General features: G+C 71.7%; 102 protein-coding genes (1 of these 102 cut by a window edge). 40 read left to right on the forward strand and 62 right to left on the reverse strand.

The window, feature by feature from the left end; genetic code table 11:
- Positions 1–145: 145 nt before the first annotated feature.
- The 3 genes from IEZ25_RS21930 to IEZ25_RS18480 form a co-directional block, all read right to left on the reverse strand.
- Entirely contained in the window at positions 146–271 is a 126-nt protein-coding gene (locus IEZ25_RS21930) for a hypothetical protein (RefSeq protein ID WP_263575254.1), read from the reverse strand.
- 210 nt (positions 272–481) lie between these two features.
- Positions 482–1,723 (reverse strand): fatty acid desaturase family protein, encoded by a 1,242-nt coding sequence (locus IEZ25_RS18475; RefSeq protein WP_191200941.1) that lies wholly within the window; start codon positions 1,721–1,723, stop codon positions 482–484.
- 71 nt (positions 1,724–1,794) lie between these two features.
- Entirely contained in the window at positions 1,795–2,925 is a 1,131-nt protein-coding gene (locus IEZ25_RS18480) for a ferredoxin reductase (RefSeq protein WP_191200942.1), read from the reverse strand.
- Between the two features lie 103 nt (positions 2,926–3,028).
- Here IEZ25_RS18480 and IEZ25_RS18485 point away from each other — a divergent pair, with 103 nt between their 5' ends.
- Entirely contained in the window at positions 3,029–4,210 is a 1,182-nt protein-coding gene (locus IEZ25_RS18485; RefSeq protein ID WP_191200943.1) for a helix-turn-helix domain-containing protein, read from the forward strand.
- Positions 4,211–4,286: 76 nt separating this feature from the next.
- Here the strand turns inward: IEZ25_RS18485 and IEZ25_RS18490 are convergent, their stop codons facing one another.
- A complete protein-coding gene (locus IEZ25_RS18490; RefSeq protein WP_318152322.1) occupies positions 4,287–5,807 on the reverse strand; it encodes an amidohydrolase in 1,521 nt (506 codons plus the stop codon).
- A 47-nt stretch (positions 5,808–5,854) separates the two neighbouring features.
- Between IEZ25_RS18490 and IEZ25_RS18495 the strand changes: the two genes are divergently transcribed.
- Both IEZ25_RS18495 and IEZ25_RS18500 read left to right on the forward strand, forming a co-directional pair.
- Positions 5,855–6,505, forward strand: coding sequence for a hypothetical protein (locus IEZ25_RS18495; RefSeq protein WP_191201086.1), 651 nt, complete (start codon positions 5,855–5,857; stop codon positions 6,503–6,505).
- Positions 6,502–7,137 (forward strand): hypothetical protein, encoded by a 636-nt coding sequence (locus tag IEZ25_RS18500; RefSeq protein WP_191200944.1) that lies wholly within the window; start codon positions 6,502–6,504, stop codon positions 7,135–7,137. The genes IEZ25_RS18495 and IEZ25_RS18500 overlap by 4 nt, the downstream gene beginning before the upstream one ends.
- Positions 7,138–7,154: 17 nt before the next feature.
- On the opposite strand, the gene IEZ25_RS18505 is transcribed toward IEZ25_RS18500, so the two are convergent.
- Complete coding sequence (locus IEZ25_RS18505) at positions 7,155–8,603, reverse strand: serine/threonine-protein kinase (protein WP_191200945.1); 1,449 nt, start codon at positions 8,601–8,603, stop codon at positions 7,155–7,157.
- 20 nt (positions 8,604–8,623) lie between these two features.
- On the opposite strand from IEZ25_RS18505, the gene IEZ25_RS18510 reads away from it, so the two are divergent.
- Both IEZ25_RS18510 and IEZ25_RS18515 read left to right on the forward strand, forming a co-directional pair.
- A complete protein-coding gene (locus tag IEZ25_RS18510) occupies positions 8,624–9,202 on the forward strand; it encodes an RNA polymerase sigma factor (protein WP_318152323.1) in 579 nt (192 codons plus the stop codon).
- Positions 9,203–9,228: 26 nt separating this feature from the next.
- The gene (locus IEZ25_RS18515) at positions 9,229–10,755 is read left to right on the forward strand and encodes a M1 family metallopeptidase (RefSeq protein ID WP_191200946.1); all 1,527 of its coding nucleotides are present in this window, start codon (positions 9,229–9,231) and stop codon (positions 10,753–10,755) included.
- 47 nt (positions 10,756–10,802) lie between these two features.
- Here the strand turns inward: IEZ25_RS18515 and IEZ25_RS18520 are convergent, their stop codons facing one another.
- Complete coding sequence (locus IEZ25_RS18520) at positions 10,803–11,804, reverse strand: coiled-coil domain-containing protein (RefSeq protein ID WP_191200947.1); 1,002 nt, start codon at positions 11,802–11,804, stop codon at positions 10,803–10,805.
- Positions 11,805–11,822: 18 nt separating this feature from the next.
- On the reverse strand, positions 11,823–13,301 hold the full coding sequence (locus IEZ25_RS18525; protein ID WP_191200948.1) for a coiled-coil domain-containing protein: 1,479 nt from the start codon (positions 13,299–13,301) through the stop codon (positions 11,823–11,825).
- Positions 13,302–13,438: 137 nt separating this feature from the next.
- Here IEZ25_RS18525 and IEZ25_RS18530 point away from each other — a divergent pair, with 137 nt between their 5' ends.
- Entirely contained in the window at positions 13,439–14,389 is a 951-nt protein-coding gene (locus IEZ25_RS18530; protein ID WP_191200949.1) for an NAD-dependent epimerase/dehydratase family protein, read from the forward strand.
- 12 nt (positions 14,390–14,401) lie between these two features.
- Here IEZ25_RS18530 and IEZ25_RS18535 read toward each other — a convergent pair whose 3' ends face one another.
- The 4 genes from IEZ25_RS18535 to pdhA all read right to left on the reverse strand — a co-directional run bounded on the left by IEZ25_RS18535 (position 14,402) and on the right by pdhA (position 19,738).
- Positions 14,402–15,835, reverse strand: coding sequence for a serine/threonine-protein kinase (locus IEZ25_RS18535; protein WP_191200950.1), 1,434 nt, complete (start codon positions 15,833–15,835; stop codon positions 14,402–14,404).
- Between the two features lie 127 nt (positions 15,836–15,962).
- Positions 15,963–17,513, reverse strand: coding sequence for a dihydrolipoamide acetyltransferase family protein (locus IEZ25_RS18540; protein ID WP_191200951.1), 1,551 nt, complete (start codon positions 17,511–17,513; stop codon positions 15,963–15,965).
- 67 nt (positions 17,514–17,580) lie between these two features.
- A complete protein-coding gene (locus IEZ25_RS18545) occupies positions 17,581–18,567 on the reverse strand; it encodes an alpha-ketoacid dehydrogenase subunit beta (RefSeq protein WP_191200952.1) in 987 nt (328 codons plus the stop codon).
- Between the two features lies 1 nt (position 18,568).
- Positions 18,569–19,738 carry a pyruvate dehydrogenase (acetyl-transferring) E1 component subunit alpha gene (pdhA, locus tag IEZ25_RS18550; protein ID WP_191200953.1) on the reverse strand — a complete coding sequence of 390 codons (1,170 nt, stop codon included), beginning with the start codon at positions 19,736–19,738 and terminating at the stop codon, positions 18,569–18,571.
- Between the two features lie 581 nt (positions 19,739–20,319).
- On the opposite strand from pdhA, the gene IEZ25_RS18555 reads away from it, so the two are divergent.
- The gene (locus IEZ25_RS18555; RefSeq protein WP_191200954.1) at positions 20,320–21,390 is read left to right on the forward strand and encodes a family 43 glycosylhydrolase; all 1,071 of its coding nucleotides are present in this window, start codon (positions 20,320–20,322) and stop codon (positions 21,388–21,390) included.
- Between the two features lie 59 nt (positions 21,391–21,449).
- Here the strand turns inward: IEZ25_RS18555 and IEZ25_RS18560 are convergent, their stop codons facing one another.
- The gene (locus IEZ25_RS18560; RefSeq protein ID WP_191200955.1) at positions 21,450–22,439 is read right to left on the reverse strand and encodes a glutathione S-transferase family protein; all 990 of its coding nucleotides are present in this window, start codon (positions 22,437–22,439) and stop codon (positions 21,450–21,452) included.
- Between the two features lie 45 nt (positions 22,440–22,484).
- On the opposite strand from IEZ25_RS18560, the gene IEZ25_RS18565 reads away from it, so the two are divergent.
- From IEZ25_RS18565 to IEZ25_RS18575, 3 genes are all read left to right on the forward strand, one after another.
- Complete coding sequence (locus IEZ25_RS18565; protein ID WP_191200956.1) at positions 22,485–23,282, forward strand: metallophosphoesterase; 798 nt, start codon at positions 22,485–22,487, stop codon at positions 23,280–23,282.
- 152 nt (positions 23,283–23,434) lie between these two features.
- The gene (locus tag IEZ25_RS18570; RefSeq protein WP_191200957.1) at positions 23,435–23,992 is read left to right on the forward strand and encodes a helix-turn-helix domain-containing protein; all 558 of its coding nucleotides are present in this window, start codon (positions 23,435–23,437) and stop codon (positions 23,990–23,992) included.
- Positions 23,992–25,248: an MFS transporter gene (locus IEZ25_RS18575; protein ID WP_191200958.1), complete on the forward strand. Its 1,257-nt coding sequence runs from the start codon at positions 23,992–23,994 to the stop codon at positions 25,246–25,248. Before IEZ25_RS18570 ends, IEZ25_RS18575 begins: the two co-directional genes overlap by 1 nt.
- 57 nt (positions 25,249–25,305) lie before the next feature.
- Here the strand turns inward: IEZ25_RS18575 and IEZ25_RS18580 are convergent, their stop codons facing one another.
- Together IEZ25_RS18580 and IEZ25_RS18585 are read right to left on the reverse strand one after the other, a co-directional pair.
- On the reverse strand, positions 25,306–26,382 hold the full coding sequence (locus tag IEZ25_RS18580; protein WP_191200959.1) for a histidinol-phosphate transaminase: 1,077 nt from the start codon (positions 26,380–26,382) through the stop codon (positions 25,306–25,308).
- A 9-nt stretch (positions 26,383–26,391) separates the two neighbouring features.
- Positions 26,392–26,952 (reverse strand): VanZ family protein, encoded by a 561-nt coding sequence (locus IEZ25_RS18585; RefSeq protein WP_191200960.1) that lies wholly within the window; start codon positions 26,950–26,952, stop codon positions 26,392–26,394.
- A 213-nt stretch (positions 26,953–27,165) separates the two neighbouring features.
- On the opposite strand from IEZ25_RS18585, the gene IEZ25_RS18590 reads away from it, so the two are divergent.
- The 5 genes from IEZ25_RS18590 to IEZ25_RS18610 all read left to right on the forward strand — a co-directional run bounded on the left by IEZ25_RS18590 (position 27,166) and on the right by IEZ25_RS18610 (position 31,149).
- Complete coding sequence (locus IEZ25_RS18590; protein WP_191200961.1) at positions 27,166–27,555, forward strand: phage holin family protein; 390 nt, start codon at positions 27,166–27,168, stop codon at positions 27,553–27,555.
- A 5-nt stretch (positions 27,556–27,560) separates the two neighbouring features.
- On the forward strand, positions 27,561–28,076 hold the full coding sequence (locus IEZ25_RS18595; RefSeq protein ID WP_191200962.1) for a low molecular weight protein-tyrosine-phosphatase: 516 nt from the start codon (positions 27,561–27,563) through the stop codon (positions 28,074–28,076).
- Positions 28,076–28,939: a fructosamine kinase family protein gene (locus IEZ25_RS18600; RefSeq protein WP_191200963.1), complete on the forward strand. Its 864-nt coding sequence runs from the start codon at positions 28,076–28,078 to the stop codon at positions 28,937–28,939. The genes IEZ25_RS18595 and IEZ25_RS18600 overlap by 1 nt, the downstream gene beginning before the upstream one ends.
- Positions 28,940–29,035: 96 nt before the next feature.
- A complete protein-coding gene (locus IEZ25_RS18605) occupies positions 29,036–29,740 on the forward strand; it encodes a response regulator transcription factor (protein ID WP_191200964.1) in 705 nt (234 codons plus the stop codon).
- Complete coding sequence (locus IEZ25_RS18610) at positions 29,737–31,149, forward strand: sensor histidine kinase (RefSeq protein ID WP_191200965.1); 1,413 nt, start codon at positions 29,737–29,739, stop codon at positions 31,147–31,149. The genes IEZ25_RS18605 and IEZ25_RS18610 overlap by 4 nt, the downstream gene beginning before the upstream one ends.
- 31 nt (positions 31,150–31,180) lie before the next feature.
- Here IEZ25_RS18610 and IEZ25_RS18615 read toward each other — a convergent pair whose 3' ends face one another.
- The 4 genes from IEZ25_RS18615 to IEZ25_RS18630 all read right to left on the reverse strand — a co-directional run bounded on the left by IEZ25_RS18615 (position 31,181) and on the right by IEZ25_RS18630 (position 36,752).
- Positions 31,181–32,473: an anthranilate synthase component I family protein gene (locus tag IEZ25_RS18615; protein ID WP_191200966.1), complete on the reverse strand. Its 1,293-nt coding sequence runs from the start codon at positions 32,471–32,473 to the stop codon at positions 31,181–31,183.
- Positions 32,470–33,030 (reverse strand): anthranilate synthase component II, encoded by a 561-nt coding sequence (locus IEZ25_RS18620; protein ID WP_191200967.1) that lies wholly within the window; start codon positions 33,028–33,030, stop codon positions 32,470–32,472. Before IEZ25_RS18620 ends, IEZ25_RS18615 begins: the two co-directional genes overlap by 4 nt.
- A 21-nt stretch (positions 33,031–33,051) precedes the next feature.
- Positions 33,052–34,767 (reverse strand): sulfatase-like hydrolase/transferase, encoded by a 1,716-nt coding sequence (locus tag IEZ25_RS18625; protein ID WP_191200968.1) that lies wholly within the window; start codon positions 34,765–34,767, stop codon positions 33,052–33,054.
- A gap of 80 nt (positions 34,768–34,847) precedes the next feature.
- Positions 34,848–36,752 (reverse strand): anthranilate synthase family protein, encoded by a 1,905-nt coding sequence (locus IEZ25_RS18630; RefSeq protein WP_191200969.1) that lies wholly within the window; start codon positions 36,750–36,752, stop codon positions 34,848–34,850.
- A gap of 248 nt (positions 36,753–37,000) precedes the next feature.
- On the opposite strand from IEZ25_RS18630, the gene IEZ25_RS18635 reads away from it, so the two are divergent.
- Positions 37,001–38,458 (forward strand): O-antigen ligase family protein, encoded by a 1,458-nt coding sequence (locus tag IEZ25_RS18635; protein WP_191200970.1) that lies wholly within the window; start codon positions 37,001–37,003, stop codon positions 38,456–38,458.
- A 110-nt stretch (positions 38,459–38,568) separates the two neighbouring features.
- Here IEZ25_RS18635 and IEZ25_RS22375 read toward each other — a convergent pair whose 3' ends face one another.
- From IEZ25_RS22375 to IEZ25_RS18695, 12 genes are all read right to left on the reverse strand, one after another.
- The gene (locus tag IEZ25_RS22375) at positions 38,569–39,747 is read right to left on the reverse strand and encodes a glycosyltransferase (RefSeq protein ID WP_191200971.1); all 1,179 of its coding nucleotides are present in this window, start codon (positions 39,745–39,747) and stop codon (positions 38,569–38,571) included.
- On the reverse strand, positions 39,744–41,180 hold the full coding sequence (locus IEZ25_RS18645; RefSeq protein ID WP_191200972.1) for a lipopolysaccharide biosynthesis protein: 1,437 nt from the start codon (positions 41,178–41,180) through the stop codon (positions 39,744–39,746). The genes IEZ25_RS22375 and IEZ25_RS18645 overlap by 4 nt, the downstream gene beginning before the upstream one ends.
- Before the next feature lie 106 nt (positions 41,181–41,286).
- Complete coding sequence (locus IEZ25_RS22380; RefSeq protein WP_191200973.1) at positions 41,287–42,525, reverse strand: glycosyltransferase; 1,239 nt, start codon at positions 42,523–42,525, stop codon at positions 41,287–41,289.
- Positions 42,522–43,634, reverse strand: coding sequence for a non-hydrolyzing UDP-N-acetylglucosamine 2-epimerase (gene wecB / locus IEZ25_RS18655; RefSeq protein WP_191200974.1), 1,113 nt, complete (start codon positions 43,632–43,634; stop codon positions 42,522–42,524). The genes IEZ25_RS22380 and wecB overlap by 4 nt, the downstream gene beginning before the upstream one ends.
- Positions 43,631–44,746, reverse strand: coding sequence for a polysaccharide biosynthesis C-terminal domain-containing protein (locus IEZ25_RS18660; protein ID WP_191200975.1), 1,116 nt, complete (start codon positions 44,744–44,746; stop codon positions 43,631–43,633). Before IEZ25_RS18660 ends, wecB begins: the two co-directional genes overlap by 4 nt.
- Positions 44,743–45,792 carry a polysaccharide biosynthesis protein gene (locus tag IEZ25_RS18665; RefSeq protein ID WP_224749278.1) on the reverse strand — a complete coding sequence of 350 codons (1,050 nt, stop codon included), beginning with the start codon at positions 45,790–45,792 and terminating at the stop codon, positions 44,743–44,745. Before IEZ25_RS18665 ends, IEZ25_RS18660 begins: the two co-directional genes overlap by 4 nt.
- 176 nt (positions 45,793–45,968) lie before the next feature.
- Positions 45,969–47,714, reverse strand: coding sequence for a polysaccharide biosynthesis protein (locus IEZ25_RS18670; RefSeq protein ID WP_191200976.1), 1,746 nt, complete (start codon positions 47,712–47,714; stop codon positions 45,969–45,971).
- 243 nt (positions 47,715–47,957) lie between these two features.
- The gene (locus tag IEZ25_RS18675; RefSeq protein ID WP_191200977.1) at positions 47,958–48,905 is read right to left on the reverse strand and encodes an NAD-dependent epimerase/dehydratase family protein; all 948 of its coding nucleotides are present in this window, start codon (positions 48,903–48,905) and stop codon (positions 47,958–47,960) included.
- The gene (locus IEZ25_RS22385; RefSeq protein ID WP_191200978.1) at positions 48,893–50,119 is read right to left on the reverse strand and encodes a glycosyltransferase family 4 protein; all 1,227 of its coding nucleotides are present in this window, start codon (positions 50,117–50,119) and stop codon (positions 48,893–48,895) included. The genes IEZ25_RS18675 and IEZ25_RS22385 overlap by 13 nt, the downstream gene beginning before the upstream one ends.
- Positions 50,116–51,087, reverse strand: coding sequence for an MraY family glycosyltransferase (locus tag IEZ25_RS18685; protein WP_191200979.1), 972 nt, complete (start codon positions 51,085–51,087; stop codon positions 50,116–50,118). The genes IEZ25_RS22385 and IEZ25_RS18685 overlap by 4 nt, the downstream gene beginning before the upstream one ends.
- 124 nt (positions 51,088–51,211) lie before the next feature.
- Positions 51,212–52,288 (reverse strand): NAD-dependent epimerase/dehydratase family protein, encoded by a 1,077-nt coding sequence (locus tag IEZ25_RS18690; RefSeq protein ID WP_224749279.1) that lies wholly within the window; start codon positions 52,286–52,288, stop codon positions 51,212–51,214.
- Between the two features lie 68 nt (positions 52,289–52,356).
- Positions 52,357–53,181 (reverse strand): LamG domain-containing protein, encoded by an 825-nt coding sequence (locus tag IEZ25_RS18695; protein ID WP_191200981.1) that lies wholly within the window; start codon positions 53,179–53,181, stop codon positions 52,357–52,359.
- Between the two features lie 309 nt (positions 53,182–53,490).
- On the opposite strand from IEZ25_RS18695, the gene IEZ25_RS18700 reads away from it, so the two are divergent.
- Complete coding sequence (locus IEZ25_RS18700) at positions 53,491–54,723, forward strand: O-antigen ligase family protein (protein ID WP_191200982.1); 1,233 nt, start codon at positions 53,491–53,493, stop codon at positions 54,721–54,723.
- Here IEZ25_RS18700 and IEZ25_RS18705 read toward each other — a convergent pair.
- Positions 54,695–56,653 (reverse strand): glycosyltransferase family 2 protein, encoded by a 1,959-nt coding sequence (locus IEZ25_RS18705; RefSeq protein ID WP_191200983.1) that lies wholly within the window; start codon positions 56,651–56,653, stop codon positions 54,695–54,697. The genes IEZ25_RS18700 and IEZ25_RS18705 overlap by 29 nt on opposite strands.
- Before the next feature lie 70 nt (positions 56,654–56,723).
- Positions 56,724–58,913, reverse strand: coding sequence for a HelD family protein (locus tag IEZ25_RS18710; RefSeq protein ID WP_191200984.1), 2,190 nt, complete (start codon positions 58,911–58,913; stop codon positions 56,724–56,726).
- A 190-nt stretch (positions 58,914–59,103) separates the two neighbouring features.
- Here IEZ25_RS18710 and IEZ25_RS22390 point away from each other — a divergent pair, with 190 nt between their 5' ends.
- From IEZ25_RS22390 to gndA, 3 genes are read left to right on the forward strand one after another with little or no spacing between them, the layout of a single operon-like run.
- Positions 59,104–59,466, forward strand: a complete 363-nt coding sequence (locus tag IEZ25_RS22390) for a sigma-70 family RNA polymerase sigma factor (protein ID WP_191200985.1) — start codon at positions 59,104–59,106, stop codon at positions 59,464–59,466.
- A complete protein-coding gene (locus IEZ25_RS18720) occupies positions 59,463–60,560 on the forward strand; it encodes a hypothetical protein (protein ID WP_191200986.1) in 1,098 nt (365 codons plus the stop codon). Before IEZ25_RS22390 ends, IEZ25_RS18720 begins: the two co-directional genes overlap by 4 nt.
- The gene (gene gndA / locus IEZ25_RS18725; protein ID WP_191200987.1) at positions 60,524–61,975 is read left to right on the forward strand and encodes an NADP-dependent phosphogluconate dehydrogenase; all 1,452 of its coding nucleotides are present in this window, start codon (positions 60,524–60,526) and stop codon (positions 61,973–61,975) included. The genes IEZ25_RS18720 and gndA overlap by 37 nt, the downstream gene beginning before the upstream one ends.
- Positions 61,976–62,087: 112 nt before the next feature.
- Here the strand turns inward: gndA and IEZ25_RS18730 are convergent, their stop codons facing one another.
- A complete protein-coding gene (locus tag IEZ25_RS18730) occupies positions 62,088–62,525 on the reverse strand; it encodes a hypothetical protein (protein WP_191200988.1) in 438 nt (145 codons plus the stop codon).
- A gap of 25 nt (positions 62,526–62,550) precedes the next feature.
- A complete protein-coding gene (locus tag IEZ25_RS18735; RefSeq protein WP_191200989.1) occupies positions 62,551–63,309 on the reverse strand; it encodes an enoyl-CoA hydratase-related protein in 759 nt (252 codons plus the stop codon).
- 56 nt (positions 63,310–63,365) lie between these two features.
- Here IEZ25_RS18735 and IEZ25_RS18740 point away from each other — a divergent pair, with 56 nt between their 5' ends.
- The 11 genes from IEZ25_RS18740 (at position 63,366) to IEZ25_RS18790 (ending at position 74,032) form a co-directional block, all read left to right on the forward strand.
- Complete coding sequence (locus IEZ25_RS18740; RefSeq protein WP_191200990.1) at positions 63,366–64,913, forward strand: molybdopterin-dependent oxidoreductase; 1,548 nt, start codon at positions 63,366–63,368, stop codon at positions 64,911–64,913.
- A gap of 205 nt (positions 64,914–65,118) precedes the next feature.
- On the forward strand, positions 65,119–65,778 hold the full coding sequence (locus IEZ25_RS18745) for a fasciclin domain-containing protein (RefSeq protein ID WP_191200991.1): 660 nt from the start codon (positions 65,119–65,121) through the stop codon (positions 65,776–65,778).
- Positions 65,779–65,813: 35 nt separating this feature from the next.
- On the forward strand, positions 65,814–66,425 hold the full coding sequence (gene sigK / locus IEZ25_RS18750) for an ECF RNA polymerase sigma factor SigK (protein WP_318152324.1): 612 nt from the start codon (positions 65,814–65,816) through the stop codon (positions 66,423–66,425).
- Positions 66,425–67,135: an anti-sigma factor gene (locus tag IEZ25_RS18755; RefSeq protein ID WP_191200993.1), complete on the forward strand. Its 711-nt coding sequence runs from the start codon at positions 66,425–66,427 to the stop codon at positions 67,133–67,135. The genes sigK and IEZ25_RS18755 overlap by 1 nt, the downstream gene beginning before the upstream one ends.
- Positions 67,132–69,129, forward strand: coding sequence for an FAD-dependent oxidoreductase (locus IEZ25_RS18760; protein ID WP_191200994.1), 1,998 nt, complete (start codon positions 67,132–67,134; stop codon positions 69,127–69,129). The genes IEZ25_RS18755 and IEZ25_RS18760 overlap by 4 nt, the downstream gene beginning before the upstream one ends.
- On the forward strand, positions 69,126–70,505 hold the full coding sequence (locus tag IEZ25_RS18765) for an SAM-dependent methyltransferase (protein WP_191200995.1): 1,380 nt from the start codon (positions 69,126–69,128) through the stop codon (positions 70,503–70,505). The genes IEZ25_RS18760 and IEZ25_RS18765 overlap by 4 nt, the downstream gene beginning before the upstream one ends.
- Entirely contained in the window at positions 70,502–71,818 is a 1,317-nt protein-coding gene (locus IEZ25_RS18770; protein ID WP_191200996.1) for a class I SAM-dependent methyltransferase, read from the forward strand. Before IEZ25_RS18765 ends, IEZ25_RS18770 begins: the two co-directional genes overlap by 4 nt.
- 7 nt (positions 71,819–71,825) lie before the next feature.
- The gene (locus IEZ25_RS18775) at positions 71,826–72,599 is read left to right on the forward strand and encodes a DUF1295 domain-containing protein (RefSeq protein ID WP_318152325.1); all 774 of its coding nucleotides are present in this window, start codon (positions 71,826–71,828) and stop codon (positions 72,597–72,599) included.
- Between the two features lie 19 nt (positions 72,600–72,618).
- Positions 72,619–73,095, forward strand: coding sequence for a helix-turn-helix domain-containing protein (locus IEZ25_RS18780; protein WP_191200997.1), 477 nt, complete (start codon positions 72,619–72,621; stop codon positions 73,093–73,095).
- A complete protein-coding gene (locus IEZ25_RS18785; RefSeq protein WP_191200998.1) occupies positions 73,092–73,553 on the forward strand; it encodes a VOC family protein in 462 nt (153 codons plus the stop codon). Before IEZ25_RS18780 ends, IEZ25_RS18785 begins: the two co-directional genes overlap by 4 nt.
- A complete protein-coding gene (locus tag IEZ25_RS18790; protein WP_191200999.1) occupies positions 73,553–74,032 on the forward strand; it encodes a cupin domain-containing protein in 480 nt (159 codons plus the stop codon). Before IEZ25_RS18785 ends, IEZ25_RS18790 begins: the two co-directional genes overlap by 1 nt.
- Before the next feature lie 183 nt (positions 74,033–74,215).
- On the opposite strand, the gene IEZ25_RS18795 is transcribed toward IEZ25_RS18790, so the two are convergent.
- The 12 genes from IEZ25_RS18795 to IEZ25_RS18850 all read right to left on the reverse strand — a co-directional run bounded on the left by IEZ25_RS18795 (position 74,216) and on the right by IEZ25_RS18850 (position 88,167).
- Positions 74,216–74,599, reverse strand: a complete 384-nt coding sequence (locus IEZ25_RS18795) for an MmcQ/YjbR family DNA-binding protein (protein ID WP_318152326.1) — start codon at positions 74,597–74,599, stop codon at positions 74,216–74,218.
- Between the two features lie 103 nt (positions 74,600–74,702).
- The gene (locus IEZ25_RS18800; RefSeq protein ID WP_191201000.1) at positions 74,703–75,887 is read right to left on the reverse strand and encodes an acyl-CoA dehydrogenase family protein; all 1,185 of its coding nucleotides are present in this window, start codon (positions 75,885–75,887) and stop codon (positions 74,703–74,705) included.
- Between the two features lie 42 nt (positions 75,888–75,929).
- Entirely contained in the window at positions 75,930–77,867 is a 1,938-nt protein-coding gene (locus IEZ25_RS18805) for an ATP-binding protein (protein WP_191201001.1), read from the reverse strand.
- A complete protein-coding gene (locus tag IEZ25_RS18810) occupies positions 77,864–79,486 on the reverse strand; it encodes an acyl-CoA carboxylase subunit beta (protein ID WP_191201078.1) in 1,623 nt (540 codons plus the stop codon). Before IEZ25_RS18810 ends, IEZ25_RS18805 begins: the two co-directional genes overlap by 4 nt.
- Positions 79,487–79,500: 14 nt before the next feature.
- The gene (locus tag IEZ25_RS18815; protein WP_191201002.1) at positions 79,501–79,971 is read right to left on the reverse strand and encodes an SRPBCC family protein; all 471 of its coding nucleotides are present in this window, start codon (positions 79,969–79,971) and stop codon (positions 79,501–79,503) included.
- Positions 79,972–80,080: 109 nt separating this feature from the next.
- Complete coding sequence (locus IEZ25_RS18820; protein ID WP_318152328.1) at positions 80,081–81,778, reverse strand: acyclic terpene utilization AtuA family protein; 1,698 nt, start codon at positions 81,776–81,778, stop codon at positions 80,081–80,083.
- On the reverse strand, positions 81,775–82,569 hold the full coding sequence (locus tag IEZ25_RS18825; RefSeq protein WP_191201003.1) for a TIGR03084 family metal-binding protein: 795 nt from the start codon (positions 82,567–82,569) through the stop codon (positions 81,775–81,777). Before IEZ25_RS18825 ends, IEZ25_RS18820 begins: the two co-directional genes overlap by 4 nt.
- Positions 82,566–83,213: a TetR/AcrR family transcriptional regulator gene (locus IEZ25_RS18830; RefSeq protein WP_318152329.1), complete on the reverse strand. Its 648-nt coding sequence runs from the start codon at positions 83,211–83,213 to the stop codon at positions 82,566–82,568. Before IEZ25_RS18830 ends, IEZ25_RS18825 begins: the two co-directional genes overlap by 4 nt.
- A gap of 185 nt (positions 83,214–83,398) precedes the next feature.
- Complete coding sequence (locus IEZ25_RS21945) at positions 83,399–86,056, reverse strand: FtsX-like permease family protein (protein ID WP_191201004.1); 2,658 nt, start codon at positions 86,054–86,056, stop codon at positions 83,399–83,401.
- A complete protein-coding gene (locus IEZ25_RS18840; protein ID WP_191201005.1) occupies positions 86,053–86,775 on the reverse strand; it encodes an ABC transporter ATP-binding protein in 723 nt (240 codons plus the stop codon). The genes IEZ25_RS21945 and IEZ25_RS18840 overlap by 4 nt, the downstream gene beginning before the upstream one ends.
- Positions 86,772–87,389: a PadR family transcriptional regulator gene (locus IEZ25_RS18845; RefSeq protein ID WP_191201006.1), complete on the reverse strand. Its 618-nt coding sequence runs from the start codon at positions 87,387–87,389 to the stop codon at positions 86,772–86,774. Before IEZ25_RS18845 ends, IEZ25_RS18840 begins: the two co-directional genes overlap by 4 nt.
- A gap of 241 nt (positions 87,390–87,630) precedes the next feature.
- Entirely contained in the window at positions 87,631–88,167 is a 537-nt protein-coding gene (locus tag IEZ25_RS18850) for a hypothetical protein (RefSeq protein ID WP_191201007.1), read from the reverse strand.
- Positions 88,168–88,319: 152 nt separating this feature from the next.
- Between IEZ25_RS18850 and IEZ25_RS18855 the strand changes: the two genes are divergently transcribed.
- Entirely contained in the window at positions 88,320–88,781 is a 462-nt protein-coding gene (locus IEZ25_RS18855; RefSeq protein ID WP_191201008.1) for a DUF4282 domain-containing protein, read from the forward strand.
- A gap of 12 nt (positions 88,782–88,793) precedes the next feature.
- Here the strand turns inward: IEZ25_RS18855 and IEZ25_RS18860 are convergent, their stop codons facing one another.
- The 4 genes from IEZ25_RS18860 to IEZ25_RS18875 all read right to left on the reverse strand — a co-directional run bounded on the left by IEZ25_RS18860 (position 88,794) and on the right by IEZ25_RS18875 (position 94,712).
- Positions 88,794–90,344, reverse strand: a complete 1,551-nt coding sequence (locus tag IEZ25_RS18860; RefSeq protein ID WP_191201009.1) for a hypothetical protein — start codon at positions 90,342–90,344, stop codon at positions 88,794–88,796.
- On the reverse strand, positions 90,328–91,026 hold the full coding sequence (locus IEZ25_RS18865) for an ABC transporter ATP-binding protein (protein WP_318152330.1): 699 nt from the start codon (positions 91,024–91,026) through the stop codon (positions 90,328–90,330). Before IEZ25_RS18865 ends, IEZ25_RS18860 begins: the two co-directional genes overlap by 17 nt.
- 55 nt (positions 91,027–91,081) lie before the next feature.
- The gene (locus tag IEZ25_RS18870; protein WP_191201011.1) at positions 91,082–93,316 is read right to left on the reverse strand and encodes a 3-hydroxyacyl-CoA dehydrogenase NAD-binding domain-containing protein; all 2,235 of its coding nucleotides are present in this window, start codon (positions 93,314–93,316) and stop codon (positions 91,082–91,084) included.
- Between the two features lie 184 nt (positions 93,317–93,500).
- Positions 93,501–94,712, reverse strand: a complete 1,212-nt coding sequence (locus IEZ25_RS18875) for an acetyl-CoA C-acetyltransferase (protein WP_191201012.1) — start codon at positions 94,710–94,712, stop codon at positions 93,501–93,503.
- Between the two features lie 112 nt (positions 94,713–94,824).
- Between IEZ25_RS18875 and IEZ25_RS18880 the strand changes: the two genes are divergently transcribed.
- The 3 genes from IEZ25_RS18880 to IEZ25_RS18890 are packed head-to-tail and all read left to right on the forward strand — an operon-like array spanning position 94,825 to position 97,671.
- Complete coding sequence (locus IEZ25_RS18880) at positions 94,825–95,403, forward strand: helix-turn-helix domain-containing protein (RefSeq protein ID WP_318152331.1); 579 nt, start codon at positions 94,825–94,827, stop codon at positions 95,401–95,403.
- Positions 95,400–96,722: a cation:proton antiporter gene (locus tag IEZ25_RS18885; protein WP_191201014.1), complete on the forward strand. Its 1,323-nt coding sequence runs from the start codon at positions 95,400–95,402 to the stop codon at positions 96,720–96,722. Before IEZ25_RS18880 ends, IEZ25_RS18885 begins: the two co-directional genes overlap by 4 nt.
- Positions 96,723–96,756: 34 nt before the next feature.
- The gene (locus tag IEZ25_RS18890) at positions 96,757–97,671 is read left to right on the forward strand and encodes an NAD(P)H-binding protein (RefSeq protein WP_191201015.1); all 915 of its coding nucleotides are present in this window, start codon (positions 96,757–96,759) and stop codon (positions 97,669–97,671) included.
- Here IEZ25_RS18890 and IEZ25_RS18895 read toward each other — a convergent pair.
- The 5 genes from IEZ25_RS18895 to IEZ25_RS18915 all read right to left on the reverse strand — a co-directional run bounded on the left by IEZ25_RS18895 (position 97,660) and on the right by IEZ25_RS18915 (position 102,771).
- A complete protein-coding gene (locus IEZ25_RS18895) occupies positions 97,660–98,346 on the reverse strand; it encodes a CPBP family intramembrane glutamic endopeptidase (RefSeq protein ID WP_191201016.1) in 687 nt (228 codons plus the stop codon). The genes IEZ25_RS18890 and IEZ25_RS18895 overlap by 12 nt on opposite strands.
- A 20-nt stretch (positions 98,347–98,366) precedes the next feature.
- Positions 98,367–99,500: a carboxylate-amine ligase gene (locus tag IEZ25_RS18900; protein WP_191201017.1), complete on the reverse strand. Its 1,134-nt coding sequence runs from the start codon at positions 99,498–99,500 to the stop codon at positions 98,367–98,369.
- A gap of 62 nt (positions 99,501–99,562) precedes the next feature.
- On the reverse strand, positions 99,563–100,636 hold the full coding sequence (locus tag IEZ25_RS18905) for an LLM class flavin-dependent oxidoreductase (RefSeq protein ID WP_191201018.1): 1,074 nt from the start codon (positions 100,634–100,636) through the stop codon (positions 99,563–99,565).
- An 82-nt stretch (positions 100,637–100,718) separates the two neighbouring features.
- Positions 100,719–101,216 carry an SRPBCC family protein gene (locus IEZ25_RS18910; protein WP_191201019.1) on the reverse strand — a complete coding sequence of 166 codons (498 nt, stop codon included), beginning with the start codon at positions 101,214–101,216 and terminating at the stop codon, positions 100,719–100,721.
- 25 nt (positions 101,217–101,241) lie between these two features.
- Positions 101,242–102,771 carry a DEAD/DEAH box helicase gene (locus tag IEZ25_RS18915; protein ID WP_191201020.1) on the reverse strand — a complete coding sequence of 510 codons (1,530 nt, stop codon included), beginning with the start codon at positions 102,769–102,771 and terminating at the stop codon, positions 101,242–101,244.
- Positions 102,772–103,060: 289 nt separating this feature from the next.
- On the opposite strand from IEZ25_RS18915, the gene IEZ25_RS18920 reads away from it, so the two are divergent.
- From IEZ25_RS18920 to IEZ25_RS18930, 3 genes are read left to right on the forward strand one after another with little or no spacing between them, the layout of a single operon-like run.
- On the forward strand, positions 103,061–103,417 hold the full coding sequence (locus IEZ25_RS18920) for a metalloregulator ArsR/SmtB family transcription factor (protein WP_318152332.1): 357 nt from the start codon (positions 103,061–103,063) through the stop codon (positions 103,415–103,417).
- Positions 103,414–104,502, forward strand: a complete 1,089-nt coding sequence (gene arsB, locus IEZ25_RS18925; protein ID WP_191201021.1) for an ACR3 family arsenite efflux transporter — start codon at positions 103,414–103,416, stop codon at positions 104,500–104,502. The genes IEZ25_RS18920 and arsB overlap by 4 nt, the downstream gene beginning before the upstream one ends.
- The gene (locus tag IEZ25_RS18930) at positions 104,499–104,894 is read left to right on the forward strand and encodes an arsenate reductase ArsC (protein ID WP_191201022.1); all 396 of its coding nucleotides are present in this window, start codon (positions 104,499–104,501) and stop codon (positions 104,892–104,894) included. The genes arsB and IEZ25_RS18930 overlap by 4 nt, the downstream gene beginning before the upstream one ends.
- A 48-nt stretch (positions 104,895–104,942) precedes the next feature.
- On the opposite strand, the gene IEZ25_RS18935 is transcribed toward IEZ25_RS18930, so the two are convergent.
- Genes IEZ25_RS18935 through IEZ25_RS18955 form a run of 5 tightly spaced genes read right to left on the reverse strand, consistent with a single transcriptional unit; the run spans position 104,943 to position 110,605 of the window.
- On the reverse strand, positions 104,943–105,977 hold the full coding sequence (locus tag IEZ25_RS18935) for a LacI family DNA-binding transcriptional regulator (RefSeq protein WP_318152333.1): 1,035 nt from the start codon (positions 105,975–105,977) through the stop codon (positions 104,943–104,945).
- 10 nt (positions 105,978–105,987) lie between these two features.
- Entirely contained in the window at positions 105,988–107,472 is a 1,485-nt protein-coding gene (locus IEZ25_RS18940; protein ID WP_191201024.1) for a GH1 family beta-glucosidase, read from the reverse strand.
- Positions 107,469–108,287 (reverse strand): carbohydrate ABC transporter permease, encoded by an 819-nt coding sequence (locus IEZ25_RS18945; protein ID WP_191201025.1) that lies wholly within the window; start codon positions 108,285–108,287, stop codon positions 107,469–107,471. Before IEZ25_RS18945 ends, IEZ25_RS18940 begins: the two co-directional genes overlap by 4 nt.
- Positions 108,284–109,288: a carbohydrate ABC transporter permease gene (locus tag IEZ25_RS18950; protein ID WP_318152334.1), complete on the reverse strand. Its 1,005-nt coding sequence runs from the start codon at positions 109,286–109,288 to the stop codon at positions 108,284–108,286. Before IEZ25_RS18950 ends, IEZ25_RS18945 begins: the two co-directional genes overlap by 4 nt.
- Before the next feature lie 30 nt (positions 109,289–109,318).
- A complete protein-coding gene (locus tag IEZ25_RS18955) occupies positions 109,319–110,605 on the reverse strand; it encodes an ABC transporter substrate-binding protein (RefSeq protein WP_191201027.1) in 1,287 nt (428 codons plus the stop codon).
- 251 nt (positions 110,606–110,856) lie between these two features.
- Here IEZ25_RS18955 and IEZ25_RS18960 point away from each other — a divergent pair, with 251 nt between their 5' ends.
- A complete protein-coding gene (locus IEZ25_RS18960) occupies positions 110,857–111,945 on the forward strand; it encodes an ABC transporter ATP-binding protein (protein ID WP_191201028.1) in 1,089 nt (362 codons plus the stop codon).
- 3 nt (positions 111,946–111,948) lie between these two features.
- On the opposite strand, the gene IEZ25_RS18965 is transcribed toward IEZ25_RS18960, so the two are convergent.
- Both IEZ25_RS18965 and IEZ25_RS18970 read right to left on the reverse strand, forming a co-directional pair.
- Positions 111,949–113,391 carry a flavin-containing monooxygenase gene (locus IEZ25_RS18965; protein ID WP_191201029.1) on the reverse strand — a complete coding sequence of 481 codons (1,443 nt, stop codon included), beginning with the start codon at positions 113,389–113,391 and terminating at the stop codon, positions 111,949–111,951.
- 129 nt (positions 113,392–113,520) lie between these two features.
- Positions 113,521–114,669: a CaiB/BaiF CoA transferase family protein gene (locus IEZ25_RS18970; protein ID WP_191201030.1), complete on the reverse strand. Its 1,149-nt coding sequence runs from the start codon at positions 114,667–114,669 to the stop codon at positions 113,521–113,523.
- Between the two features lie 193 nt (positions 114,670–114,862).
- Between IEZ25_RS18970 and IEZ25_RS18975 the strand changes: the two genes are divergently transcribed.
- Positions 114,863–115,343, forward strand: the 5' portion of a protein-coding gene (locus IEZ25_RS18975; protein ID WP_191201031.1) for a PadR family transcriptional regulator. It continues 50 nt past the right edge of the window; only the first 481 of its 531 coding nucleotides appear in the window; the start codon lies at positions 114,863–114,865; its stop codon lies beyond the right edge, outside the window.

Raw genomic sequence — 115,343 nt, forward strand, 5'->3', positions numbered from 1 at the left:
CGCTTCCCCAGCCATTTCGGTCCCCCACGGACCGACAGCGACAAGGCTAGGAGCCGGCCGCACCGGTTTCCTTTACTCGGACAAGCCTGCGGGAAGTCTTCGAGAGAGGGTCCGAGGACTTGAAGATCGGGCTGCCAGCGACCTCTCAGGCGCTCGGCGGACGCACCGAGGACCCGGCCTCCGCCGAGGCCCGCGGGCGCGGCAGCGACGCCGTCGCCTCACCGACCCGGGTGTCGTACGCCGACTCCCCCACGGAGCCGATGCGGATCACCGGGCCACCTCCACCATCATCATCACGCTGCACATCATGTCCCACCCCAGGTTCGTGCTGTCGTGAGACAGGATGCCGAAGAACCCGTTCTGATACATCCGTACATCTACGGTGGTCTGGACCAGTGGATTCCCTCGCGCCTCCGACGCGGTGCGAGGGATTCCGCGAGCGGAGCGAGCAGAGGCGCTGGTCAGCGCAGATCTGCCGAGCTCAGGCGGCCTTGCCCAGCGCGCGCGACTCGCTCTCCAGCTTGCGGCCGAGGAGGCGTCGGGTGCGGCGGTCGCCGGTGGCCATCTTGTAGAGGATCGCGAGCTGCTGGGGCGCGTTCTTCTTGTTCGTCGTCGCCATCCAGCCGTTGGGCAGGGAGAGCCGGATGACCTTGTGCCAGGCCGACGCGACCTGCTGCGGCATCGGGCGCGCGCAGTAGGTCAGATCGTACTTCTCGAAGAGCGCCTGCACCTTGGGCGCGATCTCCGCGTAGCGGTTTGACGGCAGGTCCGGGAAGAGGTGGTGCTCGATCTGGTGCGACAGGTTGCCGGTCATCAGGTGCAGGGCCTTGGAGCCGGAGATGTTGGCGCTGCCGAGCATCTGGCGGACGTACCACTCGCCCTTGGTCTCGCCGTCGATCGAGCGCTTCTCGAAGGTCTCGACACCCTCGGGGAAGTGGCCGCAGAGGATGACGGAGTTGGACCAGAGGTTGCGCACGACGTTGGCGGTGAAGTTGGCCGCGAGGGTCGGCAGGAAGGAGCCGGTCGGGATCGACAGCGCCGGGTGCACGACGTAGTCCTTGGTCGCCTGCTTGCGGATCTTGTTGAGGACCTGCTTGGCGCGGCGGCGGAAGTCGGGGTCCTTGGTCTGCTTCTTGGCGATCACCGAGCCGAGCTCGAGGTCGTAGGCGGCGATGCCGTACTCGAAGAACACCGCGTTGATGAAGCAGAACACCGGCTGGGCCAGCGAGGACGGCGTCCAGGGCTGGTCCTCGTCGACGCGCATGATGCCGTAGCCGAGGTCGTTGTCCTTGCCGATGACGTTGGTGTAGGTGTGGTGGAGCTCGTTGTGGCTGTGCTTCCACTGCTCGGCGGGCGAGGCCATGTCCCACTCCCACGTGCTGGAGTGGATCTTCGGGTCGCGCATCCAGTCCCACTGGCCGTGGAGGATGTTGTGGCCGATCTCCATGTTGTCGAGGATCTTGGAGACGCTCAGGCCCAGGGTGCCGAGCACCCATGCCGGCGGGAACGCACTGAAGAGCAGCACGGCGCGCGAGCCGAGCTCGAGCTTGCGCTGGGTGTCGATCACCTTGCGGATGTACGCCGCGTCGCTGGCACCGCGTGAGTCGAGGACGTCCTGCCGGATGGCGTCGAGCTCGTGGCCGAGCTGCTCGATGTCGGCGTCGGTGAGGTGGGCGATCGGGTTCGCCTGGCCGAGGACGGCCTTCTTCTGGACTGTGGTCATCGGGGGATCTCCTTCAGTCGGTGCCGCTGGTTGAGCAGCGAGGCACGAGCGTGTCGAGACCGAGGTGTCGGTCAGTGGTCGATGTGGCAGGGGCCGGCGGCGGCGTTGATGCAGGTCTGCACCTTGATGGCGCCGCTCTCACCGGGGACGGCCGTGGTGATGGCGCCGTTGCGGAGGTCGCGCACGCTGCCCTCGCGCAGCGGCAGGACGCAGCCCATGCAGATGCCCATCCGGCAGCCGCTCGGCATGAGCATCCCGGCGGACTCGGCGGCGTCGAGGATCGGCGTGGCACCGTCGAGCTCGAGGGTGGTGCCGGAGGCGAAGGACACGGTGCCGCCGTCCCCCGGCTCGACGCGGGCGGTGCGGAACTGCTCGGTGGTGAGGCTGAGGCCGTGGACGTCGTGGTGCGCCGCGAGGGCGTCGAGCAGGCCGGCCGGACCGCAGGCGAGGGTCGCCCGCTCGGCGAGGTCGGGGACGAGGTCGGCGAGGTGGTCGACGTCGAGGACGCCGTGCTCGTCGTCGTACCTCGCGACGAGGCGGATGGCGCCGGCGGCGTCGAGCGCCTCGAGGTCGCGGATGAAGATCGAGTGCGGGTGGCTGGGCGCGACGTGCACGACGACGATGTCGTGCATCGCGCTGCGCGGCAGCCGGAGCACCCCCTCGTCGGTGCTGGGGAAGAGGTTGCGCAGCATGCCGATGACCGGGGTGATGCCGGAGCCGGCGGTGACCATGAGGAACTTGCCCCCGGCGGGCGGGAGGACGAACTCACCGGCCGCCTGCTCGAGGTGGACCACCGTGCCCGGACGTGCCTCGTGGACGAGATGGTTGCTGACGAGCCCCTCGGGCACGGCCTTGACGGTGATGGAGATGCGGCCGTCGCGCCGCGGGCCGTGGGTCAGCGAGTACGCGCGCCACTGGCGTACGCCGTCGACGTCGATGCCGATGCGGAGGTACTGACCCGGGACGTGCCCGGCCCAGTCGGCGCCGGGACGGATCACGATGGTGGCCGCGTCGGCGGTCTCGGGGTGGATCGACTCGATGCGACCACGCAGGTCGGCGCCCGAGCGGAGCGGCGCGAAGAGGTCGAGGAAGTCGGCCGGCAGGTAGGGCGTCGTCGCAGCCTCGGCGACCCGGACCAGGTGGTCCCCCAGTCGTCGGCTGCGCGGCGTGCCGCCCACCTGCGGCTCGAGAGTCGTGCTCATGACATCCAATGTGGCGGAGTCGGGCCCGGAGTTCCTGCCGCTCGGACGTGAATCGGGGCTAGGATCTTGTTCACTGCGAACAATCTTCTCGTCAGGAGTCGCGATGACCACCCCGCCGGTGCGACCCACCACACAAATACAGACGGTCGTCGACCTCGATCCTCGTGTGGCCAGGGCGCTCCGCTCGGAGCTGGCCGAGGTCGCCGACCGAGCGGTCCTCACCATCATCGACGAGGTCCCCAGCTACGCCGGCGCGCTGAGCGGGCGGATGGGCGAGGTCATCCGCAACGCCGTCCAGCTGGCGCTCGGCGGATTCCTCACCCTGGCCACCCGCCCGGACAGCAGCGCCCCCAAGGCGCCGGCGATCGAGGGCGCCTACCAGCTCGGTCGTGGCGAGGCCCGCAGCGGCCGCACGGTCGAGGCGCTGCTGGCGGCCTACCGCGTCGGGGCGCGTGTCGCGTGGCGCGACATGGGCGACGCGGCGGTCGGGGCCGGCATCGAGCCCGGGCAGCTGGCTCGCTTCGCCGAGCTGGTCTTCGCCTACATCGACGAGCTGTCCGCGGCCTCGGTCGCCGGGCACACCGACGAGCTCGAGAGCAGCGGACGGGTGCGGCAGCGCAACCTCGACCGGCTCGCGCGCGCCCTGCTGAGCGGGGCGCCGGCCGACGCGGTCAACGCCGCCGCCGAGCGCGCCGACTGGGAGCCGCGCGACGCGCTGACCGCGGTCGTGCTCCCCGAGTCGCAGGTCTCGCACGCCCTCACCGCCCTGGACCCGCGCACGCTGCAGCCGACCGACGAGGTGCCGGGCCTGCCCGAGGGCCATGCCTCGCTGCTCGTGCCGACGGCCGCGTCGGCCACCGCCCGGCGCACGATGCTGCGGGCCCTGCGCGGCACGGACGCCGTCGTCGGGCCGACCGTCCCCTGGCTCGAGGCAGCCGGCTCGCACCGTCGTACGCTCCGGTGCGTCGCGCTCGGTCTCGAGGGCCTGGTCGACTCCGACGAGCACCTGGCCGCACTGGTGCTCGGCGCCGACGCCGAGGCCCGCGCCGACCTCCGGGCCCGGGTGCTGGCCCCCCTCGCCGACCTGCGGCCCTCGACCGCGGAGAAGCTCACCGACACGCTGCGCAGCTGGCTGCTCCACCACGGCCGGCGCGACGCCGTCGCCGAGGAGCTCTTCGTGCACGCGCAGACCGTGCGCTACCGCGTGGGCCAGCTCCGCGAGATCTACGGCGACCGGCTCGAGGACCCGGCCTTCGTGCTCGACGCGACGCTCGCGCTGGCGTAGGGCCGCGCGGTCGGCGCCGCTGTAACGCCGGGTTGGTGCACCTACCCACCCCGTTGCAGCAGGGTGGGTACAGCTGCTAACCCGGCGTTACAGCGGTTCCGCGCTCGTACGCCGCCTCGCCGGCGACCCAGGTCGCCACGACCTGCTCGGCGAAGGCCTGCAGCCGCCGGGCGTGCTCGCGGTCGGAGGGACCGTCGAGGGGGTCGGCGTCGAGGAGCACCAGGTCGGCGGGGTGACCGACGGCCACCGTGCCCCGGCCGTCGGTCGAGGCGGCGAGCGCCTCGCGAGCGGACAGCGCCTGCTCGGGGTGCCACGGCTCGCGGTCGTCGCCGGAGCGGTGGACCGCCGCCGCGATGGCCAGCCAGGGGTCGAGCGGCGAGACCGGGGCGTCGGAGCCGAGCACCACGTCCACGCCCTCGTCGAGCATCCAGCGCAGCGGGAAGCAGCGTTCGGCGCGACCCGGCCAGAGGCGCTCGGTGACGTCGCGGTCGTCGAGGAGGTGCGCGGGCTGCACGCTCGCCCGCACGCCGAGCCCGGCCATCCGGCGCACGTCGTCGCGGGTGGTGAGCTGCACGTGCTCGATGCCGCCGCGTGCGCCGGTGTCCTCGAAGGCGGCCAGCGCCTCGGTCACCGCTCGGTCGCCGATGGCGTGCACGGCCACGTCGAGCCCGCCGGCCGCGGCGCGGGCGAGGAGCGCGCGCAGCTCCTCCGGCGTCTGGTTGGGCTGGCCCTCCTCGAGGCCGGGCACGGCCTTCTGGGCGTAGGGCTCGCAGCACCAGGCGGTGCGGGTGTTGAGCGATCCGTCGCTGATGATCTTGAGCGGTCCCATCGTCAGGCTCCCCGCGTTCGGCAGAGAGCCGTCGAGCGGGTCGCCGGAGCGCAGCCCCCGGGAGAGCACGTCGTCGAGGCCGTCGGCGTAGCAGGCGTGGCGGATCTTGAGGAGGTTCGCGCCGTCGGCCCAGCGCGCCGCCCAGTCCGCGACGCCGCCACTGAACTCGAGGTCCACGAGCCCGACGACACCCTGGGCGGCGGCGGCCTCCATCGAGCGGCGGTAGGCCTCCGGGCCGGTGCCGTCGGAGCCGAGCACGGAGGTCAGTCGGCCGTAGGCCATGAACCACTCGCCCTCGCTCACCACGCTCTCGCGCGTCGACAGCGCGAGCATGTGCAGTGCGATCGTGTTGAGCCAGCCGTGGTGGCCGTCGCCGGCGATCAGCACGATCGGCTGGTCGGTGGCGATGGCGTCGAGGTCGGACACGACGGGGTTGTCGGGCCAGGCCGTCGGCCGGTGGCCCCAGCCGATGACCGGCACGCCCGGCCACTGCTCGAGCCGCTCGCGCACCAGGGCGACCGCGTCCGCGCTCGACCGGGCCGGTGCGAGGTCGAGCCGTGCCGAGGCCAGCGTCCACTGTCCGAGGTGCACGTGCTGGTCCCAGAGGCCCGGCATCAGCCAGCGCCCACCCCCGTCGTACGTCGACCCGCTCCCGTCGGGGGCCAGGTCGGGGCCGACCTCGACGACGCGGCCCTCGGCGGTGCGCACGTCGACGAGTCCGGGCACGGGGTCGGTGACGGCGACGAGGCGCACGTTGCGGAGGAGCACGGGCCCACCGTAGGCAATGGGGCCGCAGCGCCGGTTAGGTTGGGGGCATGAACTGGCGGGGGCCTGCGGTTGTCGTCGCGCTCCTGGCGATCGGGGCCGGGAGCGGGTTCGCCGCGTCCGCGGCCAGTCGGGACACCGCGGTGGGCTCGGGCGTGCCGTCCCCCGTGCGGGCCGACGGCGCCGACATGCCGGTCGAGGCGCCACGGCCCTACGCGCAGGATCCCGACGACCCGGCCCTGGAGCCGGGGATCGCGATGTCGCAGGCCACGATGGGCTCCGGCAAGTTCGAGCTGTTCTTCCCCGCCCCCACGGGCTGGCGGATCAACGACAACGCCAGCAGCGAGCGGAAGTGGAAGGACCCCGGCACCTCCGACAACACCTACGTGATGCGGATCGGCCAGATCGACAGCCAGGGGGTCAGCATCCCGGAGGCCATCGACCTGCGCGTGGCCCGGCTGCTCGACGAGGCGGACGACGTGGTGATCATCGACCGCGGCGCATCCTCGCTGGAATACACCTATCGCGGCATCGCCAACAACCTGCGTCACGCCTTCATGGTCTGGCTCGACCTCGACTCGAGCGGCCAGGCCGACGTCGAGATCGTCGTGCACGGTCGCGAGCGGGACGTGGCAGGCGCCGAGGACCTGATCGAGCGGGTGTCCGAGGGGATGCGCGGCGCGACCGGTGGCCCGGTGTGACGGGTCGGCGCCTGACGCTGCTCGCCCTCGCGCTGGTCGTCGGGCTCATGGGCGGCTTCGGCACCTCGTGGGCGCTGGGGGCGGGACCCCTCGGCTCCGGCGCCGCCGCGCCGGTCGCGGACGCGTCGCCGACGCTGCCCGTCGACCCGGTCCCCGACCTGCTGCCCGACCCCGACTACCCCCCGCTCGCCCCGGACGTACGCCTGGTGGACACGACCGTGGGCGAGGGTGACTTCCGGATGACGGTCCCCGCGCCCGACGGCTGGAACCTGTCGCCGAACTCGCTCAACGAGTGGCAGTGGCGTCCCCCGGACCAGCCCGCGTCCTTCGGCTACCTCATGCGGGTCGAGCAGGTGCTCAGCAACCGCCGCTCGATCGACTGGACGCTCGATCGTCGGATCGCCGAGCTGGAGGAGGACGAGCAGGGGGTCGAGATCCTCGACCGGACCGAGGACGGCATCCACTTCACGTTCATCCTCAGCAACCACCTCCGCCACGGCTACCTCACGTGGATCGACGTGACCGGCACCGACAACGCGCAGGTCGAGATCGCGGTCAGCGGACGCGCGGTCGACCAGCCCGGGCTCGCCGCCCTCGCGGAGCGGGTCGCGGCCGGCGTACGCCTCGGCTAGGAGCTCGAGCGGTCGGCTCAGACGCCGAAGGTCTGCACCGAGTCGAGCACGCGGTTGGCGGTGCCGCGGTCGTTGCTGCGGACCTGCACCCACAGCAGCTGGCTGGCGTTGAGCTGGACCACCCGCTCGATGGTGACGTCGGGGCCCGGACATCCGCTGAAGACGACGGTCATCGACTCGTCGCCGTCCTTCTGGTCGCGGATCAGCGTGCCCGCGGTCGCGCAGTCACGGTGCTGCGGCACCCGCGTCGGCAGCTTGTCGCCGGTCAGGATGCCGACGAAGACACCCTGGCCGGGGTCGCTGGCGGTGTTCCAGCCCGCGCGCGTCCCGGCCGCGATCGACGGCTGGGCCTGCTTGCCGTCGATCGGCGTCCACTGGTCCGGGTCGACCCGGGTGGTCCACGACTCGGGCACGGTCACCACGATCGTGCCGGTGCGGTCCTCGACCGTGCGGTCCGACGTCGTGGTCCGCTCGATCGCCCACCCGCCCCCCGCGCCGGCCGCGAGCACCGCCACGGCGGCGACCAGCCAGGGCCAGCGGGGACCGCGCCCCCGACCGGTCGTCGTCTCGCCGACCTCGTCCGTCCCCTCCGTCGGCGCGGGTCGGGTCAGGTCGGGGTCGGCCGGGATCCACGCCTCCGGTGCGTCGTCGACGTGGCCGCCCATCGCCTCGACCAGCGCCGCGGTGAAGGACGCGACGTCGTCGTAGCGGTCCTCGCGGTCCTGGGACAGGGCCTTGAGGAGGACCGCCTCGGCCCCGGGGTTGTCGATGTCCATCGGCGGGGGCGGTGTCGGACTCGCAGCCGCGGCGAGGCTGGCGTGGTCGAACGGCTGGCGCCCCGCCAGCAGGTAGTAGCCCAGCGCCGCCAGGGAGAACTGGTCGGCGCGCGGGTCCAGCCCCTCGCCGAGCGCCTGCTCGGGGGCGACGTAGGTGGGCGTGCCGCCGACCATCGTGAGCCGGGAGGACATGTCCATCGCCTTGCCCAGGCCGAGGTCGCCCACCATCGCGACGACCTGCGAGCCGTGGGCGTGCTCGACGCTGCGGAAGAGGACGTTGGCGGGCTTCACGTCGCGGTGCAGCACCCCGCGGTCGTGGAGCGCGGACAGGCCCTGGCCGACCTGCGTGAGCACGGTCAGCGCCTGCAACGGCTCGAGGGCCGAGAGCTCGAGCCGGTCGGCCAGCGTGCCCTGGTCGGCGTACGCCATGACGAGGTAGGGGCGGTCGTCGGCGAGCTCGCCGGCGTCGTAGACGCTCACCACGTGCGGCGACTCGACCTTGCGGAGGAAGCGACCCTCCTCGATGAACCGCTGCCGGACGTGGAGGTCTCCGGCCCAGTTCTCCGCGAGCACCTTGATGGCCACGGGCGAGTCCAGGTGCTCGTCGTAGGCCAGCCAGACGGTGGCGAACGCCCCGGACCCGATGCGACGCCGCACCGGGTACCGACCGAGACGAGAGGGAGCGGACACCCGGGCATTATCGTGCAGTCGTGATCTATTCCGGGGACGGCGGGGCGGCGTGGGGGCCGGACGAGATCGACGACCTCGCGCGCAGGGCGCGAGACGGCGATCGCGAGGCGCTCGAGCAGCTGCTCGGGGTCGTGCGTCCACGGGTGCTCAACATCTGTCGCGGCGTGCTGCCCTACTCCGGCGACGCCGAGGACGCCTGCCAGGAGGCGATGCTCAACGTCGCCACCCGGATCGGCACGTGGGGCGGGCGCGGCCGGTTCACCACCTGGCTGCACATCGTGGCGGTCAACAGCGCGCGCACGGCGTACCGCAGGCTCAAGAACCTGGCCACGCCGACCGACTTCGAGGACGGCTCCCACGACCGGCCCGACCCGCGCACGACGAGCGTCATCGCCGGCACCCGCCTCGACCTGCTCGAGGCGATGGAGGAGATCGAGAAGGACCACCCGCAGTACGTCGAGCCACTGCTGCTGCGCGACGTCTACGGCCTGCCCTACGACGAGATCGCAGCGTTGGTCGACGCGCCGCTCGGCACGGTGAAGGCGCAGATCCACCACGGCCGCAAGCTGGCCCGGCCGCTGCTGCGCGGCGAGCAGTGACGACGGGTCGGGGGCGAGCCAGGTGCTTGCTCAGCCCGGCCCTGGCCTCGTCCCTCGCGCTCGCGCTGGCGCTCCTGGCCGGCTGCTCCTCGGGCGCGGAGCAGTCCGATGACGGACCTTCCCCCTCGTCCGCTCCGTCCGCGCCCGCGACGTCGAGCGACCCCGGCTCCGGTGAGGCCTCGACCGGCCGGCCCGAGGTCACCGACCCGGTCGAGCCCGACCTCGACCTCGCGCTGTCCGAGCCCGTCGAGGACAGCGTCTACCCCGACGTCGGCGACCCGCGCGTCGACGCGCTGCACTACGACCTCGACCTCGGCTGGGACCCGGAGACCGAGCGGCTGACCGGCCAGGCCGCCATCACCTTCCGCGCGACCCGCGACGCGCGCGCCTTCCAGCTCGACCTCGGGGCACCCCTGCGGGTCGGCGAGGTCACCCTCGACGGCGAGCCGGTGCAGGTGCGCCACCGCGGCAAGGACCTGGTCGTCCGCGCGCGCGTCGAGGCCGACCAGCGCTACGAGCTCGTCGTCCCCTACGCCGGCACCCCGGAGCCGGCAGCCGCCCCGACGACGCGCAGCGACTTCTCCTCCACCGGGTTCACGATCACCGACACCGGCGAGGTGTGGACGATGCAGGAGCCGTTCGGCGCCTACACCTGGTATCCCGTCAACGACCAGCCCTCCGACAAGGCGCTCTACGACATCACCGTCCACGCCCCAGGCCCGTGGACCGGGATCGCCAACGGCCGGCTCACCTCGCTCGAGGAGACCGACGAGGGCACGACCACCGCCTGGCAGCTCGCGGAGCCCGCGTCGTCGTACCTCATCACGCTGGCGATCGGCGACTACGCCCACAGCAGCAACACGACCGCGAGCGGCATGACCGTCGACTACTGGACGCCGCGGGCGATGGTGACGTCGGCGGAGCTCGACCGGCTGCACACCGCCGCCGCCTCCGTGGACTGGATCGAGACCAGGCTCGGCGACTATCCGTTCGACTCCCTCGGGCTCGTCGTGACCGAGTCCCAGAGCGCGATGGAGACCCAGACGATGGTCACGCTCGGCAACAACGACTACGTGCTCTCGCCGCAGGTCATCGCGCACGAGATCGTGCACCAGTGGTACGGCGACCAGGTCTCGCCGGCGGACTGGCGCGACGTCTGGCTCAACGAGGGCATGACGATGCTGATGCAGTGGATCTACGAGGACGAGCACGACCTCCGTCCGCTGCGTGACACCCTCCGCGACGCCCGCGCCGGCGACCAGGCGCTGCGCGACGACTACGGCCCGCCCGGGGCGTACGACCCGCGGCAGTTCGGCAGCTCGAACATCTACTACCCGCCGGCGCTCATGTGGAACGAGCTGCGCGTCGCGCTGGGTGACGAGGAGTTCTTCGCGATCGCCCGGTCGTGGCTGGCCGACCACGACAACACCTCGGTCTCCCGCGAGCAGCTCGTCGACCACTGGGAGTCCGAGACCGGGCTCGAGCTCTCGGCGTTCTTCGACCGCTGGATCACCGGCACGACCACGCCGCCGCGCGGGGTGCCGGACGCCTGAGCCGCGGCGCACTCCCTCTCCCGCTCCACCATGGGCTCGGCGGTGGGTCAGCGCTGCTCGGCGGGCTCCTCGGCCTCCACCACATCGGCCTCGGTGTCGTCGCCGGTCTCTGTCGCGTCCGCCTCGGGAGCAGGCGCGGCGGGTACGTCGACGGGCTCGGGCAGCGCCACGCCGGGCACGGTGCCGGTGAGGGTGGCGAGCATCTGGCGCACGTTGGAGAGCTGGGCGTTGATGCTGTCGCGGCGCTGCGCGGCCGCCGCGAGCTCGCGCTCGGACTCGGCGCGGACGCGGTCGGCGGTGCCACGGGCGTCGTTGACCATCGTGGTCGAGCGCTCCTCGGCGTCGGCGAGCATCCGCGCGATCCGGGCCTCGGCCTCGGCGCGCGAGCGCTCCATCGCGGCCTCCGCGTCGCGGTTGCGCGCGGTCATCGCATCGAGCTCGGCCTGCGTGGCGGCCTGCTGGGCCTGGAACTCCGAGGTCGCCCTCTGGCGGCGCTCGGCCAGCGTGGTCTCGAAGTCGGCGGCGGACTGGGCGGCCTTGGCGCGGGCGTCCTCGTGGAGTGCCTCGGCCTCGGCACGGCGGGCGGAGGCGTCGCGCTCGGCCGCGTCGCGCTCGGAGTCGGCGGCCGTGCGGGCGTCGGCGAGCACGCGGGCGCCCTCGGCCTCCGCGTCGCGGCGGGTGACCTCGGCGTAGCGGTCGGCGTCGGCGCGCACCTGGCCCACCTCGGCGTCCGCCTCCTTGCGCATCGCCTCGACCTCGCCGAGCACCCGGTCGCGGATCTCCGCGGCCTCGGCCTCGGCGAGGGACAGGATCTGGCCGACGCGCTCACCGAGGTGCTCGTAGGTCGGCACCTCGGGCTCCTGCTGCTGCTGGGCGACGAGCGCGTCGCGCGAGGTCGAGGCCTCGCTGCGCGCGGCCTCGGCCGCGGCCTCGGCGGCCCGGAGTCGCTCGGTGAGGTCGGCGACCTCGCCCCGCGCCTGGCCGACGGCCCGTTCGACCTCGGTGGGGTCGTAGCCGCGCCGGACGGTCGTGAACATCTCTTCAGGCATCGGGCGTCTCCTGGTCGATCAGGGGGTGGGGGGCAGGGGCGAGCTGTGCGTGGCAGGGTCGAGGTCGGGCGAGAACGCGACGGGGCGCTGGGGCAGCGGCCGGCGATCGGCGTCGGGCTCGACCTGGCGCTCGGGGACCGACAGGGCCTCGATGACGCCGGAGAGCTGGCCCAGCTCGGCCGCGATGGTGTCGCGCCGGGTCTGGAGCTGGGCGATCTCGGCGCGGGCGCGCTCGACGGCGCGACGAGCCCCCTCGCGGAGCTGGTCGGCCTCGGCGCGCCCCTCGGCCACGTGCGTCAGGGCCTCCTCGCGGGCCCGGCGACGCTCCTCGGCGGCCTCCGCGCGGCTGCGGGTGACCTCCGTGGCGACGAGCGAGCGCAGGCTCGCGGCCCCGGTCTCGGCCTCGACCCGGCGGCGTTCGAGGCGCTCGACCGCGCGCTCGGACTCGTCGGTCGCGTCGGCGACGACACGGGCAGCCTCGGCCTCGGCCTGCTCGAGCACGGCCCGCGCCTCGGCCTTCCGCTCAGCCGCGAAGCGGTCCGCGTCGGCCGCGATCTCCTCGGCGCGCTGCCGAGCCTCGGCGAGCTCGAGGGCGACCCGACCGTCGACCGCGGCGATGACCCCCTGCAGACGCTGGCGCACGAGACGGACGTGGTCGCCCGCGTCGGCGTGAGCGGCCTTGCGGGTCGTCTCCGCCTCGGTCGCGGCACCGGCCAGCACGGACTCGACGGTCCGGGTGGCCCAGGCCGTCTGCTCGGCCGCGTGCCGGAGCTTCTCGTCGCTCTCGGTGCGCGCGGCGGAGAGCGTCTCCTCGGCGACCCGGCGCATGCGATCGACCTCGGCCCCGGTCGTACGCCGCAGCTCCTCGACGTGCAGCCCGGCCTCGTCGCGCATCCGCGCGGACTCGATGGAGGCGCTGGCCCGCAGCGACTCGGCCTCGGCGGTCGCGGAGTCGAGGTGGTGCTGACCAGCGGTGCGCGCCTCCTCCACCAGCCGGGCAGCGGTCTCCTGGGCGAGCGAGACCGTCGACTCGGCCTCGGCGCGAGCACCGTCGAGCAGCTCGGACTTCTCCGAGGCCGCGGTCTCGCGCAGCTCCTGCGACTCCGCACGCAGGGCGACGGCGTCGTCCTGCGCCTGGGCGCGGAGCTTGGCGCCCTCGATCCGAGCGGCCTCGACCTGCTGGTCGCGCGCCTCGCCGGCGGAGCTCATGAGCAGCGACGCCTGCTCGTTGGCGTCGACGACGATGGTGGAGGCCTCCTCGGAGGCACCCGCCAGGACCTCCTCGGCCTGCCTGCGTGCCCGCGCCGCCTCGGCGCGGTCACGCTCGGCCTCGACCTTGAGCAGGCGGGCCTCCTCGCGGAGCGACGCGAGGTCCGCGGTGAGCCGCGCGGCCTCCTCGCGAGCCTCGCTGACCAGCTGGTCGGCGACCTGCTGGGCGCGCGCGAGCAGGGCCGTGGTGGTGGGCTCTTCGGACGACGGCGGGGCACCGAGGGACATCGCCCGCTCCTCTCGCACGATCAGGGGGACGCCCATTCTGGCAGCGCAGCGGCATACCCACAAAGGGGTGGTCCAGCCGGTTGCGCCGAGAGCGAACCCGTCTTGCCGCTCGAGGTACGGACGGGTGGACTGCGCCCATGAAGCTCCTCGTGCTCGGCGGCACCCGGTTCCTGTCCCGCGAGGTCGCGACGCAGGCGGTGGCCCTCGGCTGGGACGTCACCTGCGCGTGTCGTGGGCGGTCGGGCCCGGTGCCCGAGGGCGCCGCCCACCTGGCATGGGACCGGGCCGAGCCCGCCCCTGCAGCCCTCGCCGACGGGGCTTGGGACGCGGTGGTCGACGTGACCCGCCTCCCGTCGCAGGCGCGCAGTGCGGTGGCCGCGCTGCGCGAGGCCCACTGGGTGTTCGTCTCGACCGTGAGCGTGTACGCCGACAGCTCCTCGCCCGCGATGGAGCCGCTCCTCGAGCCCGTCACCGACGACGTGGACCTCGCGGTCGACCCCGAGGCCTACGGCGGGATGAAGGTCGCCTGCGAGCAGGTCGTGCAGGCGGGCGCCGCGTCCTGCGTGGTCGCGCGGCCCGGACTGATCGTCGGACCGGGCGACCCGACCGGTCGCTTCGCCTACTGGCCGCAGCGGCTGTCCCGCGGCGGCGAGGTGCTGGCTCCCGGGTCGCCCGACGACACGGTGCAGGTCATCGACGTGCGCGACCTCGCGGCCTGGCTCCTGGTGCTCGCCGAGCGGCGTACGACGGGCGTGCTCGACGCGGTCGGGACCCCGATGCCCCTGGCCGAGATGCTCGACGGCGTGGCCGCCGGGGTCGCCGCCGGCCCACCGGCGCTGACGTGGGTGGACACGTCCTTCCTCGAGGAGCAGGGGGTCGAGCCGTGGGCGGGCGAGGGTTCGCTGCCGCTCTGGCTGCCGCGACCGGCGTACGACGGGATGCTGTCGCACGACCCCGGTCCCGCCATCGCCGCGGGGTTGCGGCTCCGCCCGGTCGCGGACACGGCGGACGGCTGCCTCGACTCGCCCGTCGTCGCGCTCACGCCCGAGCGGGAGGCCGAGGTGCTGGCCGCCTGGCATGAGCGCTGATCCGCGCGTCGCTCAGTTCTCCAGGACGCAGGAGAGCGTGGCGACGGAGAGCGCCATCTTGATGAACGGGTAGGCCTCGAGGTCCTGGTCGTAGAACGTCCACGACTCGTCGAAGAAGCCCGCGGACACCATGTCGTCCAGCCCGTCGTCCTTGAGGGTCTCGCGGGCGACGCAGTCGACCTTCTCCTCGGGCACGTTCGGCTGGCCGCGGAGCGCGGTCGCGAAGCCTGTGACCGCGCGCTTGCGGTCGGCCGCGGTCCACCCGTCCGGTCCGGGCTCGGGCCTGGTGGTGGCCCCGCCGCTCGCGGTGGGTGGAGAGGTCGGCGTCGGAGGGCTCGACTCGGGATAGTCGGTGATGCTCGCCGGCGGCGGGGAGGGACGCGGCGTCGGGTCGCTGACCGCCTCGTCGTCGGCGGGCCACAGGGCGTACGCCAGGGCACCGCTGGCGAGGACCAGTGCCACGACGAGCGCCACCCACATCCCCACGCGCGAGCCGGGACGCTCCGAGGTCGGCACCGGCGTCGGCCTGGGGGTCGGCGTCGGGGCGGGCGTCGGGGTCGGCGCCGAGGACGCGGACTGGACCGTCGGGGCGGCACCGGCACGGCGTACGACGGTGGGGGCCGCGCCGGCCCGGCCCACCGCGGCGCGCAGCTCGTCACGGAGCTCGCTCGCGCTCCCGTGGCGATCGGCGGGATCCTTGGCCATCGCGCGCTGCAGCAGGGCGTTCACGGCGAGGACGACCGCGTCGGCGCCCTCGACCTGGGGGGCCGGCTCCTCGAGGTGCGCGGAGACGACCTCGTAGTCGGTGGTGCCGGCGAAGGGCGCCGTGCCGGAGATCGTCGTCCAGAGCAGGCAGCCCATCGAGTAGACGTCGCTCGCCGCACTGGCCTCCGCGCCGCGGTGCAGCTCCGGTGCCATGAAGGACGGCGTGCCGACCATCCCGCCCATCGTCAGACCGGTCTGGTCGCCCCCCGCCCGGGCGATGCCGAAGTCGGCGAGGGCGGCGCGCCACGCCTGCCCGTTGTGCCGGAGCAGGACGTTGGCGGGCTTGATGTCACGGTGCACGATCCCGACGGCGTGGGCCGCGGCCAGGCCGTCGGCGACCTGCGCCATCAGCTCGAGGCCGTCGACGAGGGGCGGCGGGCCGTTGCGACGCAGCAGCGTGCCCAGGTCGCCGTCGGGGAAGTACTGGGTGGCCATCCACAGGCGCCCGTCGGTCTCGCCGTGCGCGTAGACCGAGACCACGTGCGGCGAGTCCAGCGACGCCATCGCCCGCGCCTCCCGCACGAAGCGCTCCCGGAAGGCCGCGTCGTCGGCCAGCTGCGGGGAGATGACCTTGAGCGCGACCTGCCGGTGGAGCGCCTCGTCGCGGGCGACGTAGACGACGCCCATGCCGCCCATGCCGATGCGGCGCTCGAGGAGGTAGGGGCCGATGCGCTCGTTCATGGCTGCGTTCCTACCCCGTCAGCGCTCGCTTCACACGGCGCCTGCGCCGGCGGCCCGATATCTGAGGACGTCATGAACGTGATCGCGTGCCGATCCCGTTCATGACGTCCTCAGATATCCAGGGGTGTCAGAAGAGGAGGGCCGTCCCGGGGTCGTTGAGCATCCCGGCGACGTCGGCCAGGAAGCGTGAGCCCTTCTCCCCGTCGATGTGCCGGTGGTCGAAGGACAGCGCCAGCGTCGTCACGTCGCGCACGACGATCTCGCCGGTCTCTTCGTCGACCCAGGGCCGCTTGTTGATCGCGCCGAAGCACAGGATCGCGGACTCGCCGGGGTTGATGATCGGGGTGCCGGCGTCGACGCCGAAGACGCCGACGTTGGTGATCGTGAAGGTGCCGCCGGCCATCTCGGCCGGTTGCGTCCTCCCCTCGCGCGCGGTGGCGGTGAGCTCGCCGAGCGCCGCCGCCAGCTCGGTCATCGAGAGGCTGTCGGCGTCCTTGACGTTGGGCACCACCAGGCCTCGCGGCGTGGCGGCCGCGATGCCGAGGTTGACGTAGTGCTTGTAGACGACCTCCTGCGCATCCTCGTCCCAGAACGAGTTGATCTCGGGGGTGCGCTTCATCGCGAGGATGACCGCGCGGGCCAGGACGAGCAGCGGGCTGACGCGGGTGTCGCGGAGCTCCGGACGCTTCTTGAGCCGGGCGACGAGCTGCATCGCCGCGGTGACGTCGACGGTGACCCACTCGGTGACGTGCGGGCTGGTGAAGGCCGACTGGCTCATCGCCGACGCCATCATCTTGCGCACGCCCTTGATGGGCTCGCGGGCCTCGCGCTCGCCCGTGACGCTCACGGAGGCGGCGGGTGTGGCCGACACCGACGGCGTACGTGCGGTGGTGCCGTCGGCGGCGCCCTGGACGTCGTCGCGGGTGATCGTGCCGGACGGTCCCGAGCCGACGAGGGTCGAGAGGTCGACCCCGAGGTCCTTGGCGAGCTTGCGGACCGGCGGCTTGGCCAGCGTGCGTACGACGCCCGGGTCCTGGGCGGCGGGCGGCACGAGCGCCTCGGCCGGGGCCGTGTGCTCGGGACGCTGGTCGGTCGCGGGGACCGGCGACTCGTCGGCCGGCATGACCTCGTCGGACTGGGCGCCGCCGGGCGAGAACGCGCCCTGGACCTGGAGCTGCGTCTGGCTGCCGGCGACGGTGCTCGGGGATGCCGAGCCGCGACGAGCCCGGCGCATCGGGCCGCGCTCGGCCTTGATCCGGCCGACGAGGGACGCGCCCTCCATCGACCCGGACGCCGCGGGGTTGGACAGGTCGATGTCGGCCGGGTCGACCTGGGGAGCCGCGGAGTGCCCGCTCTCGGCAGCGCCCGCCTTCTCGGCCATCCCGAGGTAGGGGTCGGACTCGGTCTGCTCGGTCGGCGCCGGCGGGGCAGCTGGCGCCTCGCCCTCGGCGCCGATCGAGATGATCGGGGTGCCGACGGGGATGGTCTCGCCCTCGGGGACGAGGAGCGCCAGGACGGTGCCCTCGAACGGCGAGGGCAGCTCGACCAGCGACTTGGCGGTCTCGATCTCGACGATCACGTCGTTGATCTCGACGGTGTCGCCGACCTTGACCTTCCAGGCGACGATCTCGGCCTCGGTGAGGCCTTCCCCGACGTCGGGGAGGAGGAACTCGGACATCAGGATCCTTTCGGAGATCCTTGGTTGCGACACGGTCGCTGCGCGACCTGCTCAACCAGCGGAGGGATCAGAAGGCAAAGGTGCGGTCGACGGCGTCGAGCACGCGGTCGAGGTCGGGGAGGTACTCCTCCTCGATGCGCGAGGGCGGGTAGGGCGTGTCGAAGGCGCCGACGCGCAGGACCGGGGCCTCGAGGGAGTAGAAGCACTCCTCGGTGACCCGGGCGGCGAGCTCGGCACCCATGCCGAGGTTCACGTGGGCCTCGTGGGTCACCACGCAGCGACCCGTGCGGCGTACGGACTCATAGACCGGTGCCATGTCGAGCGGCGAGAGGGTGCGCAGGTCGATGACCTCCAGGTTGCGCCCCTCGGACGCGGCGGCCTCGGCGCACTTGAGCGCGGTCTTCACCGTCGGGCCGTAGGCCAGCACCGTCGCGTCGGTGCCGGCGCGCACGACGCGCGAGGTGAAGAGCGGCTCGGGCGTGGCCGACTCGTCGAGCTCGGCCTTGTCGGCGTGGTACTGCCGCTTGGGCTCGAGGAAGATCACCGGGTCGTCGTGGGCGATGGCCTGCTGGATCATCCAGTAGCCGTCGACCGGGTTGGAGCAGGCGACCACCTTGAGGCCGGGCGTGTGCGCGAACTGCGCCTCCGGGCTCTCGGAGTGGTGCTCGACCGCACCGATGCCGCCACCGAACGGGATCCGGATGACGATCGGCATCTTCACCTTGCCCTGCGAGCGGTAGGTGTACTTCGCGACCTGGCACACGATCTGGTCGTAGGCGGGGTAGACGAAGCCGTCGAACTGGATCTCGACGACGGGGCGGTAGCCGCGCAGCGCCATGCCGACCGCGGTGCCGACGATGCCGGACTCCGCGAGCGGCGAGTCGATGACGCGGTCCTCGCCGAAGTCCTTCTGCAGGCCGTCGGTGATGCGGAAGACGCCGCCGAGCTTGCCGACGTCCTCACCCATGAGCAGGACCTTGTCGTCGTCCTCCATCGCCTTGCGCAGGCCCATGTTGAGCCCCTTGGCGAGGGTGATCTTCTGGTTGGCAGTCATCTCAGTGCCCCCCTCCTGTGGTAGAGCCCTCGAAGGACGCGAGGTAGGCGGCGAACTCGTCGCGCTGGGCGGCGATCTCGTCGGTCATCTCGCTGAAGACGTAGCCGAACTGGTCGAGCGGCTTCGGGTCGGGCAGCGCCTTGCAGCCCTCACGGAGGTGGTGGCCCAGCTCCTTGGCCTCGACGTCGAGGTCGTCGAAGAACTCCTGGTCGACCAGGCCGTTGCGGCGCAGGTAGACCTTCAACCGCTCGATCGGGTCCTTGAGCTTCCAGTGCTCGAGCTCGTCGTTGAGCCGGTAGCGCGTCGGGTCGTCGGTCGTGGTGTGCGCGCCCATCCGGTAGGTGTAGGCCTCGACGAACGACGGTCCGTTGCCCTCGCGGGCGCGCTGCAGCGCGGCCTTCGTGACGGCGTACGTCGCCAGCACGTCGTTGCCGTCGACGCGGATGCCCGGGAAGCCGAAGCCCAGCGCCCGCTTGTGCAGCGGGATGCGGGTCTGCCGCTCGATGGGCTCGGAGATGGCCCACTGGTTGTTCTGGCAGAAGAACACGACGGGCGCGTTGTAGGACGCGGCGAAGATGAAGGCCTCGTTGACGTCGCCCTGCGAGGACGCGCCGTCGCCGAAGTGGGCGATCACGGCCGAGTCGCGCTCGGGGTCGCCGGTGCCGACGACGCCGTCGCGCTGCATGCCCATGGCATAGCCGGTGGCGTGGAGGGTCTGTGCGCCGATCACGATCGTGTAGAGCCCGAAGTTGTTCTCGGCCGGGTCCCAGCCGCCCTGGTCGACACCGCGGAACAGGCCGAGCAGCCGCAGCGGGTCGACGCCCTTGCAGTAGGCGACGCCGTGCTCGCGGTAGGTCGGGAAGACGTAGTCCTGGGGGCGCAGCGCGCGGCCGGCGCCGATCTGCGCGGCCTCCTGCCCGAGCAGCTGGGCCCAGATGCCGAGCTCGCCGTGGCGCTGGAGCGCGGTGGCCTCGACGTCGATGCGGCGGGTGAGGACCATGTCGCGGTAGAGCCCGCGCAGCTCCTCGGCCGAGAAGTCGTGGTCGAACTCGGGGTGGTGGACGCGTTCACCCTCGGGGGTCAACAGCTGGACGAGGTCGGGCCCGCCGTCGGCGTGGGAGGGTCCGAAGACCTCCGCCAGGTCGGGGCCGAAACTGCCGTGCTCGGACAAAGCGACTCTCCTATACAGCTAGCGGCTGTCGCGGGATCGCCGGACGCCGACGGCTTGCAGCGTGATCGTCGGCGTGTGTGACCCCGACCACATGGTGGGCCAAACGTATCGGCCGGGACCCGGCAGCACCAATCCGACCGGGCAGGAGCGCGCGCAGGTTGAGCCGGCGTCGGCAGGGCTCGTGGGTGACCCGCCGACGCCGGCTCGCCTCCACTGGGATGGAGGCAGTCGGGTGGCTCGGGGGGCACCACCCGATCGGCAGGGAACGCCCGGCGCCGGCGGCTCGAGGCCTTCGGCGCCAGGGGCGATCACTGCCGACGAGACGTTCGCGGGGCCGGCCCCCCAGCCAGCCCCGCGTCCGATCCCCCGTCGGAACGAGGAAAGCGTGCACCCGCGATCCGTCGCAGAGAAGACCCCCGACGAAGGCTGCGGCGAGCGTGAGGCATCTCTTGACGATCCCGCGACCCGGCCTTGCCAATGCCGCTCGAAAGGCGATGTCCTGCCCGGCCGCGGACCAGACCAGCCGTAGCCTTGCCCGCGTTCGTGCCAGAGATCTGGTGCCAGTGATCGGGGGGTGTGCGGTGAGCCACGCGCGTGGGGTCCTGCTCGGGCTCGCGGTCCTGGTGGTCTCCCTGCTCGCGCCCGCTGCGGCCACCGCCGACGTGGTGGCCTTCCCGCCGCGGCCACTGTTCTGGGAGCAGCCGCTGGCCGACCCGAGCGTCGTCCACGACGGCACCCGGTGGTTCGCCGCCGGCACCGGGTGGCGGGGCGGCACCGCGACCAGCGCCCAGGAGTACGCCGGCTGGGTCCCCGGCGCGCCCCTGCTCGACGCGCGGCCGGAGTGGGCGCGCAACGGCGACGTGTGGGCACCGGAGGTCGTCCGCGCGCCCGACGGCACCTGGCTGGCCTACTACTCGATCCCTGTCCCCGGCCTCCCGCGCGCCGACGACCGGTGCATCGGCGTCGCGACCTCCCCGGACCTGACGATCCCCTTCACACCGCTGCACACCGAGCCCCTCGCGTGCCCGCCCGAGGCCACGACGACACCGGCCAGCGACGTCGTGCGCCGTGAGCGCGGGCTGCCGCAGCGGGGGGTCATCGACCCGTCGTCCTACGTCGCGCCGGACGGCCGGCGGTTCCTGCTCTACCGGACCCAGGGCACGCCGTCGTCGATCCGGATGGTGCGACTGACCGCGAGCGGGCTGCGGGCGGCCGGGCCGAGCCGCGAGCTGCTCCGCGACCCCGGCGTGCTGGAGAACCCGGAGATGGTCGACGCGCGTGGCCAGCACCACCTGCTGCTGAGTCGTGGCGACTTCGGGCGCTGCGGCTACCGGACCGTCTGGCGGCGCTCGGACTCGATCCGGCGCGGCTGGCAGTCGGCGCCGGAGACGACGCTGCTCGACCGGACCTCGACGGGGATCTGCGGGCCGGGCGGCGCGGACTACGTACCCGGCACCCCCCACCGGCTGTTCGTGCACGGCTGGGTCTGCGACGGCGCCAACGGGCCCTGCGAGTCGTCGTACTCCTCGCACGACGACGTCGGGCTCCGCGGACGTCGGGTGCTCTACCTGGCCCGGCTGCGGTGGACGAAGGACGGCCCGGTGCTCGCCCGCTTCGGGCAGGGGCCGGCCTGGACGCCGCCAGCCGCGTGACCGCGCTCCGCGGGGTCGGTCAGGCGTACAAGCCGGCGGTCAAGCGGCCCATGGTCCGCTCAAGCACGCCCGTGCGGCGTGAGCCAGACGGCCGGGTCGGGCCCGTCCGGGACGATCTGCGTCGGATTGATGTCGGTGTGCACGACGTAGTAGTGCGTCTTGATCTGCTCGAAGTCGACCTCGTCGGCGAAGCCCGGCGTCTGGAAGAGGTCGCGGGCGTAGCCCCAGAGGTTCGGCATCTCGGTCAGCTTGTTGCGGTTGCACTTGAAGTGGCCGTGGTAGACCGCGTCGAAGCGCACCAGCGTCGTGAAGAGCCGGACATCGGCCTCCGTGATCGCCTCGCCCATCAGGTAGCGGCGGTCGGCGAGACGCCCCTCGAGCCAGTCCATCGCGGTCCACAACCGCGCGTAGGCGTCGTCGTACGCCTCCTGCGAGCCGGCGAAGCCGCAGCGGTAGACGCCGTTGTTGACCTCGGTGAAGACGCGCTTCATGACCTCCTCCATCTCCTCGCGGAGGTCGGCGGGCCAGAGGTCGGGCGCGTCCGGGCGCTGGTGCTCGCGCCACTCGAAGGAGAGGTCGTGCGTGATCTGCGGGAAGTCGTTGGTGACGACCTGGCCCGACTCGACGTCGACGATCGCCGGCACGGTGATGCCGCGGGGGTAGTCGGCCTGGCGCGCGAAGTAGGCCTCCTGCAGCCGCTCGATGCCGAGCACCGGGTCGCGGCCGTCGGGGTCGAGGTCGAAGGTCCAGCTGCGCTGGTCGTGGGTCGGGCCGGGGGCGCCCCACGAGATGACGTCCTCGAGTCCGAGCAGGGTGCGCACGATGATCGAGCGGTGCGCCCACGGGCAGGCGCGGGCGGCGACGAGGCGGTAGCGACCGGGCGCGGCCTCCCAGACGGGCACGTCGCGCGGGCTGTCCTTGGACCCGCTGGGGAACTGCTCGTCGAGCGGGTCGAGCGAGCGCTCCCCGGCCAGGATCCGGTCGGGCAGGTAGCTCATGTCGCGCTCGAAGGGCTGGCCCTGCTTGGTGTAGCTCGCCGTGTCGTTCATCCTTCAACCATACTCGCCTCGCCTCGACGGCATACCTTCTGACGGGTGAGCGCCCTCCCGCCGTCGGTCTTCGCCACCAGCGACGCCCACGGCCACCTGACCGAGCTGACCGCCGCCCTCCACGAGGCCGGCCTCGTCGACCGCGAGGCGCGCTGGTCGGGCGGCGACGCGCGGCTGTGGGTGCTCGGCGACCTCCTCGACCGCGGGCCCGACGGGCTCGGCGTCATCCGGCTCGTACGACGCCTCGCGGACGAGGCCGCGGCCGACGGCGGGCAGGTGCGCACGGTGCTCGGCAACCACGAGGTCATCGCGCTCGGCATGCGGCGGTTCGGCGACGCCGAGGTCGTGCACCGCGGCGTCGCACGGACCTTCTCCTCGATCTGGTCCCGCAACGGCGGGCTCGCCAGCGACCAGGCGGGCCTCGACGACGAGCTCGTCGACTGGCTGTCCGGGCTACCCGCCATCGCCCGCGACGGCGACCACCTGCTGATGCACTCCGACACCACCGGCTACCTCCAGTGGGGCGACACCGTCGACGACATCAACGAGACCGTGCGCTCGCTTCTGGCCTCGGACGACCCGGTGGCGTGGTTCAACGTGCTGGTCGGCCTCGGACGGCGGCACGAGCTCGGCGGTGCCGACGGGCCGGCCGCAGCCCGCATGCTCCTCGACACCCTCGGCGGAGCGCGCATCGTGCACGGACACAGCATCATCGGCGACTACTTCGGCGAGCCCTTCGACTCCTACGACGAGCCCCGCCTCTACGCCGACGGGCTGGCCCTCGACATCGACGGCGGCATCTACGAGGGCGGGCCGTGCCTGGTCGCCCACCTCGGGGGATAGTCCAGCGGCAGACGGTCGCCCCGCGGGGGTAGTCCAGTGGCAGATGGTCGTCCGGAGCCCGTTTCGGCAGCCACATGCCACTGGACTACCCCGACAACGAAAATCGCAAAGAGATGTTTGCAAATGACTCTTTGCAGTCTTAGCGTGGGGCCATGCCCTCCTCCATCACGCCCGACATCGCCGGCCTCCGCGCCCTGAGCCACCCGGTGCGGCTGCGGATGCTCACCCTGCTGCGCGGCGAGGGGCCGGCGACCGCGACCACGCTCGCCGCGCGCCTCGACCTCAACACCGGCGCGACGTCCTACCACCTCCGCCAGCTCGCGCAGCACGGCTTCATCGAGGAGGACACCGCGCGCGGCAACGCTCGCGACCGCTGGTGGCGCGCGGCCCACCAGAGCACCCGCACCGACTTCCGCGACGAGGGCGTGGTCGACAGCGACGTCGAGGCCTATCTCACGACCGTCGCGATGCTGTACGCCGACCGCATGCGCGCGGCCGTCTCGGAGATGGCCTTCCTGCCGCAGGAGTGGCGCCGCGTCGGGACGTTGAGCGACTGGGAGCGGAGGCTCACCCCGGCCCGGGCCGATGAGCTCGTCGCCCGGCTGGCCGGGATCATCGACGGCGCGGAGGACTCCGACGCCGAGGACGCGGTGCCGTTCACGCTCAACCTCAACGCGTTCCCCCGACCCGGCCAGCGCTGGGGCGAGTGATGGCGGACCGCGCTCCCCTGGTCGGGGCCCTGGTCGCCGAGGGCGTCTCCTTCGTCGGCACCCGCGTCTCGATGATCGCGATCCCGTGGTTCGTGCTCTCGACCACCGGGTCGGCCACCCTCACCGGGCTCGTCGCCGCTGCGGAGATCACCCCGCTGGTCGTGTTCAAGGCGCTCGGCGGCCCGCTCCTCGACCGGCTGGGCCCACGCCGGGTCACGCTGACGTGCGACCTGCTGTCGGCGCTGGTCGTCGGCCTGGTTCCGCTGCTGCACGACCTGGGACTGCTGAGCCTCCCGCTGCTACTCGTGCTGGTCGCGGTCGCCGGAGCGCTGCGCGGTCCGGGCGACGCCGGCAAGGCGGCGATGAGCCCGGAGATCGCCCGGGTCGCCGGCTGCTCGCTCGAGCGGGTGTCGGGCCTCGCCTCGGCCGTCGAGCGCACCTCGACGATGGCGGGCGCGGCCCTCGCCGGCCTCCTGGTCGCCTCGGTCGGCGCGGCCAACGCCCTCTACGTCGACGCCGCGTCGTTCCTCGTCTCCTTCCTGGTCTTCGCCCTCGCGACCTCCGGCCTGGGTCGCCCCGTCCCACCGGAGCCCGAGGCCGACCCGACGTCGTACGCCACCGAGCTGCGGCAGGGCTGGGACTTCCTGCGCACCGACCCCGTGCTCGTGGCGATCTGCGCGATGGTCGCGGTGACCAACCTCGTCGACCAGGCCTGGGTCGCGGTGCTCGCGCCGGTCTGGGCGAAGGACTCCGGGGCGGGGGTCGAGGTGCTGGGCACGCTGTTCGCGGTGATGAGCGGGGCGTCGGTCCTGGGCGCGCTCGTGGCGGCCCGCTGGGGCGAGACCTTGCCGCGCTACCGGACCTACGTCATCGCGTTCCTGATCGCGGGCGCGCCGCGGTTCGTGGTGATGGCCCTCGAGTCCCCGATCTGGGCCGTCCTCGCGGTGACCGTCGTCGCCGGTGCCGCGTCGGGCTTCCTCAACCCGATCCTGGGCGCGGTGATCCTCGAGCGGATCCCCGCGCCGCTGATGGGCCGCGTCTCCTCGCTCAACACCGCGCTGTGCTGGTCGCTGATGCCGCTCGGCGGGATCCTCGGCGGCCTCGCGGTCACCGGGCTGGGCATCTCACCGGCGCTCGTCGTCGCCGGGGCGACGTACCTCCTGACGACGATGGCGCCCACCCGGGTGCCGAGCTTCCGGCGGATGGACCGGTCGCCCGCGGCGGCTCCCGAACCCGCTCCCTCGAGCGGTGTGTGAGCCACATTTTCCGTACGCCGAATGTGGCTCACCCACCGCCCCTCCGGCGACTCGAGGTCAGGGAGCGAAGCGCGCCGCCACCTCGACCACCCGGTCGAACGCCTCGGTCTCACCGATGCTCACGCGGACGCCGTCGCCGGCGAAGGGACGGACCGAGATCCCGAGCTCCCCGCACGCGGCCGCGAAGTCGAGGGCGCGGTCACCGAGCGGGAACCACACGAAGTTGCCCTGCGCGTCGGGCAGCTCCCAGCCGACCTCGCGGAGCCGGACGACGAGGTCGGACCGCCGCTCCACGAGGTCCGACACCCGCTCGAGCAGGGCGTCCCGCGAGGCGAGCGAGGCGATCGCCGCGGCCTGGGCGACGTGGCTGACCCCGAAGGGCGTCGACACCGCACGGAGCGCGGCGGCCAGCGGCGCGGGGGCGACGGCGTAGCCGACCCGGAAGCCGGCCAGACCGTAGGCCTTGGAGAACGTGCGCGTGAGGACGACGTTTTGGTGGCGGCGGTAGGTCGCGACGCCGTCGATCGCGTCGTCCATCCGGACGAACTCGAGGTAGGCCTCGTCGACGACGAGCACCACGTGCGGGGGCACCTTCGCGATGAACGCGTCGAGGTCGGTCTGGGTGACCGCCGGGCCGGTGGGGTTGTTGGGCGTGCAGACGATGACGACCTTCGTGCGGTCGGTGACCGCGGCCGCCATCGCGTCGAGGTCGTGGCGCCCGTCGGCGGTCACCGGGACCTGGACGCTCGTGGCACCGCCGGCGGTGACGGCGATCGGGTAGGCCTCGAAGGAGCGCCACGCGTAGACGACCTCGTCACCGGGCTCGCAGAAGGCGTTGACGAGCTGGTAGATCAGTGCGACCGAGCCGGTGGCCGCCGCGAGGTCCTCGACCGGGACGCCCATCGCCTCGCCGAGCGCGGCGTAGAGCGCGGTGCTGCCCATGTCGGGATAGCGGTTCATCTCAGCCGCGGCGGCGGTGGCGGCCTCGAGCACGCCGGGCAGCGGGGGGTAGGGGTTCTCGTTCGACGACAGCTTGTAGGACGTCACCCCGGGTCGGGCCACGGGCGGCTTGCCGGCGACGTACGCAGGGATGGCGAGCACGTTGGGCCGGGGCTGCGGAGAGGTGCTGGACATGCCCGCACCCTAGTCAGCCGCGCGACGACCCCGCCACGGCCTCAGGACCGCCAGCAGCACCACCCCGAGCACGAACCCGACCACCGCGCCGAGGATGTTGTCGACCATGTCGGTCACGTCGCACGCCCGGTCCAGCCGGGCCAGCTGGAGCTGGGTGAACTCGATGCCCAGGCTGTACGCCGCCAGCATCGCGACGCCGATCGGCGCGAGCACCAGCCCCGCCCACCAGCGACCGACCGCCAGCACGAGGAACAGCCCGGCCGGCACGAAGAGCAGCACGTTGAGGGTGCGCTGGTCGAGGCCGAGCACCTGGAACGCCGCTCCCGACGGGCCGCCGTAGTCCCACGAGCAGGTCTCGCTGCGCGTCTCGGCCGGCACGAACCCGACGTCCGGGCGGGTCGGCACCAGCGTGACCAGGGCGATCGCGACGAGCGACCAGAGCAGCCCGGCGACCGAGACGGCGGTGAAGGTGCCCACCCATCGCCGGAGGCCGAGTGCGAGCAGCACCGCGACCACCCCGGCGGCCAGGCCCCCGAGCAGCATCACGCCCGTGCCGCCGATCGTCACCACGTCCGCGAGGGTAGCCACCCGCCGCTGGCGCTCGCTGGTCCCCGCTGGTTGAGCAGGGCGCCCCGGCGCCCGTGTCGAAACCAAGGGGACGGGCAACGAGACGCGGGGTAGTCCCCTACGTTCTGGTCGTGACGAGAACGTAGGGGACTAGGGACCAGAACGTAGGGGACTAGGGACCAGAACGTAGGGGACTACCCCGGCTAGGGTCGTGCCATGCGCTTCGTGACCTGGTTGCTGACCTACGCCGCCGGCCTGGCCGTGGCCGCCTGGCTGCTCGACGGGATCTGGTTCGAGGGAGCCTCGAGCGGTCAGGAGGAGATCCAGGACAAGATCCTGCCCCTGCTGATCGTCTCCTTGATCCTCGGTCTCGTCTCGACCTTCATCGAGCCGGTGATCAAGGTGCTCTCCCTGCCGTTCATCATCCTCACGCTGGGCTTCCTGCTGCTGGTGATCAACGCGCTGATGCTGCTCCTCACCGCGCGGCTCGCCGATGCCTTCGACCTCGGCTTCCACGTCGACGGCTTCTGGAACGCGCTGGTCGGCTCGCTGATCGTGACCATCGTCGGCTGGGGCGTCCGCTCCGCGCTGCCCGCGCGGGACTGACCGCGGTGCCGGCCCCCTCCCCGGCCGCGCTGCCGCCGCCGCGGAAGTCCGGTCGCTACCGCATCGCCCTCGTCTGCCTCGGCAACATCTGCCGCTCGCCCACCGCCCACGTCGTCCTCGAGTCGCGCCTCGTCGACGCCGGGCTCGACGACCGGGTCGAGGTCGCCTCGTCGGGGACCGGCGGCTGGCACGTCGGCGGCCCGATGGACCGTCGCGCGGCCGCCACGCTCACCGCGGCCGGCTACGACGCGACCCGGCACCGCGCGCGGCAGTACGACGACTCGTGGCCCGCGGCGTACGACCTGGTCCTCGTGATGGACGAGGCCAACCTGGCCGACGTGGGCGGGCGGACCGACCGCATCGGCCTGTTCCGCGACTTCGATCCGGTCGATCCTGGCGCCGAGGTACCGGACCCGTACTACGGTGGTGACGACGGGTTCGAGGAGGTGCTGGAGATGGTCGAGCGGACGAGCGAGGCGATCGCCACCGCGCTGGACGACGCCCTCCGGGGACCCGGCTGATGGCTCGCCAGCCACTGGTGGCCAGGCGCGCCGAGGAGCTCCTCGACGCGTCGGTGGTGGCGACCTCGCCCGTGGCGGGCGGCGACATCGCGACCGCCACCCGGTTGCGCCTGTCCAGCGGGCAGACCGCGCTGATGAAGACCCTGCCGCACGCACCCGAGGGCTTCTTCGAGGCCGAGGCCGCCGGGCTGCGCTGGCTCGCCGAGGTCGACGGCGGCGTGCCGCTGCCCGACGTGCTGGCCGCCGCGAGCGACTGCGTGATCCTCGGCTGGGTCGAGCAGAGTGCCAAGACCCCGGTCGAGGCGGCCGTCACCTTCGGGCAACAGCTGGCGACCACCCACCGGGCAGGCGCCGACGACTGGGGCCGCGACCACGACGGCTTCATCGGCCGGCTGCCGCTGCCCAACAAGACGGCCGGTTCCTGGCCGGAGTTCTACGCGGTCCGCCGGCTCCTGCCCTACCTCAAGCTCGGGCGCGACCGGGGGGCCGTGACCGACGACGAGGCGGCCGCGGTCGAGGCGGTCGTCGGCCGGCTCACCGAGCTGCTCCCCGACGAGCCGCCCGCCCGCCTCCACGGCGACCTGTGGAACGGCAACTGCCTCTGGGGCCAGGACCTCGCGATCCACGTCATCGATCCGGCGGCCTACGGCGGCCACCGCGAGGTCGACCTGGCGATGCTCCACCTCTTCGGGCTCACGCACCTGCCCCGGGTGATGGCGGCCTACGACGAGGCGCACCCGCTCGCCGACGGCTGGGAGGACCGGCTGGGGATCCACCAGCTGTTCCCGCTGCTCGTGCACGCCTGCATGTTCGGCGGTGGCTACGGCGCCCGCGCCGGCGCGATCGCGGCGCGCTACGCCTGACCCGACCCGGTCGAGTGCCGGACGTGTCGCTCCGCCCGCGAGGGCGAGCACCCGACTTTTCAGCCTGCGCTCAGGACGCGGTGGCATCCTGGGCCCGTGAACGCCCCGACCGACTCCAAGCCCCGCGTGCTGGTCGTCGACGACGATCGGGCCGTGCGTGACTCGCTGCGCCGGTCGCTGGAGTTCAACGGCTACGAGGTCCACCTGGCCGCCGACGGCGCCGAGGGGCTCGTCGCGGTCGGGTCGCAGCACCCCGACGTGGTGGTGATCGACGTGATGATGCCGCGCCTCGACGGCATCGAGACGACCCGGGCGCTGCGTGCGGCGGGCAACGACGTACCGATCCTGGTCCTCACCGCGCGCGACGCGGTCGGCGACCGGGTCGAGGGGCTCGACGCCGGTGCGGACGACTACCTCACCAAGCCGTTCGCGCTCGAGGAGCTGCTGGCGCGGCTGCGCGCGCTGCTGCGCCGCGTGGTTCCCGACCCCGAGGCCGACGGCGAGGTGCTCACGTTCCACGACCTGTCGATGGACGTCGGCAGCCGCGACGTCTCACGCGGGAGCCGCTCGATCGAGCTCACCCGCACCGAGTTCACGCTGCTCGAGATGTTCCTGCGCCGGCCGCGGCGGGTGCTCGACCGGTCGTTCATCCTCGAGGAGGTGTGGGGCTACGACTTCCCGACGAGCGCCAACTCGCTCGAGGTCTACGTCGGCTACCTGCGCCGCAAGACCGAGGCCGAGGGCGAGCCCCGACTGATCCAGACGGTGCGAGGCGTCGGTTACGTCCTGAAGGAATCATGAGGCCGGCCGCCGTCTGGCCCGACGGGCGCTGGCACTACCGCAGGTCGCTCGCCTCGCGCGTCGCGGTGCTCACCACGGTCGCGCTGGGGCTCTCGATCGCGGTGATGGCCTTCACCGCCTTCGTCGTGATGCGCCACCAGCTGATGAGCTCGCTCGACCAGTCGCTGCTCAACCGCGCGCACCGCGCGACCGCCAACACGACGCTCTCGGAGATCACCGCCCAGGGCGTCCCGCCCTGGGTGCTCGGCGCCGCCGACGTCCGGATCATCTACATCAGCGCCAACGGTCAGGGCATGTCGGGCGCCGACATCCCGGACTTCACCCTCGGCCGCCCGGAGTACGACGTCGTGACCGGCCAGCGGGAGTCCGCCGTGCGCACGCTCGTCACCGAGGAGGGCGAGCGCTACCGCGTCGCGACTGTGGAGGCCGGCAAGGGCCAGGCCCTGATCCTCGCGCAACCCCTGACCTCGAACGACCGGACCCTCGGCAAGCTCGGCGGCGTGCTCTTCGTCTTCGGCGCGCTGGGCGTGCTGGCCGCGCTGATGGCGGGCTGGCTCGTCGCCCGCAACGGCCTCAGACCCGTGCGCCGCCTCACCTCCTCGGTGGAGCGCATCGCCGTCACCGAGGACCTCACCCCGCTGCGCGTCGAAGGCGACGACGAGGTCGCCCGGCTGGCGACCGCCTTCAACCAGATGCTGCTGGCACTCGGCGCCTCCCGCGACCGGCAGCGCCGGCTGGTGGCCGACGCGAGCCACGAGCTGCGTACGCCGCTCACCTCGCTGCGCACCAACCTCGACCTCCTGCGCCAGGCCGAGGGCAACGACAACTTCCCGACCGAGGCGCGGCTCGAGCTGCTCGACGACGTCCGTGCCCAGATCGAGGAGCTCAGCGCGCTCGTCGGCGACCTCGTCGAGCTCGCCCGTGACGAGCCGACCACCGGCGTCGTCGCCGAGGTCGACCTGGCCGACGTGGTCGAGCGGGCGACGACCCGCGTACGCCGGCGCGCGCAGGGGATCGCGTTCGACGTGCAACTCGAGCCGTGGCGGATGGTCGGCGACGCCAACGGCCTCGAGCGCGCGGTGACCAACCTGCTCGACAACGCTGCCAAGTGGAGCCCCACCGACGGCACCGTGACGGTGCGGCTCACGCAGGGCGTGCTCACCGTCGACGACCAGGGCCACGGCGTCGCCGACGCCGACCGCCCGCACGTCTTCGAGCGGTTCTACCGCGCCGAGGAGTCACGCGCGATGCCCGGCTCCGGCCTCGGCCTGGCGATCGTGCGCCGTGTCGTCGATCGCCACGGCGGTCAGGTGAAGGTCGACGACGCGCCCTCGGGCGGCGCGCGTTTCGCCTTGTGGCTGCCCGGGACGCCGGCGGCTGGTGATCTGGAGTCACCGGATATCCGGTGACCGCCCCGCTTGTCACACCAGATCTCAGGCACTAACCGGGAGACTCGCGTACGGAGTCGAAGACCCGCAGCAGCCGCTCGGCCTTCCACTCCGACTCCGCCCACTCCTCGGCGACATCGGACTTCACCGTGATCCCGCCCCCGGTGCCGAGCGTCCAGCGTCCGCTGCCGTCGGTCATCAGGGAGCGGATGACGACCCCGAGGTCGGCCGGGCCGTCGCCGCTGATCCAGCCGAACGCACCGGCGTACGCCCCTCTCGGCGTCGCCTCGGCCTCCTCGACGATCTCCATCGTGCGCAGCTTCGGCGCTCCGGTCATCGACCCCGCGGGGAACAGCGCCCGCAGCGCCCCGATCGTCGTGACGTCGTCGCGGAGGCGGCCGCGGACCGTCGAGACGAGCTGGTGCACCGACTCGTAGGACTCGACCTGCATGAGCGCGGGCACCTCGACCGACCCGACCTCGCACACCAGCGAGAGGTCGTTGCGGAGCAGGTCGACGATCATCAGGTTCTCCGCGCGGGTCTTCGGGTCGCTCGCGAGCCGCTCGCGATGCGCCTCGTCCTCCTCCGGCGTCGTGCCGCGCGGCGTGGTGCCCTTGATCGGCTTGGTCTCGAGGTGGCGGTCCGCGGTCACGAGGGCGTACCGCTCCGGCGAGCTCGACAGCAGCCAGGCCCGCGCCCCGTCGACGTCGTGCTGGAGGAAGCCGGAGTACGGCGCGGGGTTGAGCTCGCGCAGCCGGAGGTACGCCGACACCGGGTCGAGGTCGGACTCGCGCACCAGGCGGTGGGTGAGGTTCACCTCGTAGGAGTTGCCCGCGTGCAGGTGCTCCTGGACGCGCGCGAAGGCGGCGGCGTACTCCTCCGGAATGGGACCTCCCCGGGCTGTCTCGAACCTCGGGGGGTGTGCACGCCCCTCGATGTCTGGGTTCCCCCGCAGATGCGGGGGTTCTAGGGACGGAGGAGCGTGCTCGAACACCCGCACCTCGGACGGCCGCATCCAGACCGCGTCGGGCAGCGTGGGGTCGGGGGTGGCGGGGAGGTCGGGGCGGGAGGCGTAGCCGAGGTAGCCGAACCACTGCTCGCCGGCGGCCAGGCGCTCCTCGAGGACGGCGAAGACGTCGTCGCCGACCACCGTGAAGGTGCCGTCGGCGTGGAGGCGCACCTCGCGCCGGGCGGCGGACCATGTCAGGGACGGGTCGTCGGCGCCGAGCCAGCCGATGATCGAGCGCCGCCCGGACCACTCGCGCGCGCCGCCGCCGTCGAGCCAGAAGCACCGCGGGTGCTCGGCGGCCACCGACGTGAAGAAGGACAGCGGGTCGTCGCTCACGAGAGGAAGCTTCCGACGATGGCCCCGCCGTGCGTCGAGAGGATCGACTCGGGGTGGAACTGCACGCCCTCCAGCGGCAACGTGCGGTGGCGTACGCCCATCACCACGCCGTCCTCCGACCACGCGGTGGCGACCAGCGACGCGGGCAGGTCGACGACCCCGAGCGAGTGGTAGCGCACCGCCGCGAAGCCCTGCGGCAGCCCGGCGAGCACCCCGGCGTCGTCGTGCCGGATCGCGGCGACCTCGCCGTGCGCCGGACGCAGCCGCGCGACCGTCCCGCCGTACGCCGTCACCAGCCCCTGCATCCCCAGGCAGACGCCCAGCACGGGGCGGGTCCCGGCGAGGAGCACGTCGCGCCCCACCGAGAAGTCCGCCGCGACGGCCGGGTGGCCCGGTCCCGGCGACAGCACGACGTGCGAGTGGGCGAGCACGTCGGCGGCCGTCACCTCGTCGTGCTGCACGACGCGCGGCAGCACCCCGGTGACGCTCGCGACGAGGTGCACGAGGTTCCAGGTGTAGGAGTCGTGGTGGTCGACCACGATCACGTCCGGGTGCACCCGCCGAACACTAGGGCCAGATCACTGCCGCACGGCGCGGCACGCGTCGGAGACCGGCTGGTCGCCCGACTCCCGGCACGCGTCGAACGCCGCGAGCTTCGCCATCAGCAGGTCGACGTCGGCGCGACGCTTCGGGTTCGCGACGTTGTTCTTCTTCTCGAACCGGTTGCGCTTGTAGTGGTAGTACTCGTAGCCCCACTGCACCTGGTCGGGCCGCGGGTCGAGGTCGAAGCGAGCCAGGAGCGAGGTCCGACCGCGCACCGCGACGTAGGACGGGATCCGGTCGAGCTCGGCGCCGGTGAACGCCGCGTCGGGGTCGCCTCCGGTCAACGTCTGCTGGGTGTGCTCGAGGAAGGCGTAGCTCTGCCGGACCGCCTTCGGGTCCGCCAGCGTCGGCACCAGCGAGAGTCCGCTGCGGTAGGGGGCGGCCGGCAGCCCGGCGAGCTCCTCGAAGGTGGGCGCGAGGTCGATGTTGCTGGTGACCTCCCTGCGCGAGCCGGGCACGACACCCGGGCCGGTGACCAGCAGCGGCACCCGCACGTCGGTGTCGTACGGCGTCCCTTTGCCGCGACCCATGCCCAGCTGGCCGAGGTGGAAGCCGTTGTCGGAGGTGAGCACGACGTAGGTGTGCGGGCCGACCGAGCGCAGGATCCGCGCGAGCAGCCGGTCGGCGGACTGCGCCATCCGCGCGCGGTCGCGGAGGTCGCGCACCGCCACCGGCGCGGGCAGCGTGCGGACGGTGTTCCACGCGCGCCCCGGCCTGCCGTTGGCCAGCCGCGGCCGGTTGTCACGCCGGGCGTCGCCGAAGCCCGGCAGGTCGTCCACGGTCAGCTTGCGGCAGGCGACCCGACCGCAGCTGCGATCGCCGGTGCGGTCGCGGAACATCGGCGGGAAGAGCGGGTCGCCCGGGTAGTGGCCCTCGGGCTGGGTGCGGTTGTGCGGCGCGTAGAGCGCGACCTCGAGGAAGTAGGGCGCGTCCGACGCCTCGCCCGCGCTCAGGAAGTTCATCGCCTTGTCGCCGATCACGGCGCCGGCGTACGCCTTGTCCTTCGCCGCGTCGCTCGCGCTCGCCGGGGGTGCCGGGTGCTGCTGCACCTGCAGCCGCTGGTCGACCACCGAGGTGCTGGCGAAGTCCCAGCCGTCGTAGGCCGAGCCGAAGACCGCGTTGAAGGTCGTCCAGCCCGGCACGACGGGCGGCAGCGCGCGGCCGGGCACCCACTCGTACTCGTTGAGGAACTTGCCCACGAAGCCGGTCGTGTAGCCCGCCTGCTGCAGCCGGACGTTGAAGGCGCGCTCGGGGTTGCCGTTGGTGTCGTAGGCCGGCCAGCCGCCGAGCCCGGAGGTGCCCTTGTTGGAGGTGTTGGTGCGCACGCCGGTCTGGTGGGGGTACTGCCCGGTGAAGAAGCTCGAGCGCGAGACGCAGCACAGCGAGTCGGTGACGAAGGAGTGCGGATAGCTCGCGCCCGTCCTGCGCATCCGCTGGAGCGACCGCATCGTCTGGACCAGGTCCATCGAGAAGTCGTCGAGCATGACCACGACGATGTTGGGCTGCTGGTCCCGGGTCGCCGCCGGCGCGCTGTCGCCGAGGGCGGATGCGCTGCTCGTCGTCCGCGGAGGACGTACGTCATGGGGCGGGGTCGACCCGCTGGTCGAGCCGGACGGCCCGCCGCACGCAGCCACGCCGGCCATGAGCGCGAGCAGGCACACGCCCGCCCATGCCCTCGTGAAGTGGTGCACCTGTCCCCCGTCAGTCCCGCTGGTCAACCAGGATGACGCTTCCCGCTCCCGATCGGTTGCGTCACACGCCGGTCTGATCGTCAGGCGAGCAGGTCGCGGACCGCGGTGTGGAGGAGGTCCCAGCCGTTCTCGGTGAGGATCGACTCGGCGTGGAACTGGATGCCTCGGTAGTGCGGGCCGGTGATCGCGTGGATGTCGCCGGTGGCCTCGTCGGCCTCGACGCTCACGCCGTCGGGCAGCGTCGCGCCGGCCGGCACCCGGCCGACGAACGTGTTGTAGAACCCGACCCGCTCGGTGCGGCCCGCGAGCCGGACGGGCGACTGCGTGCCCTGGAAGACGACATCCTTGTAGCCGAGCTCGAGACCGAGCCGCTGGCAGAGCGTCTGGTGGCCCAGGCACACCGCGAGGAACGGCTGCCCCGTGCCGAGCAGGTCGTCGATGGCCCCGCGGAACGCTGCGATCTTAGGGTGGTCGCCCTCGCGCGGGTCGCCCGGACCGGGGCCGACGATGACCAGGTCGGCGCCGTCGAAGGCACCCGTCGCGTAGTCCTCGTGACGCACCACGCGCGCGGTCATCCCGAAGACGCCGAGCACGTGGACGAGCATGTTCACGAAGTCGTCCTCGCCGTGGAGGATCACCACGCTCTTGCCCGCGAGCCCCGGGTCGGCGGGCTCGCCGGCCTGGTCGGTCAGCCAGAAGCGCGAGAGCCGCTGGTTGCGCGTGCCCAGGGCCAGGACGACGTCCTCGTCGCGCGCGAGGTCGGCGATGTCGGTGCCGTCGGAGGTCGCCGCCGGCGCCAGGCCGAAGGCGCTGAGGATGCCGCCGGCCTTGGCCCGCGTCTCGGCGACCTCGTAGGCGGCGTCGGAGTCGCGCACCAGCGTCGCACCCGCGGTCACCTTGAGCTCGCCGTCGACCGAGACGTCGGCGGTGCGGATCAGGATCGGACTGTCCATCGTCGGGGTGCCGTCGGGCGAGCGGCCGAAGAGGGCGAGCGCGGCGCCGTAGTAGCCGCGGCCCTCGGGCTCGTAGTCGGCGATCAGCCGGCAGGCGTTCTCGACCGGCGCGCCGGTCACCGTGGCGGCGTACATCGTGCCGCGCAGGATCTCGCGGTGGTCGCGATCGGAGCGGCCGGCGAGGAGGTACTCGGTGTGGATGAGGTGGGTCATCGGCTTGAGGAACGGCCCGAGGACCTGGCCGCCCTCGTGGCAGATGTCGCACATCATCTTGAGCTCCTCGTCGACGACCATGAAGAGCTCGAAGATCTCCTTCTCGTCGGCGAGGAACTCGACGAGCCGGTCCTTCAGGGCGTCGCCATGGCCGGCCACGCGGAAAGTCCCCGAGATCGGATTCATCCGGACGTCGCCCTGGCGCACCGACACGTGTCGCTCCGGGCTGGCGCCGATGAGGAAGCGCTCGCCGGTGAAGAAGCAGAAGGTCCAGTAGGCACCGCGCTCGCGCTCCAGCAGCCGTCGCAGGACGGTGAGCGCCTTGGTGGCGTCCCAGTCGGCGAGGACCGCGCGGTAGTGGCGACCGATGACGAGGTTGGCGCCCTCGCCCTGGCCGATCTCGTCGCGGATGATCGCCTCGACGACCTGGCCGTAGTCGTCGTCGCTCGTCGCGAAGCCACCCCGGTCGGCGAGCTCGACGGGTACGTCGGGGAGCGCGGCGAGCAGGTCGTCGACCGACACCTCGTGCTCGGCCTCGATGTCGACCACTGTCAGCGGAGTGCCGTCGTCGATCGCGGCGAATCCACGCTCGCGGACCTGCCGGAACGGCACGGCCACCAGCCGGTCGGCGCTGCGCCCGGGCTCGGGGGCGCCGGACTCGAGCGGGATGTCGAGCAGGCTCTCGACCTCGTGCGGAGTGCCGCCGATGAGCCCCGCGGTCGGCGAGGCCTTGCGCCGGATGACCGCCCACGCGCCGTGCCCCTGGATCTGCTCCAGGAGGTCGGCCACGGGAGACGGGCCGGACGTGGTGGCGGTCATGGGAGGACCCTACGGCTCAGCCCATCCGCAGCCGGGTGCTGTCCGCAACGCAGCCACTCGAGCGCCGTGGCCCAGTTCGCTGGATCCACTGTGCGTACCTGCGTGGTTTAGGCTCGTTCAATGCTCGAAGTCGTGTCGTACCGCGTTGGCACCGCAACGCCTCCGGTGGAACTCCTGTCCCTGTCGACCGTCTCCACGCCAGCGAAGCTGACCGCACTTCCGCGCCTCCAGGCCCCGAAGAATCGCTGATGACGCTGTCTCTCCGGCGGAGCTCGCTTCGGGCCATCCTGACTGACCACGATGCGCGAGCGGTCGTTCTCCTCACGGCACTTCTGGTGTCGACCCAGATCGTCGTCACGGTCCCGAACCCGTTCTCGCTCGGTGGCGGGAAGTCGCTTCCGCTTGCCGAGATTCCTCTTGTCATCATCACCGTTTGGCTGGTGGTGTCGTTCTTCCGCCGTCGCGACGTTCGCTTCGCTCCTGATGATCTGTACCTCATCTGGGGAGTGCTGCTCTTCGCAGCCACCGTCATCGTCGTCACGGCCTTGCGCGCGCTCACTCAAGACCTGCTCACTCTTTCCACGACGTCGCTGGAGTACATGACGCTGGGTATCGCGTTCTACTTCACCATCCGCCTGCGGTGGTTCACGACGCACCATCTGGTACTGGCGATCCACGGCCTTCTGCTGGTCGCAGAGGCGACGGCCTTGTTCCGCGTGGTCTTCGAGGGGACGACCCTCCGGTTCTCCGCACCCATGGGCAACGTGAACGTGTACGTAGGCTTCGCGCTGCTCGTGATGCCCGTGCTCATCTGGTATGGCATCAGTCGGTCCTCCCGGATGCTGCTGCTGTTGACCTTGGGCCAGATGGCGATCGTCGTCGCCTTCGTCGCGCTCAGCGGTTCGCGATTCGGCGGCCTCGCCTTGCTCATCGAGCTGACCGCCATCTTCCTCCTTGTCGATGACCGACGCTGGCGTACCCGTCTTTCGAACATCGGCCTGTCGGCGGTGACGTGCGGGCTGATCATGGGGGCCATCCTCGTCGTCTCGCCAGCGACGTCGAAGGACATCCAGCGCACCTTGAACGTCATGTCTGCCGTCACGGGGCAGGAGGTCGCGAGTGCCGGCGACGACCCGCCGAGTGACGCCGAGTGGAGGGCACTCCCCCCCGTCGCGGGCGGGCCCGGTGTCGACGTTCCCACGGACCCCGCGAGCGTCGACCCGGGCAATCCGGACATCGACGTCCGACCGGACGATCAGTCCCTGCGGGCACGCTTCGGGCCTCGTGCCACTGCTGTTGCGCACGATCACTGGCTCTTGGGCACGGGGCGCCCCGTGGTGTTCTACTACGGCTACGGCTACTCGACGTCACACAGCATCATCTTCGACCCCGTGATCGCTTTCGGCGTCTTCGGGGCGGTGGCGCTGTGGGCACTCCTCTTGCGCGTGCCGATATCCATGGCACGCGCCGTGCGGGGCAGTCGACGGGCCAGAGCCGTGTCGCTGGGAGTCGCGCTGCTTCTCGCGTACTCGTTCTTCGAACCTCTGATTGATTCCGTCTTGGTCATTGGACTGATGTACTGGGGCCTGTTCGCCGTCGGACTCGATCGCTCTCGACTGGGCACGAGCGAGGTCGGGGTGTCGCGATCGGACTCGGAGCCGGTCGTTGCAGCACTTCGCGAGGGGCGCGGTCCAAGCGCCACATGAGGGTCCGCCAGGCGTGAACGGCCCGGCTGGCTGGCGTGCGGAGGCGCGCGGCGCCGGACACCAGGGACACCCGTTGATGGAGCCGCGGGGGTCGCGCCCAGGGTTGGGCTCTAGTCCGGATGTCCATCCTCGAACGGTTCCGGCTCGGCTCGGAGCGCGTCGAGCAGCGTCGGAGTCGGTTCGGAGCCCATCATGAAGGCACCGGCCTTCTCCGACCACGACTGCCACTCCGCGTCGGAGAGGCCGGCGAAGGAGTCCACCGCCCGGGCGACAGCCACCGGGTCGCGTCGCTCAGCGACGTTCAGCACGATGCCCGCGCCAGCCTCGGCTACCCCTGACCACGGAGTCTGATCGCTGATCAGCACCGGGCACCCGGCCCGCAACGCCTCACCGATCGCATGCCCGAAGTTCTCGCCGTGAGTGAGCAGGACGAACAGGTGCGCTGCGGCCAAGCTGCGGTCGACCTCCTCGGGGTGCTGCGGTCCGGTGAACGTCACCCGGACGTGTCCCGGTGCACCGGCAGCCAGTCGATGGAGCTCGGCAGCATGGGTGGGGTCCTCCTCCACTCCGACGATCTGGACCTCGACCGGTCTCTGCACCTTGGTCAGCGCTCGAAGCAGGTCGTCGTGACCCTTTACCGGTGCCAGTCGCCCGACGGCAACCACTCGGAGGCCGTTCACCAGGGAGGCGGATGTGCGCTGTACCTCGTGACGTGACCGGAGTCGCTCGGGCAGCGTCACGACCTCGGCGTCATCAAAGATCGCGAGGACGTCCGAACATTCGCCGACACTGCTGGCCACCCAGAGAACTCGAGACCGGCCCAGGTGAGCGTGCAGTCCGAGACGACCCATCATCCGGAGCCACGTCTGCTTCTGTGTGGAGCCCCCCAGACGAAGGGCGGAGCCGGCCAGCTCGCCGCGAGGGCTGATGGCGACCCGACCGCGGTAGCGGGTCACCCACAGGAGCAGGAGAGGAACGATCGTGAACCCCAACGACATCACCGAGTTGAAGTACACGACGTCGGAGCGCCGCACGGTGCGCCACGCACGCCCCCACTGCCACAGCGACGAAGCGCTCAGCGGACGCAGGTAGGTCACCGCGACTCCGTCGACGGCCGTCGTGCCGCGATAAGGCAACGGGAAGGGCTTCGTGTCTCCGAGGTCCCGGTCCGCTGTCAAGACGTGCACGTCGTGGTCACGCATGGTCTCGACGACGCCCACGATCCCCGGCACGGGCCCTCCAGCCTTGTGCGCGGGAACATAGTGGGTAGCAAGGACACAGACTTTCACGACGACGCTCCTGGGGCGACGGACGGCGTTCCGGCCTTGGTGAAGATCGTGCGGAGGCGCATCAAGCCCAGGACGACGAGAACCGCTGCCAGACTCGCCCGCATCGCGACGGCGAAGTCACCGGACGTCGGTAGCAACGCCGCCGTCAGACAGACCCCGGTGGCGAAGACGACCGCGACCGACGCGCCACGCTCGGCCCAGCGGAGTGTTGACACCTCTCTCGCGAGGCGACGGGTCAACCGCCACAGCAACAGGTAGACGACAGGCAGCCCGACCGCCACCCCTACGAGTCCGTAGACGCTGGCTGCCGCCCACGAGACGAGGGCCCCGATCAGCATCGACGCCGGGCTGATGAGCGCCAGCCGCGTGGTCCGCCCGCTGATGACCACGACTTGTTGATGCGCCAGGTAGACCGCCGCCAAAGCAGCGGACATGCATGCGATCGCCGTCACCGGGACCATGGTTGCGATGTCGTACCTCGGGGGCACGAGCAGCATCAGCAGCCAGGGTGAGAGCGTGGCGACGCCGCCGGCGGTGAGACCGGCGAGCCACGCCACTGCCTTCGACGTCTCAGCCAGCTGCTCGCCACGGGCATCCGGCGCCACCTGGGCCAGAACTGGGAGCCAGGCGTACCCAATGGCACTCGTGAGCACCAGGGCGACCGTGCCGAGGTAGACGGCGACCTGAGCTCGCCCACCAGCCGCATGCCCGATGACAGCCCCGGCAACGATGACGGCGATTCCGTTCAGGCTTCCGGTGGCGAACAGGTGCGGCACCATCGGTAGTCCGACCTTGAGTGCCTTGCGCATCGCTCCGAGGTCGAACGTGACCCGGCCGGTGGACGCCACGCGGCCCATGCCGGCAGCGAGCAAGACACAGTTCGTGGCCACCACACCCAAGAAGTACGCGGTGGCTCCGCGCGCGTCGACGAGGCTGACACACACCAGCCCGACCGCGGGCCCCATCAAGGAGAGGCCCACCGCGAGCACGACATAGAACCAGCTGCGCTCCTCGGCCAGCGCCCACGCCATCGCCATCGCTGTACCGGAGCCGGCACCGGCCGCCACGAACGCCAGAAGGATCGAAACCGGCAAACCGACACCGCCGATCCGGTCGACCAGCAGGGCCAGCCCTGCGATGGCGCTCGCCGCCGCGAGAACGAGCGACGATGCGATGACGGCGATGCTCCGGGCCCCGTCAGGGCCCGAGGACTCCGTGAGGGCGTGCCTGGTGATGGCTACGGGAAGGCCGAGACCGAGCAAGGCAATGCTCCACTGCATGACCACGATGGCGACAGAGATGGAGCCGTACTCGGACACGTCCACTGATCGGGTGAGCAGCGGAGTGACCAGTAGACCGGTCAACATGGGCGCGGCGCTCCCGATCATGTAGATCGAGCCGCGACCAACGAGACGTCGGCTCGCGTCACTCACGGTCGTCGCGTCCTCGGCCTCGGCCTCGGCCTGGGCCTCGGCCCATCGAACATGCCACCAGGGCCTGGGTGCGTGTGCTGTCGTGCCCGTCGCTGCTTGCAGTCATCTATCGACACTTTTCAGCGAAGTCGAGGATCCGTCGTGCCTGCGCAACGTTGTTCTTGCGCTCCATCACGAACGACTTGCCCCGACCGCCTCGCAGGTGGAGCTCCTCGGGCGTCATGGTGAGGGCGCTCCTCAGGGCAGCTGCCACGTCGTGGGGGCTGGACCCGTCGATGGTGAGCACGAAGTCGTAGTACTCCTGCGGCATGCCGGGCAGTCGTGTGGTGAGCACCGGCGTCCCTGATGCGAGGTACTCCATGTTCTTGGACGGGAACGAGTACTTGGTGAATTCTGCGTCGGCCGGCCGGGGGTTGACCAGCAGCCATGCACTCTCCTCCGCTCGGAGGACGGTCTCGATCGGTGCGGGACCACGAAAATCGATGCGGGGATCCTCGGCAGCGGCCAGCACCAGATCGGGCGCGAAGTCGCCCGCGCCGTAGATGACGAGACGGGCGTCGGGATCCTCGACTTCCCGGAAGCCCTCGACCAATGTCTCGACGCCGTACTCGCGGCGAAGCGCGCCGGCGTAGAGCACCGTCGGATGCCGGACCTTGCCGCCCAGTGCGTTGTCGGCCGCCGTCATCTTGTGGTCGACGAGGCCCTCCATGACCAGAAACGGGCGACGGCGGCGGTTGACGACCTCATTCATCTGCTCGGTGAGGAGGACGAACCCGTCCACTCCCCGGTAGGTCGCGGCGACCACCCGGCGGAGTGCCCGGTAGATCAAAGGCGATCGATCCGTCGCGTCCGACACATCAGCCATGAAGCCGTAGATGTCTGCGACGATGACGACTCGAGAGATGCCCCCGCCCCAGGTGGCGAGCAGGACACCCGGGAGCGCAGACACGTAGGCCGCGTCGACGATGAGCACTCGCTCGTCTGAGCGGCGCGTCCTCACCCGCCACCTGAGCGCGGCCACTGCCAAGGACCCGGCCAACCAGGTCTGCTTGAGGACGCGACGGTTGGGAAAGCCGCGATGGTCCACGACGTGGTCGGGACCGACACGCTCCACCTCACGCCGCCACCATCCAGCACGGTAGTACGCAGACGTCGCGCTTCGACCGACCAGAGAGGTCACCCTCGCACCACTGCGGATCAGGCCATCCTGGATGAGGGTGTGGAACTTGAAGCCCGCCTCAGGCATCCCGTACGTGACTTCCTGGGCGTCGGGGAGACGCATGTCCTTCATCCACTGAAACTGAGCGGCCGTCGGCACTGACGAGACGTAGAGGACCTCCGTCACGGTCGGATCCCCAGCCAGCTCTCGTAGCGCGCGTGGGTGGAGAGGATGAACCCCACCGCACGCCTGGAGCAGTCACCGATCCGGTAGTCATCCGGCACCCGGGAGGCCCGGTCCGTGTCGGAGACCGCAAATCGCACGGCCTCGACGACGTTGGTGGAGTCGAGGCCCGTCATCAGGATCGAGGCGGAGTCGAGCGCTTCGGGTCGCTCGATGGAGTCACGAAGAGTGACCGCCGGGAAGTCGAGCAGCGACGACTCCTCGGAGATCGTCCCGGAGTCGGACAGCACGCAGTACGCCTGCTTCTGCAGCTTGTTGTAGTCCATGAAGCCGAGCGGCTCGTGGAACGTGATGCCTCCGGTCGACCGGCCGAGCGCGTCCAGGCGCTTGCGGGTGCGCGGATGGGTCGAGACGAGGACCGGCATGCCGGTGTCGGCGACCACGCTCTCGAGGCAGTCGAGCAGGAGGTTCAGCCGATCGGGGTTGTCGACGTTCTCCTCGCGGTGCGCGCTCACCAGGACGTAGCCCTGCGGGGTCAGCCCCAGCCGCTCGACCGCGTCGGAGGCTTCGATCTTTGCAGCGTTGGCGGCGAGCACCTCCTTCATCGGCGACCCGGTCTTGAGGATCCGGCGTGGGTGCAGACCCTCGGCCAACAGGTTGCGACGCGCGTGCTCGGTGTAGACCAGGTTGAAGTCGGCGACGTGGTCGACGAGGCGACGATTGGTCTCTTCCGGGACGTTCTCGTCGAAGCAGCGGTTGCCGGCCTCCATGTGGTAGACGGGGATCCGCATCCGCTTGGCCATCACCGCGGCCAGACAGCTGTTGGTGTCGCCCAGGACCAGCACAGCGTCCGGACGCTCCTCGAGCAGCACCTCCTCGGTCTTGATCAGCACCTCTCCCAGCACACGGCCCAGGCTGCTCGTGTCGACGTCGAGGTAGTGATCAGGAGCGCGCAGACCCAGCTCGGAGAAGAAGATCTCGTTGAGGTTGTGGTCGTAGTTCTGCCCCGTGTGGACCAGCACGTGGTCAACCGTGCTGTCGAGCAGCTTGATGGTCTCGGACAGCCGGATGATCTCTGGACGGGTCCCGACGACGGTCATCACCTTGGTCATGCGGTCTCCTGCGGTGCCGTGCGGACTACTGGCTCGTGGATGGTGTCGGGCGCCTCGGGATCGAAGAGCGAGTCGGTCCAGAACAGCGTCGTCAGCACCCGGTCACCGATGTTGGTGATGTCGTGCGACCACATCGTCGGCATGTCCACCACGACCGGTTCCTCGCCACTGACCGGCAGCTCGACGACCTCGTCGTGGAACATCCGTCGCAGTCGGATGACTGCCTCTCCGTCGAGGACGACGAAGCGCTCGATCTTGTGGAGGTGGTAGTGGATGCCACGGGTGACACCCGGAACGGTGGTGGACACGAACGTCTGACCGCCCTGACCGTGCGAGCGGACCGTCTCGACCAGGCGACCGCGCTGGTCACTGCGCGGAGCGAGCGCCAACGGGTAGTGGGCCGGGAACAGCGCCGCCCGATAGGTGTTGAAGAGGTCACGCTCGAAGTCGTCCTCCATGGCAGGCACGTCCGCGCTCGGCACGTAGGTGGCATGGAACCGCTCGAGCGCGTCCCACACCGCCTTCACCGACGTGGGGTGCGCAGCCGGACGGACGCTGTCCGGCGAGTCGGGCGCCAAGGCGTCGAGGAGGGCCTGAGCCGCTCCCTGCGCGTGCAGCAGCTCGATCGGACGGTCCGAGATCTCGGGGGTGTCGCCCGCGACGACCCGGTCCACGAACGTGGCGACGAACGAGTTGTACCCGGGCCTCCCGTGCTCGCCGAACAGGTTCGGGAGCAGCACGTCGACGAAACGGGCCTCGCGGGCGACGGCGGCCTCCCTCAGCACGTCGGCCGCCCGCGCCTTGCCCTCGGCGTAGGCCGTGCCGTTGCCGACCTGGATCGAGTTGGCGAAGACAACAGGCACGCCTCGGCGCTCCGCGAGCGCATCGGACAGCTCGTGGGCGAGCCCGACGTTCACGTGGACCAGCTCGTCGTCGGAGGCCCGGTTGACCCCTGCCACGTGGATGACGGCGTCGACGTCGGCGGCCAGCTGGGCGAGTCGCGACCAGTCGGCGCGCCCCACCGGGACGACCTCGTGGTCGGTCGTGGCGTGGACACGGCACCGTAGGTGCCAGCCCAGGAATCCTTCGGCCCCGGTGAGCAGGATCTTCACGTGTTCAGCTCCGGGTCGGCGGCGATCTCGGGGATGGTCCGCAGGAGGGCCACCGTCTCGTCCACATCGAGTGGTGCCACCGAGTCAGACGCGTAGTCGACGGTGGTGTCGACGTCTTCCTCGCCCTCGGAGAAGTACTTCTCGTACTGCAGGCCGCGATCGTCGAGCGGCACGCGGAAGTAGTCGCCCTGGTCGGTGGCCTTGGCGATCTCCTCGCGGGTCAGGAGCGTCTCGTGCAGCTTCTCGCCGTGGCGGGTGCCGATGTGGTGCACCTCGGGCTCGTCCTGACCGAACAGCCGGCCGACAGCGGTGGCGAGCGTCGACACGGTGGTGGATGCCGCCTTGCGGACGAAGAGGTCGCCGGGCTGGGCATGCACGAACGCGTGCTTGACGAGGTCGACGGAGTCGGCGAGCGACATGAGGAAGCGCGTCATCCGTGGATCGGTGATCGTCAGTGGCTTGCCCTCCTTGAGGAGGGAGATGAAGGCAGGGATCACCGAGCCGCGGGAGTACATGACGTTGCCGTAGCGCGTGACCGACACGGTCATGTCCGAGTCGGGGTGGTTGCGGGCGAAGGCTTGGGCGGTCTTCTCCATGAGCGCCTTGGACATGCCCATCGCGTTGACCGGGTAGACCGCTTTGTCGGTGCTGAGCAGCACGACCGAGCGGACGCCAGCAGCGGCGCTCGCCTCGATGACGTTGTGGCTGCCCACGACATTGGTCTTCACCGCCTGCTGGGGAAAGAACTCGCACGACGGGACTTGCTTGAGCGCGGCGGCGTGGAAGACGAAGTCGGCGTCGAGGACGGCTGTGCGCACGCTGTCGACGTCGCGGACGTCGCCGATGAAGAACCGGACGCGCTCGTCGTTGAACGCGCGACGCATCAGGTCCTGCTTGGCCTCGTCGCGGCTGAAGATGTTGATCCGGGCCGCACCGTCATCGAGGAGGTGTCGAGCCATCACCGAGCCGAACGAGCCCGTGCCACCGGTGATCGTGATGGTCCGGCCCGCAACCTCGTCGGTCGAGGGAACCCGTGCGTCACTCAAAGTATGTGCCTTTCCGAAGGATGTAGCTGTTGTTGGCCGACCCCATGCCGCGAGTCACGACCGTGGAACTCCGACGTCGCGCAAGTCCGGGGAGAACGGGCGCCGGAGCGCCGCTGACGTGCCCCGCTCGGCGAGTCATGCGACACATGCGCCGACTCACGCACGCTTGAGGTCACCTAGTCACCCGCGTGCCTCGCAAGGTCGGTGAGCTCGGCAGGATCGATGGGAGACACCGACACAGACCGGATCATGGGGTGCCCGGTAGACGAGGCCGACTCATCGTCGGAGAAGAGCACCTCGTGAAGCTTTTCTCCCGATCGAAGACCGCTGAAGACGATGTCAATGCCGGACGCGCCTGAGAGCGAGATCATGCGCTTCGCGACATCGAGGATGCGGACCGGCTCACCCATCTCCAGGACCAACACCTCACCAGAGCCACCCATCGCGCCAGCTTGGACCACCAGCTGGCACGCCTCAGGGATGGTCATGAAGTATCGAGTCACATCAGGGTGGGTGACGGTGATCGGGCCGCCAGCGGCGATCTGAGCGTTGAAGGTGTGCAGCATCGAGCCACGCGAACCCAACACGTTCCCGAATCGGACAGACATGTAGGGCAGACCGGTGGCGCGTGATTGCCATGCTGTCAGTTGCTCGGCCAGTCGCTTGGTGGAACCCAGCACGCTGGTGGCGTCAGCTGCCTTGTCCGTCGAGATGTTGACGAAGCGTTCGACTCCGAACTGCGCAGACAGCTCGAGCAGGTTGAGGGTCCCCAGCACATTGGTCTTCCATCCCTCCGCTGGGAACCGCTCGAGCATCGGGAGATGCTTGAGGGCAGCGGCGTGGAAGACGATGTCGGGCCGCACATCGGCGAATATGGAGAGCAGGCTCGCCCGGTCGCGGATGTCGGCCAGCACCGTCTCGGGCGAGTCGAGGAGGCCATGTCCGTAGATGGCGAGCTGGACGGCGTGCAAGGCCGACTCATCCCGATCGAGCAAGGTCAACGAGGACGGCCCGAAGCGATGGACCTGGCGTGCCAGCTCGGACCCGATCGACCCACCAGCGCCCGTGATCAGCACGCGCTTGCCACTCAGGTAGCGCGCGATCGAGGAGATGTCAGTCTCGACCGGACGTCTTCCGAGGACATCGCCGATCTCCACCCGTCGGATGTCGTTCGGCTTCACGTGGCCTCCGGTGAGGTCGCTCAACCTCGGGAGGATCAACAGCTCGAGGCCCGCGTCTGACGCCTCGCGCTGGACTCTGTCGATGAGTTTGCCGGAGGCTCGGGGCACTGCCAGGACGACGGTAGCAACGGCCATCGCGTCTGCTACCTCGGTCAGGGAACGTCCGGTTCCGACGACGGGCACACCGTGGATCCGTAGATGACGTTTGCCCGGGTTGTCGTCGATGAAGCCGACCACGGTCAGCCCCAAGGTTCGGTCCGAGCGGGTCAAGCGAAGAACTTGGCGGCCAGCATCACCAGCACCGTAGACGAGGACCGGACGGCCTGAACCACGACGTGCCTCGATGTCACGGTCACGCAACGCTCGGTAGAACCATCGACCTGCGGCGGCGCCGACCAGAGCGGCGGGGGGCGCCAGCACAGGGAGGCTTCGCGGCAGCGCGTCATTGATCAGTGGAGTTGTAATGGTGGTGATCGCGGCAACACCGAGGAAATGCAGCGCGAGACCGAGGGCTTCGTCGAACGAGCCGACCAGGAATCTTCCCCGGTAGAACTTCGTCAGCATGCCGACGGCCAAGAGCAGGAACCACGAGATGACCAAGTATCTGAGGGCGGCTTCCCACTGCACCTCGGAGATCCGGAAGGAGTAGCGAAAACCGATCACGAACGCGGCGCCCAGGGTCCAACAGGCGATGTCCCAGGTCGCCAGCGCACCCCGTCGCAAATAACCGTTGGACAACATCCCGAACCCCGTCACTCAGCAAAAGACCTCAGCAATGTTAACGCCCTCGGCTCGAGGGGCCTGATTGGCGGCTTGCGTGGGGGCGGTTCGCCGAGTCTGTTGGGCCGGACGCGCCCGCGATCGGGTTTGTCGCGTCGGTTCGAGCGATGCGCGGGTCGAAGGCCAAGCCACCCGACTACTGCGACGCTCCTGCTGCACGGGACACCTTCAGAGGCGGGCGGGGACCCGCAGCGAAAGCCCTTGTCAGCCAGCCAGGTCCTGCCACCCGTCGTGACCGACGGGCGGCCGCCATCCGTCCTGCGTGAGCCAGCTGCTGGCCTGTCGCTGCCCTAACCAGAGGAGCTCCAGCCGGCGCGCGTTCGCTGCGGTCGGCCGGTGGATTCGACCCACCGTCTTGGCGAGGCGCACAAGGGTTCGAGCCACGACCGCGGGGATGACCTTCGGAGAACGCCCTCCGCCCAACCACTCCATCAGACCGCCAGCAGTCACGCCTTCCCAGGGATGGATGACAACTGGAGGAGGAGCGTGCTCAGCTAGTGCGAGATAGCTGATCGCATCGGCGACGTTCACCAGCAAAGCCTGTGGAGTCGCTTGGCTACCCGGGCGCGCCACAGAAGAGAGAGGTGAGCTCGCGATCCGCCCGATCATCCGCGTCACCCGGCGACCCGGCGCGTGCACCGAGGGCGGACGGTATCGCACGACTGCTGGAGTCGTGCCGAGGCCACTGGCGATGACCCGCTCTCCCGCGACTTTCGACGCCGAGTAGGTAGAGAACGGGTCCATCGACTCGGACTCGTCCAGCACCTCACGGTCGTTCTGAACCACCGCCGAGGAGACGTGGACGAAGCGCGACACCCCAGCCTCGCGCGCGGCCGTGAGGACGACGTAGGGAAGCAGCGCGTTGGCACCGAACAGCGAGTCGGCCTCCAACGACGAGGCATCCGGGTCGCCGGCGGCATTCACGACGACATCACAGCCGCGGAGCTCGTCCGCCAGCTTGGCTACGGCTTCGCTCACTCGATCGATCTCCGCCGTCAGCTCGACGATCGAGCGCGCCTTCGTCGTGAGTCTGGGCGCGACCACACGGACCACATCGCAGTCCCGTGTGTCGAGCACCTCCGCCACCGCGCTGCCGACGAAGCCGGACCCACCGAGCAGCGCAACAGACCGGCGTTTCATCATGCTCTCCATCTCGCCGCCTCTTCCAGCGCTTGCTCCATGGCCATGACCCCTACCTTGGCGGACAGCTCGCGTTCATAGAACAGGTGGCCCCGTCGTCCCATGGCTCGGAGCTTCTCGCTCGGCATCAGGGAGCAGTGCCGGATGGCAGCTGCGAGCGCACCAACATCGCCCGCCTTGGTCGTCACTCCAGCACCGGATCGCTCAGCCAGTGCGGCTGCGTCACCAGGGGCACAGACGATCATCGGCTGACCTGAGGCGAGGATGCCCTGGATCTTGCTGGGCATCGTGACCCGGAACAGTGGGATGTCCTTCAGGCAGACGAGCTGAATGTGCGCACTTGCCATCGTCGTCGACATCTCTTCCACAGGCCGAGTGCCCTCGAAGACGACACGCTCAGCCACACCGAGCTGCGCAGCGAGGTCTGCGAGCTTCCCCCTGGCGACGCCGTCCCCCACGAGCCGCAGACGAACGTGTGGCAAGTCGTCGAGGCGGGCGATCGCGCGAACCGCGGTCTCCAGTCCCTGAACGTCGCCGAGGTTGCCGGCGTACATGACGTCGAACGTGTCGGACCCGACCTCCACAGGTTCGACGGGCCTGAACATGTCTTCATCGATCCAGTTGTAGACGACCCTGATCTTGGTCTCCGGCACCCCGCGCTCCACCAAGAGCTCCTTCATCCCGGGTGAGATGACGAGGATGACCGAGGCTGCGGCGTAGATGCGCTGGCAGAAGGCGCCGAGGACGTGCTCGACGGGTCGGGTGATCCGCGCAGGAACCATCCCCGTCGCGGTCACGGTGTCGGGCCAGAGATCCTGGATGAACAGCACGAATGGTGTGCGCAGGAGACGCCGCAGGACCCATCCGGCGAGGCCGATCGTGGCAGGAGTGGAGTAGACGAGCGCCACCTCGGAGCGGCGAGCGATCAGGGCACCCAACGACGACGCACTGAACATGAAGGACAGGAAGTTCAGAGCCCGATGTACCGCCGAGGAGTCGTGCGAGGGGTAGAGAGGGACTCTGAGAACGCGAAGACCTCGAAGGTCCTCCCGCTGCAGCAGCTTCATCCGATAGCCGCCGTAGAGCTCGCCGGTCGGGTAGTTCGGGTAGCCCGTGACCACGGTCATGTCGTGCCCCTGGTCCTGCAGGGCGCGAGCAATGGCGCCGGGAATTGCTGCCGACCCGGTTTCGGGATCGAACCACTGGCTGATGAAGGCAATCTTCACGATCGGGTCACGCCATCTCGGTCGGAGTGCAGGTGGGGCAGGGACAAGTAGAGCGCGGCCACCACAGCCATAGCCGTCAGCGCGACAAGGGACGAGTAGCGCTGAAGAACAACGGCCACCGTCACGCATGCAACGGAGGCAGCGGCTGTCGTCAGACTGGCGCCCAAGTGCGACCACCCACTGTCGACGAGCCGTTGATACACATGCTCACGGTGAGCGTCCATCAGCGCCCGACCTCCCATCGCGCGCTTCGTGATGGCCCAGCCGGTGTCAACGACATAGATGACGAGCGGTGCCACGCAGAGCGCGATCGGCACGCCTTGGACCCAGCTGACGACGCTCATCATGATGATCAAGGCACCTATGGCGTAGCTGCCGACGTCCCCTAGGAAGATTCGGGCTCGCGGAGCATTCCAGGGCAAGAATCCCAGCGAGGCTCCCGCGAGTGCCAAGCCCGGCACCACCAGCCCGTCGACGTCTTGGTAGGCCCCCAGCCAGGCAAACCACGTGCCCGCGACGATTGCGTTCAGCGAAGAGATCCCGTTCACGCCGTCCATGAAATTGAATGCGTTGACGAAGCCCACGCCGACGAAGGCAGCCAAGGGGACGAAGAGCCAGGAGGAGACGTCCATGTCTGACGTTGAAGCAGCCAGCCCCCAGCTTGCGAGGCCGAACACCACCGCTTGAACTGCGAGGCGCACGCTCCCGGGCAGAGACGACATGTCGTCCATCAGGCCCAGTGCGGCCATCGCCAAGGCGACGAGCAGCGGCAACCACGCTAGGACGGGCTTGTCGACCTCGTTCTCGAGATGACCGCCGACAGCTAGTTGCGACGCCAGGACACCGGCGAGAACTCCTACCAGGATGCCGATGCCGCCGCCACGAGGTACCGGCGCACTGTGCGATGAGCGCGCGTTCGGGACGTCGATGATCTGCCACTTGCGAAGGCCAGGGATCAGGACGCCCACGGATGCAGCTGCACAGACGAGAGAGACTCCCAGCACGACCATCAAACCAGCTCCGTTACCCAGGCGGCAGCAGCCCGAAGGATATCCAGGGACGTGGTGGGCGACGAATCGCAGCCCCTCCGCATCACAGCTGTGTCGCGATCCACTCCTGCAGCCCGGCGACCCCCTCGCGGAGGCTCACTCGCGGCTTCCAGTCGAGCGTGCGCAGGGTGACCTCGACGTCGCACGAGGCGTGCCGGACGTCGCCGTCGCGGTACTGACCGGTCACGTGCGGGTCAGGAGCCGAGTGGTAGGCCGCGATCTCGCGGGCCAGGTCGCCGATCGTGGTCCGCACGCCGCTGCCGACGTCGACCGTGCGGACGTGGTCGGCCGGCTTGTGGGCGATCGCGGCGACCAGCGCGCTGACCACGTCGTCGATGTGGACGAAGTCGCGGGTGATCTCGCCGTCCTCGTAGAGCGGGATCGACTGCCCGTCGCGGGCCAGGCGCGAGAAGAGGGAGACGATGCCGGTGTAGGGGTTGGAGAGCGACTGGCGCGGGCCGTAGACGTTCTGCAGGCGCAGGATCGAGAGGCGGGTGTCATGGGAGCCCGTCCAAGCGGAGAGGATCTGCTCCTGGGCGAGCTTGGTCGCGCCGTAGACGTTGATCGGGCTCGGGTGGGTGCCGTCGACGGTGTTGGGCACGTGGGCGGCGCCGTCACCGTGGTCCCACGTGCCCGCCTCGAGCTGGGCGTGGGTGCGCAGGCCCGGCTGGAAGGTCGACCCGTCGACGTTGCGCCACACACCCTCGCCGTAGACCGCGCGCGAGCTGGTCAGCACGAAGTGGCTGGGCACGTGGCCGGCGCGGGTCAGGGAGTCGAGCAGCTGGGTGGTGCCGACGACGTTGACCATGCCGTGGCGGGTGCTCTCCGACAGCGACTGCGCGGTGCCGGTCTCGGCCGCCAGGTGCACCACGGTGTCGGGACGCAGGTCGGCCACGGTCGCGTCCAGGTCGTCAGCGCTCGTGACGTCGCCCACGCGCAGGTCGACCGAGTCGGGCAGGTCGGCCGGCGCCTGTGATCCCGGGTGGACCTGGGGGTGCAGGTTGTCGAGCACGACCCACTGCTCCGCTGAGTCCGCGAGCTCGCGCGCGAGCGTCGTACCGATGAAGCCGGCGCCACCCGTGACGAGGACACGGCCGCCGGCGCGCTGCGAGGAAGACATGAGGCTCACCCTAGGTGTCGGCGCTGCCTCACCGCCGTCGAACCGAGGACCGCTGACCGGAGAGTCGGCTACGGGTACTTCACGTCCACCCGCACCCAGTCGACGAGCATGTCGCGGCGTACGCCGCCCAGCACGACGTTCTCGGGAAGGACGTCCTTGTTGGACAGGCGCAGGTGGAACGGGACCGTGTTGCTCGGGACGCGCCGCACGTCGGGGAGCAGGCCGCTCTCGTAGATCCGGTTGCCCTCGGCATCGCTCGCCGAGAAGAGCACGCTGTCGCCGCCGATGGTGAACTCGCCGGAATAGGCCCAGTAGGCGTTCCACGGCTCGGCTCCGGCAGGGAAGGCGTGCGTCACCGGCCAGAGCTCGGGACCCCTGCCAGTGGCGACGCAGGCGTTGACCGCGGTCTCCGGGGTGTCGTCGTAGCAGATGTGCGACCCGAGCTGGGCCCCCGTCGACTTGAACGGCCCGTAGCTCTCGATCACGTCGAGCTCACGCGGATCGTCGCCGTTGGGGTGCTGCACCCAGAAGGCGGCGTAGTTGGCGCTCGTGTCGGGCATGAGGAGGCTGGCCGTGACGCGCACCTGCGTGCCGGGCGGGAGCGACCAGCCGACGTTCGTGCGGATCTGTGCGGCCTGACCGACGTCGAGCTGACCCGACCCGTTCTGGGTGGCTCCGTTCATCCCGAGCATCGTGTTCCACTGCTCCGGGGCGGTGCCGGCCGCGCCGTCGAACCCGTCGAGGAAGACGGTCTCCCAGCCCCAGCCGGGCGCCGGACCCGATCCCTTGTGGTCACCCGCGGGCAAGGCAGCCGATACCGGCGCCGCGGGGGCCATGGCCTGCGCGAGCAGGCCCAGCGCGAGCGCGGCGAGTGCGCGCACGACCAGTGACATGGCCCTCCCACCTGTGAGCTGACGTCTCCGAGACGTGCGCGACGATGCTACGGAACAGGCGCAACAACGAATCCATCGGGACAGCCCCTCGCCGGCAGAAGGTCGGCGCTCGATCTCGCGGTGCGATGGTGTTGGATGGGCGCGCCCCTGCGCCGCGCACGCGCCAGCCACTGACAGGAGAGGAGAGGAGCTGCTGTGGGATCCACGACCGCGCAGGTGACCTCGGTGTTGGCCGCCCCTCTGCGCCAGTGGCGGACAGGCTCTCCGGCTGGCAGCTGGCGCAGCACCGTATGGGTCGTCACCGTCGGCTTGGCGTTCTTCTTCCTCTCCAACCCGTTGGCGCTGCAGCCCAACTTCGGCATCTCCTTCGAGCGTGCCGGGCTGGTCATCGTGGCCGCCATGCTGATCACGCGGTCCTCGCTCCGTCTGCCGCGGGTGCCGTGGGCCATTCTCCTGTTGCTGCTGACGATGGCGGCGTCCAGCCTGTGGTCCATCAGCCCCTCACAGTCGTGGGGCGTCTTCGAGTTCTACCTCAAGATCGCGGTGCTCGGATTCGCCTGCGCGGCCTGTGCCCCTCCCCGGACGATCGCGTTCGGCATGGCAGCAGGTGGGGCGATCGTGGTTGCGGCCTCGATCTACGCCTATGTCAAGGACAACCCGCTCGTTCTGGTCCCACCTGGGGCGGACGGTTACCTCGCCGGCGTGGGGACCAACCGCAACATCCTGTCGTACACGCTGGTCCTCTCGTTCGCAGCAGCCATCGCAGCGGTGCCGCGTCAGTGGTGGGCCCGCGCGGTCTGGGCCGTCATGCTGGCGTCCATCTCGGTCGGCCTCTTCCTCTCCCAGTCCGGCACCGGCTTCGTGGCCACCGGGATCCTGCTGGTCGGTGCGGGCGCGCTGTCGGCCCTGCGACGCTGGCGCGGCGCCGTCACTCGACGAGGGCGTCGCTACGTGTCGCTGGCCGCAGCACTGGCGGTCGTCGCCGGTGTCGCGGGCTGGCCCGCCCTCGGGGCCCTGCTCGGCCGGGACTCGTCGACCTTGTCCGGCCGCACCGATCTCTGGGGGACAGTCTGGAGAGCATCGGCTGGCGACCGGTGGCTCGGGCAGGGCTGGGGCACCGTCTGGCCTCACCCTTGGGCGCCCGCAGCACCCAACCACATGCTCGACGTCATCTACACCGAGCTGGGCGACCTGTTCGCACACGGCCACAACTCGCTGTTCGACGTTCTCCCCGAGCTGGGGCTCCTGGGAGTGCTGCTGGTGGTCGTGGCGCACCTCACGGTGCTCTACCGCGGGTGGTCCCGAACCCAGACGCGCGCAGACTCAGCGGCCCTCGACGACCACTGGGCGGCCGCCCGCCTGTCGATCCTCGGCGTGCTGGGGTTGGCCCTCTGCGGAGTGACGGAGCCCATGGTGACCATCCCACTCGGGTGGTTCGTCCTCTCGATGCTCTCGGTGAGCGACTCGGTGTCCCCCGCTCGCCACAACGGGTCGCACGTGGCCGGCGCCCAGGTCACCGACGACCGAGCCGCGACCGCCTGACGAGCACGACGGGCGCCTCCGCGAGCCGCGTCAGCCTCGCGAGCGTCATGTCGGTCAGCGGCTTCTCCGGGCGCTCGAGGGTCCCGTCGTCGATGCGCTGCTGGACCTCCTGGACCAGCTCGAGCCGACGCAGCTGGTGCGCGCGGCGGTCCAGCTCGGCCCGCGTCGCGGACAGCTCCGCCTCGACGTCCGCCAACCGGCCTACCATCAGGTCCCGCCCGGCGACGGCCTCGTCATGGGCCCTGGCGACGGTCTCCATCTCGACGTTGGTCGCGTGCTGTGCCGCGGCCGTCGCCTCCGCCAGCTCGTGCGCCGACGCCAGGTCGCGCCGGCTCCTCTGCAGGGTCGCGACGATGCGGCGGGTCTCCTCGGGCTGCAGGAGCAGGACGGACCCGGTGACGGCGGACTGGATGCGCGAGCGGGCCTCGTCCCACTCGTCCGCGGTGTGCGCCTCGCGCGAGGAGGCGGTGTGCAGCCACCAGCGGTAGACGCTGGTGATCTCACGGACGGAGACGACCCCGAGCACGGCGGCACAGCGCACGACGTACTCCCAGTCCTCGTTGGCCTGGAGCGTCTCGTCGAAGCGCAGTCCTAGCCCGTGCACGGCTCCGCGGGGGAACGCGACCGACATGATCGGGCTGTAGTTGTCGGAGAGGTGGTCGACCAGGCTGAAGTCGAGCGGCCACTCGCGGTAGGGGTCGCCGACCGAGATCGGGAGCACGTCGCCGGCGTCGTCGCGCGGGACCACGTCCTGGCGCACGGCGACCGCACGCAGGAGTCGTCCCTCGTGCTCGGCGGCGGCGGCCTTGAAGGTCGCGACGTAGTGCGCCAGCACGGTGTCGTCGTCGTCGAGCGCGACGACGTAACGCCCTCGCGCGGCCGCGAACCCGTCGTTGAGCGGCGCCGCCCGGCCCGGCCTCTCGACCGGCAGGACGCGCACCGCGTCGCGCAGCCAGTCGGGCGCGGAGGCGAGGACGCCTTCCACCGCCGCCAGCTCGTCCGGGGTCGTCCGGTGGCACACCACCAGGAGCTCGAAGTCGCGGTCGCTCTGGCCCGCGAGGCAGGTCAGCACGTCCTCGAGGCACGACAGTCGTCGCCCCTGCGTGCGGGTCACGATGCTCAGGAACGGCGCATCGGGGTCCACGTCGTCGTGGGCGGGCTCCGCCGGGCGCAGTCGGAGCTGCCCCGCCAGCGCGCCCAGCGAGGTCGCCGGGAGCTCGGCCGGGTGGGTCGAGGGCGCCCACGGCACGACCCGGTCGGGCAGGGCCGTCACCAGGCCGTCGACCGCGACGTCCCAGCCCAGGCGGACCGGGAGACTCACCGCAGCCGTCGTCGCGACGACGAGCGGGACGTCACCCGCCTCCGCGGCGGCCCGCAGTCGGGACCCACGCTCCGGGGCCGGCGCGAGGAACGCCTCTCCGAGCGCCGCGAGGTCGCCGGCGCGCAGGGCGCAGCAGGCTCCGGTCGCCCGCGCGATCGGGTCCTGCTCCGACGTCGGAGCGTCCCAGGCGTGCCGGGACTCCTCGAGCACCTCGGCCGTCGGGTCGGCCCCGTCCGCCAGCCCGTATCCGCGCGGGCGCCCGTCCGTCCGCGTCAGCTCCACCGGGAGCACGCGGGCGTCGACGAGCCGGCCCGGAGCCTCGAGCAGCGTGTCGACGAGGCGTCGTACGACGTGCGGGCCGGGCACCGCGACCGCCTCCGCGACGAGGGCGACCGTGTCGTCCGACAGGTCCAGGACGGCCGTGGCGGCGGTGAGCGAGCCGAGGTCCATCCCCGCCGGGACGGGCCCCTCGCCGGCCCAGACGTGCTGCACGTCGGCGACCACCGCGTCCTGCGCCAGCGCCTCGCGCCATGCTGCGGTCTGACGCTCCCGCGACAGGCCGTCTCGATGCAGCAGGAACAGCACTACGGGCGGCACTGGGCTGGGCACGCTCGACACCTCCGGACGACGGGAACGTCGCCACCCTAAGGGGCTGGCGCCGGGCGCTGCCGCCCCGCCGTCAGCCGACGGTCGTGAGCAACTGCGTCGCGCGGGTGAGCACGACGTAGAGCGTCGCGCGGCCGGTGGCCGACTCGTCCTCGATCTCCTGCGGCGCGACCACCACGATGCCGTCGAACTCCAGGCCCTTGGTGTCGAGGCCGGTGAGCACCACTATGCGGTCCTCGCCGCTCGGCGTCACGCTCGAGTCGACCGCAGCGCGTGCACCGGAGGCGTCGTCGGCGAGCTCGGGCCACGACGCCAGCCAGGCGTTGACCTCGGACCGGCGGGCGACGGGCACGACGATGCCGACGGTGCCCTCGACGCGGTCGGAGGTCGTGGCCACGGCCTCGCGGACCGCGGCCTCGAGGTCGTCGACGGGCCCGACGACCCGCGGCTCCTCGCCGGTGCGGCGTACGGCGTCGGGCAGGTCGGCGTCGAGGCCCACGCGCCGGGCGTAGTCGGCGGCGAAGGCGTAGATCTCGGCGGAGTTGCGGTAGTTGGTGGAGAGGTGGAACTCGTGGAGCTCCTTGCCCTCCAGCGCCTCCGCGCGAGCGGTGGCCGCCTCCGGGGCGTCGGGCCACGACGACTGCGCCGGGTCGCCGACGATCGTCCAGCTCGCGGCGCGACCGCGACGCCCGACCATCCGCCACTGCATGGGTGTGAGGTCCTGCGCCTCGTCGATGAGGACGTGGGCGTAGCCGTCGTCCTCGATGCGGTGCGTCGGAGCCGACCAGGCGAGGCCGCCGGGGGCGTACTCGCGCTCGGAGATGGTGGTCAGCTCCTGGAGGTCGACCCCGCCCTCGAGCAGGCCGGTCTCGTCGAGGTCGCGCTCGTCGTCGGTGCGCTGGGGGACGTCGCCGATGGCGTAGCGCAGCTCGTCGAGGAGCGGCACGTCCTCGATGGTCAGGTCGCCGTCACCCCACGACTTCAGGAGCAGCAGCTGCTCCTCGCGGGTCACCACGCCCTCGCCGACGCGGGACAGGAACTCGGGCTCGCGCAGCCAGCCGAAGACGGTCGACGCGTCGAGGGGCGGCCACCAGGCCGAGGCGAACTCCACGAAGCCGGCGTGGCCGAGCATGTCGTCGTCGAAGGCCTCGCGGCCCCGCTCGCGACCGCGCTCACCGGTGACCTGTCGCCACATCGCGTCGAGCAGCGTCTTCGCCACGCGCGGCAGCTGCCGGTTGCGGCGGCCCTGCGACATGAGCTGGCGGCGCAGCCGGCCGAGCAGGCCGGGGTCGAGCACGATGGTCTCGTCGCGCCAGTAGATGCGGAAGCTGGTGGGGGCACCGGGCGCGTGCTGGCGCGCGGTGCGCCGCAGCAGCTCAGCCATCTTGGTGGCGCCCTTGACGTCGGCGACCGCCGGCTCGTCGTGGCGGGTCGCACGGACGCCGCCGACCACCTCACCGAGCGAACGGAGCGCGACGGCGGTCTCGCCGAGGCTCGGCAGCACCCGCTCGATGTAGCGCATGAAGACGCCGCTCGGGCCGACCACGAGCACGCCGCCGCCCTCGTAGCGCCGGCGGTCGGAGTAGAGGAGGAAGGCCGCGCGGTGCAGCGCCACGACGGTCTTGCCGGTGCCGGGACCTCCCGAGATCGACACGACGCCCTTGCCGGGTGCGCGGATCGCCTGGTCCTGCTCGGCCTGGATGGTGGCCACGATCGAGTGCATGGACCGGTCGCGAGCGCGGGACAGCTGCGCCATGAGCGCGCCCTCGCCGACGATCGGGAGGTCGGCCCCCCCACGGTCGAGCGCCTCCTGGTCGAGCAGCTCGTCCTCGACGCCGATGACGGTGCGGTGCAGCGAGCGGAGGACCCGGCGGCGTACGACACCGGACGGGGTGGCGGCGGTGGCCTGGTAGAACACGCCGGCGGCCGGCGCTCGCCAGTCGATCAGCAGCACGTCGCGCTCGGCGTTGCGGACGCCGATGCGCCCGATGTAGCGCGGCAGCGCGTCGATCGCGGGGTCGAGGTCGAGGCGACCGAAGACCAGGCCCTCGTGAGCGGCGTCGAGCTGGGCGATGCGCTTGGCGGCCTGGAAGACCATCGCGTCGCGCTCGACGAGGCCGCCCTCGTGCTCCAGCCTGCCCCGGTTGCGCCCCTCCGCGGCGAGCGCCTGGGCATTGACCATGGACGCCTCGAGCTGCACGTAGACCTCGTCGACGTACGCCTGCTCGGCGGCGATCTCGCGCGCCTCGAGCTCCTCGCTCACTGCTGCTCCTCGTCCCCCCGCTGACCACTGCCCACTCCCGATGGACAGAGTCATCAATCGTACCGGCGAGCACCGGGCTCCGCCGACTTCCCGGCGATCCGCGGAACCGGTGGCAGAGGACGTCAACCTTTCGGGGTGTCCAGCCGGTTGGATGGGGTGAGGAGGAAGAGCCTGGCCGCACTTCGCCCGGGTGAGCCGCAATGGCTCGTTCGAGGCCTACGTGCGGCCCACCCTGTTCACGACATACGCCGGGTGGCGCGGGCGCCGCTGGCACGGAGAGGTCCCGACAGGCGACCTTCCCGAGACCGGCCGGACGGACGAGGTGCCCGACCCCGACCTGCTGCGGGCGCTGTCCGAGCTGTCGCCGCGCCAGCGGGCCGTGGTGGTGCTGCGCTACTTCGAGGACCTGACCGAGGCAGAGACCGCGGAGGCCCTCGGGTGCTCCCTCGGGTCGGTCAAGACCCACCACAGCCGGGCACTCGCCGCGCTCTGCACCTCCCCGCTCCTGACCGAGACGCTGGCCGGGACGCCCCTGGCCGAGGAGGCACGATGAACGACCTGTCGCAGCGCCTCAAGGACGCCGTGCCGACACCGCCCGACCCGACCGACCTCAGCGGCATCGCGGCCCGCTCGGCCGTCGACGGCCGGCGACGGCGCACGCAGCGACGTCTCGCGTCGGTCGCTGCCGTCGTCGTGCTCGCCGTGGGCGGCGTGGTGCTGCCGCGCGTGCTGTCGGACGGCCCGCCCGACGTGGCCGAGCGCAGCGTTCCCGACTGCGTCGCCTCGCCCGACGCGCCGATCGACGCCATCAGGACGCGACCTGCCAGCTGGGTCCGCTTCTGCGAGCTGCCCACCGACGTGCCTGGAGATCGCCTGCGCGTCCCTCGTGGCGTCGTCCCCGAGGCCATCGCAGCAGTCATGGTCGACAGCTGGGCCGACTGGATGCCCGAGCAGGCGTGCGGCGCCGAGACCCCACCGGCGCCCAGCCGCGTCTTCCGGATACAGATCGGTCTGGCTGACGGCACCGTGGCCGAGTTCGACGGCGACACCGGCTGCATCGAGCACCACCTCGTGTTCATGCAGCTGCCCGCGACGATGCAGGGCGGCGTCCGGCGCGACGACACCGTCGACCCGCGAGGCACACCGTGCCCCACCGCGTTCGACACCACGGCCGCGACCTGGGACGGATCCGACGCCGCGCTGCTGCGCGACGACGTGGACGGGATGTCGCTCGCCACCGCACCCCTGCTTCCCGGCAGCAGCGCCGCGATGGACGTCTGCGCCTTCACCGGCGAGGACCGGACGCTGGTCGACCAGTGGCGAGCGGACCTGCACACCGACGTGGTGTCAGCCGTCGCCACCGGCTACCGCGACGGTGCGGCCGACTGCCCGCTGGACCCCGAGGCCACGTCGTACCTCGTGGTCCTCCAGGACTTCACCGGCACCGCGCGCTCCTTCACGATCGACATGACCGCCTGCGGCGAGATGCGCGCGGCGATCGGGACGCCGGCCGTCGACACCTATCTCGGGCTCGCGACGAACGAGCTCGTGGAGATGGTGCGAGACAGCAAGGGCGCCACGACGTGGGACGCCGTCGTAGGTTCGACGACATGGGCAACGACGACGCACGCGCCACCATCGGCCTGACCGGGCTCGCGACCATGGGCCGCAACCTGGCGCGCAACATCGCCCGCAACGGGCACACCATCGCGGTGCACAACCGCACCACCTCCAAGATGACGGCGCTGATCGACGAGTTCGGCGACGAGGGTGACTTCGTCGGGTGCGAGTCGCTCGAGGACCTGGTCGCCGCGGTCGAGCGACCCCGCGCGATCGTCATCATGGTCAAGGCGGGCGAGGCGACCGATGCCGTGGTCGACGAGCTCGTTCCGCTGCTCGACGAGGGCGACATCGTGGTCGACGCGGGCAACGCGCACTACCGCGACACCCTGCGCCGCCAGGAGGCCCTCGAGGAGAAGGGCCTGCACTTCGTCGGGATGGGGGTCTCCGGCGGCGAGGAGGGCGCGCTCAACGGGCCCTCGATCATGGTCGGCGGGTCCGACCACGCCTACGAGGTGCTGCAGCCGGTCGTGGAGTCGATCGCGGCCGACGTCGACGGGACACCCTGCTGCGCACACATCGGCCACGACGGAGCCGGCCACTTCGTGAAGATGGTGCACAACGGCATCGAGTACGCCGACATGCAGCTGATCGCGGAGTCCTACGACCTGCTGCGCTCGGTCGCCGGCATGACGCCGGCCGAGGTCGCGGACGTCTTCGAGGAGTGGAACGGCGGCGACCTCGAGTCGTTCCTCATCGAGATGACCGCCGACGTGCTGCGCCACACCGACGCCGAGACCGGCGAGCCCTTCGTCGACGTCGTCCGCGACGCGGCCGAGCAGAAGGGCACCGGGCGCTGGACCGTGCAGGACGCCCTCGACCTCGGCGTGCCGATCACCGGCATCGCCGAGGCGACCTTCGCCCGGTCGCTCTCGGGCCACACCGAGCAGCGGGCGGCCGCGCGCGAGATGTTCTCCACGACCCCCGAGGAGGTCGACGTCGACCGCGACTCCTTCGTCGACCAGGTGCGGGCCGCGCTGTACGCGTCGAAGGTCGTCGCCTACGCCCAGGGCTTCGACCAGATCGCCGCCGGCGCGGAGGAGCGCGGGTGGGACATCGACCTCGGCGAGGTCGCCACCATCTGGCGCGGGGGCTGCATCATCCGCGCGCAGTTCCTCGACCGGATCCGCGAGGCCTACGCCGACGAGCCCGACCTGACGACCCTGCTCACCACGCCCTACTTCGCCGAGGCGGTCACCGACGGCGTCGACGCCTGGCGCGAGGTGATCGTCGCTGCGGTGCGCGGCGGCGTACCGACTCCGGCCTTCTCCTCCTCGCTGGCCTACTTCGACGGCCTGCGCCGCGACCGGCTGCCGGCCGCGCTCATCCAGGCGCTGCGCGACGACTTCGGTGCCCACACCTACGAGCGCGTCGACCGCGAGGGCACCTTCCACACCCGCTGGGCCGAGGAGGGTCGCCCCGAGGAGCAGGTCTCCGACTGAGCTGCTCGCTGCCCGTGGTCTCGACACGCTCGCTGGCGCTCGCTGCTCAACCGGCGGGTGGTCGCCTGGCGCTCGCTGCTCAACCGGCGGGTGGTCGCCTGGCGCTCGCTGCTCAACCGGCGGGCGTCGCCCCGGAGACCCAGGCGGCGCCCGCCAGGCAGACCAGGGCGCCGAGCGTCCGGGCCCGGTCCGCCAGCACCAGGCGCGCCAGCAGGGCCGGGCGGTCGCCGGACGGCACTCGTGACAGGCGCCCGTGCAGCGGGGCCGCGGCGAACGCCGTCGAGATGATCGAGCCCGTTCCGCCGGCCAGCGCGACCCAGGTGCCGGGCGAGCGTGGCTCGGCGACCAGCGTCCAGGCGAGCAGCAGGACCAGGGCGGCGTAGATCGCCACCGCCAGGGGTGCCACGCGTCGCGAGTGGCGGTCGTGGGCGCGTGTCCACCCCTCGGGTGGGACCTCCATCAGTGCGGGGTAGACCACCAGGGTGATCGTCAGCTGGAACCCCGCGTGGAGCGACGCGGCCAGCAGCAGCCAGGGGGCCGGGTCGGCCATGCCCCGACCCTAGTCCCGTCGGCTCCTACTTCCTGCGCGCGAGGAACGCCGTCATCGCCTCGCGGGCCTCGTCGCTGGCGAAGAGCCGGGCGCTGGTGGTCGCCATCTCCTCGCCGAGCGCGTCGATGCGGGCGACCAGGTCGCGGTTGAGGATCCGCTTGGACTCGCGCAGCCCCTGGGGCGCGCCGGTGGCCAGGCTCGCGCAGATCGCCGCGACCTCGTCGTCGAGGCGGTCGGCCGGCACCGCCTTCGTGACCAGTCCGTACGCCGCTGCCTCGGCGCCGGTGAACACCTCGCCGCCGAGGGTGGTGAGCGCGGCCGCCCGGGGATTCATCCGGTGGTGCACGGTGAGGCTGATGATCGCGGCGGCCAGGCCGAGCTTGACCTCGGTGAGCGCGAAGGTCGCGTCCTCGGCGCTGACCGCGATGTCGGCGGCGGCGATGATGCCGATGCCACCGGCCCGGACGGCCCCGAGGTTCTTGGTGACCACCGGCTTGTCGAGGGTGGCGACCAGCCTCTGGAGCTCGACGATGCGGCGGGCGCCGACCTCCATGCCCTCCGTGCTCGCCTCGGTGAGGTCGGCCCCGGAGCAGAAGACCTTGCCGGAGCTCTCCACCAGCACCACGCGTACGTCGTCGTCGCTCCCGGCCCGCTCGAGGTGCGCGTGCAGCTCGGTCACCAGCTGCCTGCTCAGTGCGTTGCGGTTGGCCGGGCTGTCGAGGGTGATCGTGGCGACGGCGTCGGCAACGGCGTAGTGGACCAGCTCGGGAGTGACGTCGGTCATGACCGGCATCCTGCCGCACGGCCCATCCGTAGCTCCCCTCGCTCCGAACAACTCGCATGCAGACCCCCGACAAGCAGTCCCGCTGGACCTGGCTGCGCCACGCCGTCTACGGCGTCCTCGCCACCCTCGTCGGGCTCGCGGCGGCCCACCTGGTCGCCGCCTTCACCGTCCCGGCGGCCTCGCCGGTGCTCGCGGTGGGCTCCACGGTCATCGACCTGACGCCGACCCCGCTGAAGGAGTTCGCGATCCGCCAGTTCGGCACCGCGGACAAGCTCGTGCTGGTCGGGTCGGTCACGATCGTGGTCCTCCTGCTCGCCGCCCTGGCGGGCGTCATCGCCCGCCGTCGCGAGACGGTCGGTCTGCTCATCCTCGTGGGCCTCGCCGGCGTCGCCGGCGTGCTCGCCGTCCTGCGCCCGTCCTCCGGGCCGCTGGACGTCCTCCCCGCTCTGGTCGCCGCAGTCATCGCCTCCACCTCGTTGTGGTGGCTGCACCGGGTTGACGACCGGAGCACCGAAGGGCCGTCGAACAGGGTCGACGGTCCTCGCCCGACCCGACGCGGGGTCGTGCTGGCGACCGGCGGTCTCGCCGCTGCCGCAGTGACCATGGGGGCCCTCGGCCGCTGGGTGACGTCCTACCGCCTCGGCGGGACCGACGTCGCACTGCCGACCGCCACCGACCCCGCGCCGGCCTTTCCCCAGGGCCTGGAGAAGATGTACGGCGGCATCACGCCGCTGCGCACCCCCGACGGAGACTTCTACCGCGTCGACACCCGCCTGACGGTCCCGGCCGTGGACGTCGACTCGTGGACGCTGACCATCGACGGCGACGTCGACCAGGAGGTCACACTCACCTTCGCCGACCTCACCGCCATGGAGACCATGGAGCGCGACATCACGCTCACCTGCGTGTCCAACTCGGTGGGCGGACCCTACGTCGGTGGTGCCCGCTGGCTCGGCATCCCCCTCGCGGACGTGCTGGCCAAGGCCGGCATCGACTCGACCAAGGCCGACCAGATCCTCTCCACCGACGTCGACGGGATGACCATCTCGACGCCGCTCGACGTGGCCCTCGACGGCCGTGACGCGATGATCGCGATCGGCATGAACGGTGGTCCGCTGCCGCGCACCCACGGGTTCCCGGCGCGAATGGTCGTCCCCGGTCTCTACGGCTTCGTGAGCGCGTGCAAGTGGATCACGAGGATGACGCTGACGACCTACGACGCCGAGCAGGCCTACTGGACCGAGCGCAAGTGGGTCACCGATGCTCCGATCAAGATCTCCAGCCGCATCGACACCCCCAAGCCCCTGTCCACCAGCGACGCCGGCACGGTCATCATCGGCGGCGTCGCGTGGGCCCAGGGCGTCGGCATCGAGAAGGTCGAGGTGCGCATCGACGGCGGAGGCTGGCAGGAGGCGAAGCTCGGACCGCAGGTGAACAACGACTACTGGCGCCAGTGGTACTACGAGTGGGACGGCGAGCCGGGGCGCCACCTCATCGCCAGCCGGGCCACCAACAAGGACGGCGAGGTGCAGACCGACGTGCGGATGACGCCGTTCCCCGAGGGCTCCTCCGGACTCCAGGAGATCTCCATCAGCGTCACGTGACGCGCCGCACGACCCCGCCGACGGGCGGTGGATGACGCAGGTCCCGAGCCTCCGGGACCTGCGTCATCCACCGCCCGTCGTCATGTCCGGACCAAGGTCTGTCCAAACTTTTTCCCACCGCACCCATCCACCCGGCAGACGGCGCCGAACACCTCTCGACAGCGGGCCTACCGGCCCCCCATGGCCCCAATCGAGAGGCAACGCCATGAACACCAAGCTCCGCACCCGCACCCTGGGTATCGCCGCGATCGCCCTGACCGCCTCCATGAGCCTGGCGGCCTGTGGCAGCGACAGCGACACCGACGCCGCATCCGACCCGACCAGCTCGGCCACCACCTCGGAGACCCCGAGCGAGACCCCCTCGGAGACCACCTCCGAGGAGCCTGCGGCCGACGACGCCCCGTTCGGCCCCGCGTGCTCGCAGGTCCCGACCGACGGCCCCGGCTCCGTCGAGGGCATGGCCCAGGACCCGGTCGCCACCGCGGCCTCGAACAACCCGCTCCTCGAGACGCTGGTCGCCGCCGTGACCGCGGCCGACCTGGGCGACACGCTCAACTCGGCGCAGGACATCACCGTCTTCGCCCCGATCAACGACGCGTTCGCCGCGATCCCGAAGAAGGACCTCAACGCCCTCCTGAAGGACAAGGAGGCGCTCACCACCGTGCTGACGCACCACGTGGTCGAGGGTCGCCTGAGCCCGGCCGACGTGGCCGGCGAGCACGAGACCCTGGCCGGCGACACGCTCACCGTCGACGGCTCGGGCGAGGACTTCACCATCGGTGACGCCTCGGTCGTCTGCGGCAACGTGCAGACCGCCAACGCCACGGTCTACCTCATCGACCAGGTCCTGATGCCGCAGAGCTGATCATCCTTCGACGAACAACTGCAAGGATGGCTGACGTGGATCACGTGAGGCCCGTACCGGACGGGGCGCCCCAGGGAGACCTGGGCGCCCCCTCCGGGGGCGACGCACCAAGGCTGGCGGATCTGCTCCGCCGGGCCGCGCTCGGTGACGAGGCGGCGTTCGCAGAGTTCTACGACGCGACGTCGGCTCGCTCCTACGGCCTCGCGCTCCGCGTGGTCCGCAACCCGGCCCACGCCGAGGAGGTCACGCAAGAGGCCTACCTCGACGCGTGGCGCTCCAGCGCCAGGTTCGACTCCGGTCGCGGAAGCGCGGCCGGCTGGCTCCTCACCATCGTCCACCGCAAGGCCGTCGACCGGGTCCGCTCGGTCGAGGCGGCCACTGCGCGCGACGAGGGCTGGAACCGGGACACCACTCCGGTCGACCACGACCAGACGGCAGAATCGGCCCACGCGTCCTTGGACGCGGCCCGGGTCCGCAATGCGGTCGCCACCCTCACCGACGTCCAACGGCGCGCCGTGGAGCTCGCCTACTTCGGTGGTTACACCCACACGGAGGTCGCCACCCTCCTCGACGTCCCGCTCGGGACGGCCAAGACACGAATACGCGACGGACTGATCCGCCTGCGAGACCTGATGGGAGTCAGCTGATGAGCGACCTGCACAAGCTCACGGGCGCCTACGCCGTCGACGCCCTCAACGACCTCGAGCGTGCTCGCTTCGAGCGTCACCTCGCCGAGTGCGAGGACTGCCGCGCCGAGGTTCGCGAGCTGCAGGAGACCGCCGCGCTGCTGGCCGAGTCCACGGCCGTCGAGCCTCCCGCGTCGCTGCGCGGCTCCGTGCTCGCCGGCATCTCCCAGGTCCGCCCCCTGCCTCCCGTCGTCCCGGTGACGTCGGCTCCCTCCGCGGTCAGGCACCGCTTCCCTCTTCTCGTGGCTGCCGCCCTGGTCCTGATCGCCGGCTTCGGCGCCGTCGTGTGGCAGCCCTGGTCCAACCCGGCGCCCACCCTGACCGCTGCTGAGCAGGTCCTCCAGGCCCCCGACGCCCAGAGGGTCTCGGTCGACCTCGGCGACATGGGCAAGGCGACCGTCGTACGCTCCAAGTCGCAGGACAAGGCCGTCATCGTCACCGACGACATGGCCCCGGCCCCGGCGGGCAAGGACTACGAGCTGTGGTTGTTGCCCGACGCTGACACCTATGTCTCCGCAGGCCTGATGACCGACGGCGCCAACCAGACCACCGTGCTGGACGGGTCGGCCGCAGACGCGGTCGCCGTCGGCATCACCGTGGAGCCCGACGGCGGATCGGAGCAGCCGACCACCGACCCGATCGCGGTCTTCGACCTCACTCAGTCCACATGATCGAGTCAGGGACGCGCCGGGTCGCCGTCGTCGGCTCCGGTGTCGCGGGGCTGACCGCGGCCTGGGTCGCCTCGCGCACCGCGCACGTCACGCTCTACGAGGCCGACGACCGCCTCGGTGGCCACGCCGACACCCACCGGGTCACGACGCCCGAAGGTGAGCTGGCCATCGACACCGGCTTCATCGTGCACAACCGGCGCACCTACCCCACGCTCCTCCGGCTCTTCGCCGAGCTCGGCGTGGAGACCCAGCCCTCGGAGATGTCGCTCTCGGTGAGCGACGCCGGAACCGGGGTCGAGTACGCCGGCGCGCTCGGGGCGCGCGGCCTGTTCGCCCAGCGTTCCTCGCTCACCTCGCGTGAGCACTGGCGGATGCTGACCGAGATCCCCCGCTTCCACCGCCGCGCCAGGGCGCTCCTCGCGACCGAGGACACCGGCGCTGACCAGACGCTGCGCGAGTTCCTCGCCGACGGCGGCTTCACCCCCGGCTTCGTCCGGCACTTCATGGAGCCCCTGGTCGCGGCCGTGTGGTCGTGCGACCCGGCGACCTCGCTGGACTACCCCGCGCGCTACCTCTTCACCTTCCTCGAGCACCACGGCATGCTCGGTGTGTTCGGCTCGCCCTCGTGGCGCACGGTGACCGGCGGTTCGGCGACCTACGTCGCGAAGGTCGCCGAGGGACTGCAGGAGCTCCGCCTCGAGACGAAGGTGACCTCGATCCGCGAGCTCGTCGACCGGGTCGAGGTGACCGACGGCAGCGGCGCCACGTCGTCGTACGACGCGGTGGTCGTCGCCACGCACCCCTCCCACGCGCTCGCGATGCTCGAGCACCCCACCGACCTCCAGCGCGAGCTGCTGTCGGCGATGCCCTACAGCAGCAACCCGGCGCTCCTGCACACCGACACTTCTCTCCTGCCGTCCGCTCCCGGTGCGCGCGCGTCGTGGAACTTCTTCCGGCCCGAGGACGAGAGCGGTGCGGTCACGGTCACCTACGACCTCACCCGCCTCCAGCGCCTGCCCACCGACACCCACTACCTCGTCACGCTCGGCGGCGAGGACCTCGTCGACCCGGCGACCGTGATCGACCGGATGGAGTACGAGCACCCGCTCTACACCCCCGAGTCGGTCGCCGCCTCGCGACGGCTGCCGGAGATCGACACCGCCCGGGTCGCCTTCGCCGGCGCCTACCACGGCTGGGGCTTCCACGAGGACGGTGCGCGCTCCGGCCTGGCCGCGGCGACGCACCTCGGCCTGCCGTGGGTCCGCACCACCCGCGTCCTCCCGCGCCCGGGCCGCTTCGAGACCACGATCCGGCACACCCGGCGCACGCCGTTCAAGCGCTCCTTCGAGCACGCCTCGACCTTCTGGCTCGTCGACCTCGACGACCTGCCCGACCACGGCGCGCTCGCCCGGTTCGAGGCGCGCGACCACCTCGGCTCCCCCGACCTCTCGCTGCGCGCCAACGTCGAGTCCTTCCTCGGCCTGCACGACGTGTCGCTCGGCTCCGGCGGCGGCACGATCATGATGGCCGCGCAGCCCCGGTCCCTCGGCTACGCGTTCAACCCGATCAGCGTCTTCTGGTGCTTCGACGACGGGGGCCGCCAGGCCGCGGTCGTCGTGGAGGTCCACAACACCTACGGCGACCGCCATGCCTACCTCGTCCACCCCGACGACCAGGGCCGTGCGCAGACCGACAAGGCGATGTACGTCTCGCCCTTCCACGGCACCGACGGCTCGTACGACGTCGCGGTCCCGATCCCGACCGACCGACTCCACGTCGCGGTGACCCTGCGGGGCCACTCCCACGAGACGGACGACGACGCGTCCCCGTTCAGCGCCAGCCTCACCGGCGCCCGCAGCGACGTACCCCTTCGCAGGACCCTCGGCGCCGCGCTGCGTGGCAGCGCGCTGATCCGGGCGCACGGCATCTGGCTGTGGGCGCGGCGACTGCCGATCCGGCCGCGACCCACCCACTCCCAGGAGGGCGTGCAATGACACTCGAGAAGAACCGTCCCGACCAGTCCCGCGGCACCGGGCCCAACCCGAGCCAGGGCGTCCCGGCGCTCGAGCAGCTGATCGGCGGACCGCGCACCGCCGTGTCGGCCGCGGTCGCCAAGCGACTCTTCCGCGCCGCCGTCCGTCGCCTCGCCGTCACCGTCGTCGAGAGCCCGGTCGGCAGCAGGGACGGCCGCGCGTTCGGGCAGGGCGGTCCCACCATGACCATCCACCGACCCGACGAGTTCTACGCCCGCGTCGGCCGCAACGGGCTGATCGGCTTCGGCGAGGCCTACCTGACCGGAGCGTGGGACGCCGAGGACCTCGCCGGCTTCCTCACCGTGCCCGCCGCCCGCATCGCCACGCTGATCCCCGAGCCGCTCCAGAGGCTGCGCGCCTTCGTGACACCTCGCCTGCCGGACCACCACCGGAGCACCGAGGACAACAGCCAGGCCAACATCTCGCACCACTACGACCTGTCGAACGAGCTCTACACGCTCTTCCTCGACGAGACGCTGAGCTACTCGTCCGCGCTGTTCGACACCTCCCACGTGCCGGCCCCGGCCGGACCGGGCTCGGTCGCCGACCACCTGGTGGCCACCCCGCCGGAGCCCTCGGACCGGCCCGACCCGGCCCACCACAACGTCGACTTCGCCGAGGCCCAGGGACGCAAGATCGAGCGGCTCCTCGACGAGGCCGGCGTCACCGAGGGCACCCGCGTGCTCGAGATCGGCACCGGCTGGGGCGAGCTGGCCATCCGCGCCGCCCGTCGCGGCGCGACCGTCCACTCGGTCACGCTCTCCGTCGAGCAGCTCGAGCTCGCCGAGCAGCGCATCGCCGCGGCCGGCTTTGCCGACCGGGTCCAGGTGGAGCTGAAGGACTACCGGGCGCTCGGCACCGACGGCCAGACGTACGACGCCGTGCTGTCGGTCGAGATGATCGAGGCCGTGGGCGCCGAGTTCTGGGGCACCTACTTCCGGACGATCGACCGGGTCCTCGCTCGCGGAGGGAAGGTCGCCATCCAGGCGATCACCATGCCGCACGACCGGATGCTCGCCACCCGCGACGGCGAGACCTGGATCAACAAGTACATCTTCCCGGGCGGCTTCCTGCCCAGCGTCGAGGTGATCGACCAGATCACCCGCGACGAGACCGGCCTGCGCCTGACCGGCCAGCTCGAGATGGGCAGCCACTACGCCGAGACCCTGCGTCGGTGGGACCGCCGCTTCCTGGCCCAGGGCGACGCCGTGCGCGCGCTCGGCTTCGACGACGTCTTCCTGCGGGTGTGGCACTTCTACCTGTCCTACTCGCAGGCTGGCTTCGCCAGCGGCTACATCAACGTCTCGCAGCTCACCTTCACCCGGGAGGACCAGTGACGGCCACCGCGCAGCGCATCAGCACGCACACCGCCGGGGGTGTCGCCGGACGGCTCGCCGAGGCGGTCCGCCCCTTCATCGGGGGCGACCTGCCGGTCCGGCTGCAGGCGTGGGACGGCTCGCTCGCCGGGCCCGAGGACGCACCGCTGGTGGTGCTCCGCTCCCCCGACGCACTGCGGCGGCTGCTGTGGCACCCGGGCGAGCTCGGTGCCGCCCAGGCCTACGTCACCGGCGAGCTCGACGTGCCCGAGCAGGACGGCTGGGACCTGTCGTCCGCGCTGACGCACGCCTTCGCCGTCGGCGCCGAGCGCGGCCTGTCCGGCGTACGCCTCTCGCCGCGCGCCGTCGTCGACGCGGTGCGCACCGCCTCGGGTCTCGGCGCCCTCGGCCGGCCGCCGGCACCGCCCGCGTCGCAGGCACGGATCAAGGGCCGGCTGCACAGCCTCGCCCGCGACCGGTCGTCGATCAGCCACCACTACGACCTCTCCAACGAGTTCTACTCCCTGATCCTCGAGCCGCAGATGGCCTACAGCTGCGGCTACCACGCCACCCCCGACGTCCCGCTCGAGGAGGCGCAGCGCGCCAAGCTCGACCTGGTCTGCACCAAGCTCGGCCTGGAGCCCGGCATGCGGATGCTCGACGTCGGCTGCGGCTGGGGCTCCCTGTCGCTGCACGCCGCCGAGCACTTCGGTGCGCAGGTCACCGGCGTCACGATCGCGGCGGAGCAGAAGAAGTTCATCGACGCCCGGATCGCCGAGCGCGGGCTGGAGGACCGGGTCGAGATCCGGCTCCAGGACTACCGCGAGGTGCCCGAGCGCGACCACTTCGACGCCGTCGGCTCCCTCGAGATGGGCGAGCACGTCGGCGCCGGCAACTACCCGACGTACGTCGAGGTGCTGCGCCGCGCGGTGCGGCCCGGCGGCCGGGTGCTCATCCAGCAGATGTCGCGCCAGGGCGAGGGCGGCGGCAAGCACCCCGGCGGCGGGCCCTTCATCGAGTCCTTCATCGCACCCGACATGACGATGCGACCGGTCGGCGAGACCGTCGGGCTGATCGAGGCCGGTGGGCTCGAGGTCCGCGACGTGCACGCGATGCGCGAGCACTACGTCCTCACCGTGGCCGGCTGGATGGAGAACTTCGAGGCCAACATCGAGCGCCTCACCGAGCTCCTCGGCGAGGAGGTCGTCCGCGTGTGGCGGCTCTACCTCGTGGGTGGCGCGCTCGCCTTCCGCGACGGTCGGATGGGCGTGGACCAGATCCTCGCCGTCCGCCCGGGTGCCGACCACACCCTCCCCGCCGTCAGGGCCTGGTGACCCCGTCGTGATCCAGGTCCTCGTCGCGCTGCTCGCCGCCGTCGTCGTCATGGGGGTGACGGCGGCGGTGAGCAAGCGGGTGGACCGCGTCGCGGTGGTCGACGTCGCGTGGGGGTCGTCGTTCGTCGCGATCGCGCTCGTCCTCGCGCTGGTCTGGCCCGACACGCACTCGTGGCTGCTCGCGCTGCTCGTCACGGTCTGGGGCGGACGGCTCGCCTGGCACATCCTGCGCCGCTCGCACGGCGCCGGCGAGGACCCGCGCTACGAGAAGATGCTCGGCGGGCCCGGCTGGCACGCGGGTGCGGCGAAGGTCATCGTCCGCGTCTTCCTCACCCAGGCCGTCGTCGCCTTCGTGATCTCCGCGCCCCTGCAGGCCGCGGCCATCGGCGACGTGCGCTGGTGGCCGGTCGTGTGGCTGGGTGTGGTCGTGTGGGCCGTGGGCCTCTTCTTCGAGGTCGTCGGCGACCGCGAGCTCGCAGCCTACAAGGCGAAGCCGAAGGAGTCCCGGCCGAAGATCCTCGACACCGGCCTGTGGGGATGGACCCGCCACCCGAACTACTTCGGTGACGCCTGCGTGTGGTGGGGCCTCTGGATCGCGGGCGCGGTCTCGCTCGGCTGGCTCCCCGGCCTGGTGACGGTCTTCGCCCCGATCGCGATGACGTTCTTCATCCGCAACGTCACCGGCGCCAAGCTGCTGGAGAAGACCATGTCGCAGCGCGAGGGCTGGGCCGAGTACGCCGACCGAGTGCCGCTGTTCTTCCCCCGCCCGCCGCGCCGCTGAGGCGTCGTACTGTGCGGGCATGGGCCTGAGCGCGCAGGAGGACACCAACCGACGGATGCTGCGCGCCCGCGACGAGATGGACCGCCGCTACGCCGAGCCCCTCGACGTGCCGACGCTCGCGGCGATCGCCCACCTGTCGCCGTCACAGTTCGGGCGGGTGTTCCGGTCCGTCTACGGCGAGACGCCGCACCGCTACCTCCAGCGCCGCCGGGTGGAGCGGGCGATGACGCTGCTGCGGCAGACCGACCGGTCGATCACCGACGTCGCGTGGGACGTCGGCTTCGCCAGTCTCGGCACCTTCAGCCGCACGTTCAGCACCGTCGTCGGCTGCTCGCCGACGCAGTTCCGTGCGCAGCACCCGCCGGTCGCGGTGCCGTCGTGCTTCCTCGCGACGTGGACCAGGCCGCGCGACTTCTCGGCGTCGGCGGCAGTCCCCCGAGATAGCGCTTTCGGAGAAGCACGAGGAGGTCGGCGCCGCATAGCGTCCTCGTCATGACCGCCAATCACATCTCCTCCCTCCACATCCGCTCCGTGCCCGTCCTCGACCAGGACGAGGCGCTCGACTTCTACACGACGCACCTCGGCTTCGAGGTGCGCGACGACATCGACATGGGCTTCATGCGCTGGCTCACCGTCGGCGTCCCCGGCCAGGACACCTCGATCCTGCTCGAGCTCGTCGGCGGCCCTCAGCACGACGAGGCCACCGCCACCCAGGTGCGCGAGCTGGTGACCAAGGGCGCGCTCGGCGGCATCTTCTTGATCAGCACCAACGTGCACGCGACCTACGCCGCCCTCCGCGACGCCGGCGTCGAGATCACCCAGGAGCCGGTGACCCAGCCCTACGGCACCGACTTCGGCATCCGAGACCCGTTCGGCAACCAGATCCGCATCAACCAGTTCAACACCGCCTCCGCCGACGAGATCCAGGACGCCTACCAGGAGACCAGCAGCTGATGTCCTACCCGCCACCGCTCTACGACGGCGACTCCGGTGAGGTCTCGGCCCGCGTCACGCGGGCCGGGGTCGCGCCGGCGCTCGTCTACCCCAACGGCAACCGGGTCTTCTACCTCGCCCAGGGGTCGGGCACGCAGGGGACGTTCGGGCTCTACCGCTGGGAGTTCGCCGGGCCGCCGAGCGGACCGGGCGCGCACTTCCACCGCACCGTCACCGAGTCGTTCTACGTCCTCGAGGGGACCGTCACGATCTTCGACGGCTCCGAGTGGGTGCCGTGCCACGCCGGCGACTTCGCCCACGTCCCCGCCGGCGGGATCCACGGCTTCCGCAACGAGGACGGCCCCGCGAAGATGCTCCTCCACTTCGCACCCGGCGCTCCGCGCGAGGCCTACTTCGAGGGCCTGGCCGCCGGGATGGGCGACCTCGACGGCGAGGCGTACGACGCGTTCATGCGCGAGCACGACAACCACTGGGTCTGACGCCGGCTCGTCCCTGCACGTGGTGACGGTCCGGACGTCCTGGGCGGTGGCGCGGGCTCCGGGCGCGGGCGCCGGCGCCGGCGCCGGGCTGGAGTCTCCGGATATCCGGTGACTCCCGCTGGATCATGGAGTCCCTGAGCCATCCGGTGACTCACGGACTCCATGATCCTTGCGGACGACGGATCAGGCCGGGGGTCGGGCGACCTGTTCCGCGAGTCGCGCCGGGGCCTGGAGGCAGTAGGAGTCGGTCAGCAGCTCGGCGAGCTCGTCCCAGTCGATCCCGGCCTCCTCGTCGAGGACCATGCCGATGGAGTTGCCGCCCCAGCCGGAGCGGAAGTAGGGGTGGCCCATGTGCTCGAAGGCGGCCACCTCGTCGGGCTCGCCGCGGAAGGTGATCCGGAAGACCTGGTCCTCCCCGCCGAAGACGTGCGCCACGGTGGCGCTGCCCACCCGCCACCGGGTGCCGGTCCACGCCGGCTCCTGCGCGCACCGCGGCAGCGCTCCGAGCACGGCGTCGATGCGCAGCACCCACTCCTCGGGCACGAGCGGTCGGTCGGCGAGGGCCACGGCGTACAGCCTGCCGCCGGGCCCCGACACCCACCGCCGTCTGAGGACGTGGTGGACGGGTCCCGGTCGGATCTCCGTCCACCACGTCCTCAGACAGCCGGCACTAGTACGACTTGGGCAGCCCGAGGGAGTGCATGGCGACGAAGTTGAGGATCATCTCCCGGCTCACCGGGGCGATCCGGCCCGCGCGGGCGGCGACCAGCATGCCGGCCATGCCGTACTCCTGCGTGATCCCGTTGCCGCCGTGGGTCTGCACGGCCGCGTCCACGGCGTGCACAGCCGCCTCGGCAGCGGCGTACTTCGCCATGTTGGCCGCCTCGCCCGCCGCCATGTCCTCGCCGGCGTCGACCAGGGCGGCGGCCTTCTGGGTCATCAGCCGAGCCAGCTCGTTCTCGATGTGCGCCATCGCGAGCGGGTGGGCGATCGCCTGGTGGGAGCCGATCGGCGCCTGGAAGACGGTCCGCTCCCGGGCGTACGTCGACGCCTTGCCGAGCGCGTGACGGGCCAGGCCGGTGGAGAAGGAGGCTGCCATGATCCGCTCGGGGTTGAGGCCGGCGAAGAGCTGGACGAGCCCGCCGCTGCGTCCGGAGCCTGTCGAAGGGTCCTCGTCGCCGACGAGGGCGTCGGCGGGCAGCCGGACGTCGTCGATGAACACCTGGAACTGCAGCTCCGGGCTGACGATCTCCATCGGGATCGGGGTGAACTCGAAGCCCGCCGCGTCGGTCGGCACGACGAACAGGCACGGCTCGAGCTTGCCGGTCCGGGCATCCTCGGTGCGCGCGACGACGAGGACGTGGGCTGCCTCGTCGACACCGGAGATGTAGACCTTCTGGCCCTTCAGCACCCACTCGTCCCCATCACGTCGGGCGGTCGTGGTGATGTTGTGCGAGTTGGTGCCGGCGTCGGGCTCGGTGATCGCGAACGCCATGGTGGCGGTGCCGTCGCAGATGCCCGGGAGCCAGCGCTGCTTCTGCTCCTCGGTGGAGTAGCGGGCGATGACGGTGCCGCAGATCGCCGGGCTGACCACCATCATCAGCAGCGGGCAGCCCTGGGCGGCGAGCTCCTCGCACACCGCGGCCACGTCGCCGATGCCGCCGCCCCCGCCGCCGTACTCCTCGGGGATGTTGACGCCGAGGTAGCCGGCCTTCGCGATCTCCATCCACAGGTCCGTGGTCTTCTCGCCGGCGCGGGCGCGCTCGACGAACCAGTCGCGGCCGAAGCGCTGCGCCAGGCGGGCGACCTGCGCCCGCAGCTCGATGCGCTCCTCGGACTCGGTGAAGCTGCTCATGTCCATCTCCTCGGTTTCGACACGCTCGCTGGCGCTCGCTGCTCAACCAGCGGGCGGGTGGGTCTCGACGACGGCCAGGACCTGCCCGGACGCGACCTGCACGCCGGGCTCGACGTCGATCTCGGCGACCGTGCCGTCGTGCGGTGCGGTCACCGTGTGCTGCATCTTCATCGCCTCGAGCACCAGGATCGGGTCGCCGGCGACGACCTGGGCGCCCGCGTCCGCGAGGATCCGGACGACGGTGCCCGGCATCGGCGCGAGCAGAGATCCGCTCGCCACGGCGTCGGCGGGGTCGGTGAAGCGCGGCACCTCGCGCAGACGGACGGACCCACCGGCCCCGTCGACGTAGACCTCACGCGTGGCGGAGCGCACCTCGATGTCGATGAGCCCGTCGTAGCGCACGGACACGCCGTCGACCTCGAGCCGGGCGTGCGTCGGCGACACCTCGAGCACCGCCACGCCGTCGACCACGAAACCGTCGCGGGTGCCCCACCACTCGACCGGCTCGTGGCCCTCGAACGTCGTGCGCTGCGGCTGGCTGACGACGTTGCGCCAGGCGGCCGGGACGCCCTGCTGGACCGTACGCCGCGCGGCGTGGTCCGCGGCCAGCATGAGCGCACCGGCGACGACACCGGGCCGGGAGTCGCTGGGAGACTCAGCGGAGATCGGGCGCGACTCGAGCCACGTCGTGGTCATCTCGCCGGCGATAAAGACCGGGTCGGTGAGGATCTCGACCAGCTGGTCGCGGTTGGTGGTCACGCCGTGGATCCGGGCCCGCCTGAGGGCACCCACGAGCATCCGGATCGCCTGCTCGCGGGTCGGCGCCCAGGCCATCACCTTGGCCAGCATCGCGTCGTAGAAGGTCGACACCTCGGTGCCGGACGCGAAACCGCTGTCGACCCGGACGCCGACCCGGTCGAGCGGGCCGAACTCCACGTCGGCCAGCAGGTCGAAGGTGACCAGCCGCCCGCTCTGGGGGACGTACGCCGCGTCCTCGGCGTAGAGCCGCACCTCGATCGCGTGCCCACCCCTCAACGGCAGGACGTCGGGCAGCCCACGGCCCTCCGCGACCGCGAGCTGGAGCTCGACGAGGTCGACCCCGCGGTGGAGCTCGGTGACGGGGTGCTCGACCTGGAGGCGGGTGTTCATCTCGAGGAAGAAGAAGCGGTCCGCGGCAGCGTCGTAGAGGAACTCGACGGTGCCGGCGCCGCGGTAGCCGATGGCCACGCAGAGCTGGTCGGCCGCCTCGGACATCCGGTCCCACGTCTGCGACGGCAGGCCGGGCGCGGGCGCCTCCTCGACGACCTTCTGGTGCCGTCGCTGCACGGAGCAGTCGCGGCTGCCCAGCACGAACGCGCCGTTCTCCTCCGCCACCACCTGCACCTCGACGTGGCGGCCGGACTCGACATAGGGCTCCACGAAGACCGTGCCGTTACCGAAGGCCGATGCGGCCTCGGCGCGCGCTGCTCCGACCTCGGCGTCGAGCCGGTCGAGGTCGCGGACGATCCGCATGCCGCGACCGCCACCTCCGGCGGAGGCCTTCACCAGCAGCGGGAGGTCGCCGGCCGTCGGGGCCGTCGGAGCCGAGAGCACCGGAACTCCGGCCCTCGCCGCGATCTCCTTCGCGCGGACCTTGTCGCCCATCGCTTCGATCGCCTCCGGCGGCGGGCCGACCCAGGTCAGCCCGGCGTCGATGACGGCGCGGGCGAGGTCGGCATTCTCCGAGAGGAAGCCGTAGCCCGGGTGGACCGCGTCGGCGCCCGACCGTCTCGCGGCCTCGACGACCAGGTCGATGCGGAGATAGGTGTCGGCGGGCGCGTCGCCCGGCAGGCGTACGGCATGGTCGGCCAGGGCGACGTAGGGCAGCAAGGCGTCGGCGTCGGAGTGCACGGCCACGGTCTCGATGCCGAGCCGCCGACAGGTGGTGAAGACGCGGGTGGCGATCTCACCGCGGTTGGCGACGAGGAGTCTGCGGATCACCTGAACACCCCGTAGCCGTCGGCGCCTCTGACCGGGGCGTTCTCGATGACGCTGAGGCAGATCGCGAGGACGGTGCGGGTGTCGCGGGGGTCGATGACGCCGTCGTCGTAGAGCATCCCGGACAGCGCGTAGGGCAGCGACTGCTCCTCGACCATCTGCTCGACCATCGCGCGCATGCCGGCGTCGCCCTCCTCGTCGTAGGTCTGTCCCTTGGCCTCGGCAGCCGCGCGGGCCACGATCGAGAGGACGCCCGCGAGCTGGGCCGGACCCATCACCGCGGACTTCGCGCTGGGCCAGGTGAAGAGGAAGCGCGGGTCGAAGGCGCGACCGAGCATGGCGTAGTTGCCGGCGCCGTAGGACGCGCCCATGATCACGCTGAGGTGCGGGACCGTGCTGTTGGAGACCGCGTTGATCATCTGCGAGCCGTGCCGGATGATCCCGCCCTGCTCGTAGTCCTTGCCGACCATGAAACCGGTCGTGTTGTGCAGGAAGAGCAGCGGGGTGTCGGAGGAGTTGGCGAGCTGGATGAACTGCGTCGCCTTCTGCGCCTCCTCGGAGAAGAGCACCCCCTGGGCGTTGGCCAGGATGCCGATCGGGCGGCCGTGGACCTGCGCCCAGCCGGTGACCAGCGAGGTGCCGTAGAGGGGCTTGAACTCGTCGAACGACCGGCCGTTGTGGGCGCTCGCCCCGTCGACGACCCGGACGATGACCTCGCGCGGGTCGAACGGCTCCTTGAGGTCGGCCGGGACGAGGTCGAGCAGGCCCTCCGGGTCGGCGTCGGGGTCGGCGAAGGGGTGGAGGCTGGAGTCACCGGATATCCGGTGACCGCCCCGCTTGTCGGCCGAGATCTGGGGGGCGAAGCGGGAGACTCGGGCGCAAAGATCGGACCTCCGCCGGTTCAGCCGGGCCACGATGCGGCGGCCGATCCGGATCGCGTCGTGCTCGTCCTCGGCGAGGTAGTCGGCCAGGCCGGAGACCTTGGCGTGCATCTCGGCGCCGCCCAGCGACTCGTCGTCGGACTCCTCGCCGGTCGCCATCTTCACCAGTGGCGGACCGCCGAGGAACACCTTCGCACCCCCGCGGACGAAGACCGTGTAGTCGCTCATCCCGGGGACGTAGGCCCCGCCGGCGGTCGAGTTGCCGAAGACCAGCGCGATGGTCGGCTGCTTGCGTGCGGACGACCTCGTCAGGTCGCGGAAGAGCCGGCCACCGGGGATGAAGATCTCCTTCTGGGTCGGCAGGTCCGCGCCGCCGGACTCGACCAGCGAGATCGTGGGGAGGTTGTTCTCCTCGGCGATCTGGGAGGCCCGGAAGATCTTCTTCACCGTCCAGGGGTTGGAGGCGCCGCCCTTGACCGTCGGGTCGTTGGCGCTGATCAGGCACTCGACGCCCTCGACCACGCCGATGCCCGTCACGACGGACGCCCCGACGGTGAAGTCGCTCCCCCAGCCCGCCAGCGGGGACAGCTCGAGGAAGGCCGAGCCCGGGTCGAGGAGCAGCTCGATCCGCTCGCGGGCCGTCAGCCTGCCGCGCGCGTGGTGGCGCTCGACGTACGTGGAGCCCCCGCCGGCCACCGCGACCGCGTGCTGCGCGTCGAGGTCGGCGAGCTTGTCGAGCATCGCCTCCCTGTTGCTCACGTCTCGAGCACCGCCTTCATCCGCTCGAGGGTGGTGCGCATGCCTCGCCGGTTGGTGCGGCCGCGCAGGGCTCCGAGCACCGCCCAGTAGAGGCGGGTCGGCAGCGACGGCTCGATCCGGAAGTACTCCGTGACCAGGGTGCCGCCGTCCTTCGGCTCCAGGCGGTAGCCCCAGTTGTTGACGGTCATCGAGTCCGAGCCGACGGAGAACTCGAAGACCTCCTCCGGCTCGCACCTGGTGACCTTGCAGCCGGACCAGTAGGTCGGGCCGACGCCGTTGCGCTTCACGTGGCCCTTGAAGTGGGCCCCCACCTCCGGTCCGGTCGAGCCGCGGGTCCACCTCGCCTCGAAGGTCTCCGGGCTGAACTCGCCGATCCGCGTCACGTCGCTCACGAGGTCCCAGACCTCGGCCGGCGGCGCGTCGATCCAGACCGAGACCTCGTCACCGAGGGAGGGCAGCTTGATCATGGGGTGTCTCTTCCAGTGGTGGGGGTGGTGGATTTCGTCGCGCCCGTCGCTTGCTCAATCTCCCCTCGCGACCTGTCCGGCTCGTTCCTCGCCAGCCCCTGCTCGGTGATCACAACAGCGAGTCCTCGATGGAGACCAGCCGCGAGCGCAGCCACTCGCCGAGTCCCTTGGCCTGCGGGTCGAAGCGCGTCGAGGCGGCGACGCCCTGGCCGAGCAGCCCGTGCACGACGAGGTTGACCGCACCGAGGTGGGGCAGCAGCCACACGTCGACCTCGAGGTCCGCGGCCTCCGGCAGCAGCGCGCCGATCCCGCGCGGCGACATCATCTTGAACAGCCACTGCACGCGGGCGTCGTACTGCTCGCGGGGCACGTCGTCGTGCGCGACCCAGAGGCCGATGTTGGCGTCGCCGCCCTTGTCGCCGGAGCGCGCATGGACGAAGGTGCCGAGCGGCAGCCGGCGGGTGAGCACGTCGGTCCGACCCGGGTACGGCGACGGGCGGGCGCCGGGTGCCTCGCCGTCCGAGGCGTAGCGGCCGGGGTCGGCGACCACCTCGCGACGACCGTCGGCGTGGACGACCGTGTGGGTGACGTCGGCACGGTCGACGTGGTCGGCGCGGTAGACGCCGAACGGCGTCGCGGCAGCGGGCGGTGCGGTCATGGTGAACCCGGGGTAGGAGCCGAGCGCCAGCTCGACGAGGGCGGAGGTGAAGGCGCGCCCGACCGGGTCGGGCGAGGGGTCCTTCACCGTGCACCGCAGCAGGGTGGAGGCGGACTCCTCGGTGGTGGCATCGGCGGGTGGGAGCACGACGTCGGACCACACGACCTCCGCCGCGGTGAGCCGTGGCTCGAGCTGGGAGCGGACCCACTCCGCCTTGGCCTCGACGTCGAGACCGGTCAGCACGAGCTCGGCGCTGTTGCGCCACCCGCCGAGCTCGTTGACGCAGACCTTGAGCCGCTCGGGGGGAGCCTCGCCGACCACGCCGCTGATCCGGACCCGGTCCTCACCGTCCGGGGCGAGCCGGACCGAGTCGAGGTGCACCGTGACGTCGGGACCGAGGTAGCGGGTGGACTGGATCTCGTAGACCAGCTGCGCGGTGACGGTGTCGACGGTGACCGCGCCGCCGGTGCCGGCGTGCTTGGTGATGACGCTCGACCCGTCGGCCGCGACCTCCGCGACCGGGAAGCCGAGCGGTCGGTCGCGGTGCGGGAGGGAGAGGAAGCCGCTGAAGTTGCCGCCGGTCGCCTGGGTGCCGCACTCGATGACGTGACCGGCCACGACGGCGCCCGCCAGCTCGTCGTACGCCGTCGGGCTCCAGCCGTGGTGCGCGACCGCGGGACCGACCACGAGCGAGGCGTCGGTGACCCGGCCGGTGACGACGACGTCGGCGCCAGCACGCAGGGCGGCGGCGATGCCGAAGCCGCCGAGGTAGGCGTTGGCGGTGAGCGCGCCCTCGAGAGAGAGGTCGCGGACGTCGTCGCCCTCGACGTGGGCGATGGCGGGGTCGAGACCGAGGCCGCCCGCCACCTCGCGCAACCGGTCGGCGAGCCCGGCCGGGTTGAGCCCGCCGGCGTTGGCGACGATCCGCACACCGCGCTCGAGCGCCAGGCCGAGGCAGTCCTCGACCTGGCGGACGAAGGTGCGGGCGTAGCCGAGCGTGGGGTCCTCGAGCTGGTCCTTGCCGAGGATGAGCATGGTCAGCTCGGCGAGGTAGTCGCCGGTGAGGACGTCGAGCTCCCCGCCCTCCAGCATCTCGCGCATCGCGCTGAGCCGGTCGCCGTAGAACCCCGAGCAGTTGCCGATCCTCACGACGGCGTCCTCCCCTCGCCCGGCGGGCCGGCGAAGGCCTGCGCGATGTCGAGCCAGCGGTCGACGTCGGCGCCGGAGGCCATGAGGTCGGTGTCGTCACGGTGGATCCGCTGCGTCACGAGCCGGCAGAAGTCGCCCGCCGAACCGGTCAGGGTCTGCTCGGCGTCCTCGGGTCCCCAGCTCCACACGTCGTCGCCGGGGGAGAGCAGGTCGATGCGGAACTCGCCGGCCGGCGGCTCGAGCCCGCGCACCCCGAACGCGAAGTCGCGGGTGCGCACGCCGAGGTGCGCGACGTGCCGGATCCGGTCGGTGTCGACCGCCAGGACGCCGAGCCCCGCGTGCACGTCGAGGCCGTGTGCCCACGTCTCCATCAGCCGCGCCGTCGCCATCGACGTCGCCGACATCGGCGGCCCGAACCACGGCATCCTCTGGCCGGTGGGGTACGCCGTCAGCGCGTGGTGGAGCTCGGCTCGCGTGCGGCGCCACCGGTCCACCAGGTCGGGCTCGCCGGCGATCGCGCGCGCCTGCTGGTCGACGTAGCCGCCCAGGTCCGTCAGCGCATCGGCCGCCATCGCCTCGACCAGCATCGCGTCCCAGGCGTCCTTGTCGGTGGCCGCCGAGAGCGCCGCCTCGTCGGTCCACGTGAGGTGCGCGACCTGCGCCGCGACGTCCCACCCGGGCGCCGGGGTCGGGGTGTGCCACCCGTCGGCGTCGAGGTCGGCGACCAGCCACTCGAGGGCGTCGCCCTCGGCCTCGAGGTCGGCCAGCACCTGCGTGAGCACGTCGGTCATGCGGTCAGCTCCTTGCCCAGCTCGCGATCGAGCACGTCGGCCCACTCGCGGAGGATCCGGCGCCTCCGAGCGGAGTCGTCGGTGATGGTCGAGGCGAGGGCGAGCCCCCGGACCAGGTCGAGGGTCGCCTGCACGAGCTCGCGCACACCGGGCCGCGACTCGTCGGCGCCGAGCGCCGCGACGGTCAGCCGGTGCGTCTCGCGCCCGACCCGCTGCTCGAGCGGCGCCACGGCGGCGAGCAGCGCCTCGTCGGTCCGCGCGGCGACCCACAGCTCGAGCGCCGCGGTGAAGACCGGCGAGGCGAAGTGGTCACCCAGCATCTCGACGACCGCACGGAGCCGCGTGCGCCGGTCCGCGGCGGTGGCGACGGGCTCGGCACCCAGCTCCTCGAAGGCGGCCGACAGCTCGGCCCCGCGGCGCTCGGTCAGGTGCTCGACGGCGGCGACGACGAGCGCGTTCTTGGTCGGGAAGTGGTGCAGCTGGGCGCCGCGGCTCACGCCCGCACGCTCGGAGACGAGCGTCGTCGAGGTCCCGGCGAAGCCGCGCTCCACCAGCAGCTCGAGGGTCGCGTCCAGCAGCCGGGCCCGCATGGCACGGGTCCGGTCGGCCTGCGGCACGCGCACGGCGTGGGGCTGGGCGGTCACCGGCCCAGCCTGACGGCGTACGCAACAAACAGTCAAGCCTGACTCTTAGTGGCCAGACCGTACGCGCCTGGATGCGCCGCAGGTTCCTCGCGATGGGATGACCCCTCCTCGGGATGTCTGGGGACGTCCTGGTCGGGAATCCCCCGATCCACCGACCAGAACGTCCCCAGATATCCCGCGGGCGGTCAGTCCAGCCGCGCCACCAGGGGAAGTCGGGAGCGGGCGGTCAGCCCGACGATCGCGGCCGTCAGCAGCGGCAGCGCGAGCACGATGACGCCGATCAGGAGCCACGGGATGTCGAGGAACGGCCCCTGCTCCGGGGCGCCGGTGATCGGCACGGACGTGAGCGGTCGCGAGATCGCGACGCCGGGGATGAAGCCCACCCCCGCGCCGAGCAGCGCGCCGACGAATCCGATCACGAGGGCGTACGCCGCCGCCACCCGTCGCCGGGTCCGTGGCGCCGCCCCGACCGCGGACAGCGTGGCGAGGTCGGGCCGCGCGTCGGACAGGGCGAGGAAGGTCGCGGTCAGGGTGCCGCCGAGCATCAGCACCCCGGCCAGCACGGCCAGGACCAGCAGCACGATGAACGCATAGGGCGCACGCTCGTAGCCACGCTCGACATAGGTGTAGGTGCCGGCCGCCGCGCCCTCCACCTGCTCGGCGATGCGGGTCTCGGTGGCCTCGTCGAGGTCGCCGCTGAGGCGCAGGCTGGTGGTGGTGACGTCGAGGCCGAGCTCGTCGGCCACGACGGTGGGCAGGATCGACGACGACGGGGCCCAGCCCCAGTCCTGTCCGTCCCAGGCGATGAACGCGGCCGGGACGGCGTCCGACGTCCTCGACTCGGCCAGGTCGCCGTCCGCGCTCCACGTCTCCTGGGTCACGGCGACGTCGCCGTCGAGGTCGGCCGACACCGTGAAGACCACCGCACGACCGGACGACAGAGCCGCGTCGATGGCGTCCGCCGCCGGGCCCTGCACGCCGAGCTCCGCCGCGCTGTCGGCCACGGCGATCGCGGCGCCGAGCGTCCTCAGGCAGCACTCGTCGAGCGCCTCCTGCGCTGCTCGATCCCCACGCGACTCGAGCATCGTCGAGGTGTAGCCGTGGGGGTCGTAGGGCTCGTCCAGCCCGCGCCACGTCGTGGTCCGTACGTCGGGTGCCGCCCGGTGCACGGCCTCCTCGATCCGGGCCCACGCCGCCGTCGCGTCGGGCAGCTCCTCCCCGGTCAGCACCTCGGGCGCCCAGCTCACGTAGCCCGATCCCATCGGCGCCTGCGCCTGGTAGGTGCGCACGTTCTCCAGCTCGTCGCTGGCGTTGGCGATGCCCAGCGCCACCACGCCTGCCACGGTCGCCGCGACGGCGGCCACGGCCGGGACGGTGCGGGTGCGGTGGCGCGCGGCGTCGCGGGCGGCGTACCTCGCGGTGAGCGGGAGCCGGGACGAGAGGCGCGCGATGGCGGCCACCACCACCGGCACGACGAGGACCATGCCGAGGACCGAGATGACGGCGGAGGCCGCGATCCACACCCCGCCGTCACCGCTGTCGGAGGTCAGGGCTCCGTAGACCGACGCGACGATGCCCAGGACCAGCATCACCAGCCCGATCACCGGTGTCGAGGCGCGCGGGCTGCGATCACCCCGGCGCCCGGCCAGCACGGCCACGACGTCCTGGCGGCTGGCGAGGTAGGCCGGCACGACCGAGGCGAGGAACGCGGAGGCGAGGCCGAACGCGACGATCGCGGCGAGGTAGGGCCACGGCAGCTCGAACGGCCCGAACCACCTCTCGTCGAAGCGCTGGGCGAGCGGGAGCACCGCCCACCCCAGCACACCTCCGAGGAGCAGCCCGACGAAGGAGGCGACGAGCCCGAGCACGACGCCGCTGCCGAGGATGACGCGGCGGGCCTGCGCCGGCGTGCCGCCCGACGCGGCGATCAGCGCGAGCGTGCGGGAGTGGCGCCGGGCACCGACGGCGAAGGCCGGTCCGGCCAGCAGGACGACCTCGATCAGCGCCATCACCACGATGAGTCCGATGACGGCGATGGCCTGGTTGCGACCGCTGTCGGACGCGGCGGCGTCCTCGAGCGCCTGCGGGAGCTCGGGTGGGTCGGCCAGCACGGCGCGTGAGGTGACCACCCCGCCGATCCCGTTGAGCTCGCGGACCTGCGACCAGGTGACGGGCCCCGCACCGACCAGCCACTCGCGGACGTTGGCCGCTTCGGAGGGGAGGTCGTCGGCCGAGGCGAGCAGCAACGGCTCGTCACGGAGCGTGGCGTCACGACCGACACCGACGATCGTCAGCTGCTCGCCGCCGACGTTGACCTCGTCGCCCATCGCGAGCCCGCGGTCGAGCGTGGCCTGGTTGACCACCGCCTCACCCGCAGTCCGGGGCAGGTGGCCGCTGTCGAGCGCGAAGAGGGGGGCCGCCAACGGGTCGGCGAGGTCGACGCCCGTGGTGGTGAGGAAGACCACGCGCTCCCCCACCCGGGCGCGGGACCAGGTGCTGGTGATCGGCACGAGCCGCGCGTCGTCGCCGAGGACCGCGCGGAGGTCGTCCTCGGTGATGGGGTCGTCGGCGTCGACGTCGCCGACCTGGGTCCAGGTGCCCGAGCCGGGGTCGGGCGCCTGCAGGATCTCGCCGCGACCCTCGGTGCGCACCCGCGCGTCCGCGGCGCCGAGCGTCCGGTCGACTCCCTCGAGGCCGCTCACCTCGGCGGTCTTGATGACGATCGCGGTGGCGCTGACAGCCAGCACGGGGAGGCTGATCATCACCAGGACCAGGATGCTGCGGCCGCGGTGGCGCAAGGCGTCGCGCCAGGCGATGCGCAGGGCGGGTCGCCAACCGCTCACCGTCCCGACTCCTCGACCAGCAGTGCCTCGGGCTCGTCGGCGCCGGTCTCGTCGACCACGACGCCGTCGCGCAGGAAGACCACCCGGTCGGCCCAGGCGGCGTGCCGGGCCTCGTGGGTCACCATGACGCCGGCCGCGCCGGCGTCGCAGCGGGCGCGGAGCAGGCGCAGGATCTCCTCGCCGGTGTCGGTGTCGAGGGCGCCGGTGGGCTCGTCGGCGAGGATCAGGCGGCGCTCGCCCACGATCGCCCGTGCGATCGCGACCCGCTGCTGCTGGCCACCCGACATCTCGTCGGGGAACCGGTCGGCGAGGTCGGGGATGCCGACCTCCTCGAGCGCGGTCAGAGCGAGCCGACGGGCCACCTTGCCCTTCTCGCCGTCGAGCTCGCGCGGCAGGGCGACGTTCTCGGCGGCCGTCAGCGCGGGGATCAGGTTGAAGTCCTGGAACACGTAGCCCACCGACGTACGACGCATGCGTGCGCGTCCGGCGTGGTCGAGCGTGGCCAGGTCGGTGCCCTCGATCCAGACCGAGCCGGCGGTCGGGGCGTCGAGGCCGCCGGCGAGGGTGAGCAGGGTCGACTTGCCGGAGCCGGACGGGCCCATCACGGCGACGAGCTCGCCGGGGTGGGCGCGGAAGGTGACGCCGCGCAGGGCGTGGACCTCGGTGGCGCCCTCGCCGTGCACCCGGGAGGCGGCGGCGAGGTGGAGGACGGCGTTCATCGGGCGACTCCATCGGAGGTCTCGGGCGTGGCCGTGGGCGTGGCGTGCGCGCTGGCGGCGGGCCGGTCGGCGGCGGCACGGCGCAACCGGGCCTCGCAGTGGTCGAGCCACCGCACCTCGGCCTCGGCGTCGAAGACGAGGGAGTCGAGCACGAGGCTCCACGCCAGGTCCTCGGGCGCCTCGGGGTTCGCCGCGCGGCCGGTGCGCTTGAGCCGGGTGTAGTCCTGCAGCGAGGTCATCGTGGCGCTGCGCTGGCGCTGGATGATCGTGGCGACGTCCACGCCGGGCAGGGTCACCGCGATGGCGAGCTTGATGGCCAGCTCGTCTCGCGGCGGCTGGGTGCGCGGCACGGGCGTGGCGAACCACTCCGAGACCTCGCTGCGCCCGGACTCGGTCGCGCGGTAGCTCACGTGGGTGCGGTCCGAGCCGTCCTCCGCGGCCGACTCGACGACCTCGACCATGCCGTCGCGCTCGAGGCGGGTCAGGGTCGTGTAGACCTGACCGATGTTGAGCGGCCAGGTCTCACCGGTCCGCTGCTCGAACTCCGCCCGCAGCTGGTAGCCGTACATCGGCCCCTGCTCGAGGATCGCCAGCATCGCCTGACGGATCGACATCGTGCGCCTCCACCCTCACCACGCCCCCTGCGGGCGTTGGATACCGGGTATGTATACCACGTATGCATGCCGCGTCCCCATCCCGCCACTCGGGGTAGTCCAGTGGCACACGGTCGTCGGACGGGCCTTCGGACAGCCATCTGCCACTGGACTACCCCCGGCCGGCAGCCGCTTGCCACTGGACTACCGCGGGCGGGAATAGGGTGGGCGCCGGAGCCCGGGCCGACAGGACGGGCCGGGGTCAGCAGGAGCCGGCGGCGTACGACACGTCGACGTCGATGTCGCCGTCGTGGAAGAGGCCCCCGACGTAGGACACCTCCATGCACCCGGTGATCGAGTCGTCGTCGACGCCCCGGAGCTCGTAGAACTCCTGGATGCCGTACGACTCCCCGAAGGAGCGGTCGTCGTCGTTGACCGTCCTCCCCTCCCGCACCTCCACGTCGTCGCGCCCGATCGCGTCCGTGATCTGCGAGACACCGGGGGATCCGTACTTGCCGTACGACCCGGTGAGCTCACGGGCCGCGGAGTAGCCGGCGGAGTCCAGCCGGTCCTGGCTCAGCGGCGCGACGGACCCGGCGGTCGAGACGATCGCGGCGAGGCCGAAACCGACGGCGCCGATGCCGGACACGACGCGACCGAGCGCGAAGCTGGCCCCGGACGGCTCGTTGGCCTCAGGGTGCTTGAACTGCCAGGCGGTGGTGGCGTACCAGAGCCTGCGCGGGTCGACCAGCGTCAGCACGAGCAGCAGGACCGCGAGGATCCAGAGCAGGGCCACCATGACGAGGCAGGTACCCGCCGAGCCGGACACCAAACGTGTGGCGCCGACCGGACGTGCACCCCACCTCGGGATGAGTTTCGACAGGCATGCGTCGGGAAGGAGGTACGCGTCCGTGGAGCGCGGGCGTCGACCAGCACTACGAGGAGAGCCTCATGACCCAGCCCGGCGAGACCCCCCAGAACCCCCAGGACCCCTACGGCCAGCCTCCGGCCGGCTCCTACGGACAGCCCCCGGCCGGCGCCTACGGTGGCGGTTACGGCGGCGGCTCCTACGGTGGCGGGGGCGGCTACGACGGTGGCTCCTACGGCCAGCCCGGGGGCGTACCCAGCAAGGGCTTCTTCGGCGCGCTCTTCGACACGAGCTTCACGACCTTCGTGACGCCCATGATCATCAAGGTCGTCTACGTCATCGGCCTCGCACTCATCATCCTCGCGACGCTGTTCTTCGCCGCGAGCGGATTCTTCGGCGACAGTCCCGCACTCGGCATCGTGACGATCATCGTCGGCCCCCTGGTCGGCCTGCTCTACCTGTGCCTGTTCCGGATGATGTGCGAGTTCTACGTCGCGATCACGCGGATGAGCGAGGACATCCACCGGCGCCTGCCCGGCGCCTGACCCGCGCCCGGTTCAGACAGCGGCGACGGTCAAGACGATCCGCGCGCGCTCAGCGGGGGCCAGCCAGCGACGCCTCGCTCGGCGCAGCTTCCGCGTCGACCAGGCCAGGAACGGGACGGCCACCACCGCGGGCACCCACGCCCACGGCAGGGTGGAGAGGCCGGTGAAGAGCATGGCGGTCACGGTGGTGACCAGCGAGAGCTTGCCGGCGTACCCGGCCATCGCGGCGTGGGGGGCCGGGGTCGCGCGCGGCGAGGAGAGGTCGACGGAGTAGGGAGCGCGGACCGACCACGTCAGCACCGCGGAGAGCACCTGTCCCATGACGACCGCCCAGCAGCACGCGACCGCGACGCCGACGGTGAGCGGCGGCAGCCCGTTGCGCAGGAGCGCGAGCAGCACCGTCACGCCCGACACGGCGGCCATGCACTCGGCCACGACGAGGGTGCGTACGTCGAACACGTCCGCCGCGGAGACCGGCAGGGTCTCGCGCCACACCATGCCCTTGCCGTCGAGGCACCAGGCGTTCACGCCGAAGAGCAGGGCCGCGCCGCTCGCGGTGAGGCCGGGCAGCAGGATGACCGTGCTCCACTCCAGACCGGCGAGCAGGGCGACCAGGCCCGGGCCGATCCCGAGGACGAGCAGGCCGCGCCGCATCCCGACCGAGCGCCAGACCGAGCCCCGGTCGAGCCGGCGGAGCAGCGCCCGCTCGGGCGAGCCCCGGCGCGGCTCTGGCGCCGGACGCGCCTCGTGCACGCCCGACTGCACCCGCAGCTCCTCGCGCGGCGGCTGGGCGAGCGCCCACCGGGCCGGACGGGCGCCGAGCACCACGACCACGCCGGCGAGGACCAGCAGCACCAGCACCGCGAGCGGCCAGCGACCGGTCCGGGCGGCGTCGGTGAGCAGGGTCGTGGGCAGGGCCCGGGCCAGCGGTGCGAGGACCCCCGCGACCTGCAGGCCGGCCAGGGTCGCGACGACCGCACCCCCGACGACACGGACGGCGAGCACGCCGTGCGGAGTGCGCCGCACGCCCTCCACGAGCCAACCCACCGCCTGACCTGCGGCCGTCGCCAGGAGCACCCAGGCGACCACGACGAGCTGGGCGCCGAGGAGCCGGTCGGACGGCGTGACGAGCGCGGTGACAGCGAGGAGCGCCCACAGCTGGACCATCCAGGCGAGGTTGACCGGCGCGAGGAGGAGCGCGCCGAGGTGCTCGGTGACCGGGCTGACCGGGTGGACCGCGGCCTCGCTGCGCGACAGCAGCTCGCGACCGCCGCCGCTGCCGACCGCGGAGCCGATGGCCAGGAGCAGGAAGCCGACGAAGGCCGAGCCGAGGTTGCCCTGCAGCGTGGCCAGAGCCCGGTCCACCGCTGCCGAACCGGTCGCGCCGGCGTCGACCGATGCGGGCCCGAGCGCAGCGAACGCGGTCAGCAGGAGGACGACCGCGATGCCGACGACGGTGGCGCGCGGACGGCGTACGGTCCCGGCGCGGAAGCGCACCAGGTGAGCGGTGTCGCGGACGGCGTCGGCCCAGCCGTCGCGGCGCGGCTCAGTCGAGGAGCGCACGGTAGGCCTCGCCGGTGAGCTCGGCGGCCTGCATGGCGGCCACGCGGTTGCCGCCGCGCAGCACGATCGCGGAGCCGCACGCCTCGAGGGCGAGGTCGCGCAGGTGGGTCGAGAGCAGGACGCAGGCGCCGCGGGCGCGGGCGTCGGCCACGACCTCGAGGGTCGCCTCGACCCCGAGCGGGTCGACGCCGTCGAAGGGCTCGTCGAGGAGCAGCACGGACGGCTCGTGGAGCGCGGCCAGCACGACGCTCAGCCGGCGGCTCATGCCGTGGCTGAAACCACCGACGACGCGGTGGGCGACGTCGCCGAGCTCGAAGCGCTCGAGCAGGTCACGCCCGCGGCCCTCCCAGTCGTCCATCCGGCGCAGGCGGGCGCTGAGCTGCAGGTGCTCCCACGGGGTGGCGCGCGGCACCAGGCCACCGACGTCGGGGCAGTAGCCGACGACGCGCTTGACGCCGAGGGCGTCGGTCGCGGCGTCGTGGCCCGCGACGCGCACGTCGCCGGCGGTCGGCGGCACCACCCCGGCGAGGACCTTCATGGTCGTGGACTTGCCGGCCCCGTTGCGACCGAGGAGCGCGGTCGACTGCCCGTGGTCGGCGCTCAGGTCGACTCCCGAGACGGCCTCGACGTCGCCGAAGCGCACGTGCAGGTCGCGGACGACGACGGCGGGGGGCTGGGTCACCTGACGATTGTCGCCCGGTTCGCGCACGCGCGGGGGCGCTTTCGCCGGACCCGCCTCAGGCGGGGAAGCCCCCGCCCGACGCGGCCAGGTCGCGGAGGTACGCCGTCGGGCGGAAGCGGTCGCCGTAGGCGTCGGCGAGCTCGTCGGCGCGGGCCAGGAAGGCGGCCAGCCCGACCGGGCCGACGCCGTGGCCGGCATCGTCGAGCGCCTGCCAGCCGGTCATGAACTGCGCGGCGCCGCCGGTGAGGGCGGGGAAGCCGATGCCCATGATCGAGCCGATGTTCGCCGCGGCCGCCGAGGTGATGACGCCCTCCTCGAAGCACGTCGCGGTCTCCAGCGCCTCGATGAACAGCATCCGGTCGCGCACGTCGCGGATCGGCGGCTGCTGCTCGGCGACGGGGAACGTCTCGGCGAGCCCGGGCCACAGCGTCGTACGCCGCCCGGACTCGTCGTAGTCGTAGAAGCCGGCACCCTTCAACCGTGACGGGCGCCCGAGGTCGATCATCGTCGCGATGACGTCGCCGGCGGGATAGTCGCCGAGGTCGACGCCGTCACGCGCTGCGGCGTCCTCGGTGGCCTTGCGGATCTTGGCCATCAGCTCGAGGTTGAGCTCGTCGCTGATCTGCAGCGGCCCGACCGGGAAGCCGGCCGAGGTCGCGGCGCGCTCGAGCGACACCGGGTGGACACCCTCGGCGAGCATCGTGAGGCCCTCGTTGATCTGCGTGCCGATGACGCGCGAGGTGTAGAAGCCGCGCGAGTCGTTGACCACGATGGGCGTCTTGCGGATCTGCTGGACGACGTCGTAGGCCCTGGCCAGCGCGAGGTCGGACGTCTCCTCGCCGCGGATGATCTCGACCAGCGGCATCTTGTCGACCGGGCTGAAGAAGTGCAGCCCGATGAAGTCCTCCGGGCGGTCCACACCCTCGGCCAGCTCCGTGATCGGCAGGGTGGAGGTGTTGGAGCAGAGGAGCGCGTCGGCGTCGACGTGCGGCGCGACCTCGGCGAACACCTTCGCCTTGAGCGACGGGTCCTCGAAGACCGCCTCGATGACGAGGTCGCAGCCGGCGAGGTCGGCGGCATCGCCGGTCGGCGTGATGCGGCCGAGGATCGCGTCGGCCTCGTCCTGCGTGATCTTGCCCCGCTCGACGCCCTTGGCGTTGAGCCTCTCGGTGTAGGCCCTGCCCCGCTCGGCCGCATCGAGCGAGACGTCCTTGAGGACGACCTGCATGCCGGCGCGGGCGCACGAGTAGGCGATGCCGGCGCCCATCATCCCGGCGCCGAGGACGGCGACCTTCGTGGCCGTCCAGCGCTCGATGCCCTGCGGGCGCAGCGATCCCGAGCTGATCGCCTGGAGGTCGAAGAAGAACGCCTGGATCATGTTCTTGGCCTGCTGGTTGACCACCAGGCTGGTGAAGTAGCGGCTCTCGATGCGCGAGGCGGTGTCGAAGTCGACCTGCGCCCCCTCGACGGCGGCGCTCATGATCGCGCGCGGCGCGGGGTAGACCGCGCCCTTGGTCTGCTTGCGCAGCAGCGCCGGGAAGGCCGGCAGGAAGTGCGCGAGCGCCGGGGTCCTCGGGGTGCCGCCGGGCATCTTGTAGCCAGCGCGGTCCCACGGGTTCTTCGCCGAGTCCTCGTCCTGGTGGGACAGGATCCACGCCTTCGCGGCCGGCACGAGCTCCTCGCGGGTCGGCACCACCGCGTCGATGAGGCCCTTGGCCAGCGCTCCCTGCGGGTCGAACTGCGTGCCCGGCATCAGCACGTCCATCAGGGCGGACTGCAGGCCCAGCATGCGTACGACGCGAGTGACCCCGCCGCCGCCGGGCAGCAGGCCGAGGGTCGCCTCGGGCAGCCCGATCTTGACCGAGCGGTCGTCGACGGCGACGCGGTGGTTGGTCGCGAGCGCGATCTCGAGGCCGCCGCCGAGCGCGGCGCCGTTGATGGCCGCGACGACCGGGCGCGGGAAGGTCTCCAGCCGGCGCAGGCTGGCCTTGACCTCCTCGCCCATCGCGAAGATCCGGTCAGCGTCCTCGGGGGTCGCCGACATCATGTCCTTGAGGTTGCCGCCGGCGAAGAACGTCTTCTTCGCGCTGGTGACCACCACGCCGGTGACGTCGTCGACCTCGTCGTGGAGGCGCTGGACGGCCGCCTCCATCGACGCCTTGTAGAGGTCGTTCATCGTGTTGGCCCGGGCGGTCGGGTCGTCGAGGGTCAGGGTGACGATGCCGTCGGCGTCTCGGTCGTAGCGGACGGCGCTGTGCTCGTCGGTGCGGGGGGTCTGGGTGTCAGTCATGGAAGTCCTTCGAGCTCGGCCCGCTGGTTGAGCAGGCGCGCCAGCGCCGTGTCGAAACCATGGGCTCTTGAGTTGGGTTTGCTGGTCACGCTGATCAGGTTTCGACACGCTCGGTCCGGGCTTCGCAGGCTCAGCCCGGCTCGCTGCTCAACCACCGATGAGCTGGCCTGAGCTCGTCCCTCGCTCAGACCAGCTCGACGATCGTCGCGATCCCCATGCCGCCGCCGACGCAGAGCGTGGCGAGACCGCGCCTCTGGTCGCGGCGTGCGAGCTCGTCGACGAGGGTGCCGAGGATCATCGCGCCGGTGGCGCCGAGCGGGTGGCCCATGGCGATGGCGCCACCGTTGACGTTGGTGACGTCGTGGCTGATGCCCATGTCGCGCATGAAGCGCATCGCGACGGCGGCGAAGGCCTCGTTGATCTCCCACAGGTCGATGTCGTCGACCTCGAGGCCGGCGCGGGCGAGCGCCTTGCGAGCGGCAGGAGCCGGGCCGGTGAGCATGATCGTCGGGTCGGCGCCCGAGACGGCCGTCGAGACGATGCGGGCACGCGGCGTCAGCCCCAGCGACGTACCGACCTCCTCGGTGCCGATCGCCATCACGGCCGCGCCGTCGACGATGCCCGAGGAGTTGCCGGCGTGGTGGACGTGGTCGATCGCCGGCACCCAGTGGTACTTCTCGAGCGCGACGTCGTCGAAGCCGGCGTCCTTGCCGATGCCGGCGAACGACGGCTTGAGCCCGGCGAGCCCCTCGACGGAGGTGTCCGGGCGGATCGTCTCGTCGCGGTCGAGCACGCTGACACCGGAGAGGTCCTTCACCGGGACCACGGCGCCGTCGAAGTAGCCGTTGGCCCACGCCTTCGCGGCGCGGTGGTGCGACTCGGCGGCGTAGGCGTCGACGTCCGCGCGGCCCCAGCCCTCGATCGTGGCGATGAGGTCGGCGCCGATGCCCTGCGGCACGAAGCCGGTCTGCAGCGCGGTCGCGGGGTCCATCGCCCAGGCGCCGCCGTCACTGCCCATCGGCACGCGGCTCATGGACTCGACACCGCCGGCGACGATCAGGTCCTCGAAGCCCGACCGGACGCGCTGGGCGGCCTGGTTGACGGCCTCGAGCCCGGAGGCGCAGAAGCGGTTGAGCTGCACGCCGGCGACGGTCTCGGGATAGCCGGCCTTGAGGGCGGCGGTCTTGGCGATGTCGCCGCCCTGGTCGCCGATCGGGGTCACGACACCGAGCACGACGTCGTCGATGCGGGCCGGGTCGAGCGTGGGATTGCGGGTCGTGAGCTCGTCGAGCAGTCCGACGACCAGGTCGACCGGCTTCACCTCGTGCAGCGAACCGGTGGCCTTGCCGCGGCCGCGAGGTGTGCGGAGGTGGTCGTAGACGAATGCTTCTGCCATGCCAGCGATTGTGACACCATTACTGTCACAGTCCAACGGGTGTGTTCCGGGTCACGCCGAGCGGCGTCGGCGCGAATGGGCACCCCAGGGCCACGAGGGAGAGTATGAGCAGGTGGAGACCGAGGAGCTGCTGACGCTCGACGCGCTGACCGCGCGCACCGGGGTCAGCGCGCGCAACGTGCGCTTCTACACCTCGCGCGGGCTCGTCCCCTCACCCATCCGCCGCGGTCGCTCGGGCTACTACGGCCCCGACCACGTCGCCCGCCTCGAGCTGGTCCGCGAGCTCCAGGGACACGGCTTCACCCTGTCGGCGATCGAGAAGTACGTCGAGCAGATCCCGGCGACCGCGTCTCCGTCCGACATCGCCCGGCACCTGTCGCTGCTCACCCCCGTGACCGGCGACCGCGACGTCGACGTCCCCGGCGGCCTGTCCGGCATGGGCATCTCGCCGGAGGCGTCCGAGGCGGTCGCCGACGTGTACGCCGCCCACGGCCGGCAGGTCGCCGAGGAGCTCTCGGAGATCGTGCGCACCATGGTCTGGCCGCAGTTCCGCGAGGCCGGCTACACCGCCGAGCAGCTGCGCGAGTTCATCCACCGGCTCAAGCCGCTGACGATCGCCGGGCTGGTCACCGCCTACGAGCAGGCGATCGACGCCAGCGCCGCGTCGTACGACGGCAAGCGGCCCGGGTGACGAGCGCGGCGGTCTACTTCCTCCTCGGTCTGTCCCTGCTCCTCGCGACGGTCCTGCCCCACGTCACCCGGCGACTCGTCATCTCGCCACCGATGGTGCTGGTCGCCGTCGGCATGGCCATCGGCCTGCTCCCGCTCGGCGAGGGGGTCAGCCTCGAGCCCGAGGCCCACCGCGAGCTCATCACCCACGTCACCGAGCTCACCGTGCTGGTCTCGCTCATGGGGGTCGGGCTGGCGATCGACCGCACGCTCGACCTGCGGTCGCTGCGGTCGTGGCGCACCTGGTCGCCGGTCTGGCGGCTGCTGCTGGTCGCGATGCCGCTCACCATCCTCGGCACCGCGCTGATCGGCTGGTGGGTGGCCGGCCTGGCGCCGGCCGTCGCGCTCCTGATCGGCGCCGCGCTCGCCCCGACCGACCCGGTGCTGGCCTCCGACGTGCAGGTGGGCGAGCCCCTGACGGAGGACGTCGACGATCCCGACGGCGAGGACGGGCCCGAGGCCGACGACGACATCCGCTTCGCGCTGACGGCCGAGGCCGGGCTCAACGACGGGCTCGCCTTCCCGTTCGTGCACCTCTCGCTGCTGATGCTCGCGGGCGGGTTCACGCTGCTCGACACCGGCACCTGGCTCGGCTGGTACGTCCTGGGCAAGATCGCGATCGGCGTCACCGTGGGCGTGGGGGCCGGCTGGCTGCTGGGTCGGCAGGCCTTCCGTGCGCGCAGCGACCAGCTGCGGCTGGCGGACACGGGCGAGCCACTCCTCGCGCTGGCCGCGCTGCTGGCGGCGTACGGTGCGGCGGAGCTGGTCCACGGCTACGGCTTCCTGGCCGTCTTCGCCTGTGCGATGCGGCTGCGCGCCTCCGCGCACGGACACTCCTACCAGCGCGCGATGCACGCCGTGGTCGAGCGCCTCGAACGTCTGCTGACCCTGCTCGTGCTGCTCGTGCTGGGCATGGCGATGACCCGCGGGCTGCTCCAGCACCTCGACTGGCGCGGGGTCGTGCTGGCGCTGGCGCTGGTGCTGGTGGTGCGGCCGGCGGCGGGGTACGTCGCCCTGGCCCTGCTGCCTCGCGACCCGGACCGCGAGGGCGGCCTCGACCGCGGCGAGACGGCCGCGGTCGCGTTCTTCGGCGTCCGCGGCGTCGGGTCGCTGTTCTACCTCGCCTACGCCTCCAGCCACGAGCACCTGCCCGGGGAGCCGTGGCTCTGGTCCACCGTCGCCTTCGCGGTGATCGTGTCGGTGCTCCTCCACGGCCTCACCGCCACACCCGCGATGGCCCGCCTGGACGCCCGGCGTCGCGCGTCCACCACCTCGGGATGAGGCGGCGCCGAGCACCGGCTGGGAGAGTGGGCGCATGTCGACTGTTCTCGTGACCGGCGCCACCGGCTTCATCGGCCGCCGCCTCGTCCCTGCCCTGATCGACGCCGGTCACGACGTCCGCGCGATGACGCGGCACCCGGAGACCTACGACGGCCCCGGCGAGCCCGTCGGCGCCGACGTGATGGACGCCGACACCCTGGTGCCGGCGCTGGACGGCGTGGACGTGGCGATCTACCTCGTCCACTCCCTCGACGACCCCGACTTCGAGCGCAAGGACGCAGACGCGGCGCGCAACTTCAGCCGGGCCGCGGCCGCGGCCGGGCTCCAGCAGATCGTCTACATGGGCGGGCTCGGCGACGACGACCAGCAGCTCTCGGCGCACCTGCGCTCGCGGCGCGAGGTCGAGGGCCTGCTCGGCGAGGACGGCGTACCGGTCACGGTGCTGCGGGCCGCGATCGTGGTCGGCCACGGCGGCATCTCCTGGGAGATGACGCGGCAGCTGGTGAAGAACCTGCCGGGGATGGTGGTGCCCAAGTGGGTCGGCACCCGCACCCAGCCCATCGCCATCGACGACGTCGTGCGCTACCTCGCGGGCGTGGTCGGCAAGGACGCAGCGCTCGGCCGGGTGTTCGACATCGGCGGTCCCGAGCAGCTCACCTACCGCGAGATGATGCAGGGCGCCGCGAAGGCGATGAACGGCAGGTCCATCCCCATCGTCGTCCTGCCGTTGCTGACCCCCGGCCTGTCGTCGCACTGGCTGGCGCTGGTCACCGACGTCGACGCCACCACCGGGCGCAACCTCATCGACTCGATGTCGACCGAGGTCGTGGTGAAGGACACCTCGATCCGCGACGTCGTGCCGGGCGAGCCGTTGACCTATGACGAGGCCGTCCGTCGGGCGCTCCAGGAGCGCGCCGAGGCGCAGGAGAAGCAGGGCTCAGAACAGTAGCGGCAGCAGGAAGAGCATCGACAGCGACCAGGTGACGTGGGTCAGGATCGGCGCGAGGATGCCGCCGCTGGCCCGACGCTCGAGCCCGCAGACCGCACCGAGCAGGATGGCGGCGAAGCCGAGCATCACGTTGCCGGTGGCCAGCGTCGCGACGACGTAGGCCACCGTGGTCCACAGGACGGGGTGGCGCGGGATCGCGGCATACATCGCGCCGCGGAAGAAGAGCTCCTCGGCGATGCCGTTGAAGAAGGTGATGATCGCCAGCAGCGTCAGCGACCCCTCGTCGGCGAACTCCAGGACCGAGGAGACATAGCTCGCCAGCGGCTCGATCTGGCGTACGACGAGCGCGCCGAGGACGAACACCCCGACCATCACCAGGCCGAGCAGGATCGGCGCGAGGATCGGGCGGACGAAGATCTCGGAGCCCCGGGCCATCCGGCCGAGGTGGAGCCGGCCCGAAAGGAACGCGCCGGCCGCCCACACGCCGGCGAGCACGATCGCGGCGACGTAGAACAGGTCGCCGCCGGGCGTCAGGCGCAGCGACCAGCCGAGCACCACAGCGCCGACGAGGACGACCGCGGCGGCCACCACCTGCCGTCGGCGCAGCGCCTCGGGGGTGTCGCGCTGGTCGCGCGGGACGACGTCCCACAGCGACTGGCGGATGAACGTGCGCATGGGCACCACCCTAGGAAGTCTCACTCGTCCCGCTCCCCCGCGGTGAGCCGGCTCAGCTCGACCACCGCGCGCGCCCGCGCCTCGTCGTCGCCGGCCTGCTCGAACAGCTCGCGCTGCCGGCGCGCACCGGTGCCGTCGGCCAGCAGCCGCGCGATCCCTCGGGAGACGTGGTCGTGGTCGCCGGTGTCGTGCAGCGCGTCGTCCACGTGGTCGAGGAGCGCGGCCATCACGTCGGCCGCGGGCCGGGCCTCCCCGGTCGGCGGGTGGACCAGGTCCGCGGTCAGCCCGTGTCGCCCGGCCCGCCAGCCGGCCAGCCGGACGAGCGGAGCGGGTACGTCCGGGGCGGGGACGCCGTCCGCCCACTCGCGCGCGGCGGTCTCCACCAGAGCCCGGGCCAGCGCGGCGACGACGACCGTGTCGCGGACGTCGAGGCAGACGTCGGCCGTGCGGATCTCGACCGTCGGGTGCTCGGCCGAGAGCCGGGCATCGGTGTAGACCTGCGCCTCGTCGAGCGGCACGTCGGTGGCGAGCATGGCGTCGACGTAGCGGCGGTAGCCGTCGGGGGTGCCGAGGACCGGCAGGGGCCCCGAGCTCGGCCAGCGCATCATCATCTGCGAGCGATAGCTCTCGTAGGCCGTGTCGAGCGACTGCGCCCACGGCGAGTTCGCACTGATCGCCAGCAGCAGGGGCACCCAGGTGCGGACCCGGTCGAGCACCCCGACGCCCTCGTCGTCCCCGGCCACCTCGACGTGCACGTGGCACCCGCAGACGAGCTGCTCGGCGACCATCAGCCCGTAGCGCCGCGCAAGCTCGTCGTAGCGCGGGGTGCGTTCGACCTCGGTGGCTCCCTGCAGCGGGGACGTGCCGGACGCGAGGATCCGCGCACCGACCTCCTCGGCGCCGGCGCGAGCGCGCTCACGCCAGGCCCGCAGCGCTTGGTCGAGGTCGGCCAGGCCCTCGAGCGGCGGGGTGTCGGTCTCGACCTGCGTCTTGTGCAGCTCGGGCCCGAGCGAGCCGCCGCTGTCGTCGCTGGGCGCCGCGTGGTCGACGGCGCCGGACTCCGCCGCGCGGATCACCTCGGAGGCGAGGTTGCGCGGCTCGCCCGACCGGGCATCGACGAGCAGGAGCTCCTCCTCCACTCCGACGCTCCGCATGCCTCGATCCAACCACCGGGCCCGCACGGGCGCCCCATCCCTGGGGACCCCGGGCGCCGTGGTCAGCCCTCCTGCGGGGCCGCGAGCAGCTCGCGCACCCGCGGGACGACCTCCTCGCCGTAGAGCCGGATCGACTCCAGGCGCTGCTCGTGCGGCAGCGCGCCGACGGAGTACTTCAGCTGGAAGCGCGACAGGCCGAGCGTCCGGGCGGCCCAGGCGATCTTCTGCGCGACCGTCTCGGGCGAACCGACGAAGAGCGCGCCCTGGGGGGAGGCGGCCTGCTCGAAGGCGATCCGGCTGTAGGGACCCCAGCCTCGCTCGCGGCCGATGCGGGTGACCAGCTCGGACTGGTGGGGATAGAGCTGCTCGCGCGCCTCGGCGTCGGTCGCGGCGATGTGGCCGGGTGAGTGCATGCCGATCGGCAGGTCGGGCATGGCGTACTCGACCAGGGCCCGTCGGTAGAGGTCGGCGAACTGGACGAACGCCGCCGGCGACCCGCCGATGACGGCGAGCATCAGCGGCATGCCGTAGCGGGCCGCGCGCACGACGGACTGCGGAGTGCCGCCGACGCCGATCCAGGCCGGCAGCTTGCCGGCGGCGGTCGTCGGGAAGACCGGCTGGTCGACGAGCGGCGTACGGATCGAGCCTTCCCACGACACGGGCTGCTCGGACTGCAGTGCGGCGAAGAGGTCGAGCTTCTCGGCGAAGAGCCGGTCGTAGTCGCCGAGGTCGAGGCCGAACAGGCCGAACGACTCGATGAACGACCCGCGGCCCAGCTGCACCTCGGCACGGCCGTGGGACACCGCGTCGAGGGTCGCGAAGCGCTCGTAGACGCGGATGGGGTCGTCGCTCGAGAGCACGGTGACGCCGGTGCCGAGGCGGATCCGCTCGGTCTGGCCCGCGATCGCGGCCAGGACGACGTCGGGCGCGGAGATCGCATAGTCGGGCCGGTGGTGCTCGCCGAGGCCGATGTAGTCGAGGCCGACCCGGTCGGCCAGGACCGCCTCGGCGACGACCTCGCGCAGCGTCTCGGCGTGGTTGCCGGGCGCCCCGTCGAGCGGCGCGTCACCGAAGGTGTCGAGGCCGAGCGAGATGTGCTCGCGCGTGCCGAGCACGGAGTGGTCGAAGTCGGTCATGTCGGCTCCTCACAGGTAGTTGAACGATGAACCACGAGGTCACGCCGTCCATTCCCGCGCTGAAGTGAGGGTGCACGGGGGATCAGGCCTGCTCGAGCTCGGCCTTCATCGTCGCGAGGGTGCGACGGATGTTGCCGCGCTGGAAGTCGGCGAACACCTTGCCGCCGGTCGCCGCGCGGTCGAACGCGCCGGCGAGCCAGTCGGGCCAGGCCGTACGTCCGTCGGTCCAGGTCTCCGTGACCCGGGTGCCGCCGTCGACCGGCTCGAAGTCGTAGGCCCAGGTGGCGATACGGCCGCCGAGCACGGGCCGGCCCACCCCGATCTTGCGGACGTGGAAGACGAAGCGCCGACCGCGGTCGGACTCGGCCACCACGCACTGGGTGATCCAGCGGGCGCGGCCGCGACGGTTGGTGCCGTCGAAGACCTCGCCCGCCTCGAGCGGACGGCCGGACTCGTTCGTGGCCCCGGTGTTCTCCGGGCTCCACCGCGGCATCTGCGTCGGGTCGGCGACCTGGGTCCAGATCGTCAGCGGATCGACGTCGATGATCACGCTGTCGCTGACCTGCATGGTGCGACTCACCGCAGTGCTCCCCGACCCGGACGCGTCAGCGGCCGCGGCTGAAGGACGAGGCGCTGTGGCCGCCGGAGCGACCGGACTGACCGCCCTGGCCACCGCCCTGTCCGCCGCCGGAGCGACGACGACGGTTGCCGCCACCACCCTGGCCGCCGCCAGCACCCTGGCCGGCACCCGGTCCGCCGCCGGAGCGTCGACGCTGGCCACCGCCACCGCCGGCGGACGCACCGGCGCCGCTCTCGGTGGTGTACGTCGTCGGGTTGCCCCGACGCGACTGGCCATTGGTCTGGCCGCTGCGGCGGGCGCGCTTGCGCTGGGCGTTGGCGCCGTTCGAACGACCGCCACCACCACCCCCGCCGTTCGTGGTCGGGACCTCGACGACGAGGCCTCCGGGCACGAGCGTCCGCTCGCCGGGAGCGAGCTGGACCAGCACCGGGTGGTCGGGACCGTTGACCTTGGTGGTGACCGGCTTGATGCCGGCCTGACGGGTCAGGTCGCGCACGTCGCGCTGCTGCTCGTCGGTCATCAGGGTGATCACGGTGCCCTCGTTGCCCGCACGCGCCGTACGACCCGAGCGGTGCAGGTAGGCCTTGTGCTCCACCGGCGGGTCGGCGTGCACGACGAGCGCCACGTCGTCGACGTGGATGCCGCGCGCGGCGATGTCGGTGGCGACCAGCGTCGTGGCGTGGCCGGCGTGGAAGGCCTCCATGTTGCGGGTGCGCGCGTTCTGCGACAGGTTGCCGTGCAGCTCGACGCTCGGCACGCCGGACTTGTTGAGCTGGCGGGCCAGCGCCTTGGCGCCGTACTTGGTGCGGGTGAAGACGACCGTGCGGCCGGGCGCGCTGGTCAGGTCGACCAGCACCGGAACGCGCTGCTCGCGCGAGAGGTGCAGCACGTGGTGGTGCATCGTGGCGACCGGCGACTGTGCCGAGTCGGCCTCGTGGGTGACCGCGTTGGTGAGGAACCGCTTGACCAGGACGTCGATCGCCTTGTCGAGCGTGGCCGAGAACAGCATCCGCTGACCCGACTGCGGGGTCTTGTCCATGATGCGGCGCACGCCGGGCAGGAAGCCCAGGTCGGCCATGTGGTCGGCCTCGTCGAGGATGGTGATCTCTACGGCGGACAGGTCGGCGTAGCCCTGACCCATGAGGTCCTCGAGGCGACCCGGGCAGGCGAGGACGATGTCGACGCCCTTCTTGAGCGCGGTGGTCTGCGGGCCCTGGCCGACGCCGCCGTAGACGACGACGGTCGTCAGACCGGCCGACTTGGCGAGCGGGAGCAGGGCGGCGTGGATCTGGCCGACCAGCTCGCGCGTCGGCGCGAGGATCAGCGCGCGCGGCTTGCGCGGCATGGCCGGCAGCTTGCTGGCGTCGAGCCGGGCGACCAGCGGGAGCAGGAAGCCGTACGTCTTGCCCGAGCCGGTGCGGCCACGGCCCAGGACGTCGCGGCCGGCGAGGCTGTCAGGGAGCGTCGCGGCTTGGATGGGGGTGGGGGTGGTGATGCCCTGCTGCTCCAGGATCTGGACGAGCGAGGAGGGCACGCCGAGTTCGGCGAAGTTCATGTGAGTTGCTTTCGGTTGGCGTCTCGCCACCGTGAGCCGGCCTGCGTCAGAGCGGGCGGCGTACGTGCCTCAGAAGTGAGGGAGATGCCCGCATGTGTCTGGCGGGATCTGCGCCCGGGGCAAGACCGGCCGGGCGACTGTGGGCACAACGTTACTGGGACGGGTGGTGTTCCCGTGAATCGGGTGTCGTGTGACCTGCGTCCGCCTCGCCCGGCGCACCATCCCTGTGGTCGGAGTGGGTCGGGCGCCTCGCGTTGCCGCGTACATCGATGAGTGTCAATATTGACCTGTGTCGAAGTCCCAGCTGACCCTCACCCCCGTCGAGACAGCCGCGTGCTGCTCCCCGCTGCTGCGCGAGCCGCTGTCGTGGGCGCAGGCCGAGCAGGTGATGCCGCTCATCAAGGCGCTGGCGGACCCGGTGCGGCTGCGGCTGGTGTCGATCGTGGCCGCGAGCGAGGGCGGCGAGGCGTGCGTGTGCGACCTCAACGACGCCTTCGACCTGTCGCAGCCGACCATCAGCCACCACCTCAAGGTGCTGCACGAGGCGGGCCTGCTCGACCGGACCAAGCGAGGCGTGTGGGTCTACTACGCCGTGCGCCGTGAGGTGCTGGCCGACGTCGCAGCCCTCCTCGGCGGCGGCGCATGAGCGCTCGCGGCGGCGAGGTCGTCGAACGACTCTCGGGACTCGACCGCTTCCTGCCGGTGTGGATAGGGCTGGCCATGGTGGCCGGTCTGCTGCTCGGGCGTACGGTCCCGGGTCTCGACGCGGCGCTCTCGGCGGTGGAGGTCGACGGCATCTCGCTGCCCATCGCCGTCGGGCTCTTGGTGATGATGTACCCCGTCCTCGCCAAGGTGCGCTACGACCGGCTCGGTGCGGTGACCTCCGACCGGCGCCTGCTGGTGGCGTCGCTGGTGCTGAACTGGGTGCTCGGCCCGGCCCTCATGTTCGCCCTCGCCTGGCTGCTGCTGCCCGACCTGCCCGACTACCGGACCGGGCTGATCATCGTCGGGCTGGCGCGCTGCATCGCGATGGTCGTCATCTGGAACGACCTCGCGTGCGGCGATCGGGAGGCCGCTGCGGTCCTGGTCGCGATCAACTCGGTCTTCCAGGTGCTCGCCTTCGCCGGCCTCGGGTGGTTCTACCTCGAGGGGCTGCCCGGATGGCTCGGTCTGCCCGGTGCCGCACTGGCCGTGTCGGCATGGCAGATCGCGGTGTCGGTCCTGGTCTTCCTCGGCGTGCCCCTCCTGCTCGGCTGGCTGTCGCGCACATGGGGGGAGCGGCTGCGCGGCCGCCAGTGGTACGAGTCGGCGTTCCTGCCCAGGATCGGGCCGTGGGCGCTGATCGGGCTCCTCTTCACGATCGTGGTGCTCTTCGCACTCCAGGGCGAGCAGGTGACCAGCCACCCCCTCGACGTCGCCCGGATCGCCCTCCCGCTACTGGCCTACTTCGCGCTGATGTGGGGCGGCGGATTCCTGCTCGGACACCTGCTCGCGATGTCGTACGCCCGCACCACCACGCTGGCCTTCACCGCCGCGGGAAACAACTTCGAGCTCGCGATCGCGGTGTCGATCGCGACCTTCGGGGTCACCTCAGGCCAGGCGCTGGCGGGCGTCGTCGGACCCCTCATCGAGGTGCCCGTGCTCGTCGGCCTGGTCTACGTCAGCCTCGCCCTGCGCGACCGCTTCGACGACCCGTCCCGTGCCGTCCCGATCCAGGAGCCCGTCCGTTGACCACGACCACCGTCCTCTTCGTCTGCGTGCACAACGCCGGCCGGTCCCAGATGGCCGCCGGCTGGCTGCGACACCTCGCGGGCGACCGCGTGCGGGTGCTGTCGGCCGGCTCGGCGCCGGCCGGCTCGATCAACCCCGTCGCCGTCGAGGCGATGGCCGAGGTCGGCATCGACATCGCCGGACGCCAGCCCGAGCTGCTCAGCGACGCCGCGGTGGAGGCGTCCGACGTCGTCATCACGATGGGGTGCGGCGACGCGTGCCCCTTCCACCCCGGCAGGCGCTACGAGGACTGGGCGCTCGACGACCCGGCCGGACAGGGCATCGAGGCCGTGCGCCCGATCCGCGACGAGATCAGGCGTCGCGTCGAGGAGCTCGTCGCCTCGCTGCGCTGACGTCGGGGCTGATTGCCGGAGCCTGCACGGCGTACGACGTGTCGCGGCTCAGGCGCTGTCGCGGCGCACCAGCGCCGGCGGGATGATCAGCCGCATCGGGTGGCTGCCCTCGGCCTGGTCGACCCGCTCGAGGAGCAGGCGGGTGGCGCGCTCGGCCATCGCCACCACCGGCTGGCGCACGGTCGTGAGGGTGGGGGTGGTGCGCTCGGCGACACCGAGGTCGTCGAAGCCGACCACGGCGACGTCGTCGGGCACCCGACGGCCGAGCTCGGCGAGCACCCGCAGGGCGCCGGCGGCCATCAGGTCGGAGGCGACGACGAGACCGTCGAGATCGGGGTGGCGCTCCATCAGCGCACGCGTGGCGTGCACGCCGCTCTCCTCGGTGAAGTCGCCGTGCTCGACCGCGTCCGCGGCGAGGCCCGCCGCGGTCATCGCCTGGCGCCAGCCGGCCAGCCGGTCGGCCGCGGCGGTCATGTCGGAGGGTCCCGCGACGGTGCCGATGCGGGTGCGTCCACCGGTGATGAGCAGCTCGGTCACCTCGCGCTCACCGGCGGTGTTGTCCACGTCGACGTAGGCGACCCGGTCACCGCCGGTCCACGGCCGGCCGCCGAACACGCAAGGCAGGCCGATGTCGGAGAGGTGCTCGGCGAGCCGGTCGTCGCGGTGGTGGGAGACCACGAGCGCCCCGTCGACGTGGCGTCCGGTGAGGTAGCGCAGGGTGCGCGCGGTCGAGGCTCCCGGCCGGGCGAGCAGCAGCACGAGCTGGATGTCGCGCTCCCCCAGCACCCGGGTGACGCCGCGCAGGGTGCCGGCGAAGAAGGGGTCGGTGAACACCCGGTCGTCGGGCTCGGGCACCACGACCGCGATCGAGTCCGTACGCCGGGTGACCAGGCTGCGGGCCGCGGGGTTGGGGACGTATCCCAGGGTGCGGACGGCGAGGTCGACCGCCGACTGCGCGCGCGGGCTGACCCGCTGGCCACCGTTGATCGCGCGCGAGGCGGTGGCCCGGGAGACACCGGCGACCCGGGCGACCTCGTCGAGGGTGGGCGAGCCCGATCCCGACTGCGGCCGAACGCTGTTCACGCGCGCCACGCTAGTCCTCCACCACCCCGGGGGGTGACAGCACTCCGGTGCGAGCCAGGTCGGCGTACCAGCGCGCGCTCGACTTGGGCGTGCGCACCAAGGTGTCGTAGTCGACGTGGACCAGCCCGAACCGCTTGAGGTAGCCGAAGGCCCACTCGAAGTTGTCGCAGAAGGACCACTGGTAGAAGCCGCGGACGTCGACCCCCTTCTCGATCGCGCCGTGCACCGCACGGAGATAGGCGTCGAGGAAGGCGATCCGGTCGGGGTCGTGCACCTCGCCGTCGTCGCCCACCCGGTCGTCGAACGCCGCACCGGTCTCGGTGAGGTAGATCGGGAGTCGCGGGTAGTCGTCGTGGAGTCGACGCAGGAGCCGGTGCAGTCCGTCGGGCTGGATCTCCCAGCCCATCGCGGTGACGGGCAGGCCGCGGCTCGGGAAGGTGACGTGCTCGGAGCCCACGAAGGGCGACAGCGAGACCCGGTCGGGATGGTCGGCGCCGATACCGGTGACGTCGGTGCGCGGGTGACCGGAGACCTCGTCGCCGTGGTAGTAGTTCACGCCCAGCACGTCGATCGGCGTCGAGATGACCGACAGGTCGCCGTCGCGCACGACGTCGGTCCAGGGGCGGCCGTGCCAGGTGAGGTCGGCGGTGTCCTCGAGGACGTCGGCGGGGTAGGACCCGCGGAGGATCGGGTCGAGGAAGACCCGGTTGTGCAGCCCGTCGATGCGGCGCGCGGCGTCCACGTCGACCGGGTCGGCCGGGTCGCTCGGGTCGGGCACGGTGAGGTTGAGGCTGAGTCCGAGCCGGTCTGCGCCGCGGCCGCGCAGCTCCTGCGTCGCCAGCCCGTGCGCGAGCAGCAGGTGGTGCGCGGCCACCAGTCCGGCCGCGCCCTCCTGGCGCCCGGGCGCGTGGTGGCCGGCCGAGTAGCCCAGGAACGCCGAGCACCACGGCTCGTTGAGGGTCGTCCAGGTCGGCACCCGGTCGCCGAGCGCCTCGTGCACCGAGATGGCGTAGTCGACGAAGCGGTGTGCGGTGTCGCGGTTGGTCCAGCCGCCGGCGTCCTCGAGCGTCTGCGGCAGGTCCCAGTGGTAGAGCGTCAGCCACGGCGCGATGCCGCGGGAGAGCAGCTCGTCGACGAGCCGGTCGTAGAACGCGAGCCCGGCCGGGTTGACCTCGCCGGCGTCGGGCCGCACGCGGGGCCAGGAGACCGAGAAGCGGTACGACGTCGCGCCGAGCTCGGCCAGCAGGGCCACGTCGGCGGGCATCCGGTGGTAGTGGTCGACGGCCACCTCACCGGTGTCGCCGTTGATGACCGCGCCGGGAATCGCGGAGAACGTGTCCCAGATCGACGGCGTACGTCCGTCCTCGGCGACGGCTCCCTCGATCTGGTAGGACGCGGTCGCCATCCCCCAGACGAAGTCCGACGGGAAGCGGACCTCGCCCGTGGGCACGACGTAGGTGGCCGGATCCAGGAAGGTCCTGCTCTGCACGCTCATCCCTTGACTGCTCCTTGCATGATGCCGGCGACCATCTGACGGCCGGTGACGACGAAGAGGACCAGCAGCGGGACCGTCGCGAGCGTGGCGCCGGCCAGCACGAGGCTGTAGTCGACGTAGTAGCCGCTCTGGAGCTGCTGGAGTGCGATCTGCACGGTGGGGTTGCTGGCTGGCAGCACGATGAGCGGCCAGAAGAAGTCGGTCCACGTGGCCATGAAGGTGAACAGCCACAGGATGCCGGCGGCCGGACGTGCGGCCGGGACGGCCACGCTCCAGAAGGTGCGGAAGAGCGAGCACCCGTCGACCCGCGCCGCCTCGACGAGCTCGTCGGGGATCGCGTCGACGAGGTACTGCCGCATGAAGAACACGCCGAACGCGGTGACCATGCCCGGCACGATCAGCGCCCACATCGAGCCGACCCAGCCCAGCTTGGCCATCACGATGAACAGCGGGATCACGCCGAGCTGCGTCGGCACCGCCAGGGTGGCGACGACGAAGACCAGCAGCGGCGTACGACCGCGGAAGGCGAGCTTGGCGAAGGCGAACCCGGCGAGGGTGGAGAAGAAGACGACCGAGGTGGCGACCGTGCCGGAGACCAGCAGGCTGTTGCCCATGGCCTTCCAGAACGGCACGGCGTCGATGGCGCGTTGGGCGTTGTCGAGGAAGTGACCGCCCGGCAGCAGCGGCGGCACCCGCTTGGTCAGCACCTCACGGCTGTGCGAGCCGACGAGGAAGGACCAGTAGAGCGGGGCGCAGGAGCCGAGCAGGAACGCGGTCAGCAGCCCGTAGACGAGGAATCCGGGTCGGCGGGTCATCGCGCGGCCCCCTTGCGACCGAGGCCCTTGAGCGAGCCGGCGCGGCGGCTCGCGAGCAGGTTGAGGACCGCGAAGGTGACGATGATGAGGAACAGCAGCCATGCCACGGCCGAGGCCATGCCGAGGTCGCGCACCCGCCAGCCGAGCTCCCAGAGATACATCGTGAGCGTCTGGTACTGCCGGTCGGAGCCGCCGAGGCCGGCGGTGTCGAAGAGCCGGGGCTCGGCGAAGATCTGGAGCCCGCCGATGGTCGAGGTGATGCCCACGAAGATCACGGTCGGGCGGATCATGGGCACGGTGATCGAGACGAACTGGCGCACCCGCCCGGCACCGTCGAGCGCGGCTGACTCGTAGACGTCGCGCGGCACGGCCTGCATGGCGGCCAGGAAGATCAGCGCGTTGTAGCCGGTCCAGCGCCAGTTGACCATCGAGGCGATGGCGACGTGGCTGGCGAGGGTGTCGACGTGCCAGCGGATCGGCTCGAGGCCGATGCCCTGGAGGATCTCGTTGACCAGGCCGTAGCGGTCACCGAAGACGTTGCCGAAGATCAGTGCCACGGCTGCCGGCGCGACCACGAAGGGCAGCAGCACGCTCATCCGCCAGAAGCCGCGGAACCGCAGCTGGGTGTCGAGCAGCCCCGCCAGCCCCAGCGCGATGAGCACCTGCGGGATCGAGGACAGCAGGAAGATGCTGAAGGTGTTGCGCAGCGCGTTCCAGAAGTAGCGGTCCTCGAGCACGCGGCGGTAGTTGTCGAGGCCGGAGAACTCGCCCTGGCCCGACAGCAGGCCCCACTGGTGCACCGACACCCATGCCGTGTAGCCGAGCGGGAACATCCCGACCAACAGGAACAGCAGGAAGAACGGCGAGACGAACACGTAGGGCGACACGACCGTGTCGAGCCTCGAGAGCCGTCGCCGCCACGCGGAGCGTCGTACGTCCGCGCTGTCGGGCCGCGGCCCGGTCGGGGACGTCGGGCCACCGACGTCCCCGACCGACTTCACGGCAGTGGAACCCGCTTCCATCGCCGTGGCTCAGCCCAGTCGCTCGACGTCGGCCAGGAAGGAGTCCCACGCCTGGTCGGGCGTCTCCTTGCCCTCGTCGACGCGCTGGATGGCCTGCTGGTAGGCGGTGTTGATGTCGGCGAACTTCGGGCCCTTGTGCGCGATGAACGGCACGGCCTCGGCCCGCTCGGCCAGGATCTCGCCAGTGGGCGCCTCGTTGAAGAAGGCGTTGGTCTCGCCGGTCAGCGTCGGGTCGGACAGCGCGTCGACCTGGCTGGGGAAGGTGCCCTTGGCCTCGAACGCCTTGATCTGCTGCTCGGGCGCGGTCAGCCACTTGGCCAGCGCCTTGGCCTCCTCGGTGTGCTCGCCCTGCGCGGGCACCGTCAGGTAGGAGCCGCCCCAGTTGCCGCCCCCACCGGGGAAGACGTTGGCGATGTCCCAACCCTCGACTCCGTCGGCGTTGCCCTCGATGACACCGAGCATCCAGCCCGGGCAGGCCATCGTGGCGAAGCCGTCGTTCTGGAAGGACGCCGTCCAGTCCTCGCTCCACTGGGTGAGGCCGGTGCTCAGGCCGTCGTCGACGTTGGAGGTGACGGTCTCGAAGATCTCCTTGACCTCGGGGTTGTCGGCGGCGATGACGGTGTTGTCCTCGTCCTCGAAGGAGTACTCGACCTGGTTGATCATCGCCTGCGCGGTGCCGCCGGAGGAGTCGTACCAGGCGGTGCCGGGCACCTTCTCGACGAACTGTCGACCGGCGTCGAAGTAGGCGTCCCAGTCGCTGAAGAGCGAGGCGACCTTGTCGCGGTCGGTGGGCAGACCGGCCTTCTCGAACAGGTCGGAGCGGTAGCAGATGCCCTCCGGGCCGATGTCGGTGCCGTAGCCGATCAGGGCGCCGTCGGGCGTGGTGGCCGCCTCGGTCTTCCAGTCGAGCCAGCGTCCCTCGACGTCGGGGTCGGAGAGGTCGACGAAGGCGTCCGACTGCTCCATGAGGGCCGACCACCAGTCGACCTCGATCGCCTCGATGTCGGAGAGGCCCGAGCCGGCCGCGAGCTTGGTGTAGAGGTTGTCCTGGTGCTCGTTGGCCGTGCCGGCCTTCTTCTGCTCGACGACCACGTCGTCCTGCATCGCGTTGTACTCGTCGATGAGCTCTTCGTAGCCGAACTCGTTGAAGGTGGCGACGGTCAGCTTGATCTTGCCGTCCGCGGTGGTGCCGTCGTCGTCGCTGCCGCCGCACGCGGCCACCGTCGTGGCGAGGGTGAGCGCCAGGATCGCGCTCGAGGCGAGTCGGGCTCGCCTCCTGAAGGATGTCTGGGCCACTGCACTCCTGCTTTCTGCGTCAAGCTCTGCCGGGAGCACCGGGCTGGTTGCCCGGCCTGAGGGACGACTGCACTGTGAGAGCGCTTCCACTGCCGTCCGCGCAACACCATGGCAGCCGTCACATCGAGGTGTCAATGGGCGCTCACACCGCTTCTCAAAAGTTTGGGAGCGCTTCCACTAGACGCGTCCACGGTCGGTGCGTACGGTGAACGGCGACCACACCACCGTCCCCTCCGAGAGGAACCACGACCATGGCTTCGGTCAGCTTCGTCGGCGCCGGGCGCCGCTATCCCGGCGCGCAGCGACCGGCCGTCGACGCCCTCGACCTCACGATCGAGGACGGTGAGTTCATGGTGCTCGTCGGGCCCTCGGGGTGCGGCAAGTCGACCTCGCTCCGGATGCTCGCGGGACTCGAGGACTGCGACGAGGGATCCATTCACATCGGCGAGCGCGACGTCACCCGCGAGGTGCCGAAGGACCGCGACATCGCGATGGTCTTCCAGAACTACGCGCTCTACCCGCACATGAGCGTCGCCGACAACATGGGCTTCGCGCTCAAGGTCGGCGGCATGGGCAAGGAGGAGCGGGCGGCCCGGGTGAAGGAGGCCGCGAGGCTGCTCGACCTCGAGGACTACCTCGAGCGCAAGCCGAAGGCCCTCTCCGGCGGCCAGCGCCAGCGCGTCGCGATGGGCCGCGCGATCGTGCGGCGCCCCGAGGTCTTCCTCATGGACGAGCCGCTGTCGAACCTCGACGCCAAGCTGCGCGTGTCCACCCGCACCCAGATCGCCGCGCTCCAGCAGCGCCTGGGCGTCACCACGGTGTACGTCACCCACGACCAGGTCGAGGCGATGACGATGGGCGATCGCGTCGCAGTGATGAAGGACGGCGTGCTCCAGCAGGTCGACACCCCGCTCGCGCTCTACGACCGCCCGGCCAACCTCTTCGTCGCCTCCTTCATCGGCTCCCCCGCGATGAACCTCCTGCCCGCCCGCGTCGGTGAGGGCAAGGCCTGGATCGGCGAGCACGGCGTCGCCCTGCGCCACGAGGCCGCGGCCCGGGCGAGCGGCGAGGTGACGCTCGGCGTACGACCCCACGCCTGGCACCTCGGCGCGGCCGGCGAGGAGGGCTTCGCCGCGACGGTCACCGTGATCGAGGAGCTCGGCGCCGACGCCTTCCTCTACGCCACGCCCGACGACCCGGCGCTCGCCGATGTCGCCACGCAGGCGATCGTCCGGCTGGACGGGCGCCCGCAGCTGCAGAAGGGCGAGCGGGTGCGGCTGGTCATCGATCCCGCCGCGGTCCACGTCTTCGACACCGCGTCCGGCGCGCGCCTCGGCTGAGGCTCATGCCCACCGCAGCACGCCGTCGTCGAGCCGTGCGGTGCGGATCGCGACGGCGTCGTGGAGGTAGCTCTGCTTGAGCGCCCACGGCGCCGCCGTCCCCTGGCGCGGCAGCGTGTGCACGACCCGCTGGACGTAGCCGGCGTCGAAGTCCATCAGCGGCACCTCGGCGACGGCCGGGTCCCGCACCGGCACGACGCTGCGCGAGCCGGTGGCGCGCATCCGCTTCAGCAGGCGGACGACGTACTCGCTCACGAGGTCGGCCTTGAGCGTCCACGACGCGTTGGTGTAGCCGATCGTGAAGGCGAAGTTGGGCACGCCCGAGAGCATCATCGCGCGGTAGGCCATGGTCTCGTGCGGCTTGACCACCGCGCCGTCGACGCTGAGCTCGGCCCCGCCGAAGACCTGCAGGTTGAGCCCGGTGGCCGTGACGACGACGTCGGCCTCGAGCACCTCGCCAGAGGCGAGCTCGATGCCGGACTCGGTGAAGCTGGCGATCCGGTCGGTCACGATCGTCGCGGATCCGTCCGAGATCGCCCGGAAGAGATCGCCGTCGGGCACCAGGCACATCCGCTGGTCCCACGGGTCGTAGGCAGGCCGGAAGTGCGTGTCGACGGCGTAGCCCGGAGGCAGCTGCGCGACGTTGCCCTTGCGGACGACACGGCGCACCAGGTCGGGTCGGCGGCGGCTGATCTTGTAGAGCGCGGACTGGAGGACGATGTTCTTCCACCGCGTGACGGCGTACGACGCGCGCTCGCCGGCGATCCTGGTGAGCCGACGCTTGACGTCGTCCTTCGCCGGCACCGAGAGGACGTAGGTCGGGGAGCGTTGCAGCATCGTCACGTGGCCCGCGCCGGCCTTGGCCAGGGCGGGGACGAGGGTCACGGCCGTGGCGCCGGACCCGATCACCACGACCCGCTGGCCGGTGGCGTCGAGGTCGCCGGGCCAGTGCTGGGGGTGCACGATCCGGCCACCGAAGCGCTCCTGGCCCTCGAAACGAGGGGCGTAGCCCTGGTCGTAGTCGTAGTAGCCGCTGCACGCCCAGAGGAAGCCGGCGGTGATCGTGGTGGTCTCGCCGTCGACCTCCGCGGTGACGGTCCAGCGCGCGGTGGCCGAGTCCCAGGCGGCTCGGGTGACCCGGTGCCCGTAGCGGACGTGCCCGTCGACGCCGAACTCGCGGGCGGTGTCGCGGACGTAGTCGAGGATCGCGGCGCCGTCGGCCAGCGCGACGTCGCCGCGCCACGGCCGGAAGCGGTAGCCGAGGGTGTGCATGTCGGAGTCGGAGCGCACGCCGGGGTAGCGGAACAGGTCCCACGTGCCGCCGCTCGCCTCGCGCCGCTCGAGCACGGCGTACGACGTCGCGGGCAGGTCCTTGGCCAGGTGGGCCGCGGCGCCGATGCCCGACAGCCCCGCCCCGATGATCAGGACGTCGACGTGCTCGCTCATCCCGCCAGGGTAGACCGGGTTCGACCGGAATGTAACTATCAGTTACACCGATGCCTCCGCGGGTGGGTCAGCGGGCGTGCGGCTCCACGAACCGCCCGAGCAGCCGGTCCGGCTCCGCCGGGGTGGGCCTCACGCCTGGGTCGCCGCCCCGCTGTCGATGAGGGCGTCGACGTCGGCGATCCCCCAGGCGGCGAGGGCCTCCCGGGTGTGCTCACCGGGCAGCGCCGGCGGGCCACCGAGGCTCGGCGAGGTCCGGGAGAAGCGCGGTGCGGGCGCCGGTTGGGTGACGCCGTCGGGCGCGACGAACGTGCCCCGGGCGGCGAGGTGTGGATGGGCGGGGACGTCCGCGAGACGTACGACGGGTGCGACGCAGGCGTCGGTGCCGTCGAAGACCTCGGCCCACTCGGCCTGCGTCCTCTCCCGGAACCGCGCCGTGAGGGCGTCGCGGATCGCGGCGTGGTTCGCCGGGTCGTCGCGGTCGGGCAGCTCGACCCCGACGCGCTCGACGAGGGCCGCCCAGAACTGCGGCTCGAGCGCCCCGACGCTGACGTGCTCGCCGTCGGCGGTCTCGTAGACGTCGTACCAGGGCACACCGCCGTCGAGCATCCCCTCACGGCGGCGACCGGTGGCGACCCCCATCGCCACGAAGCTCGAGGCGATGGCGTTGAGGTGCGCGGTGCCGTCGACGATCGCGGCGTCGACGACCTGGCCCTGCCCGCTGACGCGCGCCTCGAGGAGCGCGGCGAGGATGCCGACGACGAGGTACGTCGACCCGCCGCCGAAGTCACCGAGCAGGTTGCCCGGGAAGTGCGGACGATCCGGGTCCTGGCCGAGGCCGTGGAGGGCGCCGGTGACCGCGATGTAGTTCATGTCGTGGCCGGCGACCTGGCTCCACGGGCCGTCCTGGCCCCAGCCGGTCATCCGAGCGAAGACCAGCCGTGGGTTGCGCGCGAGGCACACGTCGGGGCCGAGCCCCATGCGCTCGATCGCGCCCGGGCGCATCCCCTCGACCAGCACGTCGGCCCGCTCGACGAGGTCGAGCACCGTCGCCACGGCCTCCGGCCGCTTGAGGTCGAGCGCCACGCTCGGACGGCCGCGGTTGAGCAGGTCGGCCCGGCCGCCGGCGAACATGCCGCCACCCGGCCGGTCGATCCGGATCACGTCCGCTCCCAGGTCGGCCAGCAGCATGCACGCGTGCGGCCCCGGCCCGATGCCGGCGATCTCGACCACCTTCACGCCGCGCAGCGGTCCGGTGCCCTGACCCAGGTCGTACGTCATGGGCCCGATGATGACACCGGCGCTGTCACGGTCGCGAGCGGTAGTCCAGTGGCAGGCGGTCGTCCTCGCGGGGTAGTCCAGTGGCGAATGGTCGTCCGACCGGCGCTTTTGCGACCACGTGCCACTGGACTACCCCTCGGTGTGCGAGGCGCACGTCTTGCAACTCGTTGCATAGGTGGCGCAGACTGCATCCATGGCCCTCGAGCACGCCCTCCTCGTCGCGCTGAGCGAGCGTCCAGCGAGCGGCCTCGAGCTGACCCGGCGCTTCGAGAGGTCGCTCGGCTTCTTCTGGCACGCCACCCACCAGCAGATCTACCGCGTGCTCGGCCGGATGGAGGCCGACGGCTGGGTCAGCGTCGAGGTGGTCGCACAGGCCGGCCGGCCGGACAAGAGGGTCCACACGCCGTCCGCCCTCGGCCGCCGGGTCCTCGCCGACTGGCTGGCCGAGCCGCTGCCGATGGAGAGCTTCCGCAGCGAGCTGGCCGTCAAGCTCCGCGGGGCCTCGTACGGCGACCGCGCCACGCTCGCCTCCCACCTCGTCACGACCAGGGCCGAGCACGCGGCCCGGCTGGCGGCGTACGAGCAGATGGAGCGCGAGCAGTTCCCCGACCCCGCCGCTCTCGACGAGGCGGCGCGGGACCAGTGGCTGGTGCTGCGCGGCGGCATCGGGCTCG

Source organism: Nocardioides hwasunensis (assembly GCF_014779665.1).
Taxonomy (GTDB): Bacteria; Actinomycetota; Actinomycetes; order Propionibacteriales; family Nocardioidaceae; genus Nocardioides; species Nocardioides hwasunensis.

Excerpts from the sequence above, each read along its gene's own strand:
- IEZ25_RS18635 (WP_191200970.1), top strand. The coding sequence starts at position 37,001 with ATGACGCTGTCTCTCCGGCGGAGCTCGCTTCGGGCCATCCTGACTGAC.
- IEZ25_RS18815 (WP_191201002.1), bottom strand. The coding sequence starts at position 79,971 with ATGATCAAGCTGCCCTCCCTCGGTGACGAGGTCTCGGTCTGGATCGAC.
- IEZ25_RS18695 (WP_191200981.1), bottom strand. The coding sequence starts at position 53,181 with ATGTCACTGGTCGTGCGCGCACTCGCCGCGCTCGCGCTGGGCCTGCTC.
- IEZ25_RS18780 (WP_191200997.1), top strand. The coding sequence starts at position 72,619 with ATGGGCCTGAGCGCGCAGGAGGACACCAACCGACGGATGCTGCGCGCC.
- IEZ25_RS18540 (WP_191200951.1), bottom strand. The coding sequence starts at position 17,513 with ATGTCCGAGTTCCTCCTCCCCGACGTCGGGGAAGGCCTCACCGAGGCC.
- IEZ25_RS18790 (WP_191200999.1), top strand. The coding sequence starts at position 73,553 with ATGTCCTACCCGCCACCGCTCTACGACGGCGACTCCGGTGAGGTCTCG.
- IEZ25_RS18855 (WP_191201008.1), top strand. The coding sequence starts at position 88,320 with ATGACCCAGCCCGGCGAGACCCCCCAGAACCCCCAGGACCCCTACGGC.
- IEZ25_RS18670 (WP_191200976.1), bottom strand. The coding sequence starts at position 47,714 with ATGTTGTCCAACGGTTATTTGCGACGGGGTGCGCTGGCGACCTGGGAC.
- arsB (WP_191201021.1), top strand. The coding sequence starts at position 103,414 with ATGAGCGCTCGCGGCGGCGAGGTCGTCGAACGACTCTCGGGACTCGAC.
- IEZ25_RS18850 (WP_191201007.1), bottom strand. The coding sequence starts at position 88,167 with ATGGTGGCCCTGCTCTGGATCCTCGCGGTCCTGCTGCTCGTGCTGACG.
- IEZ25_RS18890 (WP_191201015.1), top strand. The coding sequence starts at position 96,757 with ATGTCGACTGTTCTCGTGACCGGCGCCACCGGCTTCATCGGCCGCCGC.
- IEZ25_RS18525 (WP_191200948.1), bottom strand. The coding sequence starts at position 13,301 with ATGTCCCTCGGTGCCCCGCCGTCGTCCGAAGAGCCCACCACCACGGCC.
- IEZ25_RS18720 (WP_191200986.1), top strand. The coding sequence starts at position 59,463 with ATGAACGACCTGTCGCAGCGCCTCAAGGACGCCGTGCCGACACCGCCC.
- IEZ25_RS18495 (WP_191201086.1), top strand. The coding sequence starts at position 5,855 with ATGAACTGGCGGGGGCCTGCGGTTGTCGTCGCGCTCCTGGCGATCGGG.
- IEZ25_RS18530 (WP_191200949.1), top strand. The coding sequence starts at position 13,439 with ATGAAGCTCCTCGTGCTCGGCGGCACCCGGTTCCTGTCCCGCGAGGTC.
- IEZ25_RS18520 (WP_191200947.1), bottom strand. The coding sequence starts at position 11,804 with ATGCCTGAAGAGATGTTCACGACCGTCCGGCGCGGCTACGACCCCACC.
- IEZ25_RS18900 (WP_191201017.1), bottom strand. The coding sequence starts at position 99,500 with ATGCGGAGCGTCGGAGTGGAGGAGGAGCTCCTGCTCGTCGATGCCCGG.
- IEZ25_RS18845 (WP_191201006.1), bottom strand. The coding sequence starts at position 87,389 with ATGTCGATCCGTCAGGCGATGCTGGCGATCCTCGAGCAGGGGCCGATG.
- IEZ25_RS18755 (WP_191200993.1), top strand. The coding sequence starts at position 66,425 with ATGAGCGACCTGCACAAGCTCACGGGCGCCTACGCCGTCGACGCCCTC.
- IEZ25_RS18675 (WP_191200977.1), bottom strand. The coding sequence starts at position 48,905 with ATGGAGAGCATGATGAAACGCCGGTCTGTTGCGCTGCTCGGTGGGTCC.
- IEZ25_RS18940 (WP_191201024.1), bottom strand. The coding sequence starts at position 107,472 with ATGAGCGTGCAGAGCAGGACCTTCCTGGATCCGGCCACCTACGTCGTG.
- IEZ25_RS18840 (WP_191201005.1), bottom strand. The coding sequence starts at position 86,775 with ATGAACGCCGTCCTCCACCTCGCCGCCGCCTCCCGGGTGCACGGCGAG.
- IEZ25_RS18545 (WP_191200952.1), bottom strand. The coding sequence starts at position 18,567 with ATGACTGCCAACCAGAAGATCACCCTCGCCAAGGGGCTCAACATGGGC.
- IEZ25_RS18760 (WP_191200994.1), top strand. The coding sequence starts at position 67,132 with ATGATCGAGTCAGGGACGCGCCGGGTCGCCGTCGTCGGCTCCGGTGTC.
- IEZ25_RS18590 (WP_191200961.1), top strand. The coding sequence starts at position 27,166 with ATGCGCTTCGTGACCTGGTTGCTGACCTACGCCGCCGGCCTGGCCGTG.
- IEZ25_RS18895 (WP_191201016.1), bottom strand. The coding sequence starts at position 98,346 with ATGCGCACGTTCATCCGCCAGTCGCTGTGGGACGTCGTCCCGCGCGAC.
- IEZ25_RS18945 (WP_191201025.1), bottom strand. The coding sequence starts at position 108,287 with ATGACCCGCCGACCCGGATTCCTCGTCTACGGGCTGCTGACCGCGTTC.
- IEZ25_RS18905 (WP_191201018.1), bottom strand. The coding sequence starts at position 100,636 with ATGACCGACTTCGACCACTCCGTGCTCGGCACGCGCGAGCACATCTCG.
- IEZ25_RS18740 (WP_191200990.1), top strand. The coding sequence starts at position 63,366 with ATGCAGACCCCCGACAAGCAGTCCCGCTGGACCTGGCTGCGCCACGCC.
- IEZ25_RS18800 (WP_191201000.1), bottom strand. The coding sequence starts at position 75,887 with ATGAGCAGCTTCACCGAGTCCGAGGAGCGCATCGAGCTGCGGGCGCAG.
- IEZ25_RS18735 (WP_191200989.1), bottom strand. The coding sequence starts at position 63,309 with ATGACCGACGTCACTCCCGAGCTGGTCCACTACGCCGTTGCCGACGCC.
- IEZ25_RS18690 (WP_224749279.1), bottom strand. The coding sequence starts at position 52,288 with ATGTCTTCCTCGCAGCGCGCCGGCGGCCGTGTCCTCGTCACGGGTGGC.
- IEZ25_RS18475 (WP_191200941.1), bottom strand. The coding sequence starts at position 1,723 with ATGACCACAGTCCAGAAGAAGGCCGTCCTCGGCCAGGCGAACCCGATC.
- IEZ25_RS18870 (WP_191201011.1), bottom strand. The coding sequence starts at position 93,316 with ATGACTGACACCCAGACCCCCCGCACCGACGAGCACAGCGCCGTCCGC.
- IEZ25_RS18610 (WP_191200965.1), top strand. The coding sequence starts at position 29,737 with ATGAGGCCGGCCGCCGTCTGGCCCGACGGGCGCTGGCACTACCGCAGG.
- IEZ25_RS18875 (WP_191201012.1), bottom strand. The coding sequence starts at position 94,712 with ATGGCAGAAGCATTCGTCTACGACCACCTCCGCACACCTCGCGGCCGC.
- IEZ25_RS18970 (WP_191201030.1), bottom strand. The coding sequence starts at position 114,669 with ATGACGTACGACCTGGGTCAGGGCACCGGACCGCTGCGCGGCGTGAAG.
- IEZ25_RS18785 (WP_191200998.1), top strand. The coding sequence starts at position 73,092 with ATGACCGCCAATCACATCTCCTCCCTCCACATCCGCTCCGTGCCCGTC.
- IEZ25_RS18915 (WP_191201020.1), bottom strand. The coding sequence starts at position 102,771 with ATGAACTTCGCCGAACTCGGCGTGCCCTCCTCGCTCGTCCAGATCCTG.
- IEZ25_RS18570 (WP_191200957.1), top strand. The coding sequence starts at position 23,435 with ATGCCCTCCTCCATCACGCCCGACATCGCCGGCCTCCGCGCCCTGAGC.
- IEZ25_RS18535 (WP_191200950.1), bottom strand. The coding sequence starts at position 15,835 with ATGAACGAGCGCATCGGCCCCTACCTCCTCGAGCGCCGCATCGGCATG.
- IEZ25_RS18765 (WP_191200995.1), top strand. The coding sequence starts at position 69,126 with ATGACACTCGAGAAGAACCGTCCCGACCAGTCCCGCGGCACCGGGCCC.
- IEZ25_RS18745 (WP_191200991.1), top strand. The coding sequence starts at position 65,119 with ATGAACACCAAGCTCCGCACCCGCACCCTGGGTATCGCCGCGATCGCC.
- IEZ25_RS18960 (WP_191201028.1), top strand. The coding sequence starts at position 110,857 with ATGGCTTCGGTCAGCTTCGTCGGCGCCGGGCGCCGCTATCCCGGCGCG.
- IEZ25_RS18575 (WP_191200958.1), top strand. The coding sequence starts at position 23,992 with ATGGCGGACCGCGCTCCCCTGGTCGGGGCCCTGGTCGCCGAGGGCGTC.
- IEZ25_RS18560 (WP_191200955.1), bottom strand. The coding sequence starts at position 22,439 with ATGAACGACACGGCGAGCTACACCAAGCAGGGCCAGCCCTTCGAGCGC.
- IEZ25_RS18730 (WP_191200988.1), bottom strand. The coding sequence starts at position 62,525 with ATGGCCGACCCGGCCCCCTGGCTGCTGCTGGCCGCGTCGCTCCACGCG.
- IEZ25_RS18810 (WP_191201078.1), bottom strand. The coding sequence starts at position 79,486 with ATGCTCGACAAGCTCGCCGACCTCGACGCGCAGCACGCGGTCGCGGTG.
- IEZ25_RS18825 (WP_191201003.1), bottom strand. The coding sequence starts at position 82,569 with ATGACCGACGTGCTCACGCAGGTGCTGGCCGACCTCGAGGCCGAGGGC.
- IEZ25_RS18600 (WP_191200963.1), top strand. The coding sequence starts at position 28,076 with ATGGCTCGCCAGCCACTGGTGGCCAGGCGCGCCGAGGAGCTCCTCGAC.
- IEZ25_RS18965 (WP_191201029.1), bottom strand. The coding sequence starts at position 113,391 with ATGAGCGAGCACGTCGACGTCCTGATCATCGGGGCGGGGCTGTCGGGC.
- IEZ25_RS18630 (WP_191200969.1), bottom strand. The coding sequence starts at position 36,752 with ATGACCGCCACCACGTCCGGCCCGTCTCCCGTGGCCGACCTCCTGGAG.
- IEZ25_RS18480 (WP_191200942.1), bottom strand. The coding sequence starts at position 2,925 with ATGAGCACGACTCTCGAGCCGCAGGTGGGCGGCACGCCGCGCAGCCGA.
- wecB (WP_191200974.1), bottom strand. The coding sequence starts at position 43,634 with ATGACCAAGGTGATGACCGTCGTCGGGACCCGTCCAGAGATCATCCGG.
- IEZ25_RS18485 (WP_191200943.1), top strand. The coding sequence starts at position 3,029 with ATGACCACCCCGCCGGTGCGACCCACCACACAAATACAGACGGTCGTC.
- IEZ25_RS18580 (WP_191200959.1), bottom strand. The coding sequence starts at position 26,382 with ATGTCCAGCACCTCTCCGCAGCCCCGGCCCAACGTGCTCGCCATCCCT.
- gndA (WP_191200987.1), top strand. The coding sequence starts at position 60,524 with ATGGGCAACGACGACGCACGCGCCACCATCGGCCTGACCGGGCTCGCG.